The organism is Mycobacterium interjectum (assembly GCF_900078675.2).
Taxonomy (GTDB): Bacteria; Actinomycetota; Actinomycetes; order Mycobacteriales; family Mycobacteriaceae; genus Mycobacterium; species Mycobacterium interjectum.
Map to the genome: position 1 here is coordinate 3,465,257 of NZ_LT546237.1, position 93,331 is coordinate 3,558,587.

A 93,331-nucleotide genomic window follows, 5' to 3' on the forward strand; every position below is an offset into this window, starting at 1 on the left:
CTCGGCGGCGACGGGACGTCCTCAGTCGTCCCGGCCCTTTGGTATCGCTGCGACATCCGCTCGCCGTGAGGGACGCACCTCAAACATTCGCTCGCCCCGGGCCATGCGCATAATGCATTCGGCGGTCTGGAACGCGCGGGAATCGCGATGCGCCGCGTTTACGGGCAGGCCGGCAGCCTGGCGCAAGACCATTACCGCAAGGGCTGTGGCAGTTCGGTGCGGAACGATCAGTAGTTTCGCCCGCGCGTCGCGGCCGCCGACCGTCATGATGTGTGGGCGTACGCCCTGCCACCAGCCCCAATTCAGGTCCGGCTGGCGTTGCAACGACGACCAGTTGACGTCGATGTCGATGACCTGGCCCAAACGGGCATCCAAAACCGCGACCAATTCAGTCAGCTCACGGGAGATCACACCAGTACGGGGCCACCACGCTCCATCAATCTTGTTGCCGAGCCGGGATGCCAGAGTGAGCCGCACCGGACTCGCGGGGCGTTGCGACCCCGCCGCATTGATCACGCCCGCAGTTCGCTCCCCCACCGAGGCGGTGCCATCGCACCCTTGCTCCACGGAACCTGCGATTAAATCTATTGTCGGATTCTGTTGAGACGCAATGCCACCGACCGACGGTTTTGCGCGTTTCATGGGACCGGCCCTTCGCAGTTCGAAGCGATCAACCCGGAAACGGGCCGACGGAGGAATTGCATTGCCCGTGATCTCGACGGGGGATGACGTCCGAGGCCAGCGCCGACAACGAAACAGCTCTAACAGCGACGTTACGCCACTATCCGTTCTGGTGCGGGCGTGGTCTGGCGCTCCGCTCAGCGGGGGCGCACCGACATCGTTCCTGTGCGTCGCCGGGCGCCAATCATTCTTCGGGCCCGCCCCGTGACCTTCGCGGCTCCTGACCACACCACGGCGCCAATCCCCACTGGTGGCGCCCAATCGGTTTGTGAATCGGCAAGCGACGTCGCTTCATGGCGATTCGTCGATCGTCTCGGGATCGATCGGGGTTATGCTCCCGGTGTCGTGGGTTTGTCGAGTACCGCCCCGTTGGGCAGCCGTCTGCGATAGCGAAATGAGTCGACGGGAGCGTCACCGTGGCGCATATTTCTTCGAATCCCCCAGGTGCTACCCGACTGGCCCTATGCGAACGCGACCCCACCCGCGCTGCCGTAGATGGCGCTTGGTGGCCGAAAAGCCTGGACCTGAGGTCAGAGCTACCCGACTTGCTGGCCGTATTCGGTTCATGGATCGGCGCGGTGCACCGAGTCGTTTACGACCCGAGCGTGTGGTTGCCCGCCCCAACGCGACTTATCCGGCACGGCGAAATGGTCTCGCTGAATCCCTACCGGCTGGTTTTCAGCGACACCATCTATCTAGTCGGCACGCACTCGCGCGACGCGGTGTTGTTCGTGCTTGCACCGTCGAGCTCTGACGAGGAGGCGCGCCGCCTTCTCCACGAGGTCTCGACGTCAGGACTACCGATGAATGCTCGTGCGTTACGGCAGCTAACCCGACAATACGCCGCAGAAATCGAGCCATCGGTGGAACCGATGCTTCAATAATGGGTTTCGGGCGTACTTGAGGCGGTTCGGCCGAGTCGGTGAGGCCGCAGCAACCACCACGTGCGCGGCAGTGGCTTTTGTGACACCGCCGCCAGCGGGGTTCCGCCTCCCGCGTGACCTCGGCGTCAGCGTTCTCAGTCATGGTGCGGCAGAACCGATTCTGAATATTGGATATAACCTGGTCACCGAGTTCCGTTGACTGCTCTTGGCATACAGGAACTTGCGAAGGTTCGCGGACAACCGTGTGCGCGACGGTTGGGGATAGGATCAACACGGCGGCCCCGTGGGCTGCGCCGTTCAGCATTTTCCTGAATGCGCCTGCGGTATTGTTGACTGCGGTTGATTGCGCAGCCTCCCCGGAAACGTCCGGTGGCGATCGGTAAGGTCCCCGCCGCCACGCGTCTGCCCATCCGGTTCATCCGACGGTCACAGGGTTGTGCTTGCAACTGCCCCCTGACGGAGTCCGGTGCTCAGAATCGCTGCACCCGTCGGCGACAACGGCGCGCCTCGCCGGCTGATGGCTCGCGAGTGTGTACCGTCCGCGTGTCTGACGTGCTCTTTCTTCGATCGGACCGAGGGAGCATTCGGGATGTGCGCGTAGGGGGCACGCTCGGCCGCTGCGTTCGTCGTCGGCCCAATCCGTGGCCCGACCGCACTCCTACCGCGACATCGGCAGCGCTGGTGGCCCGGCGATCTCACTGCGCCGCCGCGCCGTAGCCAAAGGATTGGTCGTGAGTAAATTCACCGAAACGATGTACGGCACGGCCCAATCCAGTTCGAAGGGCATGGTCACCGGGGAGCCGAACTGTGCGGTCCGGCATACCTGGGGCGAAGTGCACGAGCGGGCCCGTCGGATCGCGGGTGGACTGGCCACGGCCGGCGTCGGGCGCGGGGACGCCGTTCCCGTGCTCGCCGGTGCCCCGGCCGAGATCGCGCCTGCCGGGCAGGGCATCTGGATGCGTGGCGCCAGCCTCACCATGCTCCACCAGCCCACTCCGCGCACCGACCTTTCGCGCTGGGCTGAGGAAACCGCCGGCGTCATCAAGATGATCGGTGCCACAGCGGTTCTCGTCTCTGATCCGTTCATGGCCGCGGTCCCACTGCTGTCCCAGCTGGGCATGCGAGTGTTGGTCGTCGAGCGACTGCTCGACGACAACCCGATCGATCCGGTCGAAACCGACGACGATGACGTCGCGCTGCTGCAACTGACGTCCGGGTCCACCGGGTCGCCCAAGGCCGTGCAGATCACGCACCGCAATGTCGTATCCAATGCCGAGGCGATGTTCATCGGCGCAAACGTCGACATCGACACCGACGTGATCGTCAGCTGGCTACCGCTCTTCCACGATATGGGTATGACCGGATTCTTGACCGTGCCAATGTATTTCGGCGCAGAGCTGGTCAAAATCACGCCGATGGACTTCCTCCGCGACATCCTGCTGTGGGCCAAGCTCATCGACAAGTACAGGGGCACGATGACGGCGGCGCCGAACTTCGCCTACACACTGTTGGCCAGACGGCTTCGCAAGTCGGCCCAGCCGGGCCAGTTTGACCTGTCCACCCTGCGATGGGCACTGTCGGGCGCTGAACAGGTCGAACCCGCCGACGTCGAAGAACTCTGCGAGGCCGGCAAGCCGTTCGGGTTGCGCCCGGAGGCAATCCTGCCGGCCTACGGCATGGCCGAGACGACCGTGGCGGTGTCCTTCTCCGAGTGCGGCGCGGGCCTGGTGGTCGACGAGGTCGACGCCGACCTGCTTGCCGTACTGCACCGAGCTGTTCCGGCGAGCAAGGGAAAAACCCGGCGACTGGCCACGCTTGGCCGCCTGCTGAAGGGGCTGGAGGCCCGCATCGTCGACGAAGACGGCAACGTCCTGCCCGTCCGGGGCGTCGGTGTCATCCAGGTGCGCGGCGAACCCGTGACGCTGGGCTACGCGACGATGGGCGGTTTCGTCGCTGCACAGGACGACCAGGGGTGGTATGACACCGGCGACCTCGGGTACCTCACCGAGTCCGGACACGTCGTCGTCTGCGGACGGGTCAAGGACGTGATCATCATGGCCGGGCGCAACATCTACCCGACCGACATCGAACGGGCCGCGGCGCGCGTCTGCGGCGTCCGGCCCGGTAGCGTCGTGGCGGTGCGCCTGGACGCCGGGCACGCCCGCGAGACGTTCGCGATCGCAGTGGAGTCCAACGACTGGCAGAATCCGGCCGAGGTGCGCCGCATCGAGCAACAGGTGGCCCACGAGGTGGTCGCCGACGTCGATGTCCGCCCCCGCAACGTGGTGGTGCTCGAGCCGGGAATGATCCCCAAGACGCCCTCGGGGAAACTGCGGCGTGCCCATACGTTGGCGCTCGTCGGCTGACTTCTTCGGGGGGGATCGAGAGTACGTTTGTGGTCGAGGGTGTACGCGAGGAGGGGATGTTGGCCGACTTCGACGCCCAGCCGGGTCGTAAGGTGCCGCCCGAACTCTCCCCGACCCAACGGGAAGCGGACGAGGCCGAATTGTATGCCGGGCTCCGCGGAGTGGCAGGGATCGTCGCCGGCGCCGGCGGAGTGATCGACCTCCTCCGGGACGTGGCCGAGTTCGCGGCCCAGGCGATCCCTGGCGCCGAAGGCGTGGGCGTCGCCTTGATCGACCCGCAGCACGGCATATCCAGCGTGCGGACGTGGGCGGCGACGGCGGCGCTTGTCTACGAGATCGACACAGTTCAGTACGACGAACTGAAGGAAGGGCCATGCATCACCTGCATGGAGTCGCGGCGGCCCACGGTGAGCGGATCGCTGGGCAGTGACAACCGTTGGCCGCACTTTGGTGGCCGGGTGGCGCGGATGCGCATGCACTCCGCGCTGGCGCTGCCGTTGGTCGTCGGCGAGCAGGTGATCGGCTCGATCAATGCCTATGCCAAGGGCCGCGACGCCTTCGCCGAGCACGCCGTGCGGTTGGGATCCCAGTTCGCCAGGCCCGCCGCGGTATCGGTGTACAACGCGCAGTTGTTGGCCAGCGCCCACGAACGGACGCTGCGATTGCAGCGCGCGTTGGACAGCCGTTCGGTGATCGATCAGGCGATCGGCATCGTCCGCAGCCGGTCGGGGGGCAGCGCAGACGAGGCCTTCGAACGGCTTACCCGTATCAGCCAAACCGAGAACGTCAAGCTGTACGCCGTCGCCGAGCGGCTGGTCGAGGAGGCCGTGCGGCGGGCCCGCGCATGGCGTCGCTGAGCCGGTTAATGGGGTCGCGCAGCGGCCAGTTCGGCCAACCGCCCGACCAGCATTGGGCGGGAAAGCCGATCCGTCATCAATCGGTGGGCGACATCGGTCAGGTGTTCGCCGTTGGCCCGCGCGTAAGTCCGCAACAGGTCGAAGGACGTCTCCAGGGACACATCCAGCATGTGGTGGAGGAGGCCCTTGGCCTGCTCGACGATGACCCGGCTGGTCAGCGCGGAGCGCAGCTGCGGCATGAGGGTGGCCGGTGTGGGTGGGTGTTCCTGGAGGATCGCGACGCACGCGATGTGTGTCAGGGTCTGGCCGACAAGCAGATCGGCCTCGGTGAGTTCACCAGCGCGGGTGCCAAACAACCCGAGGGCGCCCAACACGATGCCGGCCGCCCGCATCGGGACGGCGTGCACCGAGGCGAAGCCGGCCCCGACGGCGGCAGGAACGAACCGCGGCCACCGCTGTGCTGCCCCTTGGATGTCGGCGACCGAGACCGGTTGGCCGGTGGCGTAGCAGTCCACGCACGGGCCTTCGTCGGCTTGTAGCTGGAAGAGTTCGATGTCGCGGGCATGCTCCGACGTGGCGGCCAGCAGGCGGAGCTGGTGCAGCGGGTCGGCAAGCAGAAATCCGGCGGCCTCGATGTCGAGCAGCTCGGCGCAACGCTCGGTGAGCGCGGTCAGCAGGTCGACCACGTCGAAGTCATCGAGCAGGCTGTCGACGAGCGAGACGACGGCGTCCAGCACGCGGGTTTCACGAGGGGTGTCAGTCACGGCGCCCTCCTTCCTGAAATGTTGGTGTCGGTGCGATCCCGCATCAGTCGATTTCGAGCTGTAGTTGGCGCTCGAGGATGTCGCGGGCGACGTCGGTGGCGGTGCGGCCGGTGGCGTAAGCGTGGGCGCGCAGCCGGACAAGGGCCTCGGCCGGCTCGATTTCCAGCTGGGCGACAAGCATTCCCGTGGCCTGACTGACCTCCGCACGGCTCAGCGTGTTGAGTTCGGCCCAGGCGTCGCTGTTCGGGTCGGCGGCGGCGGCCTGCAGGTCGGCGTCGAGGAGGTCCAGCAGCGGGATGCCCGCAAGCTCCGCGGCGGCGACCGCGCCGACCAATTCGTCGCCCACCAGTGGCGCTGGCTGCGCGCGGAATAGGTCGAGCGCGCCGACGAATTCGCCTGCCACGACTACCGGTATGGCATAGACGCCCCTGATCTGGTGGGCCAGCATCGCAGGACGATAGGCGGGCCACCGGGCCTCCTGAGCGTCGGCCAGGTCGACGACCAGAACCGGAATCCGCCGGCTGACAGCGTCCAGGCACGGCCCCTCGCCGAGGGTGAACTGCAGTTCGTCATACACGCGGGCAGGCGCGCCGCTTGATCCCAGCGTTCCGCTGCTCGCGCCCTCGAATACGAGCGAAATCGCCGCTGCGTCAACGTCGAGAAGAACCACGCAGGCCTCGCACAGACAGTCGGCGGCCTCTACCCCGCGCCGGCCGTCGACTGCCGCGAGGAGCCGCTCGTGTATCGCCACATTTAGCCGAACGGGATTCGGGCGACTGTGAAACTGCCCGCGGGGCTCGGCGGCAAGGTCATCCCTCCACCTTCCACTAGTTGGAGGGATTTGACGAGCGCGACGCTGCTTTCATCGCTTGGCGCGGCCGTAATCGCGCCTCGGTCCGTCGGCCGGTTAATCGGTCATTGACCTGTGCCCTTAGCCGGAGAATCCTCGAAGTGGTCACCGGGACGATTCCCGGGAGGGTGGACACAGCCGACCTACTACCGCGATCGGGGAGAGCAATGGGTTCCGAACATGCAACAGAACAGGTGCCGCTTTCAGAGATCCAGGAGGGTGACATGCTCCACGATCCGCAATCAGGCAACTGGATCAAGGTCACACACACAGCGGACAGCAGCACGCGCGTCACTCTTAAGGATTCAGAACACGAGACAACGGCAACTGAGCACTATCGCGTCTACTCGGGCGATGGAGGTGAAGAGATCGATTCCCGGCGCGTCACAGGTCTCGTCGATCGGCAGGTGAGAGAGTAATCGCGAGCGACCGTGTGACGGCGAGCATCATAAGATGGGGGAATACGAGGCACGTGAATTGAATTGCGCGGCAGCATCGTTCGGCGGCCGCGGCGTTGCGGGGGGCGCCCAAGTGCTAGTACAGCGACGTCGTCCTGGGCCCCGGAGCCCTGCCCAGCCGTCGACTAGCGCCCGAGCGCCTTCGCCGATGGGCCTGGTTTATCCCGGTTTTGACAACTATCGTGTGCGACGGAGCATGTTGTCCCACCTGCAAACCACCACGCCGCAGTCGATGTGCTTTTTGGGCGCTCTTGCGCCACTCTGAGACGGCATACGTTGGCGAAACAGCGTATGTGCAATAGGGCTAACGGATGTCGGAGAGCCGTCGTTTTCGGCGCCCGAGCGATTCCCCGACGGTCAAACCACAGCAAAGGCCCGCTTTATCGGCGCTCGAACGAATCCCAGTACCTGCCATAGCCCTAGCGGACGACGGGTCCGTCCTCTTCGCCAACGCCTCATTCGCCGAGATACTCGGCTGCTCCCGCGATGCCGTCACCTCGATGAGCTATGAACAGATCCTCTGTGCCCTCCCCACCGAAGAAACGCTTTTCGGTGTAGCTCGCCTACGCGCCGACACCATCGGGGACTTGCAGCACTTAGACGGGTCAACGATTTTCGCGAAGGTGACCAAATCGGCAGTAACCCGCCGCGCCGGCTCGGTCGCGATCGCTACTTTTGACCAACTGGTCGAACGACTATCGGGGCTGGCGGAGCCGTGATCCATCCGACCTTTGACGGCTGGCAGGTCGTTGTCGACGGGACGGCGCACAAGGCGGACCCGGTCGGAAGTCCTACCGCGTCGTCATCATGCTTTGGTGTACCTGCGAACTAACTCGTCTTCGCCGAACGTGTTCGTGTGCTGTAGGCCCGCATCGTCGCGGCCGAAAAAGGTCCACTGCCCGTGACTTGTCTGTGGCGTGCTGATCAGCTTGACCTCGTAGCGCAGACTTGTGGGCTGCAGCGTGCCGATGACATCGCCGACCCGAATCTTCGAGGGATGAATCTCTGGTGCATCGCACCAATTCTCTATGCTCATGTCGTCCATCCCGTCTGTTGCCTTCACAGTAGCGGGTCTTACCCGGACAAGAGGGAGATCGGCGATTAACGCCCATCACATCGCGCAGCTTCGGCGGTCCCAGCAGCTCGCGCTCGAGGCCGCCAATTCCGCCCTCAAGGGCTGCTACGCGAAAGCCCCTTGCCCGCGAATGCACGAATAGGGCGCCCCGACCGCTGCCGCGGGAACGTAGTGCTCTGTCAGGGCGATCCCGAGTGGCACCGTCCAACGTATCAAATACGTGCCGTGCTGATCTCAGCCGGACCACCGGGCTCGCAACAGATTTCGGCAACCACGCGGGGATGGCATCAACCATGATGATGGCGACCCCCTTGTCGGCCGGGCGGCACCTACGGCTCCTTCGGCGCCGCGCCCGCGCGCGATTCTGCGGCCCGTGGCCGGGCAGGGTTAGGCGAGCACCGCGGCGATCTCGGTGGCCGCGTCGGCGCCGTACGCACCCGCCAAGCGGACCTTGGCGACGTCGGCGTCCCATTGCCACTCCTGGGTTCCGGTCGACTCCAGCACCAGCACTGCGACCAGCGACCCCAGCTGCGCCGAACGCTCCACGCTCAGACCTGCGCTGCGGCCGGTGAGGAAGCCGGCCCGGAACGCGTCGCCGACGCCGGTGGGGTCGGTCTGGCTGGTCTCGGGTACCACGTCGACGTGCGTGGTCGTGCCGTCGCGCTCCACGATGTCGACCCCCTTCGCGCCCAGCGTGGTCACCCGCAAGTCGACCTTGGTCAGAACGTCGGCCTCCGACAAGCCGGTCTTGTTGAGCAACAGCTCCCACTCGTAGTCGTTGGTGAACAAGTAGGTGGCACCGTCGATCAGCTTGCCGATTTGGTCGCCCGACAGCCTGGGTAGCTGCTGTGACGGGTCCGCGGCAAACGCCAGGCCGAGTTTGCGGCACTCCTCGGTGTGCACCACCATCGCGTCCGGATCGTTGGCCCCGATCACGACCAGGTCGGGTTCGCCGACGGCGGATACCACGTCGGCGAGCTTGATGTTGCGGGCCTCCGACATGGCGCCCGGGTAGAACGACGCAATCTGGGCCATGTCCTCGTCGGTGGTGCAGGTGAACCGCGCGGTGTGCGCGGTCTGCGAGATCAGCACGTTGTCGCAGTTGACACCGTGCCCCTGCAGCCATTCGCGGTATTCGCTGAAGTCATCGCCGGCCGCGCCGACCAAGGCGACATCGCCGCCCAGCACACCGATGGCAAAGGCGATGTTCCCGGCCACGCCGCCCCGGTGGATCACCAGGTCGTGCACCAGGAAGCTGAGCGAGACCTTTTCCAGATGGTCGGCCAGCAGATGCTCGGAAAAGCGGCCGGGGAACCGCATCAGGTTGTCGGTCGCAATCGAACCTGTTACCGCGATCGTCACGAAATTCTCCATCCTTCGTTATATATATTCACGCGCTTGCGCCTTAGCTGGACGTGTGTCCATTAAGCGGGCAAGCCCACCGCCGTCACAGCTCTTGGACAGCTTTCGTGGCGGTGTTTAACAGTTGCATAGGTGTATGTTCGGTATCGAGGCTACCCAATGACGCGTCCCTCAGCCATTCCGTTCAGCGCTGTAGTTGCGGATCTGGTTGCGATTGTGTTCCACATTGTTGGGGCACGCCTTCGGGCTTCCGGGTCAAAGGTTTGTCGGCCCGCGCGTCGTCCGCCTTCGTATTATTGAAGATCGAATTCGGCAGCTATTGATGTCGTTTACTTAGCCATGCCCGTTGCGCGCCAGCGGAGTGGGCGCAGAGGAAACTCAGGAACGTATAGACCGGTGAACAAGAGAGGGAGACGGGGGCTGGCTAAAGCAAAGTATCGGTCTAGCTAATCACCGGTTTCAAATACTTCAGCCCACTGACGGCTGAGCTCCCAAATCGCAGAAGGATGAGTCACGTTATGACGACGACTGAGAGTTCGTTGACCGCTGAGGTCCGTAATGGCATCGATTTCAAGGTCGCTGATTTGTCGCTGGCGGATTACGGCCGGCGGGATATTGAGCTGTCTGAGCAGGAGATGCCGGGTCTGATGTCGCTGCGCCGGGAGTATGCCGAGGTGCAGCCGCTTAAGGGCGCGCGGATTTCGGGCTCGCTGCACATGACCGTGCAGACCGCGGTGCTCATCGAGACCCTGGTGTCGCTGGGTGCGCAGGTCCGGTGGGCGTCGTGCAACATCTTTTCCACCCAGGATCATGCGGCGGCGGCGGTGGTGGTCGGCCCGTATGGCACGCCCGAGGAGCCCCAGGGGGTGCCGGTGTTCGCCTGGAAGGGTGAGACGCTGCAGGAGTACTGGTGGGCGGCCGAGCAGATGCTCACCTGGCCCGACGAGCCCGCCAACATGATCCTGGATGACGGCGGGGATGCCACCATGCTGGTGTTGCGCGGTGCGCAGTATGAGAAGGCCGGGGTGGTGCCCCCCGCCGAGGAGGACGACCCCACCGAGTGGAAGGTGTTTTTGGAGCTGCTGCGCAACCGCTTCGAGACCGACAAAGACAAGTGGACGACGATCTCCGAGTCGGTCAAGGGGGTGACCGAGGAGACCACCACCGGGGTGTTGCGGCTGTATCAGTTCGCTGCGGCTGGGGATCTGGCGTTTCCGGCGATCAACGTCAACGACTCGGTGACCAAGTCCAAGTTCGACAACAAATACGGGTGTCGGCACTCGCTGATCGATGGGATCAACCGCGGCACCGATGTGTTGATCGGCGGCAAGAAGGTGTTGATCTGCGGCTATGGCGATGTGGGCAAGGGCTGCGCCGACTCGGTCAAGGGCCAGGGCGCCCGGGTGGTGGTCACCGAGATCGACCCGATCAACGCGCTGCAGGCGCTGATGGAGGGCTATGACGTCGCCACGGTCGAGGACGCGATCGGTAGCGCCGACATCGTGGTGACCGCCACCGGCAACAAGGACATCATCACCTTAGAGCACATGAAGGCGATGAAGGACTACGCGGTGCTGGGCAACATCGGGCACTTCGACAACGAGATCCAGGTCGCCCAGCTCGAGCGCTCCGGGGCCACCAAGACCAACATCCGCCCCCAGGTCGACGTGTGGACGTTCCCCGACAGCGGCAAGTCGATCATCTTGTTGTCCGAGGGGCGGCTGCTCAACCTGGGCAACGCCACCGGGCACCCGTCGTTCGTGATGAGCAACAGCTTCTCCAACCAGGTGATCGCCCAGATCGAGCTGTGGACCAAAAACGACGAATACGACAACGAGGTCTACCGGCTGCCCAAACACCTCGACGAAAAGGTCGCCCGCATCCACGTCGAAGCCCTCGGCGGCCAACTGACCAAACTCACCAAAGAACAAGCCGAATACATCGGCGTCGACGTCGACGGCCCCTACAAAGCCGACCACTACCGCTACTGACCCCCAGGTGGGCCGTGACCGGCACGAACGTCGGTGGGCTCGCCCGGGACGCGTGGGTGGTTTCGAAAAGTCGCCGCCGCCCGCGGCGACAGTCGATCTTCGTAGACGCGACGACTTGGGCCCCCGCCCGGATCGTCAGGACAAAGGGAGGCGTGTGACCCTCAACACGGTCGCGCTCGAGCTGGTGCCACCGAATGTGAACGGCGGTCATGAGCGAGCATTCGAAGAAGCGCGCAAAGTGGCGCAGTACTGCAGCGATTCCGGACTCGACGGACAGATTCGGCACGTGATGATTCCCGGCATCATCGCCGAGGACGACGACCGGCCGGTCCCGATGCAACAGAAGCTGGACGTCCTCGACTTCTGGTCGGTGATCAAACGGGAACTACCCGGCATCAACGGGCTATGCACCCAGGTCACCGCCTTCATGGACAAGTCGTCGCTGAGTAGCCGCCTCACCGACTTGTGCGGAGCCGGCATGGAGGGTGTGGTGTTCGTCGGCGTCCCGCGCACGATGACCGACGGGGAGGGTTCCGGCGTCGCGCCCACCGACGCGTTATCGATTTATCGGGACCTGGTGCCCAACCGCGGGGCAATCCTGATCCCGACACGCGAGGGCGAGCACAGCCGTTTTACGTTCAAATGCGACCGCGGGGCCACGTACGGCATGACGCAGTTGTTGTATTCCGACGCGATCGTGGGGTTCCTGGCCGACTTCGCCAAGGACAGCGATCATCGGCCAGAGGTGCTGCTGTCGTTCGGTTTTGTCCCCAGGATCGAAACCGGCGTGGGCCTGATCGATTGGCTGATCCAGGATCCCGGCAACCCCGCGGTAGCCGACGAGCAGGCGTTCGTCCGCGAGCTGGCCGGCAGCGAACCAGCGGAAAAGCGGCGACTCCTGGTGGATTTGTACAAGCGCGTGATCGACGGGGTCATCGACCTCGGCTTCCCGCTGAGCGTCCACCTGGAAGCGACCTACGGGGTATCGAGGCCGGCATTCCAGACGTTCGCCGAGATGCTCTCCTATTGGTCGCCCCGCGGGGGTTTCTAGCACTACTCGCGGGCGCCGTTATGGGCCAACCGGGCCAGCGCTGCTAGCCGACCCGGGCCCACTGGCACACCGCACTCGGCGGTCACGAACGAGCCACGGGCGGCGGCGCAGTTACGCAAGGCCGATCGAAGGAAATGGCTGCGATAACGGACCCGAGTGTGACGTCTATTAACTGACGACACCATTGAACTTTGGTCAATAACAGCGCTTGTTCCTGGCTATGGTTGCCGCCTTGCTGACGATCTTTATCGTCCGCGCCAACTGCGTTCAGCCTCTATGTCCGTAAACACGGACTTTGCACGTGACGCTGGCCGAACTTTACGGAAAATAATAGCTTATTCCTAGGCGTTTTTCAGAAAGGCTGATCTATAGAGATAAGTGCGTGTCATCTTGATTAAATAGAACTCACAGCATTGCGATGAACGGCCTCGTCCACTTAGGCTGATAACCGTGCCTACATTTAACGTAAACACCGTGGACTGGGATGAACTGTATGACGGTAACGCGTCGTACGCGCCGGGAAACCCTGGCTGGAATATTGGCGAATTGCAGCCTGCTTTGGCCGTTCTGGAACGGCAGGGGCTTTTCGTGGGGCCTGTGCTCGATTCTGGATGCGGCGTGGGAACTGCATCATTGACATTGGCCGAAAAGGGATACGAAGTCGTTGGGCTGGACCGGTCTGCCAGCGCCATTGAGAAGGCTAAGAAAGCAGCAGCGGACCGAGGCCTGACCGCGACGTTCGAGGTGGCCGATCTGAGCAAATCAACCGGCTATGAAAAGTACTTCAACACCGTCATCGACGGGCTCGTGTTCCACTGCCTGCCCGAAGGGCTCAGGCACGCGTACGTGGAATCTAGCGCCCGCGCGCTGAGGCCCGGCGGCAAGTTTTTTGCTCTCGTGTTCGCTACCGAGGCGTTCCCGCCCGGCGCCGACTTTGGCCCGCGTCCATTCACTCGACACCAATTGGAAAGCATCGTTGGCAAGCATCTTTTCGTGGATGACATCCGACCCGCGCGCGCGTGGATCAACGTCCCGACTGCGTTGCCGGAAGGTTTCGAATACCGCAATGTGACTATCGGACATGACGGCCGCGCGCAGCTGCCGTCATGGCTCGTGAGCGCCCACCGCCACTGACAACGGCGGGCCACACCAGGCGATCCTCGCGGGGTGCGAGGATCGCAAAAGGGGGACGTTGTCGCGATAGTGCGCGGCAACTGCGGATGCCACTCAGCCATCCGCCGGCGTCGTCACGTTGTGACTACCCCGAAAACATGGCGCGGGGTACGCGCGGGACCGAACCGCGTCGTCACCCTTGGAAGTTGAAAAGGCAGGTTGAACAGAAGGATGAGACAGTGAGTGAAAAGGGTCGGCTGTTTACCAGTGAGTCGGTGACCGAGGGGCATCCCGACAAGATCTGTGACGCGATCAGCGACTCGGTCCTTGATGCGTTGCTGGAGCAGGATCCGCGCTCGCGGGTGGCGGTGGAGACACTCGTGACCACCGGGCAGGTGCANTCCGCCGGCGTCGTCACGTTGTGACTACCCCGAAAACATGGCGCGGGTTACGCGCGGGACCGAACCGCGTCGTCACCCTTGGAAGTTGAAAAGGCAGGTTGAACAGAAGGATGAGACAGTGAGTGAAAAGGGTCGGCTGTTTACCAGTGAGTCGGTGACCGAGGGGCATCCCGACAAGATCTGTGACGCGATCAGCGACTCGGTCCTTGATGCGTTGCTGGAGCAGGATCCGCGCTCGCGGGTGGCGGTGGAGACACTCGTGACCACCGGGCAGGTGCATGTGGTGGGCGAGGTGACGACGAGGGCCAAGGAGGCGTTCGCCGATATCACCAATACGGTGCGTGCCCGCATCCTCGACATCGGCTATGACTCCTCGGACAAGGGCTTTGATGGGGCGTCGTGCGGGGTGAACATCGGTATCGGTGCGCAGTCGCCGGATATCGCCCAGGGGGTGGACAGCGCCCATGAGGCCCGGGTGGAGGGTGCGGCGGATCCGCTGGATGCTCAGGGCGCCGGTGATCAGGGGCTGATGTTTGGTTATGCGATCAACGACACCCCGGAGCTGATGCCGTTGCCGATCGCGTTGGCGCACCGGTTGTCGCGCAAGTTGACCGAGGTTCGCAAGAACGGGACGCTGCCCTACCTGCGCCCGGACGGCAAGACGCAGGTGACCATCGCCTACGAGGACGATGTCCCGGTGCGGCTGGACACCGTGGTCGTCTCCACCCAGCACGCCGACGGGGTCGATCTGGACAAGACGCTGGATCCCGACATTCGTGCGCACGTGCTCACGGCGGTGCTGCAGGAGCTGGACCACCGGACTTTGGATGCGTCGGGGACGCGGGTGCTGGTCAATCCGACCGGCAAGTTCGTGCTGGGTGGTCCGATGGGTGATGCGGGGTTGACCGGCCGCAAGATCATCGTGGACACCTATGGCGGCTGGGCGCGGCACGGTGGCGGGGCGTTCTCGGGCAAGGATCCCTCCAAGGTGGACCGCTCGGCGGCCTACGCCATGCGCTGGGTGGCCAAGAACATCGTGGCCGCCGGGCTGGCCGAGCGGGTCGAGGTGCAGGTGGCCTACGCCATCGGCAAGGCCGCCCCGGTCGGGCTGTTCATCGAGACGTTCGGCACCGCGACCGTCGACCCGGTCAAGATCGAAAAGATCGTGCCCGAGGTCTTCGACCTGCGCCCGGGCGCGATCATCCGCGACCTAGACCTGCTGCGCCCGATCTACGCGCAGACCGCCGCCTACGGCCACTTCGGGCGCACCGACATCGAACTGCCCTGGGAACAGCTCAACATGGCCGACGAGCTCAAACGGGCCATCTAGCGCCGACTCATCCGATGCTTTCGCGCTTGCCTCGGCATAGTCGGATCTCTGATGCGTTGGCGTCGACGACCGAGGCGCGGCAGCGCGCACTTGCGCCATGCCGCAGTGAAGCGTTGCGGCGTTGTCGCACAAGCAAACTGGGCCTCGGCGCGGCCCACTCAAGTCGAGGCTGCTCGAGGAGCTGCTCGGCGCGGCACGTTGCGGTGAACCGGCCGCATGCGAAAGACCCATTCGTCATACCGCACAAGCCCCGACCCGGTGTCCGCTGACGCATGGCGCCCAGAACCGCAGGAACAGAACAGGATTACTCGTGACTGACGTCCCACCCGACTTGTATTACACAGCCGAACACGAGTGGATCCGTCGCAGAGACGAATGCACCGTACGGGTGGGCATCACCGACTTTGCGCAGTCGGCGCTTGGCGACGTCGTCTTCATACGACTGCCGGACATCGGCGCGGAGCTCATCGCCGGCGAAGCCTTCGGCGAAGTGGAGTCGACCAAATCGGTGTCGGATCTGTACGCGCCACTGTCGGGAAAGGTGGCCGCCGTCAACAGCGATCTGGAAGGTACCCCGCAGCTCGTGAACGCCGACCCCTATAACGCCGGCTGGCTGCTGGACATTCAGGTCGACGAGTCCGAGACCGCGGCCCTCGCGTCGGGCGTTGCCGCGCTGCTGGACGCCGATGCCTACCTCGGCACCCTCACCGACTGAAAATCGCCGATACCCCCGTCAGGGACCCGCGACGGTTTCAAGCGGTGCAGTTGGTGGTGGCCAGGGGCGGGATCGAACCGCCGACCTTCCGCTTTTCAGGCGGACGCTCGTACCGACTGAGCTACCTGGCCGGAAGGCATGGCTGCCTCGCCGTGCTGGCGACCCTGACGGGACTCGAACCCGCGACCTCCGCCGTGACAGGGCGGCGCGCTAACCAACTGCGCCACAGGGCCTCGCTATCGCTCCGCGTCATTGCGTCGCGCGTACCCCCAACGGGATTCGAACCCGTGCTACCGCCGTGAAAGGGCGGCGTCCTAGGCCACTAGACGATGGGGGCCAGAACCGAATCACTCCGGGGGCACTCGCAACGCAGTTACCGTTGGGAGCCACGTCAGCTTAGGTCACCGCAGGCCCAATCCTCAAACGAGCGCCGTCGGGGCGGTGTTCCGAACACAGTATTCTGAACCTTCGCGCCCCTATAGCTCAGTTGGTAGAGCTACGGACTTTTAATCCGCAGGTCCTAGGTTCGAGTCCTAGTGGGGGCACCGATAGCCGGAATTACCTCGGCCGATGCCGCCAATGCGCGGTCCGGTCGTGCCCGGCACCACTGCGAATCACCCCGCGGGCGCCCCGCGGCGGCGACGCAGGGTGGCCCTCGTTGGGCCGCCAACGGGCTTGGCTTATGCTCGGGAATGTGAGTGTCGATGCGGCCTACCCAAACGCGCCCGTAGCCCTGGTAACCATGGAAATCCGTCACCCGGCAACGGATTCCCTCACCGAAACCTCGAGCGGAGAGCTCAGACGCCTGCTCGCGGACCTGCTGCCCATCGAACGCCAGGCGCAGGACGTGGCCTGGGCGATGGGCGCCGGGGGAAACCCGCAACCGGCCGCCGAGCGTTTCGTCCGTTACGTCAACCGCGATAACACGCTCGCCGCGTCGATGAAGTCCCAGGCGGTCGTCATCGAGACCACCGCATACACCAACTTCGAGGAGCTGGTCGACCTGGTGATGCGGGTCATCGACGCCCGCTCCCAGTTTTCGCCGATCGTCGGGGTGGAGCGCCTCGGCCTGCGCTACGTCCTCGAGATCCGCGTCCCCCAGGGCGTGGACGGCCGCATCGAGTGGGCCAACTGGATCGCCGAGCCGCTGCTCGGACCGCAGCGCATCGCCCCCGCCGGGCTGACCCTGACCGAATGGCAGGGCGCCGCGGTCTACCGCGAGGCGAACCCCGGGAAGTCGATGATCGTGCGCTACGGGCCCGGCGTGGGCCAGGCGCTGGATGCCAGCTACCACCTGCGCCGCACGATGCCGGCCGCGCAGGGGCCGTTCTTCCTGCTGGACATCGACAGCTTCTGGACTCCGCTCGGGTCAATCCCCGAGTACGACCGGCAAACAACGCTGGCGACCTTCCAGGACCTGTACGACCCCGCCCGCACCGTGTTCCAGGAGATGCTCACCAATCGCCTGAAGGACGACCTGCTCAGCCGCTGAGCGTCGCGCTGCTGTAGGTCACGTCGGCGAAGGCTTGGGCCACGTCATCGTCGGGATAGACGAAGCCGTTGGCCGTGTGCAACTCCTCGACGGTTTGCGACGACGTACGCCATCCGCTCCGGCTCAGATACTCCAGGATGTGGCTGCGCTGACCGTGGTACACGAGGTCGTTGAAATCGATCTCAAATCCGAGTTCGCTCATCCGGTCATGGTGCGCACGCCAGCGCGCGTCGGCGAAAACGGCGGTGTCGGGCACGAATTCGAAGGCCAGGCGGCTTCCCGGCGCGCTCAGCGCGGTGATGTTGTCGAACAGGGCGTCTTGGGCTTCGTCGGGCAGGTAGACCAGTAGGCCCTCGGCGCTCCACGCCGCGGGCGCCTGTGGATCGAAGCCCGCGGCCTGCAGCGCCGCGGCCCAGTCGTCGCGCAGGTCGACGGCGACGGTGCGCCGCTCGGCGGTCGGCTCGGCGCCGAGGTCGCGCAGCGTCAGCGTCTTGAACTCGATCACTTCCGGCATGTCGACCTCATAGACGACGGTTCCCGCCGGCCACGGCAGGCGGTACGCGCGCGCGTCCAGCCCCGACGCGAGGATGACCACCTGGCCAATTCCGCCCCGTGCCGCGTCGAGGAAGAATTGGTCGTAAAACCTGGTGCGGCAGGCCATTCCGCGCGCCATCCGCTGCGGATCGAACTCGGATTCCTCCTCAACCGGGATCTGACCGTTGACCAACCGCACGTAGACGTCGATGCCGACCGCGCGCACCAACGGCGCCGCATAGGGATCCTCGATCAACTTCTCGTCGCTGGACAGCGCCCGCTGCGCGGCGACCATGGTCGCCGTCGCTCCGACGCTCGTCGCCAAATCCCAACGATCACGGTCGGTGCGCGCCATGGTCTTCCTCATCCCCGGGCCGAAAAATATAGATCGTCTAGTTACTACCACAAGCCGGTGGCCGTGCCGCGGGACTACCCTCCGACCTGTGACGGACTTTGCCCAGCGCACGATCGAGCTCGCACACCAAAACGTCGCGGAAGGCGGTCGCCCGTTTGCGACGGTGATCGTGCAGGACGGCGAAATCCTCGCCGAGAGCGCCAACCAGGCGGCCCAGACGAACGATCCGACCGCACACGCGGAAATACTGGCCATCCGGGAGGCGTGCAGGAAGCTGGGCACCGAGCACCTGGTCGACAGCACCATCTATGTGCTGGCCCATCCGTGCCCGATGTGCCTGGGCTCGCTGTACTACTGCTCGCCCAGGGAAGTCGTCTTCCTGATCACCCGCGAGTCCTACGAGCAGTACTACCTCGATGACCGCAAATACTTCGAGGTCTCCACGTTCTACGACGAATTCGCCAAGACCTGGGACCGGCGTCGCCTCCCGATGCGCTACCGGCCCCACGAAGCCGCCGTGGACGTGTACCGGTTCTGGAACGAGCGCAACGGCGGCCGGCGCAACTCGACGGTCGTCCCCCCGGGCTGACTACCGCGGCATTGCCGCACAGAACACCCTTCGCTACTATTTGCGTATGCATGCAGGTAATAGCGAAGACCGCTTGCCCGACGACCAGGCCGGCCTCGTCGTCGAGGTTTTCCGGATGCTCGCCGACGCCACCCGCGTGCAAGTGCTCTGGTCGCTGACGCATCGCGAGATGTCGGTCAACGAACTCGCCGAACACGTGGGAAAGCCCGCGCCGTCGGTCTCCCAGCACCTGGCGAAGCTGCGCATGGCGCGCCTGGTGCGCACGCGACGGGACGGGACCAGCATCTTCTACAGCCTGGAGAACGACCACGTCCGCCAGCTCGTCATCGATGCGGTCTGCAACGCCGAGCATGCCGGCCCCGGGGTTCCCCGCCATCACCGGGGCGAGAGCGACCTGAAGGCCGTCGCCGGACCGTCGCCGACCCGAAACGCCCGGCCCCGTCGGGACCCGGCCTGACGACCGACAGCCACAACAGATTCCACGTCGGAAGGGAACATGATGACCGAGCCGCACACCCACGACGCGCCGCACGCGCACGAACACCGCCACGGCGACGCGACCCACTCACACGCGCACACCACGCACGAGCACGACCACGTCAGCCACGAGCATCCGCACGCCCACGACGACGGAACCGAGCACACTCACCAACACGTGCACCAGTCCGACCTCGAAGGCGCGCACAACCACGCCCACGGGTAGAGCTACCGCCGCGTTAGGAGACCCGAGGGCAATAGTGCTTCGGGTTGTCCCGCTCGTCCAGCGGCGGCAGGTTGCGCGCGGGCGTCTGCACCAGCGGTGCGTCTGCCGGGATTCGGCCGGTGACGCGATCCCAGCCGGCCCGCGCCCGCGGGTGTTTACGGTATCGCTTTGGCACGCAGGCGAAAACGACGCGGACGAGGTCGCCGAAACGCCGGTGCAGCCATTCGTCGCGACGCGACCACCGGTAACCCATGAGCTCGCGCACCGGCGGATCGTAGAGACCGACGGTGAGCCACACGAAGAACGGCGCCAGCAGTTTACGCTGCGCGGCCCACAACGGGTCCGGAAGCCATTGGGCGAAGGAAGGTTTGGGCAGCGCGGTCAGGTCGAGCACCGCGCGGGCGGCCCAATTGTCCTCTAAGACGTTGCGGCACATGCGGTCCCAGTAGACCTTGAAGTCCTCCCAGGAATCCGGCACCGGGCGCATGCTCATGCCGTACATGCGATACCACTCGACGTGCTCGTCGAAGAGCTGGCGCCGCTGCGCTTCGGTCAGCCCGCCGCAAAACCGCTCGGCCACATGGATCGTGCCGACAAAGAAGGTGGCGTGGGCCCAGTAGAAGACGTCGGGATTCAGCGCGTGGTAGCGCCGGCCCTGCTCGTCGACGCCCTTGATGTCGGTGTGGTAGTCGCGCACCTCGGCACCGGTGACCGGGGCGCGGTCGCCGTCGAAGACGACGCCACCGATCGGGTACAACGAGCGCAGCAGGCGCGGCCAGCGCTCCCGAAAGAACGTCGAGTGGTCGATGACGGCCGCGCCCAGTTGCGGGTGCATGTTTTGCATGGAGCCAGCCCACGGACCCTGCAACATGCCCCGCCAGTCGCCGAAGTACCGCCAGGTCAGGGAATCCGGGCCGAGCGGCATCGGCGGCCCCGCGTAGCCCAGCGGCGACACCGGACAACCGCCGGCGACGCCGTCGGAGCCGCTGGGCAGCGAGCGGGGTGCGGAAGTATGTTGGGTCACTGTTGGATTCCTGTAAGTATCGGCAAACTGACTACATGCGTTGTCACTTTAGAGCTTAGGAGCGATGTGCCGACCGGTCAACGACGGGGCCGCTGGACCGGCGTCCCCTTGGAGAGCCGGCTCGCCCTCCGTCGCGACAATCTCATCACCGCCGGCGTGCAGCTGCTCGGCAGCGATCGCGGCCCCGCGTTGACCGTGCGCGCGGTGTGTCGCAAGGCCGCGCTCACGGAGCGCTACTTCTACGAAAGCTTTNAGCCCAGCGGCGACACCGGACAGCCGCCGGCGACGCCGTCGGAGCCGCTGGTCAGCGAGCGGGGTGCGGAAGTATGTTGGGTCACTGTTGGATTCCTGTAAGTATCGGCAAACTGACTACATGCGTTGTCACTTTAGAGCTTAGGAGCGATGTGCCGACCGGTCAACGACGGGGCCGCTGGACCGGCGTCCCCTTGGAGAGCCGGCTCGCCCTCCGTCGCGACAATCTCATCACCGCCGGCGTGCAGCTGCTCGGCAGCGATCGCGGCCCCGCGTTGACCGTGCGCGCGGTGTGTCGCAAGGCCGCGCTCACGGAGCGCTACTTCTACGAAAGCTTTTCCGACCGTGACGAATTCGTGCGCGCCGTTTATGACGATGTGTGCACGCGGGCGATGAACACCCTTACCTCGGCGAAGACCCCGCGCGAGGCCGTCGAACAATTCGTCGAGTTGATGGTCGACGATCCCGTGCGCGGACGGGTGCTGCTGTTGGCGCCCACGGTGGAGCCGATTTTGACGCAGTCGGGCGCGGAGTGGATGCCCAACTTCATCGACTTGCTGCAGCGCAAGCTGTCCCGGATCGGCGATTCGGTGTTGCAGAAAATGATCGCCACAAGCCTGGTCGGCGGTCTGACGAGCCTGTTCACCGCCTACCTCAACGGCCACCTGGGGGCCAGCCGCAAGCAATTCATCGACTACTGCGTCAACATGCTGTTCACCGCGGCCGCGCCGTACGTGTCCCCCGCCGAGCAAGCGAAACCCGAGTAAGCGGTTTCCGTCCGCGCCGAGCCGGCAAGACGTGAGAAGTCACGATCCAATATCGCGGCGGCGCGCGGGCTGGAGAAACTTGATGCTACCGGCGGGCACAGATATATTGACTGCAACCCGTAGACACAGATAACTGGAGGGGCCATGTCAGCCCAGCTGACCGACCTACAGCTGCTGCACGAACTTGAACCGGTGGTCGAGAAATACCTCAACCGTCACGAGAGCGTGCATAAGGACTGGAACCCGCACGACTACATCCCGTGGTCGGACGGCAAGAACTTCTACGCGCTCGGCGGTCAGGATTGGGACCCCGAACAGAGCAAGCTCTCCGACCTCGCCCAGGTGGCGATGGTGCAGAACCTGATGACGGAAGACAACCTGCCCTCCTATCACCGCGAGATCGCGATGAACTTCGGTATGGACGGCGCCTGGGGGCAGTGGGTCAACCGCTGGACCGCCGAGGAGAACCGGCACGGCATCGCGCTGCGCGACTACCTGGTGGTGACCCGCGCGGTCGACCCGATCGAGTTGGAGAAGCTGCGCCTCGAGGTGGTCAACCGCGGCTTCAGCCCGGGCCAAAACCACCAGGTTCGAGAAGACCTGTTCGCCGAGAGCCTGTTCGACTCGGTCATCTATGTCACGTTCCAGGAGCTGGCGACCAGGATTTCGCACCGCAACACCGGTAAGGCCTGCAACGAGCCGATCGCAGACCAGATGCTCGCCAAAATCTCGGCCGACGAGAACCTGCACATGATCTTCTACCGCGACGTCAGTGAGGCAGGGTTCGAGATTGATCCCAACCAGGCGACGAAGTCGCTGCACAAGATCCTGCGCAACTTCCAGATGCCCGGTTTCCAGGTGCCCGAATTCCGGCGCAAAGCCGTCTTGATCGCCGTCGGAGGCGTGTACGACCCTCGCATCCACCTCGACGACGTCGTCATGCCGATCCTGAAGAAATGGCGCTTCTTCGAGCGGGAGGACATCACCGGGGAGGCGGCCGAGCTGCGCGACGACCTTGCCCTGCTCATCAAGGAGCTCGAGGCGTCCTGCGACAAGTTCGAGGTGTCCAAGCGGCGTCAGCTCGAGCGGGAAGCCCGCACGGGCAAGCGGACCACGGCGTTCGAGCTGCATCAAACCGCGGGCAAGCTGGCCATGAGCCGTCGGTAGTCCGGCTCGGGACAAAAATTGCGCATCGGTCCGATCACGCTGGCCAGCCCGGTGGTGCTGGCCCCGATGGCCGGCGTGACCAACGTCGCTTTTCGCACGCTGTGCCGTGAGTTGGAGCAGGCGAAGGCGGGAACCGTCAGCGGGCTGTACGTCTGCGAGATGGTGACCGCTCGTGCGCTCGTCGAGCGGCATCCGGTCACCATGCACATGACGACGTTCGCGCCGGACGAGTCGCCCCGCTCGCTGCAGCTCTACACCGTCGATCCGGCGACCACCTACGCGGCCGCCAGAATGATCGCGGACGAGAACCTGGCCGATCACATCGACATGAATTTCGGCTGCCCGGTGCCCAAGGTCACCAAGCGGGGTGGCGGGGCGGCGCTGCCGTTCAAGCGGCGGCTGTTCGGCCAGATCGTGGCCGCGGCCGTGCGGGCCACCGCGGGCACCGAGATCCCGGTGACCGTCAAGTTCCGCATCGGCATCGACGACGAGCACCACACGCACCTGGACGCCGGCCGCATCGCGGAAGCGGAGGGGGCCGCGGCGGTCGCCCTGCATGCCCGCACGGCGGCGCAGCGCTACCCCGGCACCGCCGACTGGGAACAGATCGCGCAGCCCAAGCCACAGGTGCGGACCATCCCGGTGCTGGGCAACGGCGACATCTACGACGCCAGCGACGCGCTGGCGATGATGGCCACCACCGGTTGCGACGGCGTGGTCATCGGCCGTGGCTGCCTGGGCCGGCCGTGGCTGTTCGCCGAGCTGTCGGCCGCGTTCACCGGCAGGCCGGCCCCGACCCCGCCCACGCTGGGCGAGGTCGCCGACGTCGTGCGACGGCACGGCCGGCTGCTGGCGGCGCATTTCGGCGAGGACAAGGGCATGCGCGACATCCGCAAGCACATCGCCTGGTACCTGCACGGCTTCCCCGCCGGATCGGAATTGCGCCGAGCGCTGGCCATGGTCACGACGCTGGACGAACTCGACACGCTGCTCGGCCGGTTGAACGGCGCGGTGCCATTCCCGGACACGGCGGCCGGCCCTCGCGGCCGACAGGGTTCACCGGCCCGCGTGGCGCTGCCCGAAGGCTGGCTGACCGACCCGGACGACTGCACGGTGCCGGCCGGGGCGGACGTGATGCACTCGGGTGGCTGAGCGTTAACACGCTCGAAATCGCATCGGGATCGATAACTCAGTACGATGTGGACCTTGCTGCATTGCGCTTCCGTGGGGGTCGGTTTGGTGCCGCTGCAGGAGCACGCCGGGATTTGCGCACGGGCTCCCCGACCGTCGCATGAGAGCTTCGGAGGCCGATAGGACATGAGTGATGGCGGCACTGACGCCACTCTTGACCATCGGCGCACCCCACCACCGAGGCCGGGCTCGGCCCCGTGGGAACGGTTCGCAGAAGCGCCGGCCGATCACGGCGTTCACCGGTGGCAGGCCGAGCCGACGTTGAACGAGCCCGCGGCCGGTGAGCCGGAAAAGGCCGGGTGCCACACCGACGGCGGGCTCACGGTCGCCGAGTTGATCGCCAAGGTCGGGGCCCCGAACACCACCCGGCCCAGCCACCGACGCGCCGCCCCCGACCCCGAACCCGCCGAGGCCGCGCCGGGCCTGCCCGTCGAGCTGCAGGACACGCAGGTGATCGAGACCCCGGCGTATTCGCTCAACGCCGCCGCGGAGCTACCCGACCTCGGGGCCGCCAATTACCCGAACGACGAGTTCGACACCTCGGCGGACACCGTGAAATCGGAGCGCGCGCCCAAAAGCCGCGAGTCGAAGCCGAAGTCTCGCCGGCGGTCGATACTGGTCGCCGCGCGCTCGGCGGCGGCCTTCTCCGCCGTGCTGGCGCTGGCGCTGACCGGCGGCGCGTGGCAATGGAGCGCGTCGAAGAACAACCGCCTCAATATCGTCAGCGCGCTCGACCCGAACTCGAGCGACATCCGGGATCCCGGTGGGCAGTACGGCGACGAGGACTTCTTGATCGTCGGCATCGACTCGCGGGCCGGGGAAAACGCCGACATGGGCGCCGGTAGCACCGATGACGCCGATGGCGCGCGGTCCGACACCGTCATGCTGGTCAACATTCCGGCGAACCGGAAACGCGTGGTCGCGGTGTCGTTCCCCCGCGACCTGGCGATTACCCCGATTCAATGCGAGGCCTACAACCCCAACACGGGCAAGTACGGACCGATCTACGACGAGAAGACCAAGACCTGGGGTTCCAAGATGGTCTACACCGAGACCAAGCTGAACTCCGCTTACGCGTTCGGCGGCCCCAAATGTCTGGTCAAGGAGATCCAGAAGCTGTCCGGCCTGAACATCAACCGGTTCATCGCCGTCGACTTCGCCGGGTTCGCCAAAATGGTCGACGCACTCGGCGGCGTCGAAGTGTGCAGCCGCACCGCGCTGCACGACTACGAACTGGGCACCGTCCTGGACCATGCGGGACGCCAGATCCTCGACGGCGCAACCGCCTTGAACTATGTGCGCGCCCGCCAGGTGACGACCGAGACCAACGGTGACTACGGCCGCATCAAACGCCAGCAGTTGTTCTTGTCGTCGCTGTTGCGATCGCTGATCTCCGAGGACACGCTGCTCGACCTCAACAAGCTCAACAACGTCGTCAACATGTTCATCAGCCTCACTTCCGTCGACAACGTCAAGACCAAAGACCTGGTCCAGCTGGGTCAGTCATTGCAGGGCATGGCGGCCGGGCACATGACGTTCGTCACCGTGCCGACCGGCGTCACGGACCAGAACGGCGATGAGCCGCCGCGGATGGCCGACATGCGTGCGCTCTTCGACGCCATCATCAATGACGATCCACTGCCCGAGGAAAACGACCAGAACGCCAAGGCTTTGGGCGGTACGTCGCCCACGTCGGGACCGACGAAGGCGCCCACCACCAGAAAGACGCCGACCCCCACCGCGGCACCCGAGGCTCAGCACCAGCAGGTGATGACCACATCGCCGCAAGACGTCACGGTGCGGGTTTCCAACGCGACCACACAGAGCGGCCTGGCGGCCACCGCGACCAAACAGCTCAAGAACAACGGCTTCAACGTGATGACGCCCGACGACTACCCGAGTTCGGTGAACACGACGACGGTGTTGTTCTCGCCGGGCAACGAGCAGGCCGCCGCCACCGTGGCGTCATCGTTCGCCAATGCAAAGGTCCAGCGGGTCTCCGGCTACGGGCAGGTGATTCAGGTGGTGCTGGGCCCTGACTTCAACACGGTCGCCACTCCCGCGCCCACCGGCTCGTCGGTCAGCATGCAGATAGAACGCGGGTCGGGCAACGCGCCGACCCAGCTGCCCGACGACCTGACGGTGACCAACGCGGCCGACACCACCTGCGAGTAAAGAATTTTGGCGGTTCGGCACTGCCCATTTCCTGCGTCGAGAACGTAGGCTTGGCGGCATGCGGACCGCCTACCACGAGCAGCTTTCGGAGTTATCCGGGCGCCTCGGTGACATGTGCGGGCTGGCGGGGATCGCCATGGAGCGGGCCACCCAAGCCCTGTTGCAGGCCGATCTGGTGCTGGCCGAACAAGTGATTTCCGACCACGAAAAGATCGCGGCGCTCAGCGCGCAGGCCGAGGAAAGCGCCTTCGTCCTGCTGGCCCTGCAGGCGCCGGTGGCCGGTGACCTCAGGTCGATCGTCAGCGCCATCCAGATGGTGGCGGACATCGACCGCATGGGTGCGCTGGCCCTGCACGTCGCCAAGATCGCCCGCCGGCGGCATCCACAGCACGCGCTGCCCGAAGAGGTCAATGGGTATTTTGCCGAAATGGGCAGAGTCGCAGTGGAATTGGGCAATAGTGCGCAAGAGGTGGTGTTGTCCCGCGATCCGGAGAAGGCCGCGCGGATCCGAGAAGAAGACGATGCGATGGACGACCTGCACCGCCACTTGTTCTCGGTGCTGATGGACCGGGAATGGAAACACGGTGTGGCGGCGGCCGTCGATGTGACGTTGCTGGGCCGCTTCTACGAGCGCTTCGCCGACCACGCGGTGGAAGTGGCGCGACGCGTCATCTTCCAGGCGACGGGCAGGCTGCCCGAGGACGACACGAAACCCCTGACGAGCTAGCCGAAGCGGCCGGAGATGTAGTCCTCGGTCGCCTTCTGGGTCGGGTTGGAAAAAATCTTTTCGGTGTCGTCGATTTCGACCAGCCGGCCGGGCTTTCCGACGGCCTCCAGGTTGAAAAACGCCGTCAGATCACTCACGCGGGCCGCCTGCTGCATGTTGTGGGTGACGATGACGATCGTGTAGTCCTGCTTCAGCTCGCTGATCAGTTCCTCGATGGCCATCGTCGAGATCGGGTCCAGCGCGGAGCAAGGCTCGTCCATCAGCAATACATCCGGTTGCACGGCGATGGCGCGCGCGATGCACAGGCGCTGCTGCTGACCTCCCGAGAGCCCGCCGCCCGGCTTGTCCAGCCGATCCTTGACCTCGTCCCACAGGTTGGCACCGCGCAACGAGTATTCGGCCGTCTCGTCGAGCAGCTTGCGATTGCGCACCCCTTGCAACTTCAAACCGGCCACGACGTTGTCACGAATTGACATGGCGGGGAACGGGTTCGGCCGCTGGAAGACCATCCCGATCGCGCGCCGAACCCCCACCGGGTCGATACCGGCGCCGTAGATGTCTTGGTCGTCGAGCAGCACGCTGCCCTCGACCCGGGCGCCCGGAATCACCTCGTGCATCCGGTTCAGCGTGCGCAGCACGGTGGTCTTACCGCACCCCGAGGGACCGATGAACGCTGTCACGCTGCGGGGCAGAACCGACAACGTCACATCCGCGACCGCCTTGAACGACCCGTAATAGATGTTGACGGCTTTGAGGTCCAACCGCTTGGCCACTGGTGCTCCTGCCTACGCCTTTGTGGGGGCATACCTTCTCGCGATCACCCTGGCCCCGACATTGATGATCGCGATCACCAGAATGAGGGTTAACGCCGCACCCCACAACCGATCCGTGGGCACCGGGTTGATGCCTGCGCCCGCCGATGTCTGGTTATACATCATGCCGGGCAGCGAGCCCATGAACCCGTGGAAAACGTTGAAGTTCATTGATTGTGAATAACCGATCAGAATCAGCAGCGGCGCCGTCTCACCCATCACTCTAGCCACCGCCAGCAGGACCCCGGTGATGATGCCGGACAACCCCGTGGGAACGACGACCCTGGCGATCGTCTTCCACTTCGGGATCCCCAGCGCGTAGCTGGCCTCACGGAGGTCGATCGGCACGATCCGCAGCATCTCTTCGGTGGCCCGCACGATCACCGGAATCATCAGCAACACGAGCGCCAGGGACACCGCGAACCCGGAACGGGGCAGCCCCAGCGTCGCCACCCACAGCGCGTAGATGAACAACGCCGCCACGATCGAGGGCACGCCGGCGAGGATGTCCACCATGAACGTGGCCAGCCTGCCCAGGGAGGTTCCGCCACCGTACTCGACCAGGTAGATCGCCACCAGGATCCCGATCGGGACGGAGATGACCGCGCATGCCAATCCTTGCAACAGCGTGCCGACCGTCGCGTGGTAGGCGCCCCCGCCCGCCACGAACGCCGTCATACCCGCCTGCGAATGCGTCCACCACGCGGTGGAGGCAATCGCCTTGAACCCCTTGGCAATCACCGAGCCGAGCACCAACAGCAACGGTGTCACGGCGATCGCCGTCGACAGCGTCATCAGCACGGTCGCCAGGGTGTTGGCCACTTTGCGACGGCGGCCGACCGCCGGGAAGGCCCGCGGCTTGAGGGGGCGGTCCAGCCTCGAGGTCATCCGCCGGCCCGCCTGTTGCGGGCGCCGGCAACAGCGCCGCGGGCCAGGGCGTCGACGAGGAAGGTGAGCACGAACAGCGCCAGTCCCGCGGCGATATAGGCGCCGGCCTTGTAGCGGTCATTGAATTCCGAGGCGGTGGCCGCGATCTTGGTCGCGAAGGTCGAGCCGCCGTCGAAGAGCGACCAGCCGAACGCGGCCTGGGTGCCCCGCAGGATGATCAGCAGCGCGACTGTCTCGCCGAGGGCGCGGCCCAGGCCCAGTACCGCGCCGCTGACGTACCCGGATAGCCCGAACGGCAGCACGATCGTCCTGATCACTTCCCAGCGCGTGGCGCCGAGCGCCAGCGCGGCCTCGATCTCGTCGTTCGGGGTTTGCATGAACACCTCGCGGGTGACCGCGGTGATGATCGGCAGGATCATCACCGCCAACACGATCCCGCCGGTGAACACGGTGCCGCCCCCCGCGACCGACACGTTTCCGGTGGCGAAGAGGAACCACCAGCCGAGGGCGTGATTCAGCCAGGTGGCGACGGGTCGCAGCTGCGGGGCCAGCACGTACAGGCCCCACACCCCGTAAACGATCGAGGGGACCGCGGCCAGCAGATCGACCGCGTAGGCCAGCGGCGCGGCGACCCGGCGCGGCGCATAGTGCGTGACGAACAGCGCCACGCCCAAGGCGATCGGCATGGCCAGAATCAAGGCGAACACCGACACGAACACGGTCACCTGGAGCAGCTCGAAGATTCCGAAGTGCATGGAAGAGGTGTCGGTGGTGACCCAGTTGCCGTCGTAGCTGAAAAAGTTCTCCTGGTTGCGCCGCAAGGCCGGGATCGCGCGCAGCAACAGAAAGCCGCCGATCGCGGCGATCAGGACGACGATCAGGACCCCGGAAGCTTGCGCCAGCCAACGAAAAACCCTGTCCCCCAGGCGCGGCTGAGCACGCCCCCACGGGCTGATCGGCACCACCGGTGACTCGGGAAAGGGCGCAGCGACGACGGCACCCGAACCCGCAGCGGATGGGTCTGGCGTTATCACTGTGATCCCGTCACAGTCCTGCTGTCGCTCCTTGCGCCCGCCGGCTACCGCATCGCGTTGATCGCGGTAACTAATCGCTCCTTGACTTTATCGGGCAACGGCACATAACCGGCGGACGTAAGACCGGCCTGCCCGTTGGTCGCGGCCGCGCTCAGGAACGACTTGATCGCCGCCGACGTGTCCGGGTCGTAGCCGTTCGAGCACACGATTTCGTAGCTGGCCAGCACCAACGGGTAGGTATCCGCCCGCTGAGTGGCGTACATCCGGTCCAGGTCGAGTACCAGATCGTTGCCGTCGGCCACGAAGCCGGCCGCCTGGATGGCCTTGCCGGCGGTGTCGTCGGTCAGTGGAACCGCGCCGTTACCCGTGTCGATCAGGGCGTACGGCACACCGGCCTGGTCGGCAAATCCCTTCTCGACGTAGCCGATCGCGCCCGGGGTGACCCGCACGGCCTGGATCACCCCCGCCGATTTCGTGGCCCCTTCTCCGACACCGCCCTGGAACTCGGTGCCCACCCCTCGGGTCCAGCTCTGCGGCGCTGCGGCCGTCAGATACTTCTGGACGTTGTCGGTCGTCCCCGACGAGTCCGCCCGGTAGATCGGCACGATCTTGGTGTCGGGCAGCGCCACGCCGGGATTGAGCGCCGCCAGTATCGGGTCGTTCCACGCGGTGATCCTGCCGCTGAAGACCTTGGCGAGGGCGTCACTGCTGAGGACCAGCTTCGCCACGCCCGGCAGGTTGTACACCAGCGCGACGGGCCCGAACACCAGTGGCAGGTCCCACGCCGGGTTTCCGTCGCAGCGTTTGGCGGCCGGTCCGATCTGGTCGGCAACCAGCGGCGAGTCGGATCCCGCGAAGTCGACGTGGCCCGCGATGAACTGCTCGCGGCCGGCGCCCGACCCGGTCGGGTTGTACGCCACCGCCTTGCCGGGGCAGGACTGCCCCCACACCTGGTTGAACAACGCCATCGCGTTCTGCTGGGCGGTCGAGCCCTCCGCCGTCAGGCCGTTCTTGCCGGCGCAACCCGCAGTGCCGGCCAACCCGGAGATCGTGGCCGTCGACGGGCCGCGGCGGTTGTCGTCGCCGCCGCACGCGGTCAACGTCGCACCGCAGATCGCGACCGCCAACGCCGCGACCGCCAGCGCCCTGCCCGCCCTGTCGAGCCTCACCGATCTCGCTTTCTTCACACGCTCCCCCCGACGCATGCAGGCACCGCCGGCCGTCCCCATGGGAGGTAGCCAACTCGCCGCGAAAGTATGCGTCGGTGCTGTCCACAGAAGTCGGTAGAGATGAATGTCGGGTGAACGATCGGCTTGCGGTCAGCCGGTGGGCACCGCGTAGGCGGTGTCGACGCTGTAGGGGCTGAAGCCCAGGCGCTCGTAGGTTCGCATTGCGGCGACGTTGTCGGACTCGACGTAAAGCATCACGGTGGGTTCGGCCGAGCCGGCCAGCCGGCGTGCCAGCGCCTGAATCCCGATGGCTGTCAACACCTGCCCAAGGCCGCGGCGCTGCGCGGACGGATCGACCCCGACGACGTAGACCTCGCCCAAGCCCGGTCGGTCGAGGTGCACCTTGGTCCAGTGAAATCCCAGGAGCCTGCCCGCCTGATCGCTATCGGGGGCGCCAAACGCCAAGAACAATCCCTCCGGGTCGAACCAGGGTTCCCCGCGCCGCTCCGCCAGATCGGCATCGGTCCACCCGCCCTGTTCGGGGTGTTGGGCGAACGCGGCGTTGTTGACGCGCAGCAGCTCAGCGTCGTCGGCCGTCCCCCGATAGGTGCGAATTTCCACCCCGGCAACCGGCGGCACGGAGTCGGGGGCCGCACGCAGCGAGCGCCGCATCTGGACGAGCTCGCGCACCGCGATCAGGCCGAGCGCGGAGGCGGTCGCCCGGGCCGGCTCGAGGGTGCCGTGCGCCCAAAATTGATTGTGCCCTCCGGTTTTCGACACCGCCGCACGAGCCATCGCGGTGCCGACACCGCGCCGGCGGGCCTGGGGGTGCACCACCAGTTCCGCCATCCCCCCACCGCCGTCCCGGGGCGGGCTGAGATTCAGGTAGCCCACGATCGTGCCCGGCGGGTCACCGGTGACCAGCAGATGTTCGGTGCGCTCGTGCCCCAGTTCGCGCAGCACCTGTTCGCCGACCGGGGTCACTCCATCGAATTCCGTTGCCGCCGAGACGAGTCCGCGCACACTCCGCTGCTCGGCGACGGTAAGGGTGGAACGCCAGTCGGGCGAGATCACTGACTGCGCAACGGATCGCCCAGCGACTCTTGCAGCTCCTCCGAGTCGGCCTCGGCCTCGTCGGCGTCGGCCTCGGTGGCGTCCGCGATCGGTGGTCGACCGCGCGCCGGCCGAACGGCCTTGTAACCGACGTTTCGCACCGTGCCGATCAACGCCTCGTATTCGGGGCCAAGCTTGGCGCGCAGTCGACGCACGTGCACGTCGACCGTGCGGGTGCCGCCGAAGAAGTCGTAGCCCCACACCTCGTGCAGCAGCTGCGCCCGGGTGAACACCCGGCCGGCGTGCTGCGCCAGGTATTTCAGCAACTCGAACTCCTTGTAGGTGAGGTCGAGCGGGCGGCCGCGCAGCCTGGCGGTGTAGGTGCCCTCGTCGATCACCAGCTCGCCCAGGCTGACCTTGCCCGCGCTTTCCTGGTCGGTCAGCCCGCCGCGGCGGCCGACCACCAGGCGCAGCCGGGCGTCGATCTCGGCGGGCCCGGTGGCGGGCAGCAGGATCTCGTCCAGACCCCAGTCGGCGCTCACCGCCACCAGCCCGCCTTCGCTCACCACGGCCAGGACGGGGACCGACCGGCCCGCGGTGCTCAGCAGCCGGCACAGGCCGCGCGCGGACGACAGGTCGGTGCGCGCGTCGACCAGCACGGCGTCCGCGGTCCCGGCCTCCAGCAACGAGGATGGTTCTGGGGGCGCCGTCCGGACGGTGTGAGGAAGCAGCGACAACGACGGCAGCACCGGGTCGGGGTGCAGTTCCGAGGTCAGCAGTAATAGCTCCAACTAGCCCCTCCAGCTCGGGGGGAAGGCGTCTCCCATTTCGCAACGCCACGACGCGTTAGTTGCCAGGACATCTAACGATAACGTGCCACCTGGCTATTTTGTGCGCCGGACGAGGCAGTGTGAGCCCCGCCACCGGGCAACCGGCCACACGGCGGCCGGCGGATTACGCGACAATGTGCGGGTGCGCAAGGTGCTGATCGGCGCGGCGGCGGCGGCGATCGCCGTGGCCGTACCGGTCGTCGGCGCCGTCTGCGTCGACTACGCCACCAGCATCTACGCCGAATACCGGCTGTCGACCAGCGTGCGCAAGGTGGCGCATCTCGGTTCCGACCCGTTCGTCGCCATCGTGGCGTTCCCGTTCATCCCGCAGGCGATGCGCCACCACTACAACCAGCTGGAGATCAAGGCCAACGCCGTCGATCACACGATGGTCGGCACTGCCACCCTCGAAGCCACGATGTACTCGGTGGACCTCACGCAGGCGTCCTGGCTGATCAGACCCGACGCGAAGCTCCCCGTGGGCAGGCTGGAGAGCCGCATCATCATCGACTCGAATCATCTGGGCCGCTACCTGGGCATCAGCGATCTGATGGTGGAGGCGCCCCCCAGGGAAACCAACACCGCCACCGGCGGCGTCACCGCGTCGGGCATCTCCGACAGCCACGGGTTGGTGTTCAGCGGCACGCCGCATTCGGCGGGCTTCGAGCACCGGGTGAGCGTCTCGGTAGACCTTTCCATCGCGCCCGAAGATCCCGCGACGCTGGTGATCACGCCGACGGGCGTGCTCACCGGGCCCGACACCGCCGATCAAGCCGTGCCGGACGACAAGCGGGATGCGGTGCTGCGCGCCTTCAGCACCAGGCTGCCCAACCAGCGGCTGCCGTTCGGAGTCGGGCCGACGACCGAGGGCGCACGCGGCTCCGATGTCATCATCGAAGGGGTCACCCGGGGAGTAACCGTCACCCTGGAAGGGTTTAAGCAGTCATGACCACCGTGCTTGTGGCGATCGTGGGGGCGGTCGCCGTGGCGACGGTCACCGGATGGCTGTTGACGCGCGGGTCGGGAAGAGTCCGCGAGATTCAGTCCGATCCGGGCGGCGGGCCCGACGCCGGCGACCTGGCGTTGTCCCGGAGCGGGCCGACCATCGTGCACTTCAGCGCCCCGTGGTGCGGGCCGTGCGACCGGGTTCGCCGGGTGGTGGGCCAGGTCTGCGAGGACATGGCCGACGTCGCCCACCTCGAGATCGACCTGGACGCCAACCCGGCGACGGCCCGGCGGTTCTCGGTGCTGACGCTGCCCACCACGCTGATCTTCGATGTCGAGGGGCGACAGCGGTACCGCGCCTCCGGGGTGCCCAAGGCCGCGGACCTGCGTTCGGCGCTGCAGCCTCTGTTGGCTTGAGCGCTACGTCATTGGGTAAGCTGGCCGGCGTGTCAGCCCGCCTGGAGCCCATGCTCACCACGCGTCGCACAGTCGATCTGTGCCGCATCGCGGGCTGTTGTTGTTGCTGTAGCTGCTGAGTAGCAGCGCCCCGCGCGCACTCGGAGCAGCTTCGGACCCCTACCCAGGCTTCCAAGGCGTGCTCCCGCCTTTCCGCGCAACAAGAATCTCTAGGAGTAGTCCCCAGTGCCAAGCAGCAACACCGCCGTGGAGCCCGACCGCGTCGACGTGCGCGGGCCCAGGTTCGCCGCCTGGGTCACGACCGCGGTCCTTTTGCTCACGCTCATCGTTTCAGCCGCCAGCCCGCGGGCGGCTGCCCTCATCCTCGGGGCGCAGGCCGTGATCTTCGCCGTCGGCGCCATCGGCGGGCCCCGCCGCCACCCCTACGGGCGGGTGTTCGCCCGCGTCGTGGCGCCCCGGCTGGGACCCGTCACGGAGCGCGAACCCGTCGCACCGCTGAAATTCGCCCAACTCGTCGGCCTGATCTTCGCGGTCGTCGGTGTCGCGGGATTCGCCGTCGGCGCGGTTGTGCTCGGCCTGATCGCCACCGCGGCCGCGCTGGTGGCCGCGTTCCTCAACGCGGCATTCGGCATCTGCCTGGGCTGCCGGCTCTACCCGTTGGTCGCACGCTTTCGACCGATTTCCGCATAACCCCTACGTCAGAAGCAATCGAAAGGAACACCCACCATGGCACGCTCCGACGTCCTGGTCTCCGCGGACTGGGCCGAGAGCAATCTCGATGCCGGAAACGTCGTCTTCGTCGAAGTGGACGAGGACGCCGGCGCCTACGACACCGGCCACATCGCCGGCGCGATCAAGCTGGACTGGCGCACCGATCTGCAGGACCCCGTCAAGCGCGATTTCGTGGACGCACAGCAATTCTCCAAACTGCTGTCCGACCGCGGCATCGCCAACGACGACACCGTGGTCCTCTACGGCGGCAACAACAACTGGTTCGCCGCCTACGCCTACTGGTACTTCAAGCTGTACGGCCACGCCGACGTCAAGCTGCTCGACGGCGGACGCAAGAAGTGGGAACTCGACGGGCGCCCACTGACCACCGACGCGGTCAACCGGCCGGCCACCTCCTACACTGCGGCGGCGCCGGACAACAGCATCCGCGCCTTCCGCGACGAGGTCATCGCGGCCATCAACGTCAAGAACCTGGTCGACGTGCGCTCCCCCGACGAGTTCTCGGGCAAGATCCTGGCCCCGGCTCACCTGCCGCAGGAGCAAAGCCAGCGGCCGGGCCACGTCCCCGGCGCGATCAACGTGCCGTGGAGCAGGGCCGCCAACGAGGACGGCACGTTCAAGTCCGACGAGGAATTGGCGAAGCTCTACGCCGACGCCGGGCTGGACGGCACGAAGGAAACCATCGCGTACTGCCGGATCGGGGAACGTTCGTCGCACACCTGGTTCGTGCTGCGGGAATTACTCGGCCACAAAAACGTCAAGAACTACGACGGCAGTTGGACGGAATACGGCTCCCTGGTGGGCGCCCCGATCGAGTTGGGAAGCTGATATGTGCTCTGGACCGAAGCAAGGACTGACGTTGCCCGCCAGCGTCGATCTGGAGAAGGAAACGGTGATCACGGGCCGGGTCGTGGACGGCGACGGCCAGGCGGTGGGTGGCGCGTTCGTCCGCCTGCTGGACTCATCGGACGAGTTCACGGCCGAGGTCGTCGCCTCGGCGACCGGTGACTTCCGCTTCTTCGCCGCACCCGGGTCCTGGACGCTGCGCGCACTGTCCCCGATCGGCAACGGCGACGCCGTGGTGGCGCCGTCCGGTGCGGGCATTCACGAGGTGGACGTCAAGATCGCCTGACGGACCGGCCGGTCCCGGCGGGCCCGCGGCGCGAATAGACTCGTCTGCGTGGTGCTCTTCTTCGAGATCATGCTGGTCATATCGGTCGTGGTCATCTCATGGTTCGCGCTGTACACCCTCTACCGGCTCATCACTGACGAGTCGTGACCTCCTTCGACGAGGGCGCTGACGGCCCGCTCGCTCCAGGCGGCTCCAGCGACCGCGCGGTTGCGGCCGCCGCCGAACGCGCCAAGGCGACCGCTTCCCGCAATATCCCGGCCTTCGACGATTTGCCGGTGCCCGCCGACACCGCGAATCTGCGCGAAGGGGCCAACCTCAACGACGCGCTGCTGGCGCTGCTGCCACTGGTCGGGGTGTGGCGTGGCGAGGGCGAGGGCCGCGGACACGATGGGGACTACCGGTTCGGCCAGCAGATCGTGGTGTCGCACGACGGCGGCGACTACCTCAACTGGGAAGCGCGGTCCTGGCGGCTCGACGACACGGGCGGTTACCTGCAACCCGCCCTGCGCGAGAGCGGTTTCTGGCGCTTCGTGTGCGACCCCGAGGATCCAACCGAGTCGCAGGCCATCGAGCTGTTGTTGGCCCATTCGGCCGGTTACATCGAGTTGTTCTACGGGCGGCCCCGCACGCAATCCTCGTGGGAGCTCGCCACCGACGCCTTGGCCCGCAGTCGTTCCGGCCTGTTGGTCGGTGGCGCCAAGCGGCTCTACGGGATCGTCGAGGGCGGTGATCTGGCCTATGTCGAGGAGCGGGTGGACGCCGACGGCGGCCTGGTGCCGCACCTTTCGGCGCGGCTGGCGCGGTTTGTCGGATAGTGGCCCGCCGGGGTCAGGACATGGAGCGGCCCCCGAGCAAAGCTCCTGGTTGGACTGACCGGAAGCTCGGGGGCCGGGTGGCTACGGGGAATTCGCCAGCGCGCGTTGAACGCCGACTCTTCCGAGCCATTGCAGCTAGCGCGTAGCCACCTCACATGTCCATGAAGCTATCAATTTCGCGGACCACCTCCTTTCCTGTGTGCCTAGACCATAGCATTTGGGACGATCGCTGCACGTCAGACCCCGTTTTCCGACCGGTTACGGTACGGGCGCGGTACGAGCCGGGTAGGGGCCCAAATCGCCCCCGGTCGCCGGGGTGACGCCGGGGTGGAGCGGCCTAACTCGTCTCGGTTGAGTCAGCCTCTGCCGGGGCGTGTTCGGCAACCATCGCCGGCAACTCGTAAGCCAACCGGATCAGCTGTCGCGTGAACTCTGCGACATCCATCGCCTGTTCCGAAGTCGTTGACGGAATTTCATGGTTGGCCTCATTGCCGACATCCTTGATCTTGTCGACCCACGGGCGCATGAGCTTGGTGATCACGCCCTCGTCCTCTAAGTGTTTGAGCGCTTTTGCAAAAGTCGGAGCGTGACCGGAGCCGTCTTTGGGCGGGAGTTTGTGGGCCACCGCGATATGGAACAGGAGCTTGCGGCACATCATGACTGCGGCTGTATTTGCCCCGACCGAAAGGCACCCGAGGGCTTCGGTCCACGCGGCAAGGTCGTCGCCCGTCAGGACATCGGGTATATCAAACGGGCGCACACCTGGGCTGGTGGTGCCGTCGTTATCCACGTGGCCCCGGTAGCAACTGACGCATCGCAGCCAACGAGTCGGCGGGCGCTGATTGACACCCGCGGTCGGTTGAGTCCTGCCGACGACGATCATTTGGTCGCCGCCGCAGAACGCGCATGGCTTCCGCACGGATGTGCTGTCGTCGTTCACATCGAACTGCGCGTAGCCGCCGACGAGGTAAAGGTCTTTGTGAATGCCTGCCACGTGCTCGATTGTGGCACTTGGCGGTGACGACGATTGTTGAGTCGCACATGTGTTCGAAATCACAGCTGGTTGCCCGCGTGTATTCGCGGTGCTTGTCGGTGCCCGGTTGTAGTGTGAGAAGTTCCGATATAGCTCAAAGGACAGAGCGCCCTTTTCGGAAAGGGGAGGCTGCCGGTTCGAGTCCGGCTATCGGCTTGAGGAAGAGGCACGTCGTAGCTGCACACCCGCGCTCCGTGCCTCTTCCTGCTACTTGCCGCGCTCTCGCTTCGGCGCGGCGCTGCTCTTTGCCCGCCGCTACGGAGACAGGCGTTTTCAGTTCACCGGATTGTCCCAGGCGCTAGTGTCAGGCCCGCCTTAGGAAGGGGTAGACCTGAATGCCAGACGACACACCGCAGTACCCTCCACCGAATCCCTATGGCGGTCAGCCATACCCCGGCGGCTACTACCCGCCACCGGCCTATAACCAGCCGCCAAAGAAGCGGAAGATATGGCCCTGGGTTCTCGGCGGGGTGCTCGGCGTTGTCATTCTGTTCTTTGGTGGCTGCGTTGCACTAGTCGCCGTAGTTGGCAAGTCGCTCGACAGTGCCAAACCGACGGTCTCGTCCGGCGGCAGCACCAACCAACCCAGCCGCGACCGAGGCATCGATTTTCCGGGGAAGCAGAAGAATGACACCGGTGCTAACGCCGGAGACTCGGTGACCGTTGACAACGTGACATTCACATCGGCTGCGCTGCGTCACGCGACGGGCCAATACGGCAACACCAGTTACCTGTGCTCGGAAGTCACAATCAAGAACGACAGTAGTAAGCCAGCCAGGTTTAGTGATGTGTGGGACTGGAAGCTACAGAACCCCTCTGGAACGATCCGCAACGCCACCTTACTGGGAACGGAGCACCAACTTTCAGCAGGCGAAGTTGCGCCGGGCGGGAGCACCACCGGCGACGTGTGCTTCGACAATCAAGTCGATCCCGGCACATACGTGGTTCTGCTCGACCCAACGATCCGACTGTCGACAGATCGCATCGGTTGGGTCAATAACCTCTGACGGTCAGGGCCAGCGCTCCGAAATGAGACTGCGCGATTGCGGCTATGCCAGGGCCCTCTGCTGAAATGATCGTCTGCATGCAAAACACGGAAACCCAAGCATCAGCTGTCGACGCCACCCTCGACTTCGTATTCAGCGCGGGATTCTTAATGTTCCTGGCGGTTCTGGTGTTCTGGGGCATATTGTGCTGGGCCGCCTGGGCTCTCGCGCCAGCTGACCGTAGGTGGCCGTTTGTTGGGCTGACCATACTATTTGGTCCGCTCGGCCTCCTCGCCGCGGCCGTGGCGTCACCCAGAGATCCCGTTTGGTTCGCCGCGGCTCAACTTGAACGTCCGATCGCAAAAGGGCGGACACGGTATTGCTGCGTTCGTTGTGGTGCAATGTCAGATCTCCTGGAACTTAAGAGCAGTTCGTGTTGGCGATGCGGCGAGAAGCGATTCCTCGCTCCTGAGTCGTGACGGCCTAGCGCGCTTTGGCCCATACGTTTCACGGGCCAATCTGTTCGCCGGGGTAGCCGCGTACTTCGTCGCGTGGTCGGCGGTGTGGTCGGGGCCGACCCACCCCATATTCGTTACACGGCGGGTCCACACGCGGTGCGCGAGGCAGGTATTGGCCGCCCTCGCTCGGTGGCCGGCCGTTAAGGTGCAGCGGGACTAAGCCAGCCCCGAAACTAAACTCAGTGCTTTGGTCATTGACCTGTTGGCAGTCGAGCATGTCAACGGCAACTGAATTCTGACCAGTTGTCGGCAAGTGAATTTTGACCAGCTGGGTTCATTGTTCGTCGGCCGTGACGGTGGGGACGCGGCCGAGGTCTCGGTCTTTGATGCGGTAGCTGTCTCCTTTGAGTGCGATGACCTCGGCGTGGTGGACGAGGCGGTCGATCATGGCAGCGGCGACGACGTCATCACCGAAGACTTCACCCCAGCGGCCGAAAGGTTTGTTGGAGGTGACGATGAGGCTGGCGCGCTCGTAGCGGGAAGACACCAACTGGAAGAACAAGTTGGCCGCTTCGGGCTCGAACGGGATGTAACCGACTTCGTCGACGACCAGAAGCGGGTAGCGGGCCAGCCGTATAAGTTCGGCTTGCAAGGTGCCGCCGTGGTGAGCTGTCGCGAGACGGTCGACCCATTGGCTTGCGGTGGCGAACAGGACGCGGTGCCCGGCCTGACAGGCCCGGATCGCGATGCCGGTCGCCAGATGGGTTTTGCCTGTTCCCGGAGTGAAGGCGACAGACTGCAACAGTTGCGTGCTGTCTTGCCGTGCGAGGTGCGGGTGGTGGCCCAGACGCATCCGTTGTTTGGTCGGCTGCTGGCGGCGAAGTCGTTCAAGCGGTGGAACGGTGTCTTGTTGTTGGTGATCGATTTGCCCGACGGCTCGCCGGGAACGATCCGCTGCGATGCCACCGACGTGCTGGGTGTCATCGAGCCGGGTCCGCGGTCGGTGCTGGATGCGGCGGGGATTCGAGCGCTGCACGGGTTGGTGGTGCAGCTGGCGACGCGCGCGGAAGTGGGCGTGTCAGGGGTAGACGCGCAAGTAGGTTCGCCTCGTCCCTGATCGCGGTCACGACTACAGGAGAGTGAACCCACTTGCGCACTTTGAGAGTAGCTGTTCCACGCCAGCTTGCCCTTGGGCTGGCCGATTTACCCCTGCCGGCCTGTCGTTGGCAGGCGCTTCCCGAGGAAACCCGAACCCAGGTGCTGGGGTTGTTGGCCCGGCTGATCGCCCGTGGGGCCTTGGCCGACGACGCGGCGCTCGGGGGCGGTGAGCGATGAGCAGTCAGACGGCGGCGGGTGCATCGGTGCCCCCGCTGCTGTTGTCGTCCGACAAGGTCACCGCGTCACACCGTTCGCGGGATGCGTATGTGTATGTGCGCCAATCGACGCCCTCGCAGATGGTTCATCACACCGAATCCCTTGCTCGCCAATACGAATTGCGTGAGCGGGCGGTGATGCTGGGATGGCCTGCCCATCAGGTCGTGATGATAGACGCGGATCTGGGCCGCTCTGGGGCGCAGACCGCGGGACGTACCGGGTTTAAGGAGTTGGTCGCCGATGTCGGCCTGGGCAAGGTCGGGATCGTGTTGGGCATCGAGGTGTCGCGGCTGGCCCGAAACAACGCCGACTGGTATCAACTGTTGGACCTGTGTGCGATCACCGACACGCTGATCGCCGATGCCGACGGCGTGTATCACCCGGCCGATTTCAACGACCGCCTCGTGCTGGGCCTGAAGGGGACGATGTCGGAGGCCGAGCTGCATCTGATCCGCTCACGGCTGACCGCGGGACTCAAACACAAGGCAGCCAAAGGTGAGTTGCGCCAGGGTCTTCCGGTCGGGCTGGACTATGACGAGGACGACTCAGTAGTGCTGTGCGCCGACGAGGCGGTGCGTGAGGCGATCACCACGGTGTTCCGCCGGTTCGAGGAACTCGGCTCGGCGCGGCAGGTGTTGATCCGGTTGCGTGAAGACGGTCTGCTGCTCCCGCGTCGGCGCAACGGCTCCAAGCGGATCACCTGGGCCCAGGCCACATACCCCGCAGTGCACGACTTGTTGACCAATCCGGCCTATGCCGGAGCGTTCGTATTCGGTCGGACGCGCACCGAGAAGCGGGTCGACCCGGCCACCGGAGTCGTCTGTGCCCGCGACCGGCTGGTACCCCGCGAGCAGTGGGAGGTCCTAATTCCTGACCACCATCAGGGGTTCATCACCTGGGAGGACTTCGAAGCCAATACCGCGCGGCTGCGCGGCAATTGGCGCCGTCCCCGGGAACTGGCCGGCGGCGCAGTGAGGGAGGGCCGGGCGCTGCTGCAGGGACTGCTGCGCTGCGGACGGTGTGGGCGGATCATGCAGACCAGCTATTCGGGTACCAAGGGCAACTGCCCACGTTACGTATGTGCCCGCGCCAAACAGCTCTACGCCGGTGAGCACGTGTGCCAGAGCATCGGCGGTGTCCGGTTGGAGAATACCGTCCTTGATGAGATGTTCACCGTTTTGGAACCGGCGGCGCTGACTGCGACCGCCCAGGCATTGGCCGAGGCCGACAGCCACCACCGGCGTGACCTGGCGGTGTTCGAATTGGCCACCGAACGCGCCCGCTACGAAGCCGACCGCGCACAACGTCAGTTTGACAACGTCGAACCGGAGAACCGCTTGGTGGCAAGGACATTGGAAAGTGCGTTGGAAACCAAGCTCGCCGCTGTCCGCGCCGCGGAGAACAACCTGGCTGCTGCACGCGCCCGGCGCCCGGTGGCGCTGACCGAACAGGAACTGGCCTGGATCACCACCGCCGGCGCCGACGTGCGTGCGGTGTTCAACGCACCCACCACCACACTGAGGGAACGCAAACAACTCATCCGCGCGGTGATCAACGAGATCGCCATCACGGTGCGCGCCGACGAACGCATCGCCGAGCTGCGGGTCCTGTGGCAAGGCGGCGCCACCACCGACTTGTCGATGCCGATGACCAAACCCGGCCAGCATCTGCGCGTCACTGACGAAGCCACCGTGGCCTTGGTGCGCCGCCTGGCCAAGCACTACGACGACCGCACTATCGCGGCGATCCTGGCCAAGCAGAAGCGCCGCACCGCCACCGGCCTGCCCTTCACCCGAGCGCGGGTGGCCATCCTGCGCGCCGGGCACGACATCGCCGTCTACCAGCCACCGATACCCGATGTCGGACCCGAGTGCGACGATGTCGCCGTGGTCACCATCACCGCCGCCGAACAAATCCTCGGCGTCGCCAGGGCCACGCTCTACCGTTGGATCCGCGACGGATTCATCACCGCCGAACAAATCACCCCTGGCGCACCCTGGCGCATCCGTATCGACCAGGCACTGCGCGATCGGATTCGACCCGAGGTTCCCGACGGCTGGCTCGGCCTCAACGAGGCCGCCAAAGTACTTGGCGTTGCCCGACAAACCGTGTTGCACAAGGTCCAACGCGGCGAACTGCAAGCCGTCCACGTCAACCGCGGACGCCGCAAAGGGCTCCGTATCCAGGTCAAACCCGACCAGCATGGACTATTCGACACACCCTGATAGAAGGAGAGCGCAGTGTTAACCAGCCTCGGCCGGGCCGAGGAAGACGACGTTGTCTTTTGCGGTGACGAAGTCCAAGGTGCCTAGATGGGCGATGGCGTCGCGTTTGAGGCCCCGTGCGTGGTCGAAGTCAAACTCCTCCAACGACTTCCGCGAGGGGAACCGGGCCGCCCGAATCCTTCCTTCACCGCCGTGGGACTCCCGGGCGGAGACCTCGCGCTGCAGACACGCGGCCAGGAACTCCTCATAGCTCCAGGCCTCGGCCCGTGCCCGCTCGGCAAGCCTCTCGACGGCTTCACGCAAGGTGGGGGCCTTGAGCGCTCGGGTGAGATAGGCCAGCTCGGCGGTCATGTCGCGGCTGACGGTCGTGGTCTTGGCGGCCATCACGCCACCGGCCCGTCGATGTCGACCAGGACGTCGTAGTCGGTCAAACAGCGCTGCTCAACCTCGACCTGGGCTGGGGCCGCCACGACGTCGAACCTGTGCCGGCGCATCGCCTTGGCCGCCGCGAGGTGCTCGGGATCGCTGATCGTCTGGTGCTTGGCCCAGATCCGGTCGTGCTCGGCGACCAGCCGCCCGGCGCACCACACCCGAACCTGGGCCAAGTCGGCCAGGACTTCGATGCGCCGTCCGACCGCCGAGGGGTGCACCGAGTAGTCGTTGGCGTCCAGGCGCACGTAGTGATCGCGGGGCAGCCGGACATGAGTTCTCCATCCGGTGACCGGTGCCACCGGCGGCAATGCCAGCATCGCAGCCTTGTCGGCCTCGACCCGATCTGTCGGACGGCACTCCAGCACGCGATGCAGGCGATGGTTGGCGCCCACCAACCACTCACCAAGTTGGGTGTTGAAGTCTGTCGGTGAGGTGAAAACCCGCCCTGGCAAAAACGCCCGTTCCAGATAGTCGTGGAAGCGCTCGACGAGCCCCTTGGCCTCGGGGTCACCGGGCTTGCAGATCACCACCTTGGCGGCCACCGTTCCACGGAACGCCTGACAGACCGCAGTCAACTCGGGTACCCGGGCCCGCCACCGCCCGACCGCGCCCTCGCCGTCCCAGACGAACACCCTGGGCACCGCGCCCAGCACCGAAAGATGCTGCCACCAAGCGGCATACAGATCCTCAGCGCTGCGACTGGGAATCAGCAACGCCGAGGCCCATCGCGAATACCCACACACCATCGTCATCACCGGCAGCGCAGTGGCCGTACGCACCTGACCCCAGCCGACCGGGATCGACACGTCGGGAAACCACAAGTCGCACTGCGCGATTTCGCCGGCCTGATAGGTCGTGCGCGACGCCGGATCCGGCGGCAGATACACCGGCCGTAACTCACGCACCCGCTCACTAAGCGTCCGGATCGAATACTGCCAACCGATCCGCTCGGCGATCACCGTCGCCGGCATCCTCGGATATGCCGCGAGCAATTCCCGGATCCGCGGCTCAACCTCGTCAACGACCGACCCAGCCGACACCCGCTGATACTTCGGCGGCCGATCACTGGCCAACGCCGCCTTCACCGTGTTACGCGCTACGCCCATCACCCGCGCAACCTCAGAAATCGACAACTGCTCCGACCGCCGCAACCGCCGGATCTCTGCCCAATCCTCCACGCTCAACACTCGCTTCCTCCCTGGCTCGCCCGAGCCAAGGATCTCCAGGAAGCTGGTCAAAATTCAGTTGCCGCGCTCTGGTCAGTATTCAGTTGCCGCCGACAGAGCAGGTGCGGATCTTCTGGGCAGCCTCGACGAAGCCGCGCTGGCAGTCGCTCTTTGTACGGCTCTGGTAAGTGGACAGGCACGAGATCACCGCCCTTTACGTAGGGATCGTGGTCGGCGCGGTGTAGGAGCCGGACGACTTGACTTGGCAGATCGCCACCGCGCCCCGGTGCCGGACGCCGACGCCGAAGCCACGTACGAAGAACGATTCCACGATGGGGTACGGGCCGGTGCCCGGAATATGCCGCAGGCCACGGTATTGCGGTAGAACGTGCTCGCGGAAACCAACCGGGTTGACGCTGTCGTTCTGCCCGCCCGTCGCAATGACGGCCGCGTACCCCAGAGGCACGTAATACGACTTGATCACCAGCGCGCCGCCATATGAACCCCAGACCTGCAGACCGTTGTAATCAGCGTCGGGGATGTTGCCGTGCACCGTCTCATTGGAAATCCAGGCGGGCATAAGGGCACTCGGGATGAAGTCCCACTTGGGCGCTTCGTTGGTCGCGACCTCGACGTTGGCTCGCCAGGCCGAGATGCCCGACAGATCAAAGTCGTCCGGGTGCAACAGGAGGATCATCGTGGTCTGAGGATGCACGCCGTAGCCGTGTTCCTTGACGTGGTTGATGAGCGCCTCAACATGAGTCGGCTGAAGAACCGTGCTGTTGGTGACGAGGTAGTGCGTGTGATCACCGTCGAACGTCTTGCCGAGGTACGGCGGTGGGACCATGCCATCGCCCGACCACAAGCCGTAGCACGTTGCGCCCCAGTCGTTAGTCCGCTGCGTGGGGTCGAAGGGGTCTGCTGCACGGATAGGTGACAGTTTCGGTTACGCGGCCTGATGGGCCGGTGTGGCCATGATTGCTTCGAATTCGATGGGCGTCAACCGGCCAAGACTCACTTGCCGGCGTCGGCGGTGGTAGGTGCGTTCGATCCAGGTGACAATCGCGATGCGCAGCTGCTCGCGGGTGTCCCAGCGGCGGCGGTCCAAGACATTCTTCTGCAGCAGGCTAAAGAACGACTCCATGGCCGCGTTGTCGCCGGCAGCCCCGACGCGGCCCATGGAGCCGACCATGTCATGGCGGCCCAGGGCGTGAACGAATTTCCGGCGTCGAAATTGACTGCCGCGGTCGCTGTGAACCACACAGCCGGCGACATCACCGCGGCGCGCCACCGCACTACTGAGGGCCTGGGTGGCTAGTCGGGACTTCATCCGCGAGTCGATGGAGTAGCCGACGATGCGGTTGGAGAACACGTCTTTGATCGCACAGACGTAGAGCTTGCCCTCGCCGGTGCGGTGTTCAGTAATATCGGCCAACCACAACCGATTCGGCGCATCAGCGGTGAAATCCCGGCCCACCAGATCGTCATGGACCGGTGGGCCAACCTTGCCGTTCTTGCCGCGCTTGCGTTTGCCGAACGCACTCCACCAACCGTTGTGCGAGCAGATCCGCCACGCGGTCCGCTCGGCCATCGGCAGGCCGGCGTCGCCGGCCTCGGCCACCAGGAACCGGTAGCCGAACTCCGGATCGTCGCGATGGGCATCGAACAAGGCGTTGGCCCGATGCGCCTCGACGTACTCGGCGTCGGTGACCGGATTGGCCAGCCATCGGTAGTAGGGCTGGCGGGCGAGCTTGAGGACCCGGCACGTCACCGCGACAGGGATCCCGTCGGCGGCGAGCTCTTTCACGAGCGGGTAAAGCCTTTTCCCGGCAGATTGGACTGCGACAGATAGGCCGCGGCTCGGCGCAGGACTTCGTTCTCCTGCTCCAACAGCTTGATTCGGCGGCGGGCATCCCGCAGCTCCGCCGATTCGCTGGTACTGGTGCCCGGCCTGACACCGTCATCGACGTCGGCTTGACGCATCCACTTCGACAGGGTCATCGGGTGCACCCCGAAGTCAGCGGCGATCTGCTCAAGGGTGATGCCGTCGTCACGGTTGCGGGCGACCCGAACGACGTCGTCACGAAACTCACGGGGATACGGCCTGGGCACAATGACATCCTTCCAGCCCACCCCACAGGGGCAAGCCATCTCAGGTGTCACCTACTCGTGCAGCAGACCCCTTTATGCAGGTGAGTAAGTGGCTGGGGCACGCCAACTACACGTTGACGTTGAACACGTACGGCGAGTGGATCCCTGCCGAGGACGGCGGTGTGCCGAACGCGCTGCCCGAACCCAAGCCCGCCAAGGCGAAGGCGACGAATGTCGTGCAACTGCGGGCTGCACAAGGCTAACTTCCGCACTTGCCGCATAACACAGTTACCTACAGCAACTTTGCAAATAACGCGCCGGCTGGTACCGGGACGGCGCTACATTTCCTTACCATGAATAAGAAGCACCTTGCTGCCCCCGCCACCACCGTGCTCCTGGCGATCAGCGTTGTCGCAGCAGCCGGGGCGCACGCAGCCCCATTTGAACCCGCACCCCATGGCCGGGCGAGTCAACAGCCCCTTAGCCCGGCGAGTCAACAGAGCGCCGTGCGCAAGGCACAGCAATACCTCGACATGGAGGGGTTCTCGCGTCTGGGGCTCATCAACCAACTAGTGGAAGCCGAGCATTTCTCAACCGACGACGCAACATACGCCGTCGACAGCCTTAACGTCGACTGGAATCAACAGGCGGCAAAGAAAGCAAAGCAATACCTCGACATGGAGGGGTTCTCCCATGACGCACTCATCAACCAACTAGTGGAAGCTGAAAAGTTCACCCCGTCGCAGGCGGCGTATGGGGTTAACGCTGTCGGTCTTTAGGCCGAAGCCCGCTAAGGCAAAGGTTGTTGCCCTATTCGGGTAGCCCCTCTGGCCGGTCGTCATCAGTTGTCGTAATCGCCCTCATCGGAACGGTACGGATAGTGCCATCTTCCGCCTCAATGCGAAGGTAAACACCGGTTCCTCTCGTCAGGGCCGCAAGGACTGTGCCCTGAAACTTGCCGTGCTCAGAGGTGTTCGCAGTCACTTGACTTCCCACAAAGACAGCAGCGGCCTCGTCCGCAGCTCGTTGGGCTGCTGCCTGTTGTGGATCTTCGCGAAAAAGCCATCGGTTCTCAATGGCCAAATCCGGGGACGAAAATGTCACGCCCGCAAGAGGTCCGCTGCTCGGGGACGAAAACGTCACGCCCGCAAGTCGCGATGCGACTCCACTGATCTGGAATCGTTGCTCCAAAGCCTCGCGCTCGATCGCACGAACCCGGTCCAAAATCTCGGCTAAGACTTCCGACTCACCCCGCTTCGGCGGCTTCGTAGCGCCGCCTGCCTTATCCAGTGCGATGACCTCGCCGAGTTTCGTCTCGAAGTCTGGCCATTCCCGCTCGAAGGTTTGCTTCAGAATGCCTTCCGCCAACTTGTGCTCGCAGCGGTTGTTGATCTCCATGAGCATCTTAAGTACGGCCTCCTTGTCGGAAGCACGCGTTGCTTGGAAACTGTTGAGGGGACCGCTGATGTCGGATGGCGCCAGATCTATCAGCAGCGGGCGAACTCTCGACGTCGCGGTTGCTTTCGCCAAGGCCCCGGCTTCAAAGTTCAGCCACGGCTCGTTTTGGTTGCGACTGGTGATGATGACGATGCCGTCGCCGGTCTCCTCAAGTCTCGCCGCAATTTCCGCATCCCAACGAGCGCCACTCTCAATTGCGGAGGAAACGAACGGGATGAGAGCTTGAATGACTTTGACCAGCCACACCTCCATAAAGCGTGCCATCTCGTGGGCGGCGTCACCTGACCAACTGATGAAGATTTTCACGGCCCAATCGTGCCACCGATCCGCCGCGCAATACCGGCATGTCGCGTAACTGTGTCGCGCCCAGGGTAGGTCGCGCCAGCGCCGGGGTCAGGCCGGGGAGAAGGCTACAAAACCGCCTGCGAACTGCGTAAATAGGTGGTCCGCTGGGAAGCTATCAATTTCGCGGACCACCTCCTTCCTTGTGTACGGCCGAAGTTACCCGCCATTGCGCGAGCCGACAACCGAATTCAGCGCTCAGCGATCGCTGACGATGGCCGCGTCGACCAGTTCGGCGAATTCGGTGGCGATCGGGGATCGGAGCAGTCGGCGACCGTCGAGCGTGTGCACACGCGCCGCCAGGGTCATGCTTGATATCAACCAGATCCCTTGGGCCGCTTCTAGATCCGCGGCCCGCAGCGCGCGGTAGTCGCAGTCATAGCCCTTCGCCCGGGCGACCTCGAAGAGGGCCTGTTGCGTGGTGCCCCGCAGGATCGGGTACCAGGGCGGCGGCGTCAGCAGGCAGGGCGTGCCGTCCGCGCCGGCGCCGGTGGCGATCACCACCGTCGAGCGCGGGCCTTCCAGGATGTAGCCGTCGGAGCTGACGAAGATGACGTCGCCGGCGCCCTGGCGGTCGGCGTGCCGCAGGGCGGCCATGTTGACCGCATACGACAGCGTTTTGGCGCCGGCCAGCAGCCACGGCATGGCATCGGCGGCGTTGGCCGGCAGCCCTCGGTCGAGGGTGATCGCCGCAAGCCCGTCTCGACGGACTGCGGTCACCCGGTCCGGGACGGGGTTGACCATCACGTACGCGCTCGGCGCCGAACCGCTCTCGCGGCCGCGGCTGTAAATCAAGCGCATCGCGCCTTCGCCGGCGGTGCCCGCGGTCCACCGGCGCGTGGCCTCCGCGATGGCGTGCCGCCAACCGGGAAGGTCCGGCGCGGGCAGGTCCGTCAATTTCGCCGAATGGGTGAGCCGCTGCAGATGCGACTCCACCAGGCAGGCCCTGCCATCGCGGATGAGCAGCGTCTCGAAGATGCCGTCGCCGCGGACGGCGGCCAGGTCGTCGGCGTGCAGCAGAGGCGACCCCGGCGGATGGATCTCGCCGTCCAGCGTGACGATCACACCCATCCGGTCGGCCATAGACGGTAAGCCTAGCCGCGCGCCGGGTCCGTAGAGTTGTCGTGTGACTGCAGTTCCTGCACCCGATCCCGGGCCCGACGCCGGCGCGATCTGGCACTACGGCGATCCGCTGGGCGAGCAGCGCGCGGCCGAGTCCGACGCGGTGGTGATCGACCGCTCACACCGCGCGGTGCTCACCCTGACCGGCAAGGACCGGCAGGCCTGGCTGCACAGCATCTCCACCCAACACGTGAGCGAACTCCCCGAGGGCGCCACCACGCAAAACCTCAGCCTCGACGGCCAGGGCCGCGTCGAGGACCACTGGATCCAGACCGAGCTGGGCGGCACGACGTACCTCGACACCGAGCCCTGGCGGGGTGAGCCGCTGCTGGATTACCTGCGCAAGATGGTCTTCTGGTCCGAGGTCACCCCCGCTGCCGCGGACATGGCGGTGCTGTCGCTGCTGGGTCCGCGGTTGGCCGACCGCGCGGTGCTCGACGCGCTCGGGCTCGACGCCCTGCCCGCCGGGCTGACCGCGGTTTCGGTCCCCGGGGGCGGCTTTGCGCGGCGGATGCCCGCCGTGCCCGTGGGCCCGATCGAGCTGGACCTGGTGGCGCCGCGCGGCGAGGCGGCCGGCTGGCTGAACCGCCTGGCCCAGGCCGGTTTGCGGCCTGCCGGCGTGTGGGCCTACGAAGCCCACCGGGTGGCGGCGCTGCGCCCGCGCCTCGGCGTCGACACCGACGAGCGCACGATCCCCCACGAGGTGGGTTGGATCGGTGGTCCGGGTGCGGGGGCGGTGCATCTGGACAAGGGTTGCTATCGCGGGCAGGAGACCGTCGCGCGGGTGCACAACCTGGGCAAGCCGCCGCGGATGCTGGTGTTGTTGCACCTCGACGGCTCGGTCGAGCGGCCCTCGACGGGTGATGCGGTGCTGGCCGGCGGTCGTGCCGTCGGGCGGCTCGGGACCGTCGTCGATCATGTGGACCTCGGGCCGGTGGCGCTGGCGTTGCTCAAGCGGGGGGTGCCGGCCGACACCGCCTTGACGACCGGTCCCGAGGCCGCGGTCGCCGCGGTCATCGATGCCGATTCGCTGCCCGCCGCGGAACACGTCGGCGCGGGCCGGCGAGCCGTTGAACGGTTGCGGGGCGGTGCGAGATAATGCTCGATGAGGTCCGCCACGGCGGGCAGGGGTCGCCGACACCCGGCCGTAAGGCACGGTAAACTGTCGGCAGGACAATAACGACACCAAGAGATCGGAGCCGCCTACTCGTTAGGCCGCTCCGTTATTGCGCGAGGGGGTTCCCCCATGGGCCGCGGCCGGGCGAAGGCAAAGCAGACCAAGGTTGCTCGAGAACTCAAATACAGTTCCCCGCAAACCGACTTCCAGCGGCTTCAGCGCGAGCTGTCGGGAACGGACGCCGACGAATCCAACGAACTGGACGACTCGGACGGACTACCCCCGGGCAATTCTTGGGACGACCACGACGAGTGGCGCCGCTAGAACCCGAAACCACTGTGCCGATGCGCTGAGCATCGGCACAGTGCTCGTTCCGGCTCAGTCCAGGGCGGCTTCGGCGGTCAGAACCTCGGGTGTTGCCCGACCAGCGTGGCCCGCGGGCCGTCTTTACCGCCTTTGCCGACGGTGCCCAACACCCAGCTATCCAGATGCCGCGCGGTCAGGATGGCAAGGGCGCGGTCGGTGTCTTCCGGCGCGACGACGGCGATCATGCCGACGCCCATGTTGAACGTCTTCTCCATCTCCGGCCGCGTCACCCGGCCGCGCTGGGCGATCATCGCGAACACCGGCGCCGGCGTCCAGGTGCCGCGGTCGACCTCGGCGACCAGCCCGGGCGGGATGACGCGCTGCAGGTTGCCGGCCAGCCCACCGCCGGTGACGTGGCAGAACGTGCGGACATGGGTCTCGGCGGCGAGCGCCAGGCAGTCTTTGGCGTAGATACGGGTGGGTTCCAGCAGTTCCTCGCCCAGCGTGCGGCCGAACTCCTCGACGTAACCGGCCAGGTTCATCCGGTCGATCTCGAGCAGGACCGTGCGGGCCAGCGAATACCCGTTGGAATGCAGGCCGGACGAGCCCATCGCGATGATGACGTCGCCGGGCTTGACCCTGTCGGGGCCCAGCACGTCGTCGGCCTCCACGACGCCGACTCCGGTCGCCGAGATGTCGTAGTGGTCCGGCTCCATCAGACCGGGGTGCTCGGCGGTTTCGCCGCCCAGCAGCGCGCAGCCGGCGCGCACGCAGCCCTCGGCGATGCCGCCGACGATCGCGCTCAGCCGTTCCGGCACCGTGCGTCCGACCGCGATGTAGTCCTGCAGGAACAGCGGTTCGGCGCCGCACACGACGAGATCGTCGACCACCATCGCGACCAGGTCGAGGCCGACCGTGTCGTGCTTGTCCATCGCCTGGGCGACCGCCAGCTTCGTACCGACCCCATCCGTCGAGGCCGCCAGCACCGGCTCGCGGTAGTCGCCACGCAAAGCGAACAACCCCGCGAACCCGCCCAGCCCCCCGCGCACCTCGGGTCTGGTCGCCTTCGTGGCAAGCGGTTTGAACAAAGCCACGGCGCGGTCACCGGCTTCAATGTCCACCCCGGCCGACGCGTAGGTGATGCCCTGGCTGCCCGGGTTTTGTCCGGGGCTTTTTCCGGGATCCGTCATCGCGATAAAGGCTACCGGGCTGCGCTCGGCGCCGGTATCACGCGTCTGTGAAGCAACGAGAACCCATAGGGTCAGCGCACGACGGGAACTTCATCGGGCGTCAGGTCATCGAACGCGGCGCCGCGCGCGGCGTTGGTGAGCATGTGCTCGATGACGTTCTTGCCCAGCGCGGTTTCCCCGGGCAGTTCGATCGGGTACTTGCCGTCGAAGCAGGCGGTGCACAGCCGCGACGCGGGCTGCTCGGAGGCCGCGACCAGACCCCGCAGCGAAATGTGGCCCAGCGTGTCGGCCCCGATGGCGTGGCGGACCGCCTCGAGCGACTCGTCTTGGTCTTGCACGGCGTTGGCGATCAACTCGGCCGGCGACGGGAAGTCGATGCCGTAGAAGCACGGCCACTTCACCGGCGGTGAGGCGATGCGCACGTGCACTTCGAGGGCGCCGGCCTCGCGCAGCATGCGCAACAGGGCCCGCTGGGTGTTCCCCCGCACGATCGAATCGTCGACGACGATCAGCCGCTTGCCTCGGATCACCTCTTTGAGCGGGTTGAGCTTGAGCCGGATGCCGAGCTGGCGGATGGTCTGCGACGGCTGGATGAAGGTGCGGCCGACGTAGGCGTTCTTCATCAGGCCCTGGCCGTACGGGATGCCGGATTCCTGGGCGTATCCGACGGCGGCCGGGGTTCCCGACTCCGGCACGCCGATCACCAGGTCGGCTTCGACGGGGCTTTCGCGCGCCAGCCGGCGACCGATCTCGACCCGGGTGGCGTGCACCGACCGGCCCGCGATCGTGCTGTCCGGTCGTGCCAGGTAGACGTATTCGAAGACGCAGCCCTTGGGCTCGGGGTTGGCGAACCGCGTCGAGCGCACGCCGTCGGCGTCGATGGCCAGCAGCTCACCCGGTTCGATGTCGCGCACGAAAGAGGCGCCGACGATGTCGAGCGCGGCGGTTTCGGACGCCACCACCCAGCCGCGGTCCAGCCGTCCGAGGCAAAGCGGCCGCACCCCAAACGGATCGCGGCACGCATACAGCGTGTTCTCGTCCATGAACGTCAGGCAGAAGGCACCGCGCACGGTCGGCAGCAGCTCCAGCGCCGCCTGTTCCAGGGTGGAATCGGCCGCGCCGTGGGCCAGCAGCGCGCCCAGGATGTCGGAGTCGGTCGTCGCCGGGGCCGGGCATCGGGTGCCGATCAAGCCCGCGTCGCGGGCGCGTGTGGCGAGTTCGGCGGTATTGACCAGATTCCCGTTGTGCCCCAACGCAACCCCGGTGCCGGCGGCGGTGTTGCGGAACACCGGCTGGGCGTTTTCCCATGTCGTGTCGCCCGTGGTGGAGTAGCGGCAGTGCCCGATCGCGACGTGGCCCTGCATCGCGGCCAGCGTTTGCTCGTCGAACACCTGGCTGACCAGGCCGAGGTCTTTGAAGACCAACACCTGGGATCCGTCGGCGACGGCGATCCCCGCCGCTTCCTGCCCACGATGCTGCAGCGCGTAGAGGCCGTAGTAGGTGAGTTTGGCGACTTCCTCGCCCGGGGCCCATACCCCGAATACGCCACACTCTTCACGTGGGGAGTTCAGGTCCTGCTCGGACTCCTGGACGGTCACGGTTCGGCGGCTCCCTGGCGAACGATTGGTGACGTACCGGAGTCTACGGGCTGGACGGCCGTGGCGCCGAATCCGATCGGCGTGTTGGGCGCCGAAATCCGCTTCCGCAACCCTAAACCGGCAGTTCAGACTTATGTTTCGCCCACGTCGAACAACGGCAGCCAGTGGCCGATCTCACCCGCCCGGGAGCCCGACAACGTCGCCGCCCCGGTACCGGTGGCCTCCTCGAGCCGCACCAGGCCGGTGGCCAGCAGCAGCCAGGTGCGCGGGTCGGCCTCCACGACGTTGGGCGGTGTGCCGCGGGTGTGGCGGGGTCCGGCGATGCACTGCACGGCGGCGAAAGGCGGGATCCGAACCTCGACGCTGGCGCCGGGCGCGACCGCGGCCAGCGTGCGTGCCGTGAGCCGGACCGCGGTGGCCAGGGCGTCCCGATCGGGCACCGGGCGAGCGTCGTCGCGCAGCCAGTCCAGAACGGCGAGCACCGCCTGGCGGGTCTTTGCCGGATCGGCTCGTTGACGGGCGGCCATGGCCCTAGGGTCGCACGGTCAGCGTGGCGATCGCGCCGGCCTCGTTGATCGCCAGATGCGCCAGCATCGGCGCGGCGAGGCTGCCGGAGCGCTCGGCAAGCCAGCCGAATAACCAGCCCGCGACGCCGGTGACCAGCACGGTCAGCACCACCGGGTCGCCCGCCGCGCGGGCGTCGGCGATATGAGACAGGCCAAAGGCGCTCGCCTGCAGCAACCTTCCGCTGCGGCTGCCGAACGCGGCAGCGCCCGCGGCGCCCAGCGCCGCGCGAAAGGCCGCCTCCTCGGCCCAGACCGTGCCGAACGGGATCCGCAGCAACAGCCACACGGGCACGGACGCCGGCGGCTCGCGCACGGCCATCCCGGCGCGCACCGGGGGTACCGCCGTCGTGGCGGCGATCGTGGTCGTCGCCACCGCCCCTGCCGCCAACCCAAGCCGCGCGCCGGCGCGCAATTCCGGCGGCCGAAGACCCAGTGGCGCACGCGTCGCCGCAATCAGCAACGCGCCCACAACCGCCTGCAGGGTGGCGCGCCACGCGGGCGGTAGCCGCGGACTGATGACGCTCCAGCCGACGAGCGCCGCGGCCAACGCAAGCGCGTTAAGCCGCCTCATCCAAAAAAACGCGGCAGCACCGACTCTGACGTCTCGCGCAGTTGCGCCAGGGACACCGTGAACAAGCCCTGAACCTCCACCGCGTCCGAGCCCTGATCGACGACGCCGATCCGCACCGCGGGCAGCCCCCGCGCCTCGCACATCGAGCGGAACCGACTCTCCTCGGTGCGCGGCACCGCCGCCAGCACCCGGCCCGCCGACTCCGAGAACAACATCACAAAGGGGTCGGTGTCCTCGGGAAGCACGATGCGGCAACCGGTTTCACCCGCCAGCGCCGACTCCACGATGGCCTGGGCGAGGCCGCCCTCGGACAGGTCGTGCGCGGCGGAAACCAGCCCGTCGCGCGACGCCGAGGCCAGCACCTCGGCCAGCAGCTTCTCGCGCGCCAGGTCGACCCGGGGCGGCAGCCCGCCCAGGTGGTCGGCGGTCACCTGCGCCCAGACGGAACCGTCGAACTCGTCGCGCGTGTCGCCCAGCAGCATCAGGGTTTCGCCCGGTTCGGTGCCCAGGCCGGTGGGGATGCGCCGACTGACGTCATCGATCACGCCGAGCACGCCCACCACCGGCGTGGGCAGGATCGCCGCCGACCCGGTTTGGTTGTAAAAGCTGACGTTGCCGCCGGTCACCGGAATCCCAAGGGCCGCACAGCCATCGGCCAGGCCGCGCACCGCCTGCGAGAACTGCCACATCACCCCCGGGTCCTCGGGCGAACCGAAGTTGAGGCAGTTGGTCACCGCGACCGGGGTCGCGCCGGTGACGGCGACGTTGCGGTACGCCTCGGCCAGCGCGAGCTGGGCCCCGGCGTAGGGGTCAAGCAGCGTGTAGCGCCCCGACGCGTCGGTCGACACCGCGATGCCGCGACCGGTCGACTCGTCGACGCGCAGCACGCCGCCGTCGGCATGCTCGGCCAGCACGGTGTTGCCGCGCACGTAGCGGTCGTACTGCTCGGTGATGAACGCGCGGCTGCACAGGTGCGGACTGCCCAGCAGCGCAAGCAAAGTCGCGCGCAGCTCGTCACCGGTGGACGGACGCGGCAGACCCGTCGATCGGTCCGCGTTCAGGGCGTCCTGGGAATCGGGGCGCGCGACGGGCCGCTGATACACCGGCCCCTCGTGGGCCACGGTCCGCGGTGGCACGTCGACGACGGTCTCGCCGCGCCAGGTGATCCGCAACCGGTCGCCGTCGGTGACCTCGCCGATGACGGTGGCCAGCACCTCCCACTTGCGGCACACCGTCATGAAGGCGTCCACGTTCTCCGGCGCCACCACCGCGCACATGCGCTCCTGCGACTCGCTGCAGAGCACCTCGGCGGCGGTCATCTCCTTGGCCCGCAGCGGCACCGTGTCGAGTTGCACCGCCATCCCGCCGTCCCCGGCCGATGCCAATTCAGAAGTGGCGCAAGCTAATCCGGCACCACCGAGGTCCTGGATGCCGATCACCAGCCCGCCCGCGTACAGCTCGAGGCAGCACTCGATGAGAACCTTCTCCATGAAGGGGTCACCGACCTGAACCGAGGGCAGCTTCTTGCGGGATCCGGTGCTGTCGAACGTGTCCGACGCCAGCACCGACACCCCGCCGATGCCGTCGAGTCCCGTCCGCGCGCCGAACAGGATGATCTTGTTCCCCACACCGGAGGCGAACGCCAAATGCAGGTCCTCCTGGCGCAACACGCCCACACACATCGCGTTCACCAACGGGTTTCCGGCATAGCACGCGTCGAAAACGGTCTCGCCGCCGATGTTGGGCAGGCCCAGCGAGTTGCCGTAACCGCCGATGCCGCGGACCACGCCGTCGACCACGCGCCGGGTGTCGGGCGCATCGGCGGCGCCGAACCGCAGCTGGTCCATCACCGCGACCGGTCGCGCGCCCATCGCCATGATGTCGCGCACGATGCCGCCCACGCCGGTGGCCGCGNCGCAGCTGGTCCATCACCGCGACCGGTCGCGCGCCCATCGCCATGATGTCGCGCACGATGCCGCCCACGCCGGTGGCCGCGCCCTGGTAGGGCTCGACGTAGGACGGATGGTTGTGCGATTCCACCTTGAAGGTGACCGCCCAGCCGTCGCCGATGTCGACGACGCCGGCGTTCTCGCCGATGCCGGCGAGCATGCCCGCGCGCATCGCGTCGGTGGTGGTTTCGCCGAAGTAGCGCAGGTGCACCTTAGAGGACTTGTAGGAGCAGTGCTCGCTCCACATCACCGAGTACATCGCCAGCTCGGTGTCGGTGGGCCGGCGGCCCAAGATCTCGCGGATCCGCTGGTACTCGTCGTCCTTGAGGCCCAGTTCGTGAAACGGTTGCGGCTGGTCGGGTGTTGTGGCGGCGTGTTCGACGGTGTCGATGGTGTGGGTGCGCGCGCTCGCCCCGGAGACAGTCACCCGAACAGTGTAAGAGCGCTACCTGCCGTGCAGCAGCTTGGCGCTTTCGGCGTCGGCCGGATAGAACAGCTCGACCGCCAGTTCGGCGAGCGTGACGTCGAGCGGGGTCCCAAACGTCGTCAGTGTCGTGAACATCGATAATGGCTGCCCGCCGCCGACATCCAGCACGAAGGGGATGAGCAGCGCGCCGGCGCTGTCCGGCGGCGCGCTACGCGCTGTGGCGGCGCTCGCGACTCCCGGATACGCGCGCACCTCGTCGTCGAGCGCCTGCAATCCCGCGTCGCCGGTGAGCGCGATCGTGCGCCGGAGCTGGTGCAGCAGGTAGCCCGCCCATTCCGGGAAATTCAGGGTCCGCCCGGCGCGGCCGTCGGGGTGCAGCGACAGCCGGTAGACGTTGGCCGGCGGGCCGAGCAGATGGTCGGGCAGGCCGGCGGTAAGGGCGGACGCCGCGGCGTTGCTGCCCAGGATGTTCCAGCAGCGGTCGATCACGATTCCGGGATAGGGGTCGTGCGCATCGAGGAGGCGCTGCACCGCGTCACGGGCCGGGGACAGCGCGGCATCCTCGAGCGAACGCGACTGGTAACGGGGCGCGAACCCGGCCGCGAGCAGCAGCGTATTGCGTTCCCGCAGTGGAACATCGAGGCCCTCGGCGAGGGCAAGCACCATCTCCGGGCTGGGCCGCGACCGCCCCGTCTCGATGAAGCTCAGGTGCCGCGCCGATACCCCGACGGTCAGCGACAGGTCGAGCTGACTCACCCGTCGGCGCTCCCGCCATTCGCGCAACAGGGCACCTACCGCCGCGTGGCTCACCAAGCCACGGTAACCACGCCGGCGTACCCGCCGCGATGACCTCGGAGGTAATTGTGCCGCCGCATCCCGCCGCGACACGCTTGGCACGACGCGTTCAACCGGAGCGCCCGACCAAGGAGGAACGATGGCCGACGTCCAATCCGCCCCCAAGTTCAGCGCCGAGGTATTCGCGGCGTATTGGGCCGCGCCCACCATGTCGCGCGGCTTCGACATCCTGGCCGACGACATCGTGGGCTACTGGCCGGGCGACCCCGAGCCGGTCCGGGGTATCGAGCCCTACACGGCCAAGATCGCCGAATTACTCGACGCCGCACCGGATTTGAAGCTCGAAGTTATCGACAGCGCCACCGTCCCCGGCGCCACCGCGGGCGAGGAGCTGGTGTTTTTGCACTACGTTGGTCGGGGCACCGGGCCCGACGGGACGTTCCAGATCCGGGGCATCGACCGGGTTCGCACCCGCGACGGGATCGTGGTGGAAAACGTCATCCGCTACGACCCGCCGATCCGTGCCGGGGGCTAGGCGCTCGAGTGTGCGCTCACGGCTTTGCGTGTGAGGCCAGTGCGGGTTTTCGACGATTTTCCCGCCCCAGGCGCACACCCAACGCCGTGGGCGCACTCACTGCCCCACGACGCAGAAGACGTTGCCCTCGGGGTCGGCCAGCACCACCCAGCGGAAGTTGTCGCCGAACTTGTGCCGGCCGACCTCGTCGGCCCCGGCCGCCGTCAGCCGCGCCACTTCGGCGTCGACGTCGGCGGCACTGAAGTCCAGGTGGACGCGGTTCTTCCCCGGGGTGGGGTCGGGCACCTTCTGGAATCCGAGCTTGGGCCCCTGGCCCAGCGTCACCGCGGTGAACTCGTCGGCGAGCAATTCCTGCGTCGTCCCACCGAACTGCTCGGCCCACCAACCGGCCAGCCCCGCGGGATCGCTGCAGTCGAACGTGACCATTTCTACGTTGATAGTCATGGCCGGATCGTAGGTCAGCGGGGCGACAGAAAGGCTTGCAGCGCCGCCGAGTAGGCGGCCACGTCGTGCGCGCCCATCAACTCCCGCGCGGAGTGCATCGCCAGCTGCGGGGCCCCGATATCGACGGTCGGGATGCCGGTCCGCGCTGCGGCCAGCGGCCCGATCGTCGAACCGCACGGCAGGTCGGCGCGGTGCTCGTAACGTTGCAACCCGACCCCGGCCTGCCGGCAGGCCAGCTCGAACGCCGCCGCGGTGCGCCCGTCGGTGGCATACCGCAGATTCGGGTGCACCTTGAGCACCGGCCCGGCGTTGACCTCGATCAGGTGGCCGGGCTCGTGTCGCTCGGGGTAGTTGGGGTGGGTGGCGTGCGCCATGTCGGCCGAGGCCAGCAGCGACGCCGGCAGCCGGCGCAGGAAGTCCTCCCGGTCCCCGCCCGCGGCCAACACGATCCGCTCCAGCACGGCGCTCAGCAGGTTGGACTGCGCGCCGCGGTCGGAGGTCGATCCCACCTCCTCGTGGTCGAAGAGCACCAGCACCGGCACGAACGCCGCCGGGCCGGCGGAGACCAACGCCTCCGTCCCCGCGTAGCAGCTGGCCTGGTTGTCCAGCCGGGGCGCGCTGAGCAGTCCGGCGTCGGCGCCGATCACCGCCGACGGGGTCAGGTCGTGCGTCATCAGGTCGGCGCTCAGCACATCTCTCGCCGCCACTCCCGCCCGCTCGGCGACGTAGTCGATGAACGAACCCCGTTGTTCCCCAACGCCCCAGACCGCGTTGACGTGTCGCTGCGGGTCCAGAGTCACGGATTTGCGGTCCTCGGCCAAGTGGATCGCCAGCTGCGGCACCCGCAAGATCGGGTCGTCGATCCGGACCAGCCGATGGTCGATCCCGTTCCCGTCCCGCACCGACAGCCGCCCGCTGATGCCCAGGTCGCGGTCCAGCCAGGAGTTCAGCCACGCGCCGCCGTACGGCTCCAGCGCCACCACCCGCCAGCCGGCGACCAGCCGGTCCGGGTGCTGCTTGACCCGCAGGTTGGGGCTGTCGGTGTGCGCGCCGACGATTCGGAAAGGACCGTCGGCCCCCTCGGAGTTCCAGGCGACCAGCGAGCCGCCCCGCACGATGAAGTAGCGGCCGGGTTGCCCGGGCCAACGGTCGGTCTCGGCGAGTTCGGCGTAGCCGGACGCGGCCAGCCGGGCGGCCGCCGTGGCGCAGGCGTGAAACGGCGACGGGGATGCGTCGATGAATTCGCAGAGGCCTGCGGCTCCGGCCGGCATGTTGACCATCATGGCTGTCGGGCGCCGAGGACTTCACGCTAGGGTTGCCAGAGTGCCTCCGGTCCAGCCGCAACCCATCCTCCAGCCGTTGACACCCGCCGCCATGTTTCTCGTTGTCACCATCGACGACGGCGGGGAGGCGACGGTGCACGACGCGCTGCCGAAGATCTCCGGATTGGTGCGCGCGATCGGCTTCCGCGAGCCGCCGAAACGGTTGTCGGCGATCGCCTCGATCGGCTCCGACGCCTGGGATCGCCTGTTTTCCGGGCCGCGTCCCGCCGAACTGCGTCCCTTCACCGCGCTGAACGGCCCGCGCCACACCGCCCCGGCCACGCCCGGGGACCTGTTGTTGCACATCCGGGCCGAGAGCTTGGACGTCTGTTTCGAGCTGGCCGACCGCATCCTGCGGGCGATGGCCGGCGCGGTCACCGTGGTCGACGAGGTGCACGGGTTCCGCTACTTCGACAACCGCGACCTGCTGGGGTTCGTCGACGGCACCGAGAATCCCGATGGCCCACTGGCCGTCAGCGCCACCGCCATCGGTGATGAGGATCCCGACTTCGCGGGCTCGTGCTACGTGCACGTGCAGAAGTACGTGCACGACATGTCGGCGTGGAACGCGCTGTCGGTCACCGAGCAGGAACTGGTGATCGGCCGGACCAAGCTGGAAGACATCGAACTCGGCGACGACGACAAGCCGGCCAACGCCCACATCGCCCTGAACGTCATCGAAGACGACGATGGCACCGAGCTGAAGATCTTGCGGCACAACATGCCCTTCGGTGAGCTGGGCAAGGGCGAATACGGCACGTACTTCATCGGGTATTCACGAACGCCGCGGGTCACCGAGCAGATGCTGGAGAACATGTTCCTCGGCGATCCGCCCGGCAACACCGACCGCATCCTGGACTTCTCCACCGCGATCACCGGCGGCCTGTTCTTCTCCCCCACCGTCGATTTCCTCGACGACCCACCGCCGTTGCCCGCGCCGCTGGTGACGGCGCGGCCGGCCGCCCCGGCATCTGACGACGGCTCACTCGCGATCGGCAGCCTGAAAGGAACCACTCGATGAACAACCTCTACCGCGACCTGGCACCGGTCACCGAAGCCGCCTGGGCCGAAATCGAATTGGAGGCCACCCGAACCTTCAAGCGCCACATCGCCGGGCGGCGCGTCGTCGACGTCAGCGAACCCGGTGGGCCGGTCACGGCGTCGGTCAGCACCGGCCGGCTGCTCGATGTCGAGGCGCCCACCGATGGCGTGGAGGCGCACCTGCGGGCCAGTAAACCCCTTGTCCGCCTGCGTGTTCCGTTCACCCTGTCACGCTACGAAATCGACAACGTCGAACGGGGCGCGCAGGACTCCGACTGGGACCCGGTGAAGGCCGCGGCCAAGAAGCTGGCGTTCGTCGAGGACCGCGCCATCTTCGAGGGCTACGCCGCCGGGTCGATCGACGGCATCCGCGGGTGCAGCTCCAACCCTCCGCTGACGCTGCCCGAAGATCCCCGCGACATGCCCGACGTCATCTCGCAGGCGTTGACCGGCCTGCGGCTGGCCGGCGTCGACGGCCCGTACTCGGTGCTGTTGGCCGCCGACGTCTACACCAAGGTGAGTGAGACCACCGAACACGGATATCCCATCCGCGAGCACCTGAACCGCTTGGTGGACGGGGACATCATCTGGGCGCCGGCCATCGACGGCGCCTTCGTGCTGACCACGCGCGGCGGCGACTTCGATCTGCAGCTGGGCACCGACGTCGCGATCGGGTACCTGCGCCACGACGCCGAGACCGTGCAGCTATATCTGCAGGAGACCCTGACGTTCTTGTGCTACACCGCCGAAGCGTCGGTCTGCCTGGCGCCGTAGGAGTTCATCGACGGCTATCGGATTCATCGATATCCGTTACCGCGGTTAGCGATAGCGGACGGGACTGCTCGCCGATTCGCTCCGTGCCGCCGGGCGCCGCTCGATCGTCAGGTAGCCTCGCCGGGCTGCTCAACCGTCGTCGGGCAGCTCGAACGAAGCGACGAGCCGGGCGATATCGCGGCGGCGCGAGTCGGCCGGCCACACCACCCAGGTGCGGCGCTCCAGGGGGCGTCCGACCAGCGGGGCCCATGTCACGTTGTCCGGCAACGGTCGAGGCTGGTCCGCCGGTGCAAGCGCGAAGGCATGACCGCCACTCACCGCGGCGAACTTCACGTCGGCGATCAGCACGTGCCCGTCCGGTGCGGGCGGCCCGGTTTCGATGCCGTGGCTGCGCAGCGCCGCCGTGAGCTCGTCGTACCAGGCCGGACTGCTCGACCGCGGAAAACCCGTCCACCGTAGGTCTTTCAGGTCGTTCAGGGAGATCCCACCGGGCCCGACGCGGCCCGCGGCGATCGACGAATCCAGAAGGACGCCAAGGCTTTCGCGGGCCACCAGCATCGCGTCGAATTCGGACCCGGTGGGACGCTCGCGCACCAGGCCGACATCGAGCTCGTCGTCGCGCAGTGCGGCGAATTGCGCGGCCGTCGATAGATGACGCGGAACGACTCGCGTCTCGGGCGCCTCGGCCGCGAACTTGGCGAGCGCTCCGGGCAGCACGTGCGAGGCCAACTCCAGCGGGATGCCCAGCCTGATGACCCCGCTGGCCTCGCCGCCATAGCTGGACATCGTGCGCACCGCCTGCCGGTACCGGGCCAGGACGGCGCGCGCCTCCTCGAGCAGGGCCACGCCCGCCTCGGTGGGCCGCACGCCGGTGCTGACGCGCTCCAGCAGCCGAACCCCGATTTCGCGCTCGAGAGCGCTCACGGTCTGGGAAATCGCCGATTGGCTCACGTGCAGCCGGCGAGAGGCCGCCGACATGCCGCCCTCTTCCACGACGGCGACAAAGGCACTAAGTTCTCGCAACTCCATGGCTGGTAGCCGTTCCTGGCCAACTCCTTCCGCTATCCGCTCAGCTTAGTTAATGGCCGCCATCAGCAACGCCGATAGCCCGGCCGCCGGCGGCGGAATTAAATGGGTGGGCGGAGGCGCTGTTGGCTGCGGTATGTGCAGTAATTCGTCGAGGAGGGCTCCGATGACAAAAACTCTTGAGGGTTCGATTGCACTGGTCACCGGCGCCACCGCAGGCATCGGGCGGGCCGTCGCGCTGCAACTCGCCGCGCTCGGCGCCGAGGTGGTGGTGCACGGGCGCAGTGCCGAACGCGGCGCCGAGACGGTGCAGAAAATCCAAAATGCCGGCGGCAAAGCGCGTTTCGTCGCGGCCGACCTTGCCGAGGCCGACGACGTCCGGCGCCTGGCGGCCGAGGTTGGCCCGGTCGACATCCTGATCAACAACGCCGGTGTGTACAAGTTCGGGACAACCGCCGACACCGACGACGCGTTCTTCGACGAACACATCAACATCAACCTGCGCGCCCCCTACATCTTGGTCGCGCAACTCGTGCCCGGTATGGCCGCGCGGGGCGGGGGCGTCGTCGTCAACCTGAGCACCATTGCCGCCGCGGTTCCGGCGCGGATGGGCGGCGTGTACGGCGCCAGCAAGGCCGGTGTCGAACTGCTGACCCGGGTTTGGGCCGACGAATTCGGCCGGTCCGGGGTGCGGGTGAATGCTGTGCAGGCCGGGCCGACCGAAACGCCCGGAACCGCGGCCACCCCCGGCCTCGCCGAAAGCTTCGCCACGGTAACCACGCTCGGCCGGGTAGCCGGGCCCGACGAAATCGCCAATGCCGTCACGTTTTTGGCGTCTCCGCAGGCCAGCTACATCAACGGCGCGATCGTGCAGGCCAACGGCGGACAACTGGCGATCGCCCCATAACGGCTCGACGGCCTTCAGAGGTCCAACACGAGATCACTGCACGGCGCGGCCGAGCAGATCAGCACCTCGCCCTCGCCGGGATCCTCCAGCGGTGGTTGCAGGTATGTCGTCGTCCCCGAAACGATGCCGGTGACGCACACGTGGCACACACCGCTTCGGCAGGCGAAACGCGTCGGGACATCGCACGCCTCGGCGAGGTCGAGGATACTCGCGTAGTCCGGTGACCAATTGACCGTCAGCCCGCTGCGCGCGAAGCTGATCGACGGCCCGGCGCCCGGCGTGCCGTCGGGTGGATGGGGCGTTCGGCGTTCTCCGGTTTCGACAACACCGGGGTTGATCGCTGGCAGGGCACCGAAGAGTTCGCTGTGAATGCGTGCGGGGTCCAAGCCGGCGGCCGCGAGGTATTCGCGGATGTCTGCCATGAATTGTGTTGGGCCGCAGAGGTAGACGGTGGCCTCCGGCGGCAGGCCCAGCGCCGCGATCGACTCCTGGTCGAGGCGGCCCTGCGTCTCGGTGTAGAAGACGCGACGATGAGCGTGGGGCAACGGGTCGATGAGGGCGGTGACTTCGGTTGCAAATGGCTCGGTTTCGGGATTGCGGCTGGTGTGCAGCCACCAGACGTCGCGGCCGCTACCGGCCGCCGACAGCGCGTGCAGCATCGCCAGGACAGGGGTGGCGCCGATTCCGGCCGAAAAGAGGACGACCGGGCCGTTGTCCTCGGTGAGGTAGAAATCGCCGCGCGGCGCGGCCGCCTCGATCACCGATCCCGGCTGGATGTGGGCGTGCAGCCAGCGGCTCACCAGGCCGTGATCCTCGCGCTTGACGCTGATCCGGTACTCCCCCGCGGCGGGGTCACCCGACAGCGAGTAGCTGCGCAGCGGCGCGGGTTCGCCGGCTCCGGCAAGCCGCACCGGCAGGTATTGGCCCGGTAGCGGCGGGGGCAAGGCGGCGCGGTCCTCGGACTCGAGGCGAATCGACAGCACCTGGGGGCTTTCCCGGTGTATCTGGGTGACCCGCAACGGGCGAAATCCGGCCCAGGACGGTTCGACTCCGATCGGAGGCGCCGCGGCGCTCCCTGGCCCGGCCAGCATGTCACGGAAGGACTGTTGCCAGCCGGGGCTGAGCGCGGCGACGTCGACGACCTTCCGAAGTTGCTCGTCGTTGCGGTTCGGCAGGTACAACAGCGCGTCGACGTCGGCGACGCTGAGCTCATGACGGCCACGCCGGGTCCGCACGATGTCGTCGCCGGCGCGAACCGTGCCCTCGCTGATCACCCGGAAATAGAATCCCGGGCGGTGCTGGGAGACAAGCAGATTGGGCATCTTGGGTTCGCCCAGGCGCATACCGACCCGGAAGCAGGTAACACGCGGCTGGGTGACCTCGAATTCCGCCTCACCGATGCGGTAGCGGTCGCCGATGCAGACCTCGTCGTCACCGAGCCCGGTGATGGTGAAATTTTCACCGAACTGGCCGGGCCCCAGGTCGTCGCGACCCAGGTACGTCCTCCAGAACTCGTACGACTCCACCTGATAGACCATGACCGCGCGCTGTTCACCGCCGTGGCCGCCCAGGTCGCCCTGGCCGTCGCCGTCGAGGTTGAGGCGGCGCACCATGACCGGCCCCTGGACCGGGGTCTTCCATATCCCGGTGAAGACCGTTTTGCCCCGCCATTGGACGTCCTTGGGCATGCCCACGTTGATCGAAACGAGCCTGCCCACTGTGTCTCCTTGGTGCCCCGGGAAGAGCCTAGGTCATCCCGCGACGCGTTACCCACCCTGCGCTCGCTCCCCGGTCTGGCGGGCACACACCCGATCTCCCGAACTGGGATAGCCAGCCCAGAATATGCCAGGACGGATGAGCACGGCAACATACCGGTGCCATGGGCTGTTGCACACGACCACTTTGATGCATAATGGGTTGGATAACCCATAATCGCACCAGCGCGGTTCGGGAGCTTTCGTCGAACGCCGCGCTGGCGCTCGACGCCAATTGCGCCTGAGCCCAGGAGGATTCCCCATGGCGACCGTCCATCATCGCTACGCCACCGTCGACGGCCATCGACTGTTCTTCCGCGAGGCCGGCGACGCCGACGCCCCCGCGCTAGTCCTCTTGCACGGGTTTCCGACCAGCTCCTACATGTTCCGGAACCTGATACCGGCGCTCGCCGACCGCCACCACGTGATCGCGCCCGACCACCTCGGCTTCGGGCTCTCGGACGCGCCGCCGGTCGAGGAGTTCGACTACACCTTCGATGCGCTCACCGACCTGACCGAGGGACTGCTGCGCTCGCTCGGCATCGATCGACACGCCATGTACGTACAGGACTACGGCGCGCCCATCGGCTGGCGGCTGGCACTGCGAGATCCGTCCGCCATCACGGCGATCATCACCCAGAACGGAAACGGTTACGACGCCGGATTCGTCGACAGCTTCTGGAAGGTCGTGTGGGCCTATCAAAACGAGCCGACGCCCGACACCGAGGCCGCCGTACGGCAGTTCCTCACGCTCGACGCCACCCGGTGGCAATACCTCACCGGCGTCCCCGACGAGAGCCTGGTCGACCCGGAATCGTGGCATCACGACTACGCGCTGATCTCCCGCCCCGGCAACGACGAAGTGCAGCTGAAGCTGCTGCGCGACTACGCCACCAACGCCCCGCTCTATCCCCGCCTCCACGAGTACTTCCGCGCGACCCGGGTGCCGCTGCTGGCGGCGTGGGGCCGGGGTGACGAAATCTTCGGCCCCGCCGGCGCCGAGGCGTTCGCCGACGACTTACCCGACGCGGAGATCCACCTCCTCGACGGCGGGCACTTCCTGCTCGAGTCCGCACTGGACGAAGTCGCCGAGCTGATCCGCAACTTCCTCGCGAAGGTCCCCGCGGCCGCCTGATGGGCCCGCGGGCGCGCGGGCACCAATGGGTTGAATATCCCATAGCTCGCGAGGCCCGCGGGTTAGCCTGTCGCGATGGTCCATCCCGATGTTCACGCCGAACAACGGTTGACCGCCAAGGGGCGCGCCACCCGTGACCGAATCGTGGATGCGGCCGCCCAGCTGATCGTCACCGAGGGCCTGTCCGCGTCGAACATGGAGAACGTGCGCAGGGCGGCGTCGGTCAGCGGCTCGCAGCTCGCGCACTATTTCACCGACAAGAGCGCACTTATTCGCGCGGTGATCCGGCGTCAGATCGGCGTGGTCCTCGATTTTCACCGCCAACCCAGGCTGCACGGCCTGCGGTCATTCGACGACTTCGAGCGCTGGATCGACCTCAACTTGCGCTACCTCAGGCAGATCGGATACTTCGGCACGCCGACCTACCACGCCCTGGTGGCGCAGCTGGCGAAGTCCGACGAAGCAACGCGCGAGACGCTGGGGTGGGGCTATTGGCAGTGGGTCGAGCTGCTCGAGGAGGCGATCCAGCGGATGAAAGACGACGGCGCGCTGGTCCGGGATGCCGATCCACGACGGGTGGCGCTGGTCATCGTCAGCGCTCACCAGGGGGGAGGCACCCTGGCCTTCACCTATCGGGCGGAATGGCCGCACGCCGACGCCGTCCGCTTCGCGGTCAACTATCTGCGGACGTTCGCCACCGATGCCGCCGAACGGGTTCCGCGGCCCGCCCGGGGTCGCCGCGGGCGCCGACATGGCTGACGACGGTGCAGCGCGGTTCACCCGCAAGGGAATGGCGACCCGGGCCCGGATCGTCGGGGTCGCCGCCCGCCTGATGTTCGAGCGCGGCGTCGCCAACACCAGCATCGACCAGGTGCGCCGCCTCGCCGGCGTGGGTGGATCGCAGATCTCGCACTACTTCGACGACAAACGCGACCTGACCCGCCACGTCGTCGCCGCCCGGCGCGACGATGTACGGGCCTTCCATACCCAACCGTCGTTGGGCGGGCTCGACAGCATCGATGCTCTGCAGGCGTGGGCCGATGCGTGCGTGGCCGACATCGACGCCGTGTACCGCGTCGGCGGTTGCGTCTACGGCTCGTTGGCCGGTGAGCTGATCGACGCCGACGATGAGCTGCACGACGATCTTTCCACCGGCTACGACCAGTGGATCGGGCTGTTTCAGGCCGGCCTCACGGCGATGCAGCGCCGTGGCGACCTGCGCCCCGACGCCGACCCGCGACACCTGGCCGTGTCGCTGGTTGTCGCACACCAGGGCGGCGCGATGGTCACCTACGCGACCGGTGATCCCGACCCGCTGCGGGTCGCTGTCAACGCCGGCGTCGACTACGTGCGCTTATTCGCGGCGCCTCCCGCGCCGCGCAGGGCGCGCCGCCCAGCTAAATCCTGACCGGATTACCGGCGGCCCACCCTGGACATATTGGGTCTTCTGGCCCATAATATTGGGTTAGTTGGCCCATTCAACATGTGCGTACGGCGGGGCGTGATCGGGGCCAGTGCCGCGTCACCTGTCGAGATATCCGAAAGAAGAGGCAGCTAGTGTCCGCCCCCGAGTCACCCGACCTACCCACCGCGCCGTCGATGGTGCGCGAGCGGCCGGGTGGGGAAACCATGCGGGCGATCGTGCTCAAAGGCTTCGGCGGCCTGGACAGCCTCGTGTACACCGACATCCCCAAGCCGCTGCCCAAGGACGGCGAGGTGGTGATCGCGGTGAAGGGATTCGGAATCAACCACGCCGAGATGCACATGCGGCGCGGGGAATGGGCCGAGGCCGCCGAGGTCAGCGGCATCGAATGCGTCGGCGTCGTCGAGTCCTGTCCGGGGGGCGAGTTCCCGGTCGGAGCGAAGGTCGCGGCGTTGATGGGCGGTTTGGGCCGAACCATCAACGGCAGCTACGCCGAATACACCCGCGTGCGTGCGGCGAACGTCGCACGCGTCGAGTCCGACCTGCCTTGGTCGGACTTGGCGGCGCTGCCCGAAACCTATGCGGTCGGATGGACATGCCTCTTCCGCAACCTCGACCTTGATGCCGGACAGACGCTGGTGCTGCGCGGCGCGACGTCGTCGCTCGGGCAGGCCGCGCTCAAGATGGCCGTCGCCGCCGGCGCTCGCGTCATCGCCACCACGCGGAGCCGCGGACGCTTTTGCATGCTCGAGGAACTGGGCGCATCGCGCGTCGAGCTGGAGCAGCCCGACCTTGCCGCGCAGCTCCCGGAGGCAAAGGAGATCGACGCCGTGCTGGACCTCGTCGGGAACAGCACCATCCTCGACTCCCTCGACATGCTGCGTCGCGGCGGCACGGCCTGCCTGGCGGGCTGGCTGGGCGGGCTGGACCCCATCGGGGATTTCAACCCGTTGCTGCGCATGGCCAGCGGCGTGAACTGGAACTTCTTCGGCAGCTTCGTATTTGGGATGCCGGGTTTCCCGCTGTCGGACGTGCCCCTGCAAGGCATTGCCCGACGGGTCGCCGAGGGCAAGCTCGAAGCGAAACCGTCACGTGTCTTCTCCTTCGACGACATTCGCGAAGCGCACCGAGTCATGGAGTCGGGAGAAGCCGGCGGCAAGATGGTCGTCGTGGTGGGTTGATGCACAGCCGAAACAGCCGACTGAGCAATCGATTTCGGGGAGAGGAATACGACGATGGGTTTGGCATGGCAGCAAGGACCATTGGCATCCGGATCGATAGGACACTTCCTCACTGAGCAGCCGCTGCCGCCGCGGTTGTTGTTCGTCGAGCCGCTCCGGCGGCGCATGGGGGTGTGCTTCGCCGACCGGCGGATCGCCGAAAGTGACGACGTCATCCTGCTACACGAACCGGGCCGCTACCCGGTTGCCTACTTTCCCCTCGGCGATGTCGAGCCGGGAATTATGGTCGCCGAAGACCGGGTCACGCAGCACCGCGACCTCGGCGACACCCGGTGGTTCACCGTCAAAGTTCCGGAGCGAGACGCCAGTCACGCCGCCTGGCAACACACCGCGCTGCCGCCGCACGCGGCGGTTCTGGACGGGCGGCTGGCATTCGCCTGGCGCGCCATGGACGCCTTCTACGAGGAAGACGACCGAATCGTCGGGCATGCCGCCGACGCCTATCACCGCATCGACATCCGTTCCACTTCACGCCATCTCGTCGTCCGGGTCGGCGACCGGGTGATCGCGGACACGACGCTTCCGTTGGCGTTGTACGAATCCGGCTTCGCGCCCCGGTGGTATGTGCCCAGGAAGGACATCGACGAGAGCGCCCTCGAGCTTGTCGCGCTCCAGACCTTCTGCCCGTACAAGGGGATCTGCTCGTATTACGACATCGGCGGCCGCAAGCGCGCCGCCTGGTCCTACGTCGACGCCTGGCCGGAGGTGGGGCGGGTAGCCAATCTGGTGTCCTTCGAACCCGACAAGATCGACGTGTATCTCGACGGCAGACAGCTCCGGCTGGAGCCGGGCCAAACCGTCATACCCCACGGTGTTGACCGAGGCCTGGATACCGATGAAGTGCTCGGGAGGGCGACCACCGGGAGGACGGGATGACGGCGCCCGGCGAAGGCCCTGCGTGGCGATAATTGTATGAGTCTGATCGGGTGCTTGCGCCCGGAACGCTCCGTTGAGAATGCTGAGGCCCAGCCATGCCGACACCGTCCGTGCTTGTCTTCGACGTCAATGAGACGTTGGTGGATATCGAGTCGCTGGCACCGATTTTCGGAGAGAAGTTCGGTGACGAGCGGGTGCTTCGCGAATGGTTTTCCCAGCTTGTCATGTACTCGATGACCGTCACCTTGGCGGGCAATTATGTCGACTTCTCGACGCTCGCCCAGGGCGTGCTGCGGATGATCGGCGACATCTACGACGTCGCCATCACAGACGCCGACCTGCGTCGCCTGAAGACCGCCCTGCTTACCATGCCGGCGTACCCGGATGCTGCGGACGGGCTTGCCACCCTGCGCGACAACGGATTCCGCCTCGTCACCCTGACCAACTCGCCGCCCAACCCGAACGGGCCGACGGCGCTGCAGAATTCCGGGCTGGGCGACTTCTTCGAACTACAGTTGAGCGTCGATGCCCGTCGCGCCTTCAAGCCCGCTCCGGCGGTGTACCGGTACGTCTGCGAGACACTGGGCGTCGCTCCGGCTGATTGCATGATGGTGGCCGCACACGTGTGGGACACCCTCGGCGCGCAACATGTCGGCTATAGCTCGGCCCTGATCACCCGACCGGGCAATCCACCGTTGCCCGTCGACGGGCTGCCCCAACCGACCCTCGTGGTAAGCGACCTGCGCGAGCTGGCCGAGCGCCTCGTCGGGGGATAGAAAACCTACGGACAACTCGGGGAAGGAACTTCGACCATGGCCGCAGACATCGGACGGGACTACGACGTCATTGTGCTCGGGGCCGGGCCGATCGGGCAGAACGTCGCCGACCGCGCGCGCGCCGCTGGGCTGCACGTTGCGGTGGTCGAGCGCGAACTCGTCGGTGGCGAGTGTTCATATTGGGCCTGCGTACCCAGTAAAGCGTTGCTGCGGCCGGTCATCGCCGTCTCCGACGCCCGTCGGGTCGACGGCGCGCGCGAGGCGGTCAGCGGTTCGATCAGCAGCGCGGGCGTCTTCGGTCGGCGCGACCGCTACGTCAGCGACTGGGACGACAGCGGCCAAGCCGACTGGGTGAGAGGAATCGGCGCCACCCTGATACGCGGGCACGGGCGGCTGGCCGGTCCCCGACGAGTCGCCGTCAGCACGCCCGGCGGCGAGCAGCCGGTGCTGACGGCGCGGCATGCGGTCGTGGTCTGCACCGGCAGCCGGCCCGCGCTCCCCGACCTGCCCGGCATCACCGAGGCCAAACCGTGGACTAACCGCGAGGCCACGGGCAGCAGCTATGTCCCGGAGCGGCTCGCCGTTGTCGGCGCCGGCGGCGTGGGCGTCGAAATGGCCACCGCCTGGCAAGGATTGGGCTCCCAGGTGACCCTGCTGGCTCGCGGTTCGGGACTGCTGCCGCGGATGGAGCCCTTCGTGGGCGAACTCATCGCCCGCGGGCTGGCCGAATCCGGCGTGGACGTCCGCCTGGGGGCATCGGTGCGCGGGCTGCGTCGCGCCGAGGGCGGACGCGCGGTCCTCGAATTGGGCGACGGATCCGAATTGGCGGTCAGCGAAGTACTTTTCGCCACGGGGCGGGCGCCGCTCACCGACGACATCGGCCTCGAGACGGTCGGGCTGACACCAGGCAGCTGGTTCGACGTCGACGACACCTGCCGTGTGCGGGCCATCGAGGACGGGTGGCTCTATGGGGCGGGCGACGTCAATCACCGGGCCCTGCTCACCCATCAGGGCAAGTACCAAGGGCGCATCGCCGGTGCGGCGATCGGGGCCCGCGCCGCGGGACAGCCCTTGGACACCTCGCCGTGGGGCGTGCACGCGACCACCGCCGACCACTACGCCGTGCCCCAGGCCTTCTTCACCGACCCCGAAGCAGCCGCCGTCGGGCTGACCGCACGGCAGGCCGAGGACGCCGGCCACCAGATCCGCACGGTCGACGTGGAGATCGGAGACGTCGTCATGGGAGCCAATCTCTACGCGGACGGATACGCCGGTCGGGCGCGGATGGTGGTCGATGCGGATCGCGGCCACCTGCTCGGTGTGACGCTGGTCGGTCCCGGGGTCACCGAGATGCTGCACTCGGCCACCATCGCCGTGGCCGGCCAGGTGCCCGTCCACCGGCTGTGGCACGCGGTCCCCTGCTTCCCCACGGTCAGCGAACTGTGGCTCCGACTGCTCGAGGCCTATCGGGACGCCGCGGACGATAATTGAGCCATGGCGACTCCAGACGGATTTCATCCCGACTTCGACGATGCGGCAGCGGCGGAGCTCACCCGCAACCGGGTGCACCACATCAAGGCGTCGGACCTCAGTTCCGACACCGCGCAATCGGAGGGCCTGCGCCGGTTTGCCGCGCTGTCCGGCACGTCGGTGGGCGCCGAGAAGCTGTGGATGGGCGAGACACACGCGTCACCGGCAACAGTGTCGTCGAACCACCATCACGGCGATTCGGAAACCGCGATCTACGTGCGAAGCGGCAACCCGGAGTTCGTCTTCCATAACGGCGTTGGGGAGGTTCGCATCTCCACCGCGCCCGGCGATTACGTCTTCATCCCGCCGTACCTGCCGCACCGGGAGGAGAATCCCGACCCGAATTCGTCCGCCGAGGTCGTGATCGCGCGCAGCACCCAAGAGGCCGTTGTGATCAACCTTCCCGAACTGTATCCGCTCAAAGAGTCTCAATAGACGGCGATTTCGATGAGGTTGCCGTCGACGTCACGGCAGTAGTGCGAGGTCATCGGCCCCAGCGCGCCGACCTTGGTTACTGGTCCCGCGACGACGTCGACCCCGCAGGCCCCGAGGTGGGCGCGCACCTCGTCGGCGGTCGCCTCGGTGATAAAGCAAAGGTCCTCGGAGCCGGCCGCCTCGACGGACCCGGTGACCCAGTCGGGATCGTCGTCGATTGCTCCGACCGGCCGCAGGTTGATCTTCTGATTTCCGAAGCACACGGCCGTTCTCTGCGAAGGCCCGAACGTCTCGCGCCGCATGCCCAGGACCCGCTCGTACCACGACGCGGTGGCCTCCAGGTCTCGGCAGTTCAGCACGATATGGTCGATCCGTTCCACCGCGAATCCCACGTTCAGTCCTTCCGATCGGTGTGGCGTTGTCAGTCCACTCGCCCCACCTTCGGGCGTGGCGCGCCGCGTTGACAACCTGCCACAAGACGTTTTTATTCGTCTCATGAGCAGCAGCGGCTCGGAGTTCGCGTCGCCCGGGCCGGGCACGAGATTCACGCCGCCGGCGCGTCTCTCGACGTGACCGGCGCCTTGGGCGTGCCGCTGGGGTCACCGGTGTTGGTCCTCGAGCGCACCAGCTACGGCGAGGGCGACAAGCCCCTCGAGGTGGTCGAATTTCATTATCGGCCAGAGCGGTACCGTTTTTGGTCACGCTGCCGAGAACGGCGCCGGGGTAGTCGAGCGCGATCGCGCGTGAACGCAGCGGCCGCGCCGCTGTCCTCGCTAGCCCATCGTCAGAATCGCCATTGCGGCCAGCGCGATGATGGTCCCAAGGGCCACCAGTATCACCGTGATCGCAGCGCGCACGATTTCGTCTTCGCTGGGTCGCCAGCGCGGCATGGCGGTTTCGACTCGCCAGGCCAGTGCCCTGCCTCTGGTGGCCACGGCAGTCCCGGCGCTGAGCATCGATTCACCGTCGGCATCCTCATGCCCGTTCATCGGGTAGCCGGAACCCAGGGCGTGCGTAGGCATCGCGGTGGTCATGTCGGCCAGCCCCGACGATGCGCGCCCCCGGATTGGTCATTTGCGGTCAACGACGACACCCCCTGTTCCTTCTCTAGCCAACGGTAGAAAGGTGAAGTCACTATTGGGACTAAGGCGACTAACGGTACGAGCACACAGCCGTCGCTTCGCTCAGCCGATTCTCAACAATTTCTTGGGTCGCGGCTAGCTCGGCTCCCAGGATCTGCAAAGCCGCCGGCCTCACCATCTAACTCATGACGAGTCAGCCGCTTTGCGCAGACCTGGTCGAACGCTACCTGTGCACGCGCGGCAGCCGGTATTTCCGGGGCCACCATGACGGCGAGTTTTTCTACGTCGCCAATACCCGCCCGCGGAGGCTGCACGTCCACCTCGAGGTCTGCCCGACGCACGGCGACGTGCTGATGATCCGGGTGACACCCGCATGTTTTTTCCCCGCCAGCGACCGTCCCTGGCTGACACACTTCGCCGACACGTGGAACGCGCAGGACCGCGGGGTCATCGCGATCGTGCACGGATCATCCGACCCGCAGCGCATCGGCGTGGTGGCGCGCAGGTCGCAATGGATCCGAAAGGGCGTTTCTTTCGACGACTTCGCATCCTTCGTTGACGCCGCCATCGCGGACGCGATCGACCTGTTCGGCCAACTGGCCCCCACCGTCGAATTGCCGTCGGCGGGGCATCCGATGCTGCTCGACGCCGGCTGAGCGTAACGCCACGGCGAAATCATGGGCGGTATTTCGCGGTGGCGTTACGCTCGCGCCGACGTTTAAGGCCCCCGTCGCAGCGGGCAACCGCTAGCAAATGACAGCCACACAGCGCCGGGCGGCCCACAACGACGAGACCGTCAAGTGGGATTCGGCCCTTATCCGGCAGGTCGCCAAGACTCTGGGACCCGTCGTCAAGCGGTGGTATCGCGCCGAGGTGCGCAACGTGGGCAACGTCCCCGCGACCGGTGGGGCGCTCGTGGTGTCCAACCACTCGGGCGGCATGCTGACACCCGACGTGCTGATCTTCGCGCCGGCCTTCTACGACAGGTTCGGCTACGAACGCCCCGTCTACACGCTGGCTCACTACGGCCTGTTCATCGGCCCGCTGGACGGATGGCTGCGCCGCCTCGGGGTCATCGAGGCGAGCCGGGAAAACGCTGCCACCGCCCTGCATTCGGGCGCGGTCGTGCTGGTTTTCCCCGGCGGCGATTACGACTCCTATCGACCCACCTTCAGCGCGAACACCATCGACTTCAACGGCCGCACCGGCTACGTGCGGACCGCCATCGAGGCGGGGGTGCCGATCGTGCCGACCGTGTCCATCGGCGCCCAGGAGACCCAGCTGTTCCTTACCCGCGGCAACTGGCTGGCGCGCAAGTTGGGGCTCACCAAGGCCCGCATGGACATCCTACCCGTGAGCTTCGGCTTCCCGTTCGGTCCGAGCGTGATCTTCCCGCCCAACCTGCCGCTGCCGGCAAAGATCGTCACCGAGGTGCTTGACCCGATCGATGTCACCGTCCGCTTCGGCAACGACCCCGACGTCGACGAGGTCGACGCCCACGTGCGCGGGGTGATGGAGTCCGCGCTCAGGCGGCTGGCCGCTCAGCGCCGCTTCCCCGTGCTTGGCTGAATTCCGCTGTGCGGCGGAGTTTTCGGCTAAGCGGCCAGCACGGCGTCCAGCGCCGAATAGAACAGGCCCAGGCCGTCGTCGGAGGGGCCCGTCAGCGCTTCGATGGCGTGCTCGGGATGCGGCATCAGCCCGACGACGCGACCGTTGGCGGAGCTGATGCCGGCAATGTCATGCAGCGAGCCGTTGGGGTTGTCGTGGTAGCGAAACACCACCCGGCCCTCGCCCTCCAGCTCGTCGACCACGTTCTCCGGCGCAACGTAGCGGCCCTCGCCGGACTTCAGTGGCACCAGCAGGTCCGCATCGGGCTCGAAGCGCGACGTCCAGGCTGTCGAGGTCGACGCCACCCGCAGCCACACATCGCGGCACACGAAGTGCAACCCCGCGTTGCGGGTCAGGGCCCCCGGCAGCAGCCCGGCCTCGCAGAGCACCTGAAAACCGTTGCAAATGCCCAAGACCGGCATGCCGCGCCCCGCGGCGTCGACCACTTCGGCCATCACGGGGGCGAACCGGGCGATCGCGCCGGCCCGCAGGTAGTCGCCGTAGGAAAAGCCGCCGGGCACCACCACGGCGTCGACTCCCTTGAGGTCGGCGTCGGCGTGCCACAGAGCGACCGCCTCGGCCCCGACGCGCCGCGCCGCGCGGGCGGCGTCCACGTCGTCGAGCGTCCCGGGGAAGGTGATGATGCCAATCCGCGCCGTCACTGCGGCTCCCGGCTGATCGTCCAGTCCTCGATCACCGTGTTCGCCAACAGCGATTCGGCGATCTCGGCGAGCTCGGCGTCACCGATTGTGTCATCCACCTCGAGCTCAAACCGCTTGCCCTGCCTGACATCTAAGATACCGGGGTGGCCGAGCCGCCCCAGCGCACCGACAATCGCCTGACCCTGCGGGTCCAGAATCTCCGCTTTGGGCATCACATGAACGACCACCCGGCTCACTGGCGCTCCTCCTCAGAGTTCATCTCGGCGCCAACTCTACCGGCAGGGTCACGGGCACGAGGCGATGTAGGCGTCGCACAGCGGCGCGGTCAGTGCGTTCAGCACGGAGTCGTCCGCCATCGCCGGCCAGGACACCTGCGGCGGCCCCGACGACCACAGCGTGAGCTCGGTGATGGTGCTGCTCGCCACGTGGGCGACCAGGTAGGTGTGCATGACGACCGGACCGCTGATGACCGCCGCCATCCGGTTCGTTTCGTCGGTGGTGATCGACGGCGACTCCGCCGGTGCGCGCTGCTGGCAGGCGCGAAGCGCGCCGACGGCAGTGCTGAACACCGAAGCCGCCAGCTGGCCGCCGCGGGCCGTGTCGCCGCGCCAGTGCAGGATCTGAGCCTGCAGCTGCCACTGACCGTCCGGGTGAGTCACCGTCACGCGGGCCGCGACCGCGTAGTCGCGGGGATCCCGCGGCAGCGCCGGTGAGTCACACAGCTCCTCGAACCGAAACCTCGCCGTCCCCGTCCCGGTCAGGGGGACCGCCGCACCGGCCAGCGGGGGCCAGCCGTAGACCGCGTCCAGCGGCACCGCGTGCTGCGGTATCCACGCGGTATTCGGGATCTGGTCGCAGGTGGTCGGGCAAGTCTCCGGGTCTGCCTGCGCGGGAATCACGGCAATCAGGGCCACCGCGAAGCCACCGACGAGCAGCATCGTGGCCAGGATCACCCGCATCGCATCACCCTTCGTCGGGGCACAATCGTAGTCATGCAACTGACGCATTTCGGCCACTCATGCCTACTTGCCGAGTTCGACAACACCCGTGTGCTTTTTGATCCCGGTACCTTCGCGCACGGTTTCGAGGGAATCACCGGCCTGAGCGCCATCCTGATCACCCACCAGCACCCCGACCACGTCGACGTCGGGCGGCTCCCGTCGCTGCTCGAGGGCAACCCCGACGCGGCGCTCTACGCCGATCCGCAAACCGCCGAGCAGCTGGGTGCGCCGTGCCGGGCCGTGCACGTCGGCGACGAGCTGCAGATCGGGCAGCTGACCGTGCGGGCCGTCGGCGGCCGGCACGCCGTGATACATCCGGAAATCCCGGTGATAGAGAACATTTCGTTTCTGGTCGGCGACTCAGAGCATCCGGCGAGGCTGATGCATCCCGGCGATGCGCTCTTCGTTCCCGACGAGCCGGTGGACGTCTTGGCCACTCCGGCGGCGGCCCCGTGGATGAAGATCGCCGAGGCCGTCGACTACCTGCGCGCGGTGGCACCGGCCCGCGCGGTACCCATCCACCAGGGCATCGTCGCCCCGGATGCCAGGGGCATCTACTACGGCCGGCTTTCCGAGATGACCAGCACCGACTTCCAAGTGCTGCCCGAGGAAAACGCGGTCACCTTTTAAGCGCGGGCTGGCGGCACCGCCCGCTTGCCGCTTGGGCGAGCAGACGGAGCTAGGTGATGTCGTCGGCGGCGCCGCGGCCCGCCGCGCGGCCCGAGAAGATGCAGCCGCCCAGGAAGGTGCCCTCCAGCGCCCGGTAGCCGTGCACGCCGCCGCCGCCGAATCCGGCCACCTCGCCGGCCGCGTACAGCCCGGAGAGCGGGGTGCCGTCGCCCTTGAGCACCCGCCCGGCCAGGTCGGTCTCGATGCCGCCCAACGTCTTTCGGGTCAGGATGTGCAGCTTAACCGCGATCATCGGCCCGGCCTTCGGATCGGTCAACCGGTGCGGCGCGACCACCCGGCCCAGCCGGTCCCCGATATAGCCCCGGGCGGCCCGGATCGCCGTGATCTGGCTGTCCTTGGTGTACCTGTTGGCCACCTCACGGTCGCGGGCGGTGACCTCGGCCTCGACCGTGGCGTAGTCGAGCGGCTCCACGTCGGGCAGCTTGTTCATCGCCGTCACCAACTCGCGCAAGGAGCCCGCGCTGACGAAATCCACGCCCCGGTCGACAAAGGCCTGCACCGGCCCCGGCGCCCCGGAGCTGGCCCGATTACGTAGCAGCTCGCGCACGCTCTGGCCGGTCAGATCGGGATTCTGCTCCTGACCGGACAGCGCGAACTCCTTCTCGATGATCTTGGCGTTCAACACAAACCAGGTGTAGTCATGCCCAGACTGGGTGATGTACTCCAGCGTGCCCAGAGTGTCGAAGCCGGGATACAGCGGGACCGGCAACCGCTTACCGGACGCGTCCAGCCACAGCGAGGACGGCCCCGGAATGATCCGGATGCCGTGCAGCGGCCAGATCGGGTCGTAGTTGGTGATGCCCTCGGTGTAATGCCACATCCGGTCGGGGTTGATCACCCGCGCGCCGGCCCGTTGGGAAATTGCGATCATCCTACCGTCGACATGCGCAGGTACCCCGGCGAGCAATTGCTCGGGAACCCGGCCCATTCGCTTGGGCCAATTCTTTCGCACCAGCTCGTGGTTGCCGCCGATGCCCCCGCTGGTGACCAGCACCGCGGGGGCGCGAAACTCGAATTGGCCCAGCGCTTTCCGCGACGAGGCCACTCCGCGCGCCGCGGGCGACGGCTCCAGCACGGTGCCGCGGACGCCGGTCACCGCGCCACCTTCGACGATCAACTCGTCGACCTGGTGGCGATGGGCGAAGCGCACCGTGGAGCGGTCGCGCAACTGACGCGCGAAGATTTCCACCAACGCCGGCCCGGTACCCCACGTGATGTGGAAACGCGGCACCGAGTTGCCATGCCCCTGAGCACCGTAACCGCCGCGCTCCGCCCAACCCACCAGTGGAAAAATCTTGTGCCCGCGGGCACGCAGCCAGCTGCGTTTCTCCCCGGCCGCGAAATCGACGTAGGCATGCGCCCATTGGCGCGGCCAGTAGTCTTCGGGCCGGTCGAACGCCGCGGTGCCGAGCCAATCCTGCAGGGCGAGTTCATGACTGTCGCGGATGCCCAGCCGGCGCTGCTCCGGGCTGTCGACAAAGAACAAGCCGCCGAACGACCAAAACGCCTGCCCGCCCAGGTTGGCGCTGTTCTCCTGGTCGACGATCAGCACCCGCAGCCCGCGCTCCACCAATTCGCACGCGGCTACCAGGCCCGCCAGCCCGGCACCGACGATGACCGCGTCAGCGGCGAAATCCGAGCCCCAAGATTCGCTCATGTAGCACCAGGGTAATGCCCCCGGGCGGGGGCCGATCAGGCGCTTGGATCAGGCCGCGTCGAGGATCGCCTTGCTGGACCGCCACCGGTACACCGTGGGCGCGCAACCGTGCATCTGAGCGAGGTCGACGGCGTCCAGCATCGCCTGCAGCGGGCCGGGCTTGCGCAATTGATGCGCGGCCACCGCCACCCGCACGATGCCGCCGCGGCGCGCGATCCGCTCCGCGGACAGCACCACCATGCGGCACCACCACGGCTCGGTCAGGAAGCCCTCGCCGATGCCCAGCACCCGCGTGCGCTCGGTGCTGCGCCGGACCAGGTCGGTGATCCCATGCAGATCGGCGAGCAACCGGAAGCCGTTCTGTGGCAACGCCTTGACGACGCCGGGTGACACCACCCAGCCCGGCGCCGCGAACAACCGGGTGCGCAGGCCGAGGTGCTCGAGCACCCGATCGGCGCCCATCAGTCGCAGGTTGGCCTCGTGGGCGCGCAGGACCGCGAATTCTCCGCGGCGCTTCTTGGTGGCGGGGTCGTCGTAGCCGTGCAGCACGATGGCGTCGCCGCCGGCCCGCCGGGCGGTCAGCCAGTCGACGGTGTGCGGGTCCCGGTCGAGCCGGTAATCACCCTTGAGCCGTGGAGCAACCAGCAATGAGACCGGAACTTCGCGGGCGTCCATTTGCGCGCAGAACGCCGCGACGTCGTCCAGGGTGCGTTCGCCAATCCCCGACACCGAGACGATCAATTTTCCAGACACACCCGCAGTTTGACGATGCCAGGTGTCGGGATGGTGAAGGACACGCAGACAGCAGGCGTATATCGGCCCAGGTCGGCGCCGCCCGGAAGCCGCAAAACGGGCCGCGCCGGTGGGCCGGAACCCGCCCGAAAGGACCCGCCCGCACGCCCGGTCAGCAAACGCGTCCCGGCGCGGGCCGGCGCGATCGATTCGATATGCTAAGCAACGCCATGGACAAGGCCCGATCAGCAGCGGCCGACACCGCGCCGCCCACCGCTTCAGCACAGCCGCCGGGCGCCCATGCCTTCCCGGCCAAGCTGGACGCGGGGCTGTTGCGGATCTCCGGGGTGTGCCTGTTGGCCACGGTGATGGCGATCCTGGACGTCACGGTCGTCGCCGTCGCGCAACGCACCTTCATCGATCAATTCGGATCGAGCCAGGCCGTGGTCGGTTGGACCATGACCGGCTACACGCTGGCGTTGGCGTCGGTGATTCCGTTGACGGGGTGGGCGGCCGACCGCTTCGGCACCAAACGGTTGTTCATGGGATCGGTGGTGGCGTTCGCCCTGGGTTCGCTGCTGTGCGCGGTGGCCTCAACGATTGTGCAGCTCATCGTGTTTCGAGTGGTCCAGGGGATCGGCGGCGGCATGCTGATGCCGCTGGGATTCATGATCATGACCCGCGAAGCGGGCCCCGCCCGCCTCGGCCGTCTGATGTCCATCCTGAGCATCCCCATGCTGCTCGCCCCGATCGGTGGGCCCATCCTGGGCGGCTGGCTCATCGACACCTCCAGCTGGAGGTGGATTTTCCTGATCAACCTGCCGATCGGGCTCGTGACGCTGGTCCTGGCGGCGATCGTGTTCCCCGGCGATCAAGCGGCGCGGTCGGAAACGTTCGACGTCGTCGGTGGATTGCTGCTGTCGCCGGGGCTGGCCACGTTCCTGTTCGCGGTGTCGTCCGTCCCGCGCTGCGGGACCGTGGCCGATCGTCGTGTCTTGCTTCCGGCGGTCGTCGGCCTGGCCTTGATTGCCGCGTTCGTCGTGCACGCGCGGCGCCGTGCCGATCACCCACTCATCGATCTGCGGCTGTTCCAGAACAAGGTGATCACCCAGGCCAATGTGACGATGCTGCTGTTCGCCACCGCCTTTTTCGGCGCGGGCCTGCTGCTGCCGAGCTACTTCCAGCAGGTGCTGCACCAGACGCCCATGCAGGCCGGCGTGCACATGATCCCGCAGGGGCTGGGCGCCATGCTGACCATGCGGCTGACCGGGCCGCTGGTGGACAGGCAGGGGCCGGGCAAGATCGTGCTGGTCGGCATCGCGTTGATCATTGCGGGCCTGGGCACCTTCGCCCTCGGGGTGGCCAAGCAGACCCCGTACCTACCCACACTGCTGGTCGGGTTGGCGATCACGGGCCTGGGCATGGGCTGCACCATGATGCCGCTGTCCGTCGCGTCGGTGCAGGCGCTGTCCCCGCACCAGATCGCCCGCGGCACAACGCTGATGAGCGTCAGCCATCAGGTGGGCGGTTCGATGGGAACCGCGTTGATGTCGATGGTCCTCACCAACCAGTTCAACCACAGCGAGAACATCGCCGCGGCACGTAAACTGGCGACGCTCCAACAGAAGGCGGCCGCCACCGGCGTGCCGGTCGACCCGTCCGCGGTGCCCCCGCAGACGCTGGCCCCGGGCTTCCCGGGCAGCGTGCTGCACGACCTTTCGCACGCGTACACACTGGTATTCGCGATCGCGGTGGTGTTGGTGACGTTCACCATCATCCCGGCGGCGTTCCTACCGAAGCAGCCGGCCATTCAAACGGCCCTCGACTAGCGCCGCTCACCCCTCGAACAGCATCGCCGCGATCCGCGCGACCGTGTCCATCGGATCGGTCTGCCTGATGTGGACGTTGACCGCGTCGTTGAGCCACAGCGTAGAGAACCCGTGCACCAGTGACCACGCCGCGAGTTGAGCGCCCGCGGGGTCGGCCCGCGCGTTGGGGTCCCGCAGGGTCGCGACGCCGCGGGAAAGCTCGGCCCCGGCGGCGGCCTCGGCCGCGGCCAGTTCGGTGTCGGCCGCGTCCAGCAGCGACTTGTTGAACATCACCTGGTAGTGGCCGGGGTGCTCGAGGGCGAACCGCACGTAGGCGAGGGCCGCGTCGGCGAAGCGGCCACGAGCATTCGCCAGCGCCTCGGCCAGCAGCTGGAATCCCTGGGTCGCCAGCGCGGTGAACAAGCCCCGCCGATCGGTGAAGTGATGGGCCGGGGCGGCGTGCGACACGCCCGCGCTGCGCGCCAACTCGCGCAACGAGACCCCGTCCGCGCCCCGTTCGGCGACCAGGCGGCCCGCCTCGGCGAGGATCACCGCGCGCAGGTCGCCGTGGTGGTAGCGGTTCACGCCGCCAGCATACCGACCGAACTTGACAGTGACTAGATAGGTGCTATCTTCGAGTGCTACAATCTTGTCACTGTCTAGATTGGAATGTCAGATGGCCCCGTTGATCACGCTGCTCCTGAGCACCATCGCCGCCCGCAGCATCGGGGCGCTCGGCGTCGCCTACGTCAACAACTGGACCGCCGCGATCGCCGTCGGGCTGGCGGCGATGTTCCTGCTGACCGGCTTTTCGCACTTCGCGCCGCCGCTGCGGCGGGATCTCGTCGCGATCGTGCCGCCCCGCCTGCCCGCTCCCGGCTACCTCGTGACGTTCACCGGCCTGCTGGAGTTGCTGGGCGCCGTGGGCCTGTTGGTTCCCGCGACCCGGGTGGCGGCCGCCGTCTGCCTCGTAGTGCTGATGCTGGCCATGTTCCCGGCCAATGTCTATGCGTCCCGGATGCCAGATCCGCCCAAATCGATGACGACCCGGCTACCCCTGCGGACGGCCATCCAGGTTGTCTTCCTGGCCGCCGCCATAGCGGTCGCGGTCGGCCGCGGCTAGCAGCCACGCGTACTGGAAAGCGGTTTCCTGCCAGGCCTTGTAACGACCGCTGACGCCGCCGTGTCCCGCATTCATCTGCGTCTTCAACAAGACCGGGTTGCCGTCGGTGTTGGCATGCCGCAGCGCCGCAACCCACTTGGCCGGCTCCACGTAATACACGCGGGTGTCGTTCAGGGACGTCATCGCCAGGATGGCCGGATACCTCTTGGCCTCGACATTCTCGTAGGGCGAATACGACTTCATGTACGAGTAGACATCGCCGTCGCTCAACGGGTTTCCCCACTCGTCCCACTCGGTGACGGTCAGCGGCAAGGACGGGTCGAGGATGGTGGTCAGCGGGTCGACGAAGGGGACCTGCGCGAGGATGCCGGCGAAGAGATCCGGTGCCAGGTTGGCCACCGCACCCATCAGGAGACCGCCGGCGCTACCGCCGAGCGCGACCAGCTGGTGCGGCCGGGTCAGACCTGAGTCCACCAAGTGCCTTGCCACCGCGACGAAGTCGGTGAAGGTGTTCTTCTTTGCCAGCAGCTTGCCGTGCTCATACCACAGCCGGCCCATCTCGCCACCGCCACGTACGTGGGCGATGACGAAGACCATGCCGCGGTCCAGCAGCGACAATCGGGCGATCGAAAAGCTCGGGTCGGTGCACAGCTCGTAGGCGCCGTAACCGTACAGCATTGTGGGCGCAGGGAATTCGACGTCGGCGCGATGCACGATCGACACGGGGATCTCGGTGCCGTCGTCCGCCTGCGCCCAGTCGCGCCGTTCGATGTAGTCGGCGGGCCGGTAGCCGCCCAGGACGGGTTGCTCGCGCAGCAGCGTCCGCTCACCGGTGGCGAGGTCGACGTCGTAGATCTGCGCCGGGGTCACCAGAGATCCGGCCCTGATCCGCAGCTTGGGCGAATCCCAGTTGGGATTGCCGCCCAACCCGCACGACATCAACTCGGAGTCGAACGAGATTTCCTCGGGCTTGCCGTAGGTCCCGTCGGACCCGAAGGGCCACAACTGGACTCGCGGCAACGCCGCGCGCCGGTAACTCACCACCAGCTGACCGGCGAAGGCGTCCACGGCGTCGAGCCGGACATCGTCACGGTGCGGGATCAGGGTGCGCTGGCGCGTCGGATCGCTGACCGGGGCCTCGGTGAGCGTGAAGTTCACGGCCCCGTCGTTGTGCAGGATCAGGAATCGGTCCTGTCCACCGATGACGGCGTGCTCGGCCGAATACTCGATTCCTTCGCGGCGGGGCAGCACGACGGTGAACGTCGCGTCCGGGTCGGCGGCGTCCGCGTAACGCATCTCGGTGGTGATAGACGACCCCGAGGCGATGAACACGTACTTCTCGCTTCGGGTGAGCCCCACCCCCAGCCAAAACCGTTCGTCGGCTTCGTGATACACCAGCTCCGACGGCTCCCCCGAGCCGAGCCGGTACCGCCAGACTTTGTCGGGACGGTGGGCCGCGTCCAGGGTCAGGTAGTACACGGTGCGGTGATCGGCCGCCCAGGTCGCTCCCGCCGCGATGTCCGCGATCTCGTCGGGGTACGGCTGCCCGGTGCGTAAGTCCTTGAACCGCAGGGTATAGCGTTCGTCGCCGACGGTGTCGACGGAGTATGCCAGCAGGTTCCCGTCCAGGCTGACCATCGCGGCGCCCAGTGCAAAGAATTCGTGGCCCTCGGCCTCCGCGTTCGAGTCGAGCAGAACCTGCTCGCCGGGGATTTCGGTGTCCTCGTCGAGGATCGGCGGATCCCAGTCATCAGGATCGGTGACCGGGCACCGGCACTGGACGCGGTACTGCTTGCCTTCGAAGGTGCGGGCGTAGTACCACCAGTCACCCTGCCGGGTCGGTACCGACAGGTCGGTCTCCTTGGTGCGCGACTTGATCTCGTCGAAGATCTGCTGCCGCAACGGTTCCAGGTGGGCCGTCATCCGGTCGACGTAGTCGTTCTCGGCCTCCAGGTAGCCGATGACCTCGGGATCGGCCTTGTCGCGCAGCCATTCGTACGGGTCGATGAAGACGTCGCCGTGATGTTCGCGCCGGGTATCGACCCGCTTCGCGACCGGTGGCACCAGCGCTTCCAGCGATGCCTCCGTCATGCGCCCGGGCCGATCCAGCCGCCGAAGCTCAAGCCGGAAATGCGTTCGTAAGCCTCGATATAACGGCTTCGGGTGGCGTCTATGATGTCGTCGGGCAGCGGTGGCGGGGGTTGCGAACCGTGCCGGTCCCAGCCGGACTCGGGGCTGGTCAACCAGTTGCGCACGAACTGCTTGTCGAAACTGGTCTGCACCACACCCGCCCGGTAGTCCTGGGCGGGCCAGTACCGAGAGGAATCCGGGGTGAAGATCTCGTCGGCCAGCAGCAGGTTGCCGCCCGCGTCGGTGCCGAACTCGAACTTGGTGTCCGCGATGATGATTCCCCTCCTCAGCGCGTGGTCGGCGGCCTGAACATAGATCTGCAGCGTGCGGTCGCGCAACTGGTTGGCGCGCACCGCACCCACCATCTCGATCACCCGGGCGAACGAGATGTTCTCATCGTGGTCGCCCAGCGCCGCTTTCGTTGCCGGAGTGAATATCGGGGTGGCGAACCTGCTGGCCTCCACCAGACCCGGGGGCAGCGGGATGCCGCAGACCTGGCCGGTCGCCTGGTAGTCCAGCAGCCCCGACCCGGTCAGGTAACCGCGGGCCACACATTCCACCGGGAGCATCTCCAACCGCCGCACCACCAGCGCGCGGCCAAGCACCTCGTCGGGGATGCGCGGGTCGTCGGGCGGCCCGGCCAGGTGGTTGGGGGCCTCGACGAGGCCGAAGAAGAACACGCTCATCGCGGTCAGTATCCGGCCCTTGTCCGGGATGGTGCTGTCCAGGACGTAGTCGTATGCGGAGATCCGGTCGGTCGCCACCAGCAGCAGGTGCTCGTCGCCGACGCGGTAGATTTCCCGGACCTTGCCGCTGGCCACATGCTCGTAGTCGGACAGTGCTGGACGCATCGGGTCAGCCTATCGGGCGGCCCTGTGCTGGGATCGAGGCTATGACGTCGCTGCCATTGCGGATCCTGCCCTACGCCACCACGCCCGGCCGGCTGGCCGCCCAACTTTTCAGCGATTTCGCCATCTTTTTGTGGTCGGTGATCTGGCTGCTCGTCGGCACGGCCGTCTACGACGCCATCTCGACGATCGCCGAGGCCGGCCGGCAGGTCGAGGTCGGCGCCAACGGCATCGCCGGCAATCTGGCATCGGCGGGCCAAAGGGCGCAGCACATTCCGGTGGTCGGGGACGCGGTCAGCAAGCCGCTCGTCTCCGCCAGCGCGGCCGCTCTGGACATCGCGGGGGCCGGACACAGCCTTGACACCACGGCGGGCGGGCTGGCGGTGCTGCTGTCGCTGGCCGTCGTCGCGGTGCCGCTGCTCATCGTGGTCGTCCCGTGGCTGTTCCTGCGGCTGCGGTTCTTCCGGCGCAAGTGGACCGTCACCGGGCTGGCCGCGACCCCGGCCGGCGAACAGCTCCTGGCGCTGCGGGCCCTGACGAACCGGCCGCCGCGCAAGCTGGCCGCGATCAGCGCGGATCCGGTCGGCGGGTGGCGCCACGAGGATCCCGTCACGATCCGGGCGCTGGCCGCGCTGGAGCTGAGGGCGGCCGGGATCGCGCTGCGCACGGGCTGACCGGATTCAGGGCACGAGCGCAGCAGCCCGGCTATGCGCCGGGTGAGGGCTCGGCATCGGCGAGCCGGGTGGTCACGGTCCCTCGATCAGCTCCACGACCAGGTGCCGGATGCCGGTGTGCCGATTGCTGCGGGTCCATTCGACTGGCCGCGCGACCCGCACGGCGGAAAAGCGCGTCAACAGCTCCTCGAACAGCACCCGCAGTTCCAGCCGGGCCAGATTGGCACCCAGGCAGTAGTGCACACCTTGGCCGAAGCCCAAGTGGGGGTTGGGTTTCCGGACGATATCGAATTCGTCGGGGTGGTCGAACACGTCGGCGTCCCGGTTGGCGGAACCCTCCCAGATCTGAACCTTCTGACCCGCCCGAATCGATTGTCCGCCGAGGGTGACGTCGCGTGTGGCGGTGCGCCGCTTCGACGGCGACGGCGACGTCCACCGCACCATCTCCTCCACCGCCGTGGGCAGCGGGCCGAAATCCGAACGCAGCGCGCGCAATTGCCCTGGGTGGTCGGCCAACGCCAGCAGGCCGCCGGCGACGGCGTTGCGCGTCGTCTCCGCGCCCGCGCTGAAAAGCAGGCTGAAGAACAGGTACAGCTCGAGATCGGAAAGCGCCGGCGCGTTTTCGTCGTCGACCGTGGCGTTCGCGACCACGGACAGCATGTCGTCGGTCGGCTCGGCGCGCTTGGCCGCGATCAGCTCCTGGCCGTAGGCGTACATCCGCGACCCGGCGTCTGCGTCGGACAGCTGCGAAAGGGCCGCCTTGCGGGAGCCGCCGAAGTCGAACTGCGGCTCGATGGCCTGGAACAGCCAATGCCGTTCGGATTCCGGCACTCCCAGCAGGATGCAGATCATCTGCATGGGCAGTTCGGCGGCGATGTCGACAAGGAAGTCGAACGGTTCGCCCGGCACCACCGCGTCGAGCAGTCGGCGCGCCCGGGACCGCAGATCGTCCTCGACGAGGCCGATCATCCGCGGCGTCAGCCCGGAGCTGACGAGGCGCCGGATCTGCGAGTGCCGGGGGTCGTCCATCATGTTGAGCACCTGGCCCGCGATGGCCAGGTCCTGCAACAGCGTGCCGCCGAACGGGCGCTTACCGCCGGTGACCGAGGAGAAGGTCACCGGATCTTTCAGCACCGCAAGCGTTTCCGAGTAGGAGGCGACGGACCAGAAGCCCTCGCCGTCCGGGGTGTTGTCGGTCGGCTCGTGCCAATACACCGGCGCCTCGCGCCGATGGACGGCGAACAGGTCATGCGGAAATCCGTTGGCGAAGTTGTCCAGGTCGGTGAAGTCGATCCCCGAAAGCGCGCCGGCGAGCGTCACAGGATCGCACCCGGAGTGTATTTCGCCGCCTCCGGATAGCGGCTCACCAACGCATCCACCATCGCGGCCACCTCGTCCACCTGGTCACCGGCGGCCCCGGTGAAAGACTTCTTGTCGGCCAGCGCGGCGTCCAGCGCCGCGCGATCCAGCGGCAGCCGCTCGTCGGCGGCCAACCGCTCGAGCAGGTCGGGCTCGGCGCCGCGCTCGCGCATGGCCAGCGCCGTCGCGACCGCGTGTTCGGAGATCACATGGTGCGCCGCCTCGCGCCCCATGCCGGCGCGCACCGCGGCGATCAGCACCTTGGTGGTGGCGAGGAACGGCAGGTAGCGGTCCAGCTCGCGGGTGATCACCGCCGGGTAGGCGCCGAACTCGTCGAGCACCGTCAAGAACGTCTCGATCTGCCCATCGATGGCAAAGAAGCTGTCCGGCAACGCGACTCGGCGCACCACGGAACAGAACACGTCGCCCTCGTTCCACTGCGCGCCGGCCAGCTCGGCGGCCATCGAGGCGTAGCCGCGCAGCACCACCTGCAGCCCGTTGACCCGCTCGCAACTGCGGGTGTTCATCTTGTGCGGCATCGCCGACGAGCCCACCTGCCCCGGCGCGAAACCCTCGGTGACGAGTTCGTGCCCGGCCATCAGCCGGATGGTGTGGGCCATCGACGACGGCCCGGCGCCGAGCTGCACCAGCGCCGAGAGCACGTCGTGGTCCAGCGAGCGTGGGTACACCTGGCCGACACTGGTCAAAACCGTTGCGAAGTCCAGAAACTCGGCGACGCGTCCCTCGAGTTCGGACAGCTTGGCGACGCCGCCGTCCAGCAGGTCCAGCATGTCCTGCGCGGTGCCCATCGGGCCCTTGATCCCCCGCAGCGGGTAGCGGTCGATCAACTCCCCCAGCCTGGTCAACGCGATCAGCGTCTCCTGAGCGGCGGAGGCGAACCGCTTGCCCAACGTGGTGGCCTGCGCGGCGACGTTGTGGCTGCGCCCCGCCATCACCAAATCGCGGTACCCCACCGCCCGCTCGGCGAGCCGCGCGACGACCGCAATGCCGTGGGAGAACACCAGTTCCAGCGACCGCCGGATCTGGAGCTGCTCGACGTTCTCGGTGAGGTCGCGGCTTGTCATTCCCTTGTGCACATGCTCGTGGCCGGCCAGCGCGTTGAATTCCTCGATGCGGGCCTTCACGTCGTGGCGCAGCGCCCGTTCGCGGTTTGCGATCGAGGCCAGGTCGACGTCGTCGAGTACCCGTTCGTAATCGGCGATCGCCTCGGGCGGAACGTCCACTCCCAGCTCGGCCTGGGCGCGTAGCACGGCCAGCCATAGCCGCCGCTCCGCGACGACCTTGGCCTCCGGCGACCAGATCGCGACCATTTCCGCGCTGGCGTACCGGGCGGCCAGGACATTCGGAATGCTCACAAGCACACAGCTTACGGTTCGCCCGGCGCCGCGAAAGTGCGACTGGCGACGCATTCGCCGAGTAACGACGCCGGTAGTTGCACTTTCGCGGCACAATGTGGCGGGTGTACTTTGCCGGCGTCGACCTGGCGTGGGCCGGCCGCAACCCCACCGGTGTCGCGGTGGTCGACGCCGACGGCCTCCTGGTGCACCTGTGCGCCGTGCGCGACGACGCGGCGGTGCTGGCCGCCCTGGCGCCCTACGTCCGCGACGATTGCCTGGTCGCCTTCGACGCGCCGCTGGTGGTGACCAACCCGACGGGCAACCGGCCCGCCGAGTCGGCGCTCAACCGCGACTTCCGCCGGTTCGAAGCCGGAGCGCACCCCTGCAATACCGGAAAACCCGAGTTCGCCGACGGCCCACGCGGGGGCCGGCTCGCCGCTGCGCTGGGCCTCGATCTTGATCCGCGATCGCCGGCGGGGCGCCGCGCCATCGAGGTTTACCCGCATGCGGCGACCGTCGCGCTGTTGCGATTGGAGCGGACGCTGAAATACAAGGCGAAGCCCGGCCGCACGGTCGACGGGCTCAAGTCCCAGCTCTTGCTGCTGATGGACGGCGTCGAAAGGCTCGCCGATGCCGCGGTGCCGCTGCAGGTCGCGGGCCATGAAGGCTGGGCGGGGCTGCGGGGGCAAGTCGTCGCGGCGCAACGCAAGAGCGAGCTGCGCCGCGCCGAGGATCCCGTCGACGCCGTCGTCTGCGCCTACGTGGCCCTGTACTTCCAGCGCCGCCCGGCCGCGGTCACGATCTATGGCGACTTCGCCACCGGATACATCGTGACCCCGTCGCTGCCGTGCTCCTAGCGGTTCAGATCTGCACCGGCCGCGGGTCGATGGGCGCGAGCACGTCGACGAGCTCGACCACCGTGCCCAACGCGGCCGCGACGGGATCCGCGCCCTCGACCAGCGCGGACACCACGCAACCGTCGACCGCGCAGATCAGCGTGTACACCAGCTCGATCCGCACGGATCGGCCGGATCGTTCGAGGGCCTCCGCCACGGCCTCGGCGCGCTGGCGCAGGCTGCGACGCATCGTCTCGCGCAACGCGGGCAACCGGGTGCAGGCGATGTGCCGCTCGTAACGGGAGATCAGCTGCTCGGTGAGCGCCGGATCCGATAGATCCCCCACCAGCAGGTCGACCAGCACCTCGGCGGTGGTCTCCGGTCCGCGGCGCCGCCGGGACAACGCGTTGACCCGCGCCCGGAGCTGGGCAATCTCGATCATCCCGATGTGTTCGACGGCGCGCGCGATCAAATCGTCCAGCGACGAGAAGTAGTAGGTGGTCGAGGCCAACGGCAGGCCCGCCCGCCGGGCGACGGCCCGGTGGCGCACCGCTTCGAACCCGCCCTCGGCAAGCAACTCGGCGGCGGCGCTCACGAGCGCATACCGTCGACGTTCTCCCTTGGGAGTAACTGCTGCCGTCACGAGTAGCCATGGTGCCAGCAAAAGTGGTACTCCATTGCCATTTTGGCCAAACGGCCGTGGCATGATGGCCCGCATGCCCGAGTTGAGCCGCCGCGCCCTGCTCGGTCTCGGCGCCAGCGCGGCCGTCGGCGCCGCCGGCGCATACGCCCTCGACATCCTGTTAGAGCCCCGCACATCTCACGCCACGCCGGTGTCGGCGGCCAACACCCGGGCGCCCTCAGCTCCGCCGCCCAGCGTGGTTCTTGAACCGGCGGCACCCGCCCCGCCCGCGCCGACCATGGTGACGGGCTCCTTCGTTTCGGCGGCGCGCGGCGGCGTCAACACCAACTGGGCGATCGCCCGCCCGCCGGGACAGACCCAGGCGCTGCGACCGGTCATCGCGCTGCACGGGAAGGGCAGCGATGCGGCCACCGTGATGGCCGGCGGCGTCGAGCAGGGGCTGGCCCAGGCCATCAACGCCGGGCTGCCGCCGTTCGCGGTGGTCGCCGTGGACGGCGGCGGCGGTTATTGGCACCGGCGGGCGTCGGGGGATGACGCCGGGGCCATGGTGCTGAACGAGCTGATCCCGATGCTGGGGAGCCAGGACCTGGACACCTCGCGGGTCGCGTTCCTGGGCTGGTCGATGGGCGGCTACGGCGCGCTGCTGCTGGGCGGGCGGCTCGGGCCCGCGCGCACCGCCGCGATTTGCGCGGTGAGCCCGGCGCTGTGGATGTCCTCCGGGGCGGCCGCGCCCGGCGCGTTCGACGGGCCGGACGACTTCGCGGCGAACTCGGTGTTCGGGATGCCGGCGCTGGCGTCGATCCCGATCCGGGTGGATTGCGGCGACAGCGACCCGTTCTACGGGGCGACGAAGCAGTTCATCGCGCAGCTGCCTAACCCGCCCGCGGGCGGTTTCTCACCCGGCGGGCACAACGCGGCGTTCTGGAGCTCGCAACTGCCGGCCGAGCTGACGTGGCTGGCGCCGCTGCTGACGGCCTAGTCTCGCGGAGGTGACCACACCTTTCGGCTGGAGCCTCCCGTACGCGTGGCCGCGAAAGCCGGTCCTCGCGGCCAATGTGGTGTGCACGTCGCAACCCCTCGCCGCCCAGGCGGGTCTGCGCATGCTCGCCGCGGGGGGCAGCGCCGTGGACGCCGCGATCGCCGCCGCCATCACCCTGACCGTGGTGGAGCCGGTGTCCAACGGCATCGGCTCGGACGCTTTTGCCATCGTCTGGGACGGCCGGCGGCTGCACGGGCTGAACGCCTCCGGCCGCTCCCCCACGGCCTGGACGCCGGAGTACTTCGGCGGCAACGCCGTTCCCGCGCTCGGCTGGAACTCGGTGACCGTGCCCGGCGCGGTGTCGGCGTGGGCGGAGCTGCACGCCAAGTTCGGCAAGCTTACGTTTGAGAAGCTGTTCGAGCCCGCGGTCTCCTATGGCCGCAACGGCTTTCTGGTGTCGCCGACGGTCGCGGAGCAATGGGCGGCCCAGGTGCCGCTGTTCAAGGACCAGCCGGGGTTCGCCGAGGCGTTCCTGCCCGGGGGGCGCGCGCCCAAACCCGGTGAGCTCTTCAGGTTTCCCGATCACGCGGCCACGCTCGAGCGGATCGCCGCGACCAACGGGGAGGCGTTCTACCGCGGGGACGTGGCCGCGAAACTGGAGGCACACGCGCTGGCCAACGGCGGGGCGGTGCGCGCCGACGACCTCGCCGCGCACCGCGCCGACTGGGTGGGCACGATCGCGGCGGCCTACCGCGGGTACACGGTGCACGAGATACCGCCCAACGGCCAGGGGATCGTGGCACTCATCGCCCTGGGGATCCTGGAACACTTCGAGATGTCCTCGTGGCCGGCCGATTCCGCCGACAGCGTGCACCTGCAGATCGAGGCGGTGAAGCTGGCGTTCGCCGACGCGCAGGCCTACGTCGGCGACATCGATCACATGGCGCTGACTCCGGATCACCTGCTGGACAAGGAATATCTGCGGCACCGTGCCGCACTGATCGATCGGTCGCGG

General features: G+C 66.9%; 96 protein-coding genes, 5 tRNA genes and 5 pseudogenes. 59 read left to right on the plus strand and 47 right to left on the minus strand.

What is annotated here, in order from left to right:
- Positions 1-21: 21 nt before the first annotated feature.
- Positions 22-513, minus strand: a complete 492-nt coding sequence (locus BN4348_RS51055) for a DUF5994 family protein (RefSeq protein ID WP_235852927.1) — start codon at positions 511-513, stop codon at positions 22-24.
- Between the two features lie 584 nt (positions 514-1,097).
- Between BN4348_RS51055 and BN4348_RS62935 the strand changes: the two genes are divergently transcribed.
- The 3 genes from BN4348_RS62935 (at position 1,098) to BN4348_RS51070 (ending at position 4,788) form a co-directional block, all read left to right on the plus strand.
- Complete coding sequence (locus BN4348_RS62935; protein WP_264034512.1) at positions 1,098-1,565, plus strand: DUF5994 family protein; 468 nt, start codon at positions 1,098-1,100, stop codon at positions 1,563-1,565.
- A 731-nt stretch (positions 1,566-2,296) separates the two neighbouring features.
- Complete coding sequence (locus tag BN4348_RS51065) at positions 2,297-3,931, plus strand: fatty acyl-AMP ligase (RefSeq protein ID WP_066916084.1); 1,635 nt, start codon at positions 2,297-2,299, stop codon at positions 3,929-3,931.
- Between the two features lie 59 nt (positions 3,932-3,990).
- The gene (locus BN4348_RS51070) at positions 3,991-4,788 is read left to right on the plus strand and encodes a GAF and ANTAR domain-containing protein (protein ID WP_066916086.1); all 798 of its coding nucleotides are present in this window, start codon (positions 3,991-3,993) and stop codon (positions 4,786-4,788) included.
- A gap of 5 nt (positions 4,789-4,793) precedes the next feature.
- Here the strand turns inward: BN4348_RS51070 and BN4348_RS51075 are convergent, their stop codons facing one another.
- Positions 4,794-5,552, minus strand: a complete 759-nt coding sequence (locus BN4348_RS51075) for a GAF and ANTAR domain-containing protein (RefSeq protein WP_066915896.1) — start codon at positions 5,550-5,552, stop codon at positions 4,794-4,796.
- Between the two features lie 43 nt (positions 5,553-5,595).
- Entirely contained in the window at positions 5,596-6,303 is a 708-nt protein-coding gene (locus BN4348_RS51080; protein WP_066915898.1) for a GAF and ANTAR domain-containing protein, read from the minus strand.
- A gap of 266 nt (positions 6,304-6,569) precedes the next feature.
- Between BN4348_RS51080 and BN4348_RS59695 the strand changes: the two genes are divergently transcribed.
- Together BN4348_RS59695 and BN4348_RS51085 are read left to right on the plus strand one after the other, a co-directional pair.
- Positions 6,570-6,821, plus strand: a complete 252-nt coding sequence (locus tag BN4348_RS59695) for a hypothetical protein (RefSeq protein WP_142308744.1) — start codon at positions 6,570-6,572, stop codon at positions 6,819-6,821.
- Positions 6,822-7,171: 350 nt separating this feature from the next.
- On the plus strand, positions 7,172-7,579 hold the full coding sequence (locus tag BN4348_RS51085; protein WP_066915900.1) for a PAS domain-containing protein: 408 nt from the start codon (positions 7,172-7,174) through the stop codon (positions 7,577-7,579).
- 86 nt (positions 7,580-7,665) lie between these two features.
- On the opposite strand, the gene BN4348_RS51090 is transcribed toward BN4348_RS51085, so the two are convergent.
- The gene (locus tag BN4348_RS51090) at positions 7,666-7,896 is read right to left on the minus strand and encodes a hypothetical protein (protein ID WP_066916088.1); all 231 of its coding nucleotides are present in this window, start codon (positions 7,894-7,896) and stop codon (positions 7,666-7,668) included.
- 426 nt (positions 7,897-8,322) lie between these two features.
- Positions 8,323-9,297, minus strand: a complete 975-nt coding sequence (locus tag BN4348_RS51095) for a carbohydrate kinase family protein (RefSeq protein WP_066916090.1) — start codon at positions 9,295-9,297, stop codon at positions 8,323-8,325.
- A 518-nt stretch (positions 9,298-9,815) separates the two neighbouring features.
- On the opposite strand from BN4348_RS51095, the gene ahcY reads away from it, so the two are divergent.
- From ahcY to gcvH, 6 genes are all read left to right on the plus strand, one after another.
- Positions 9,816-11,288, plus strand: a complete 1,473-nt coding sequence (gene ahcY, locus BN4348_RS51100; protein ID WP_066908211.1) for an adenosylhomocysteinase — start codon at positions 9,816-9,818, stop codon at positions 11,286-11,288.
- A gap of 154 nt (positions 11,289-11,442) precedes the next feature.
- The gene (locus tag BN4348_RS51105; RefSeq protein WP_066915902.1) at positions 11,443-12,339 is read left to right on the plus strand and encodes a mycobacterial-type methylenetetrahydrofolate reductase; all 897 of its coding nucleotides are present in this window, start codon (positions 11,443-11,445) and stop codon (positions 12,337-12,339) included.
- 450 nt (positions 12,340-12,789) lie between these two features.
- Positions 12,790-13,473 carry a class I SAM-dependent methyltransferase gene (locus BN4348_RS51110; RefSeq protein WP_066915904.1) on the plus strand — a complete coding sequence of 228 codons (684 nt, stop codon included), beginning with the start codon at positions 12,790-12,792 and terminating at the stop codon, positions 13,471-13,473.
- 137 nt (positions 13,474-13,610) lie between these two features.
- A complete protein-coding gene (locus BN4348_RS59700) occupies positions 13,611-13,877 on the plus strand; it encodes an S-adenosylmethionine synthetase N-terminal domain-containing protein (RefSeq protein ID WP_456238201.1) in 267 nt (88 codons plus the stop codon).
- Between the two features lie 94 nt (positions 13,878-13,971).
- A complete protein-coding gene (gene metK, locus BN4348_RS51120) occupies positions 13,972-15,183 on the plus strand; it encodes a methionine adenosyltransferase (RefSeq protein ID WP_066915908.1) in 1,212 nt (403 codons plus the stop codon).
- A gap of 310 nt (positions 15,184-15,493) precedes the next feature.
- Positions 15,494-15,898, plus strand: coding sequence for a glycine cleavage system protein GcvH (gcvH, locus tag BN4348_RS51125; RefSeq protein WP_066915910.1), 405 nt, complete (start codon positions 15,494-15,496; stop codon positions 15,896-15,898).
- Between the two features lie 54 nt (positions 15,899-15,952).
- Here the strand turns inward: gcvH and BN4348_RS51130 are convergent.
- The 3 genes from BN4348_RS51130 to BN4348_RS51140 all read right to left on the minus strand — a co-directional run bounded on the left by BN4348_RS51130 (position 15,953) and on the right by BN4348_RS51140 (position 16,235).
- Positions 15,953-16,029, minus strand: a tRNA-Phe gene (locus BN4348_RS51130).
- A gap of 25 nt (positions 16,030-16,054) precedes the next feature.
- Positions 16,055-16,131, minus strand: a tRNA-Asp gene (locus BN4348_RS51135).
- Between the two features lie 31 nt (positions 16,132-16,162).
- Positions 16,163-16,235 (minus strand) — tRNA-Glu (locus BN4348_RS51140).
- Between the two features lie 135 nt (positions 16,236-16,370).
- Here BN4348_RS51140 and BN4348_RS51145 point away from each other — a divergent pair.
- Positions 16,371-16,443, plus strand: a tRNA-Lys gene (locus BN4348_RS51145).
- Between the two features lie 149 nt (positions 16,444-16,592).
- A complete protein-coding gene (locus BN4348_RS51150; RefSeq protein ID WP_160040546.1) occupies positions 16,593-17,390 on the plus strand; it encodes a TIGR04255 family protein in 798 nt (265 codons plus the stop codon).
- Here the strand turns inward: BN4348_RS51150 and BN4348_RS51155 are convergent.
- On the minus strand, positions 17,380-18,279 hold the full coding sequence (locus tag BN4348_RS51155; protein ID WP_066915914.1) for a class I SAM-dependent methyltransferase: 900 nt from the start codon (positions 18,277-18,279) through the stop codon (positions 17,380-17,382). The two genes, BN4348_RS51150 and BN4348_RS51155, sit on opposite strands and share 11 nt — an antisense overlap.
- Positions 18,280-18,367: 88 nt before the next feature.
- Here BN4348_RS51155 and BN4348_RS51160 point away from each other — a divergent pair, with 88 nt between their 5' ends.
- From BN4348_RS51160 to BN4348_RS51170, 3 genes are read left to right on the plus strand one after another with little or no spacing between them, the layout of a single operon-like run.
- Positions 18,368-18,868 carry a nucleoside deaminase gene (locus BN4348_RS51160; protein WP_066915916.1) on the plus strand — a complete coding sequence of 167 codons (501 nt, stop codon included), beginning with the start codon at positions 18,368-18,370 and terminating at the stop codon, positions 18,866-18,868.
- Between the two features lie 46 nt (positions 18,869-18,914).
- Positions 18,915-19,325 carry an ArsR/SmtB family transcription factor gene (locus BN4348_RS51165; RefSeq protein WP_066915918.1) on the plus strand — a complete coding sequence of 137 codons (411 nt, stop codon included), beginning with the start codon at positions 18,915-18,917 and terminating at the stop codon, positions 19,323-19,325.
- Between the two features lie 39 nt (positions 19,326-19,364).
- A complete protein-coding gene (locus tag BN4348_RS51170) occupies positions 19,365-19,571 on the plus strand; it encodes a zinc transporter Slc39a7 (RefSeq protein WP_211145753.1) in 207 nt (68 codons plus the stop codon).
- A gap of 13 nt (positions 19,572-19,584) precedes the next feature.
- Here the strand turns inward: BN4348_RS51170 and BN4348_RS51175 are convergent, their stop codons facing one another.
- Positions 19,585-20,595, minus strand: coding sequence for an oxygenase MpaB family protein (locus BN4348_RS51175; RefSeq protein WP_066915920.1), 1,011 nt, complete (start codon positions 20,593-20,595; stop codon positions 19,585-19,587).
- Between the two features lie 66 nt (positions 20,596-20,661).
- On the opposite strand from BN4348_RS51175, the pseudogene BN4348_RS51180 reads away from it, so the two are divergent.
- From BN4348_RS51180 to phoU, 6 genes and pseudogenes are all read left to right on the plus strand, one after another.
- Positions 20,662-20,847 (plus strand): annotated as a pseudogene (locus BN4348_RS51180) (TetR/AcrR family transcriptional regulator); the annotation flags it as partial.
- Between the two features lie 152 nt (positions 20,848-20,999).
- Positions 21,000-21,614, plus strand: coding sequence for a TetR/AcrR family transcriptional regulator (locus BN4348_RS51185; RefSeq protein ID WP_066915922.1), 615 nt, complete (start codon positions 21,000-21,002; stop codon positions 21,612-21,614).
- Positions 21,615-21,758: 144 nt separating this feature from the next.
- The gene (locus tag BN4348_RS51190; protein ID WP_066915924.1) at positions 21,759-22,781 is read left to right on the plus strand and encodes an acyl-ACP desaturase; all 1,023 of its coding nucleotides are present in this window, start codon (positions 21,759-21,761) and stop codon (positions 22,779-22,781) included.
- A gap of 18 nt (positions 22,782-22,799) precedes the next feature.
- Positions 22,800-23,933 carry a tRNA dihydrouridine synthase DusB gene (gene dusB, locus BN4348_RS51195; protein ID WP_066915926.1) on the plus strand — a complete coding sequence of 378 codons (1,134 nt, stop codon included), beginning with the start codon at positions 22,800-22,802 and terminating at the stop codon, positions 23,931-23,933.
- A gap of 165 nt (positions 23,934-24,098) precedes the next feature.
- Positions 24,099-26,147, plus strand: coding sequence for an LCP family protein (locus tag BN4348_RS51200; RefSeq protein WP_066915928.1), 2,049 nt, complete (start codon positions 24,099-24,101; stop codon positions 26,145-26,147).
- A 58-nt stretch (positions 26,148-26,205) separates the two neighbouring features.
- Positions 26,206-26,874: a phosphate signaling complex protein PhoU gene (gene phoU / locus BN4348_RS51205; protein WP_066915931.1), complete on the plus strand. Its 669-nt coding sequence runs from the start codon at positions 26,206-26,208 to the stop codon at positions 26,872-26,874.
- Here phoU and pstB read toward each other — a convergent pair.
- The 6 genes from pstB to BN4348_RS51235 all read right to left on the minus strand — a co-directional run bounded on the left by pstB (position 26,871) and on the right by BN4348_RS51235 (position 32,621).
- Complete coding sequence (gene pstB / locus BN4348_RS51210) at positions 26,871-27,647, minus strand: phosphate ABC transporter ATP-binding protein PstB (RefSeq protein ID WP_066915933.1); 777 nt, start codon at positions 27,645-27,647, stop codon at positions 26,871-26,873. The genes phoU and pstB overlap by 4 nt on opposite strands.
- Positions 27,648-27,659: 12 nt before the next feature.
- Positions 27,660-28,574 carry a phosphate ABC transporter permease PstA gene (gene pstA, locus BN4348_RS51215; protein WP_066915935.1) on the minus strand — a complete coding sequence of 305 codons (915 nt, stop codon included), beginning with the start codon at positions 28,572-28,574 and terminating at the stop codon, positions 27,660-27,662.
- The gene (pstC, locus tag BN4348_RS51220) at positions 28,571-29,614 is read right to left on the minus strand and encodes a phosphate ABC transporter permease subunit PstC (protein ID WP_066915937.1); all 1,044 of its coding nucleotides are present in this window, start codon (positions 29,612-29,614) and stop codon (positions 28,571-28,573) included. Before pstC ends, pstA begins: the two co-directional genes overlap by 4 nt.
- Before the next feature lie 38 nt (positions 29,615-29,652).
- Complete coding sequence (pstS, locus tag BN4348_RS51225) at positions 29,653-30,777, minus strand: phosphate ABC transporter substrate-binding protein PstS (RefSeq protein ID WP_066915939.1); 1,125 nt, start codon at positions 30,775-30,777, stop codon at positions 29,653-29,655.
- A gap of 150 nt (positions 30,778-30,927) precedes the next feature.
- Entirely contained in the window at positions 30,928-31,851 is a 924-nt protein-coding gene (gene mshD / locus BN4348_RS51230) for a mycothiol synthase (protein ID WP_066915941.1), read from the minus strand.
- Positions 31,848-32,621, minus strand: a complete 774-nt coding sequence (locus BN4348_RS51235) for a winged helix-turn-helix transcriptional regulator (protein ID WP_066915943.1) — start codon at positions 32,619-32,621, stop codon at positions 31,848-31,850. Before BN4348_RS51235 ends, mshD begins: the two co-directional genes overlap by 4 nt.
- A gap of 175 nt (positions 32,622-32,796) precedes the next feature.
- On the opposite strand from BN4348_RS51235, the gene lmeA reads away from it, so the two are divergent.
- From lmeA to BN4348_RS51270, 7 genes are all read left to right on the plus strand, one after another.
- Positions 32,797-33,609 (plus strand): mannan chain length control protein LmeA, encoded by an 813-nt coding sequence (lmeA, locus tag BN4348_RS51240; protein ID WP_066915945.1) that lies wholly within the window; start codon positions 32,797-32,799, stop codon positions 33,607-33,609.
- Complete coding sequence (locus BN4348_RS51245) at positions 33,606-34,022, plus strand: thioredoxin family protein (RefSeq protein WP_066915947.1); 417 nt, start codon at positions 33,606-33,608, stop codon at positions 34,020-34,022. Before lmeA ends, BN4348_RS51245 begins: the two co-directional genes overlap by 4 nt.
- A gap of 29 nt (positions 34,023-34,051) precedes the next feature.
- The gene (locus BN4348_RS62940) at positions 34,052-34,141 is read left to right on the plus strand and encodes an Ms5788A family Cys-rich leader peptide (RefSeq protein ID WP_372514127.1); all 90 of its coding nucleotides are present in this window, start codon (positions 34,052-34,054) and stop codon (positions 34,139-34,141) included.
- A 106-nt stretch (positions 34,142-34,247) separates the two neighbouring features.
- Complete coding sequence (locus BN4348_RS51250) at positions 34,248-34,712, plus strand: DUF4395 domain-containing protein (protein WP_066915949.1); 465 nt, start codon at positions 34,248-34,250, stop codon at positions 34,710-34,712.
- Positions 34,713-34,748: 36 nt separating this feature from the next.
- Positions 34,749-35,582 (plus strand): sulfurtransferase, encoded by an 834-nt coding sequence (locus tag BN4348_RS51255; protein ID WP_066915951.1) that lies wholly within the window; start codon positions 34,749-34,751, stop codon positions 35,580-35,582.
- A gap of 1 nt (position 35,583) precedes the next feature.
- Positions 35,584-35,886, plus strand: coding sequence for a DUF1416 domain-containing protein (locus BN4348_RS51260; protein ID WP_066915955.1), 303 nt, complete (start codon positions 35,584-35,586; stop codon positions 35,884-35,886).
- Between the two features lie 143 nt (positions 35,887-36,029).
- Positions 36,030-36,701 (plus strand): FABP family protein, encoded by a 672-nt coding sequence (locus BN4348_RS51270; protein WP_066915957.1) that lies wholly within the window; start codon positions 36,030-36,032, stop codon positions 36,699-36,701.
- 337 nt (positions 36,702-37,038) lie between these two features.
- Here the strand turns inward: BN4348_RS51270 and BN4348_RS51275 are convergent, their stop codons facing one another.
- Positions 37,039-37,695: a DUF4145 domain-containing protein gene (locus BN4348_RS51275; protein WP_066915959.1), complete on the minus strand. Its 657-nt coding sequence runs from the start codon at positions 37,693-37,695 to the stop codon at positions 37,039-37,041.
- Positions 37,696-37,818: 123 nt separating this feature from the next.
- Between BN4348_RS51275 and BN4348_RS51280 the strand changes: the two genes are divergently transcribed.
- Both BN4348_RS51280 and BN4348_RS51285 read left to right on the plus strand, forming a co-directional pair.
- A tRNA-Pro gene (locus BN4348_RS51280) sits at positions 37,819-37,890 on the plus strand.
- Positions 37,891-38,069: 179 nt separating this feature from the next.
- Positions 38,070-38,741, plus strand: a complete 672-nt coding sequence (locus BN4348_RS51285) for a DUF4352 domain-containing protein (protein ID WP_084454450.1) — start codon at positions 38,070-38,072, stop codon at positions 38,739-38,741.
- Positions 38,742-39,512: 771 nt separating this feature from the next.
- Here the strand turns inward: BN4348_RS51285 and BN4348_RS51290 are convergent.
- Positions 39,513-39,965, minus strand: a pseudogene (locus BN4348_RS51290) (ATP-binding protein); the annotation flags it as partial.
- A gap of 18 nt (positions 39,966-39,983) precedes the next feature.
- Here BN4348_RS51290 and BN4348_RS51295 point away from each other — a divergent pair.
- Together BN4348_RS51295 and BN4348_RS51300 are read left to right on the plus strand one after the other, a co-directional pair.
- The gene (locus BN4348_RS51295) at positions 39,984-40,295 is read left to right on the plus strand and encodes a hypothetical protein (protein WP_142308745.1); all 312 of its coding nucleotides are present in this window, start codon (positions 39,984-39,986) and stop codon (positions 40,293-40,295) included.
- A gap of 214 nt (positions 40,296-40,509) precedes the next feature.
- The gene (locus tag BN4348_RS51300) at positions 40,510-42,777 is read left to right on the plus strand and encodes a recombinase family protein (RefSeq protein ID WP_066915965.1); all 2,268 of its coding nucleotides are present in this window, start codon (positions 40,510-40,512) and stop codon (positions 42,775-42,777) included.
- A gap of 21 nt (positions 42,778-42,798) precedes the next feature.
- Here BN4348_RS51300 and BN4348_RS51305 read toward each other — a convergent pair.
- The 4 genes and pseudogenes from BN4348_RS51305 to BN4348_RS51320 form a co-directional block, all read right to left on the minus strand.
- Positions 42,799-43,161: pseudogene (locus BN4348_RS51305) on the minus strand (ATP-binding protein); the annotation flags it as partial.
- The gene (gene istA, locus BN4348_RS51310; RefSeq protein WP_066915969.1) at positions 43,161-44,396 is read right to left on the minus strand and encodes an IS21 family transposase; all 1,236 of its coding nucleotides are present in this window, start codon (positions 44,394-44,396) and stop codon (positions 43,161-43,163) included. The gene istA and the pseudogene BN4348_RS51305, both read right to left, overlap by 1 nt.
- A 193-nt stretch (positions 44,397-44,589) precedes the next feature.
- Positions 44,590-45,240, minus strand: a complete 651-nt coding sequence (locus tag BN4348_RS51315; RefSeq protein WP_066915971.1) for a hypothetical protein — start codon at positions 45,238-45,240, stop codon at positions 44,590-44,592.
- A gap of 81 nt (positions 45,241-45,321) precedes the next feature.
- Positions 45,322-46,487, minus strand: a protein-coding gene (locus BN4348_RS51320) for an IS3 family transposase (RefSeq protein WP_096866312.1) whose coding sequence is annotated in 2 segments (ribosomal slippage) — positions 45,322-46,200 and positions 46,203-46,487 — 1,164 coding nt in all. Because the reading frame shifts where the segments join, the coding sequence is not laid out codon by codon here.
- An 80-nt stretch (positions 46,488-46,567) separates the two neighbouring features.
- Here BN4348_RS51320 and BN4348_RS60530 point away from each other — a divergent pair.
- A complete protein-coding gene (locus BN4348_RS60530) occupies positions 46,568-46,729 on the plus strand; it encodes a hypothetical protein (RefSeq protein WP_167670453.1) in 162 nt (53 codons plus the stop codon).
- A 90-nt stretch (positions 46,730-46,819) separates the two neighbouring features.
- Positions 46,820-47,245, plus strand: coding sequence for an Ltp family lipoprotein (locus tag BN4348_RS51325; RefSeq protein WP_084454452.1), 426 nt, complete (start codon positions 46,820-46,822; stop codon positions 47,243-47,245).
- Between the two features lie 31 nt (positions 47,246-47,276).
- On the opposite strand, the gene BN4348_RS51330 is transcribed toward BN4348_RS51325, so the two are convergent.
- On the minus strand, positions 47,277-48,230 hold the full coding sequence (locus BN4348_RS51330) for a TIR domain-containing protein (protein ID WP_066915977.1): 954 nt from the start codon (positions 48,228-48,230) through the stop codon (positions 47,277-47,279).
- A 234-nt stretch (positions 48,231-48,464) separates the two neighbouring features.
- Positions 48,465-49,331, minus strand: coding sequence for an aminodeoxychorismate lyase (locus BN4348_RS51335; protein WP_096866313.1), 867 nt, complete (start codon positions 49,329-49,331; stop codon positions 48,465-48,467).
- Positions 49,332-49,392: 61 nt separating this feature from the next.
- Here BN4348_RS51335 and ygfZ point away from each other — a divergent pair, with 61 nt between their 5' ends.
- Entirely contained in the window at positions 49,393-50,487 is a 1,095-nt protein-coding gene (gene ygfZ / locus BN4348_RS51340) for a CAF17-like 4Fe-4S cluster assembly/insertion protein YgfZ (RefSeq protein WP_066915981.1), read from the plus strand.
- Positions 50,488-50,634: 147 nt separating this feature from the next.
- Entirely contained in the window at positions 50,635-50,829 is a 195-nt protein-coding gene (locus BN4348_RS51345) for a DUF3073 domain-containing protein (RefSeq protein WP_066915983.1), read from the plus strand.
- Between the two features lie 77 nt (positions 50,830-50,906).
- Here BN4348_RS51345 and purM read toward each other — a convergent pair whose 3' ends face one another.
- From purM to BN4348_RS51375, 6 genes and pseudogenes are all read right to left on the minus strand, one after another.
- Entirely contained in the window at positions 50,907-52,001 is a 1,095-nt protein-coding gene (gene purM, locus BN4348_RS51350; protein ID WP_066915985.1) for a phosphoribosylformylglycinamidine cyclo-ligase, read from the minus strand.
- A 71-nt stretch (positions 52,002-52,072) separates the two neighbouring features.
- Positions 52,073-53,599: an amidophosphoribosyltransferase gene (purF, locus tag BN4348_RS51355; RefSeq protein ID WP_066915987.1), complete on the minus strand. Its 1,527-nt coding sequence runs from the start codon at positions 53,597-53,599 to the stop codon at positions 52,073-52,075.
- Positions 53,600-53,730: 131 nt separating this feature from the next.
- Positions 53,731-54,126 carry a sterol carrier family protein gene (locus BN4348_RS51360; RefSeq protein WP_066915989.1) on the minus strand — a complete coding sequence of 132 codons (396 nt, stop codon included), beginning with the start codon at positions 54,124-54,126 and terminating at the stop codon, positions 53,731-53,733.
- 4 nt (positions 54,127-54,130) lie between these two features.
- On the minus strand, positions 54,131-54,736 hold the full coding sequence (locus tag BN4348_RS51365) for an Rv0804 family intramembrane glutamic endopeptidase (protein WP_066915991.1): 606 nt from the start codon (positions 54,734-54,736) through the stop codon (positions 54,131-54,133).
- A pseudogene (purL, locus tag BN4348_RS51370) lies at positions 54,733-57,112 on the minus strand (phosphoribosylformylglycinamidine synthase subunit PurL). Before purL ends, BN4348_RS51365 begins: the two are co-directional and overlap by 4 nt.
- An 18-nt stretch (positions 57,113-57,130) precedes the next feature.
- Entirely contained in the window at positions 57,131-57,922 is a 792-nt protein-coding gene (locus BN4348_RS51375; RefSeq protein ID WP_066915993.1) for a helix-turn-helix domain-containing protein, read from the minus strand.
- 124 nt (positions 57,923-58,046) lie between these two features.
- Between BN4348_RS51375 and BN4348_RS51380 the strand changes: the two genes are divergently transcribed.
- Positions 58,047-58,442, plus strand: a complete 396-nt coding sequence (locus BN4348_RS51380; protein WP_066915995.1) for a nuclear transport factor 2 family protein — start codon at positions 58,047-58,049, stop codon at positions 58,440-58,442.
- A 96-nt stretch (positions 58,443-58,538) separates the two neighbouring features.
- Here the strand turns inward: BN4348_RS51380 and BN4348_RS51385 are convergent, their stop codons facing one another.
- Both BN4348_RS51385 and BN4348_RS51390 read right to left on the minus strand, forming a co-directional pair.
- Positions 58,539-58,886 carry a VOC family protein gene (locus BN4348_RS51385; RefSeq protein ID WP_066915997.1) on the minus strand — a complete coding sequence of 116 codons (348 nt, stop codon included), beginning with the start codon at positions 58,884-58,886 and terminating at the stop codon, positions 58,539-58,541.
- Positions 58,887-58,900: 14 nt separating this feature from the next.
- The gene (locus BN4348_RS51390; RefSeq protein ID WP_167670478.1) at positions 58,901-60,157 is read right to left on the minus strand and encodes a M18 family aminopeptidase; all 1,257 of its coding nucleotides are present in this window, start codon (positions 60,155-60,157) and stop codon (positions 58,901-58,903) included.
- Between the two features lie 10 nt (positions 60,158-60,167).
- Here BN4348_RS51390 and BN4348_RS51395 point away from each other — a divergent pair, with 10 nt between their 5' ends.
- Positions 60,168-61,229 carry a Dyp-type peroxidase gene (locus BN4348_RS51395; protein WP_211145754.1) on the plus strand — a complete coding sequence of 354 codons (1,062 nt, stop codon included), beginning with the start codon at positions 60,168-60,170 and terminating at the stop codon, positions 61,227-61,229.
- Positions 61,226-62,023 carry a family 1 encapsulin nanocompartment shell protein gene (locus BN4348_RS51400; RefSeq protein ID WP_066916003.1) on the plus strand — a complete coding sequence of 266 codons (798 nt, stop codon included), beginning with the start codon at positions 61,226-61,228 and terminating at the stop codon, positions 62,021-62,023. Before BN4348_RS51395 ends, BN4348_RS51400 begins: the two co-directional genes overlap by 4 nt.
- Before the next feature lie 129 nt (positions 62,024-62,152).
- Here the strand turns inward: BN4348_RS51400 and BN4348_RS51405 are convergent, their stop codons facing one another.
- Entirely contained in the window at positions 62,153-63,052 is a 900-nt protein-coding gene (locus BN4348_RS51405; protein WP_066916005.1) for a LysR family transcriptional regulator, read from the minus strand.
- A 163-nt stretch (positions 63,053-63,215) separates the two neighbouring features.
- Here BN4348_RS51405 and BN4348_RS51410 point away from each other — a divergent pair, with 163 nt between their 5' ends.
- The gene (locus tag BN4348_RS51410; RefSeq protein ID WP_066916007.1) at positions 63,216-63,956 is read left to right on the plus strand and encodes an SDR family NAD(P)-dependent oxidoreductase; all 741 of its coding nucleotides are present in this window, start codon (positions 63,216-63,218) and stop codon (positions 63,954-63,956) included.
- A gap of 14 nt (positions 63,957-63,970) precedes the next feature.
- On the opposite strand, the gene BN4348_RS51415 is transcribed toward BN4348_RS51410, so the two are convergent.
- The gene (locus BN4348_RS51415; RefSeq protein WP_066916009.1) at positions 63,971-65,674 is read right to left on the minus strand and encodes an MOSC and FAD-binding oxidoreductase domain-containing protein; all 1,704 of its coding nucleotides are present in this window, start codon (positions 65,672-65,674) and stop codon (positions 63,971-63,973) included.
- 298 nt (positions 65,675-65,972) lie between these two features.
- On the opposite strand from BN4348_RS51415, the gene BN4348_RS51420 reads away from it, so the two are divergent.
- From BN4348_RS51420 to BN4348_RS51455, 8 genes are all read left to right on the plus strand, one after another.
- A complete protein-coding gene (locus tag BN4348_RS51420; protein WP_066916011.1) occupies positions 65,973-66,845 on the plus strand; it encodes an alpha/beta fold hydrolase in 873 nt (290 codons plus the stop codon).
- Between the two features lie 75 nt (positions 66,846-66,920).
- A complete protein-coding gene (locus BN4348_RS51425; RefSeq protein WP_066916013.1) occupies positions 66,921-67,604 on the plus strand; it encodes a TetR/AcrR family transcriptional regulator in 684 nt (227 codons plus the stop codon).
- Positions 67,597-68,253: a TetR/AcrR family transcriptional regulator gene (locus BN4348_RS51430; RefSeq protein ID WP_066916094.1), complete on the plus strand. Its 657-nt coding sequence runs from the start codon at positions 67,597-67,599 to the stop codon at positions 68,251-68,253. Before BN4348_RS51425 ends, BN4348_RS51430 begins: the two co-directional genes overlap by 8 nt.
- 149 nt (positions 68,254-68,402) lie before the next feature.
- Positions 68,403-69,449: a zinc-binding alcohol dehydrogenase family protein gene (locus tag BN4348_RS51435; RefSeq protein ID WP_066916015.1), complete on the plus strand. Its 1,047-nt coding sequence runs from the start codon at positions 68,403-68,405 to the stop codon at positions 69,447-69,449.
- Positions 69,450-69,503: 54 nt separating this feature from the next.
- Positions 69,504-70,385, plus strand: coding sequence for a DUF427 domain-containing protein (locus BN4348_RS51440; RefSeq protein WP_066916017.1), 882 nt, complete (start codon positions 69,504-69,506; stop codon positions 70,383-70,385).
- Positions 70,386-70,480: 95 nt separating this feature from the next.
- A complete protein-coding gene (locus tag BN4348_RS51445; protein WP_066916019.1) occupies positions 70,481-71,161 on the plus strand; it encodes a haloacid dehalogenase type II in 681 nt (226 codons plus the stop codon).
- A gap of 36 nt (positions 71,162-71,197) precedes the next feature.
- A complete protein-coding gene (locus tag BN4348_RS51450) occupies positions 71,198-72,652 on the plus strand; it encodes a dihydrolipoyl dehydrogenase family protein (RefSeq protein ID WP_066916021.1) in 1,455 nt (484 codons plus the stop codon).
- Positions 72,653-72,655: 3 nt separating this feature from the next.
- Positions 72,656-73,126: a cupin domain-containing protein gene (locus tag BN4348_RS51455; RefSeq protein ID WP_066916023.1), complete on the plus strand. Its 471-nt coding sequence runs from the start codon at positions 72,656-72,658 to the stop codon at positions 73,124-73,126.
- On the opposite strand, the gene BN4348_RS51460 is transcribed toward BN4348_RS51455, so the two are convergent.
- Positions 73,120-73,518: a VOC family protein gene (locus BN4348_RS51460; RefSeq protein ID WP_066916025.1), complete on the minus strand. Its 399-nt coding sequence runs from the start codon at positions 73,516-73,518 to the stop codon at positions 73,120-73,122. The two genes, BN4348_RS51455 and BN4348_RS51460, sit on opposite strands and share 7 nt — an antisense overlap.
- Positions 73,519-73,626: 108 nt before the next feature.
- Between BN4348_RS51460 and BN4348_RS51465 the strand changes: the two are divergent.
- Positions 73,627-73,853, plus strand: a pseudogene (locus tag BN4348_RS51465) (UTRA domain-containing protein); the annotation flags it as partial.
- A gap of 46 nt (positions 73,854-73,899) precedes the next feature.
- On the opposite strand, the gene BN4348_RS51470 reads toward BN4348_RS51465, so the two are convergent.
- Positions 73,900-74,160: a hypothetical protein gene (locus BN4348_RS51470; RefSeq protein WP_066916026.1), complete on the minus strand. Its 261-nt coding sequence runs from the start codon at positions 74,158-74,160 to the stop codon at positions 73,900-73,902.
- Between the two features lie 233 nt (positions 74,161-74,393).
- On the opposite strand from BN4348_RS51470, the gene BN4348_RS51475 reads away from it, so the two are divergent.
- A complete protein-coding gene (locus BN4348_RS51475) occupies positions 74,394-74,864 on the plus strand; it encodes a YbjN domain-containing protein (RefSeq protein ID WP_066916027.1) in 471 nt (156 codons plus the stop codon).
- A gap of 97 nt (positions 74,865-74,961) precedes the next feature.
- Positions 74,962-75,777, plus strand: a complete 816-nt coding sequence (locus BN4348_RS51480; protein WP_066916028.1) for a lysophospholipid acyltransferase family protein — start codon at positions 74,962-74,964, stop codon at positions 75,775-75,777.
- Positions 75,778-75,803: 26 nt separating this feature from the next.
- Here BN4348_RS51480 and purQ read toward each other — a convergent pair whose 3' ends face one another.
- Genes purQ through BN4348_RS51495 form a run of 3 tightly spaced genes read right to left on the minus strand, consistent with a single transcriptional unit; the run spans position 75,804 to position 77,494 of the window.
- Positions 75,804-76,478, minus strand: coding sequence for a phosphoribosylformylglycinamidine synthase subunit PurQ (purQ, locus tag BN4348_RS51485; RefSeq protein WP_066916030.1), 675 nt, complete (start codon positions 76,476-76,478; stop codon positions 75,804-75,806).
- Positions 76,475-76,714, minus strand: coding sequence for a phosphoribosylformylglycinamidine synthase subunit PurS (gene purS, locus BN4348_RS51490; protein ID WP_066916032.1), 240 nt, complete (start codon positions 76,712-76,714; stop codon positions 76,475-76,477). Before purS ends, purQ begins: the two co-directional genes overlap by 4 nt.
- A 48-nt stretch (positions 76,715-76,762) precedes the next feature.
- Positions 76,763-77,494, minus strand: a complete 732-nt coding sequence (locus tag BN4348_RS51495; RefSeq protein WP_211145755.1) for an ATPase — start codon at positions 77,492-77,494, stop codon at positions 76,763-76,765.
- On the opposite strand from BN4348_RS51495, the gene BN4348_RS51500 reads away from it, so the two are divergent.
- Positions 77,471-78,109: an MBL fold metallo-hydrolase gene (locus BN4348_RS51500; RefSeq protein ID WP_066916036.1), complete on the plus strand. Its 639-nt coding sequence runs from the start codon at positions 77,471-77,473 to the stop codon at positions 78,107-78,109. The two genes, BN4348_RS51495 and BN4348_RS51500, sit on opposite strands and share 24 nt — an antisense overlap.
- Before the next feature lie 49 nt (positions 78,110-78,158).
- Here the strand turns inward: BN4348_RS51500 and BN4348_RS51505 are convergent, their stop codons facing one another.
- Both BN4348_RS51505 and BN4348_RS51510 read right to left on the minus strand, forming a co-directional pair.
- Entirely contained in the window at positions 78,159-79,826 is a 1,668-nt protein-coding gene (locus BN4348_RS51505) for an FAD-binding dehydrogenase (RefSeq protein WP_066916038.1), read from the minus strand.
- A 48-nt stretch (positions 79,827-79,874) separates the two neighbouring features.
- Positions 79,875-80,579, minus strand: a complete 705-nt coding sequence (locus BN4348_RS51510; protein ID WP_066916040.1) for a DUF2334 domain-containing protein — start codon at positions 80,577-80,579, stop codon at positions 79,875-79,877.
- 209 nt (positions 80,580-80,788) lie between these two features.
- Here BN4348_RS51510 and BN4348_RS51515 point away from each other — a divergent pair, with 209 nt between their 5' ends.
- Positions 80,789-82,387 (plus strand): DHA2 family efflux MFS transporter permease subunit, encoded by a 1,599-nt coding sequence (locus tag BN4348_RS51515; RefSeq protein WP_084454454.1) that lies wholly within the window; start codon positions 80,789-80,791, stop codon positions 82,385-82,387.
- A gap of 6 nt (positions 82,388-82,393) precedes the next feature.
- Here the strand turns inward: BN4348_RS51515 and BN4348_RS51520 are convergent, their stop codons facing one another.
- Entirely contained in the window at positions 82,394-82,951 is a 558-nt protein-coding gene (locus BN4348_RS51520) for a TetR/AcrR family transcriptional regulator (RefSeq protein ID WP_066916044.1), read from the minus strand.
- A gap of 91 nt (positions 82,952-83,042) precedes the next feature.
- Here BN4348_RS51520 and BN4348_RS51525 point away from each other — a divergent pair, with 91 nt between their 5' ends.
- Complete coding sequence (locus BN4348_RS51525) at positions 83,043-83,489, plus strand: DoxX family protein (protein ID WP_066916046.1); 447 nt, start codon at positions 83,043-83,045, stop codon at positions 83,487-83,489.
- On the opposite strand, the gene BN4348_RS51530 is transcribed toward BN4348_RS51525, so the two are convergent.
- Positions 83,418-85,580 carry a S9 family peptidase gene (locus BN4348_RS51530; RefSeq protein WP_066916048.1) on the minus strand — a complete coding sequence of 721 codons (2,163 nt, stop codon included), beginning with the start codon at positions 85,578-85,580 and terminating at the stop codon, positions 83,418-83,420. The two genes, BN4348_RS51525 and BN4348_RS51530, sit on opposite strands and share 72 nt — an antisense overlap.
- A complete protein-coding gene (locus BN4348_RS51535; protein ID WP_066916050.1) occupies positions 85,577-86,470 on the minus strand; it encodes a phosphoribosylaminoimidazolesuccinocarboxamide synthase in 894 nt (297 codons plus the stop codon). The genes BN4348_RS51530 and BN4348_RS51535 overlap by 4 nt, the downstream gene beginning before the upstream one ends.
- A gap of 41 nt (positions 86,471-86,511) precedes the next feature.
- Here BN4348_RS51535 and BN4348_RS51540 point away from each other — a divergent pair, with 41 nt between their 5' ends.
- The gene (locus BN4348_RS51540) at positions 86,512-87,141 is read left to right on the plus strand and encodes a hypothetical protein (RefSeq protein WP_066916052.1); all 630 of its coding nucleotides are present in this window, start codon (positions 86,512-86,514) and stop codon (positions 87,139-87,141) included.
- 72 nt (positions 87,142-87,213) lie between these two features.
- Here the strand turns inward: BN4348_RS51540 and BN4348_RS51545 are convergent, their stop codons facing one another.
- Both BN4348_RS51545 and purB read right to left on the minus strand, forming a co-directional pair.
- Complete coding sequence (locus BN4348_RS51545; protein ID WP_066916054.1) at positions 87,214-88,461, minus strand: cytochrome P450; 1,248 nt, start codon at positions 88,459-88,461, stop codon at positions 87,214-87,216.
- A complete protein-coding gene (gene purB, locus BN4348_RS51550; protein WP_066916056.1) occupies positions 88,458-89,876 on the minus strand; it encodes an adenylosuccinate lyase in 1,419 nt (472 codons plus the stop codon). The genes BN4348_RS51545 and purB overlap by 4 nt, the downstream gene beginning before the upstream one ends.
- 104 nt (positions 89,877-89,980) lie before the next feature.
- On the opposite strand from purB, the gene BN4348_RS51555 reads away from it, so the two are divergent.
- The gene (locus BN4348_RS51555; RefSeq protein ID WP_066916096.1) at positions 89,981-90,715 is read left to right on the plus strand and encodes a DUF429 domain-containing protein; all 735 of its coding nucleotides are present in this window, start codon (positions 89,981-89,983) and stop codon (positions 90,713-90,715) included.
- A 4-nt stretch (positions 90,716-90,719) separates the two neighbouring features.
- Here the strand turns inward: BN4348_RS51555 and BN4348_RS51560 are convergent, their stop codons facing one another.
- Positions 90,720-91,337 carry a TetR/AcrR family transcriptional regulator gene (locus BN4348_RS51560; RefSeq protein ID WP_066916058.1) on the minus strand — a complete coding sequence of 206 codons (618 nt, stop codon included), beginning with the start codon at positions 91,335-91,337 and terminating at the stop codon, positions 90,720-90,722.
- 61 nt (positions 91,338-91,398) lie between these two features.
- Here BN4348_RS51560 and BN4348_RS51565 point away from each other — a divergent pair, with 61 nt between their 5' ends.
- The gene (locus tag BN4348_RS51565) at positions 91,399-92,316 is read left to right on the plus strand and encodes an alpha/beta hydrolase-fold protein (RefSeq protein ID WP_066916060.1); all 918 of its coding nucleotides are present in this window, start codon (positions 91,399-91,401) and stop codon (positions 92,314-92,316) included.
- A gap of 10 nt (positions 92,317-92,326) precedes the next feature.
- The coding region (locus BN4348_RS51570; protein ID WP_211145756.1) for a gamma-glutamyltransferase family protein at positions 92,327-93,331 on the plus strand (1,005 nt) is incomplete at its 3' end.

What these genes read in the sequence shown, in the direction of transcription:
- BN4348_RS59695 (WP_142308744.1), top strand. Translation starts at nt 6,570, where the DNA reads ATGGGTTCCGAACATGCAACAGAACAGGTGCCGCTTTCAGAGATCCAG.
- BN4348_RS51255 (WP_066915951.1), top strand. Translation starts at nt 34,749, where the DNA reads ATGGCACGCTCCGACGTCCTGGTCTCCGCGGACTGGGCCGAGAGCAAT.
- BN4348_RS51525 (WP_066916046.1), top strand. Translation starts at nt 83,043, where the DNA reads ATGGCCCCGTTGATCACGCTGCTCCTGAGCACCATCGCCGCCCGCAGC.
- BN4348_RS51190 (WP_066915924.1), top strand. Translation starts at nt 21,759, where the DNA reads ATGTCAGCCCAGCTGACCGACCTACAGCTGCTGCACGAACTTGAACCG.
- BN4348_RS51410 (WP_066916007.1), top strand. Translation starts at nt 63,216, where the DNA reads ATGACAAAAACTCTTGAGGGTTCGATTGCACTGGTCACCGGCGCCACC.
- BN4348_RS51325 (WP_084454452.1), top strand. Translation starts at nt 46,820, where the DNA reads ATGAATAAGAAGCACCTTGCTGCCCCCGCCACCACCGTGCTCCTGGCG.
- BN4348_RS51455 (WP_066916023.1), top strand. Translation starts at nt 72,656, where the DNA reads ATGGCGACTCCAGACGGATTTCATCCCGACTTCGACGATGCGGCAGCG.
- BN4348_RS51165 (WP_066915918.1), top strand. Translation starts at nt 18,915, where the DNA reads ATGCATGCAGGTAATAGCGAAGACCGCTTGCCCGACGACCAGGCCGGC.
- purM (WP_066915985.1), bottom strand. Translation starts at nt 52,001, where the DNA reads ATGACGGATCCCGGAAAAAGCCCCGGACAAAACCCGGGCAGCCAGGGC.
- BN4348_RS51380 (WP_066915995.1), top strand. Translation starts at nt 58,047, where the DNA reads ATGGCCGACGTCCAATCCGCCCCCAAGTTCAGCGCCGAGGTATTCGCG.
- BN4348_RS51445 (WP_066916019.1), top strand. Translation starts at nt 70,481, where the DNA reads ATGCCGACACCGTCCGTGCTTGTCTTCGACGTCAATGAGACGTTGGTG.
- BN4348_RS51285 (WP_084454450.1), top strand. Translation starts at nt 38,070, where the DNA reads ATGCCAGACGACACACCGCAGTACCCTCCACCGAATCCCTATGGCGGT.
- BN4348_RS51450 (WP_066916021.1), top strand. Translation starts at nt 71,198, where the DNA reads ATGGCCGCAGACATCGGACGGGACTACGACGTCATTGTGCTCGGGGCC.
- BN4348_RS51365 (WP_066915991.1), bottom strand. Translation starts at nt 54,736, where the DNA reads ATGAGGCGGCTTAACGCGCTTGCGTTGGCCGCGGCGCTCGTCGGCTGG.
- BN4348_RS51505 (WP_066916038.1), bottom strand. Translation starts at nt 79,826, where the DNA reads ATGAGCGAATCTTGGGGCTCGGATTTCGCCGCTGACGCGGTCATCGTC.
- BN4348_RS51300 (WP_066915965.1), top strand. Translation starts at nt 40,510, where the DNA reads ATGAGCAGTCAGACGGCGGCGGGTGCATCGGTGCCCCCGCTGCTGTTG.
- BN4348_RS51430 (WP_066916094.1), top strand. Translation starts at nt 67,597, where the DNA reads ATGGCTGACGACGGTGCAGCGCGGTTCACCCGCAAGGGAATGGCGACC.
- BN4348_RS51260 (WP_066915955.1), top strand. Translation starts at nt 35,584, where the DNA reads ATGTGCTCTGGACCGAAGCAAGGACTGACGTTGCCCGCCAGCGTCGAT.
- BN4348_RS51090 (WP_066916088.1), bottom strand. Translation starts at nt 7,896, where the DNA reads ATGAGCATAGAGAATTGGTGCGATGCACCAGAGATTCATCCCTCGAAG.
- BN4348_RS51425 (WP_066916013.1), top strand. Translation starts at nt 66,921, where the DNA reads ATGGTCCATCCCGATGTTCACGCCGAACAACGGTTGACCGCCAAGGGG.
- BN4348_RS51395 (WP_211145754.1), top strand. Translation starts at nt 60,168, where the DNA reads ATGGCTGTCGGGCGCCGAGGACTTCACGCTAGGGTTGCCAGAGTGCCT.
- BN4348_RS51385 (WP_066915997.1), bottom strand. Translation starts at nt 58,886, where the DNA reads ATGACTATCAACGTAGAAATGGTCACGTTCGACTGCAGCGATCCCGCG.
- BN4348_RS51400 (WP_066916003.1), top strand. Translation starts at nt 61,226, where the DNA reads ATGAACAACCTCTACCGCGACCTGGCACCGGTCACCGAAGCCGCCTGG.
- BN4348_RS51515 (WP_084454454.1), top strand. Translation starts at nt 80,789, where the DNA reads ATGGACAAGGCCCGATCAGCAGCGGCCGACACCGCGCCGCCCACCGCT.
- BN4348_RS51405 (WP_066916005.1), bottom strand. Translation starts at nt 63,052, where the DNA reads ATGGAGTTGCGAGAACTTAGTGCCTTTGTCGCCGTCGTGGAAGAGGGC.
- BN4348_RS51480 (WP_066916028.1), top strand. Translation starts at nt 74,962, where the DNA reads ATGACAGCCACACAGCGCCGGGCGGCCCACAACGACGAGACCGTCAAG.
- BN4348_RS51085 (WP_066915900.1), top strand. Translation starts at nt 7,172, where the DNA reads ATGTCGGAGAGCCGTCGTTTTCGGCGCCCGAGCGATTCCCCGACGGTC.
- BN4348_RS51440 (WP_066916017.1), top strand. Translation starts at nt 69,504, where the DNA reads ATGGGTTTGGCATGGCAGCAAGGACCATTGGCATCCGGATCGATAGGA.
- BN4348_RS51345 (WP_066915983.1), top strand. Translation starts at nt 50,635, where the DNA reads ATGGGCCGCGGCCGGGCGAAGGCAAAGCAGACCAAGGTTGCTCGAGAA.
- BN4348_RS51155 (WP_066915914.1), bottom strand. Translation starts at nt 18,279, where the DNA reads ATGGCGCGCACCGACCGTGATCGTTGGGATTTGGCGACGAGCGTCGGA.
- BN4348_RS51475 (WP_066916027.1), top strand. Translation starts at nt 74,394, where the DNA reads ATGACGAGTCAGCCGCTTTGCGCAGACCTGGTCGAACGCTACCTGTGC.
- BN4348_RS51540 (WP_066916052.1), top strand. Translation starts at nt 86,512, where the DNA reads ATGACGTCGCTGCCATTGCGGATCCTGCCCTACGCCACCACGCCCGGC.
- phoU (WP_066915931.1), top strand. Translation starts at nt 26,206, where the DNA reads ATGCGGACCGCCTACCACGAGCAGCTTTCGGAGTTATCCGGGCGCCTC.
- BN4348_RS51420 (WP_066916011.1), top strand. Translation starts at nt 65,973, where the DNA reads ATGGCGACCGTCCATCATCGCTACGCCACCGTCGACGGCCATCGACTG.
- BN4348_RS51535 (WP_066916050.1), bottom strand. Translation starts at nt 86,470, where the DNA reads ATGCGTCCAGCACTGTCCGACTACGAGCATGTGGCCAGCGGCAAGGTC.
- BN4348_RS51360 (WP_066915989.1), bottom strand. Translation starts at nt 54,126, where the DNA reads ATGGCCGCCCGTCAACGAGCCGATCCGGCAAAGACCCGCCAGGCGGTG.
- BN4348_RS51565 (WP_066916060.1), top strand. Translation starts at nt 91,399, where the DNA reads ATGATGGCCCGCATGCCCGAGTTGAGCCGCCGCGCCCTGCTCGGTCTC.
- BN4348_RS51530 (WP_066916048.1), bottom strand. Translation starts at nt 85,580, where the DNA reads ATGACGGAGGCATCGCTGGAAGCGCTGGTGCCACCGGTCGCGAAGCGG.
- BN4348_RS51170 (WP_211145753.1), top strand. Translation starts at nt 19,365, where the DNA reads ATGATGACCGAGCCGCACACCCACGACGCGCCGCACGCGCACGAACAC.
- BN4348_RS51245 (WP_066915947.1), top strand. Translation starts at nt 33,606, where the DNA reads ATGACCACCGTGCTTGTGGCGATCGTGGGGGCGGTCGCCGTGGCGACG.
- pstA (WP_066915935.1), bottom strand. Translation starts at nt 28,574, where the DNA reads ATGACCTCGAGGCTGGACCGCCCCCTCAAGCCGCGGGCCTTCCCGGCG.
- ahcY (WP_066908211.1), top strand. Translation starts at nt 9,816, where the DNA reads ATGACGACGACTGAGAGTTCGTTGACCGCTGAGGTCCGTAATGGCATC.
- BN4348_RS51390 (WP_167670478.1), bottom strand. Translation starts at nt 60,157, where the DNA reads ATGCCGGCCGGAGCCGCAGGCCTCTGCGAATTCATCGACGCATCCCCG.
- BN4348_RS51470 (WP_066916026.1), bottom strand. Translation starts at nt 74,160, where the DNA reads ATGACCACCGCGATGCCTACGCACGCCCTGGGTTCCGGCTACCCGATG.
- BN4348_RS51500 (WP_066916036.1), top strand. Translation starts at nt 77,471, where the DNA reads ATGCAACTGACGCATTTCGGCCACTCATGCCTACTTGCCGAGTTCGAC.
- BN4348_RS51200 (WP_066915928.1), top strand. Translation starts at nt 24,099, where the DNA reads ATGAGTGATGGCGGCACTGACGCCACTCTTGACCATCGGCGCACCCCA.